The following is a 112,856-nucleotide window of genomic DNA, read 5'->3' as shown; positions in this document are numbered from 1 at the left end:
GCCCAACGTGATGCCGCAGCTCCACATGCCCCTGCAGTCCGGCTCCGACCCGGTCCTGAAGGCGATGCGCCGCTCCTACCGGCAGGAGCGCTTCCTCGGGATCATCGAGAAGGTCCGGGCCGCGATCCCGCACGCGGCGATCAGCACCGACATCATCGTGGGCTTCCCCGGCGAGACCGAGGAGGACTTCCAGCAGACCCTGCACGTGGTCCGCGAGGCCCGCTTCGCGCAGGCGTTCACCTTCCAGTACTCCAAGCGTCCGGGCACCCCGGCCGCCGAGATGGACGGGCAGATCCCCAAGAAGGTCGTCCAGGAGCGGTACGAGCGGCTCGTCGCCCTCCAGGAGGAGATCTCCTGGGAGGAGAACAAGAAGCAGGTCGGCCGTACGGTCGAGCTGATGGTCGCCGAGGGCGAGGGCCGCAAGGACGACGCCACCCACCGCCTCTCGGGCCGCGCCCCCGACAGCCGTCTGGTCCACTTCACCAAACCGGAGCAGGAGGTGCGCCCCGGCGACGTGGTCACCGTCGAGATCACCTACGCCGCGCCGCACCACCTCCTCGCCGAGGGCGCCGTGCTGGACGTGCGCCGCACCCGCGCGGGTGACGCCTGGGAGAAGCGGAGCACCGAGAAGGCGGCACCGTCCACGGGCGTGCTGCTCGGCCTGCCCAAGGTCGGCGTGCCCGAGCCGCTGCCGGCGGTCACCGGGGGCTGCGCCGTCGACTGAGTCGTCGCCCGCGGTACCGCCACGTCCGGCGCGAGGGCGGTGAGTAGGCTGCTGATCATGCTTGTCGCCGCCGCAGTCTGCCCCTGCCCGCCGCTGCTCGTGCCCGAGGTCGCCGCGGGCGCCGCCCCCGAGCTGGACGCCGCGCGTGCCGCGTGCACGGACGCGCTGGGGGTACTCGCGGCGGCCCGTCCCGACCTGCTGGTGGTGGTCGGCCCGTCCGCCGGCACCGGACCCGAGAGCTATCCGCAGGGCACCCCCGGGTCCTTCCGCGGCTTCGGCGTCGACAGGGACGTACGACTGGGCCAGGGCGGGGGCGAGGGCGGGGACACGGCCGGGCGGGAGCTGCCGTACGGGCTCGCCGTCGGCGCCTGGCTGCTGGAACGGACCGGATGGGCGGACGCTCCCGTCGAGGGACGGGGCGTGGGGGAACCTCTCACGGCCGAGCGGTGCGTCGAGGCGGGGGAGGGCATCGCCGGCCGGGCGGAGCGGGTCGGGATGCTGGTGTTGGGCGACGCCAGCGCCTGCCGCACGCTGAAGGCGCCGGGCTACCTCGACGAGCGCGCGGCCTCCTTCGACGCGGAACTCGCCCGCGCCCTGGGTGCCGCCGACACCGGAGCACTGCGCGCCCTGGACACCGGACTGGCCCGCGAGCTGAAGGTGTCCGGCCGGGCCCCCTGGCAGGTGCTCGCCGGCGCGGCGTCGGGGAACGGGAGGCTGGCGGGCTCGCTGCTCTACGACGACGCCCCGTACGGAGTGGGCTATCTCGTCGCCACCTGGTCCTAGGGGGTGGCTGGGAGGGTTGTGCCGGGACGGCGGCGGACGGCCGGGCGCACTCGGTGTGCGTCTCGGCCGTCCGTCCGTCGTTGCCGCCCGGCTCAGGAAGTGGGCGGCGGCCCGGCCGGCGGCGTGGTGCCCTCCCCGCCGGGTCCGGGGTCGTTCCTGTGCGTGAAGCGGTCCACGGCGCCCTTGGCCTTGCCCGTACTCGACTCGATCCGGTCGCTGTACTTGCCCTTGGTCCGCTTGTCGACGGTCTGCGCGGCCCTGTCCAGACCGTGCTGGATCTTGTCCTCGTGCTGCTGCGCGAGCCCGGAGACCTTGTCCTTGGCCGGGCCGAGTTTGGCCTTCAGATTGTCCAGCAGACCCATGACGTACCTTCCTCGCGGCAATCTACGTGCGGGCGCCCTCACCGGTCTCGCTGCCGGCCGCCTCGGCGGACTGCTGCTTCGGGATCTCGACCTCGGCGGCGGTGGCCCCGCCCTCCCCGGTCGCCGACGGCGCGGCGGTCTCCGGCGCCCCGGCGGGTCCCTCCGGCTCCGCGGCCCCCGCCGGGTCCGGGGACCCTGGCCCGGCCGCCGGTCCGTCGGCCCGGGCCTCGGCGGTCCGTGTCTCCTCGGTGGCCTTCGACCTCCGGAAAATCCGTGCAAAAACGCCCATATCCACTCCATACGTTACTCGTGCGGGCGACATCCCGCGTTGCCCGGTGTGTCCGTTCGTGTGACCCGGGGCACCGCCGCCGCGATCCGGTGGCAGGGACCTCGCAACGGGCAACGACCCGGCCGGCGTCGCGTCACGTAACCCGTTCGAGAGCCGGGTGCGAGGTTTGGGAGACTGGTTCGGTGAGCAGCGCACCCCTCGCCCCCCGCGTCATCGCCGTCGTCGGACCCACCGCGGCCGGAAAGTCCGATCTGGGTGTTTTCCTCGCCCGGCGGCTCGGCGGTGAGGTCGTCAACGCCGACTCGATGCAGCTCTACCGGGGGATGGACATCGGCACCGCCAAGCTGACGCCCGAGGAACGCGGCGGGGTCCCGCACCACCTGCTGGACGTCTGGGACGTCACCGTCACCGCCTCCGTCGCCGAGTACCAGCGCCTGGCCCGGGAGCGGATCGACGCGCTGCTCGCCGACGGTCGCTGGCCCGTCCTGGTCGGCGGCTCCGGCCTCTACATCCGCGGAGCCGTGGACAACCTGGAGTTCCCGGGCACCGACCCCGAGGTCAGGGCCCGCCTGGAGGAGGAGCTCACGCTGCGCGGCCCGGGCGCCCTGCACGCGCGCCTCGCCGTGGCGGACCCGGAGGCGGCGCGGGTGATCCTGCCGAGCAACGGCCGGCGCATCGTCCGCGCCCTCGAGGTCATCGAGATCACCGGACGGCCCTTCACCGCCAACCTCCCGGGCCACGACTCGGTCTACGACACGCTCCAGATCGGCGTCGACGTGGCCCGCCCCGAACTCGACGAGCGCATCGCCCGCCGCGTCGACCGCATGTGGGAGGCGGGCCTCGTGGAAGAAGTGCGCGCACTCCAGGCGCAGGGGTTGCGCGAGGGGCGTACGGCGTCGCGGGCGCTCGGCTACCAGCAGGTGCTCGCGGCACTCGCCGGGGAGTGCACCCTCGAGGAGGCGCGGTCCGAGACCGTGCGTGCCACCAAGCGCTTCGCGCGCCGTCAGGATTCGTGGTTCAGGCGGGATCCCCGGGTGCACTGGTTGAGTGGGGCCGCGGCGGACCTCGCGGAACTTCCCCAGCTCGCGTTGTCGTTGGTCGAACGACCGGTTACAGCCTGATCACGTCATGGCATCGGGACGCCCAGGCCGTCATCCGGGCCTGTGACGCCGTGCCATCATCGAGCTTCGATCGACCAAGTGGAGTCCTAGTTGGGAGGGCGCGTGGCGATGGAGGCCGGCCCTCGCGACACCGCACACGGCACCGAACACCTCGCCACCGAGCGGGGTGCGCCGGAGCAGGAAACCGACCGTCTCAGCCCCGACGGGCCGGAGGAGACGCAGGGCGGTGTGACCGACGACGGGCCGGACCCGGACGAGAGGTTCACCGCCGGCGAAGAGGTCGAGGTGGAGCTGCGCCCGCAGCGCAGGCTGCGCATGTGGCAGCTGGCGCCCATCGTCGGACTCGCCGCGCTCGGCTCCCTGATGTTCGCCTTCCCGCTCGCCTTCGACTTCGGCGACAGCGGTGCCGTGATCGCGATGCTGGGCCTGCTGATCTGCTCCTGCGCCGCCGGCTGGGGGATGATGGCCGCCCGCAAGGTGGGATACACCCTGCCGGGCCTGTCGGCCCGGGGCTCCGGACGCACGTCCGACTGGCGGGTCGTGGCCGCCTACGCCGTGATGGTCGCCGCCGTGGTGGCCCTGGCGGTCTGGCGGGTCGCCCGGCTCCGCTGACCCCGCGCGGCCCCACGGACCACCGGCGGCCACGCGCCGTCACCCTCACCCCGTACGATCGAGGGATGAGCACGCGGATCGCCTTCCTCAAGGGGCACGGCACCGAGAACGACTTCGTGATCGTCCCGGACCCCGAGAACGCCATCGACCTGCCCCCGGCCGCCGTCGCCGCCCTGTGCGACCGCCGCGGCGGCATCGGCGGCGACGGTCTGCTGCACGTGGTGCGGTCCGCGGTCCACCCCGAGGCGCAGGACATGGCGGCCGAGGCCGAGTGGTTCATGGACTACCGCAACGGCGACGGCTCGATCGCGGAGATGTGCGGCAACGGAGTGCGCGTGTTCGCGCGCTACCTCGAGCGTGCCGGACACGTGTCCGCGGGAGACATCGCGGTCGCCACCCGCGGTGGTGTGAAGACCGTGCACATCGCCAAGGAGGGCGACATCACCGTCGGCATGGGCCGGGCGCTGCTCCCCGCCGGTGACGTGACGGTGAGCGTCGGCGGGCGCAGCTGGCCCGCGCGGAACGTGAACATGGGCAACCCGCACGCCGTCGCCTTCGTGGACGACCTCGCCCACGCGGGCGATCTGATCACCCCGCCCCCGTACAGTCCGGCCGCCGCCTACCCGGACGGGGTGAACGTGGAGTTCGTCGTCGACCGCGGCCCGCGGCACGTGGCGCTGCGGGTTCACGAGCGCGGAGCGGGCGAGACCCGGTCGTGCGGCACGGGCGCGTGCGCCGTCGCCGTGGCCGCCGCCCGCAGGGACGGCGCCGACCCGGCCCTCACCGGCACCCCGGCGACGTACACCGTGGATGTGCCCGGCGGCACCCTCGTGATCACCGAACGGCCCGACGGCGAGATCGAGATGACCGGACCGGCGGTGATCGTCGCCGAGGGCGTGATCGAGACGGCATGGCTGGAGAACGCCCTCGGCTGAAGCGGGGCGCGGGCGCGGTATCCCAGCCTCCGGCCCGCCCGGCCACCGCATCCGCAGGGCCGAAGGGAGCCCCGGCTGCGAGATCACGGCAGACCGCCGAAGCGTTGGCGTGAAAGCGACCTCCGGCCGCCCTTCGCTCGATGGAGTGATCCGTTTCACGCTCGGCCGGAGGCGGTCCGCTCGGCGGGGTCCGGCTCGGTAGCATCAAGCACCGGCCCGGACGGGGACGAACGCCGTCTCCTGAGCCCGAGTCCGCCCTGGGGCACACCGTCCGCCGGTCCACGCAGCCGGAGGTGCCCATGAACGCGGAGGCCGTGAATCCCGCGACCCCAGGCCCTGCGACATCTGGTCACGTCGCACCCACGGGAACACGCAGGAAGGCCCGCCCCCGGCTCGACCTGCGCCGTCTCGGCCGTGCCGCGCTGCTCGGCACCACCGCGCGCGACCGGCTCCCCGACGCCATCGGGCACGTCGTCGAGGCCCACCGCGCCCACCACCCCGACGCCGACCTCGAACAGCTCCGCCGTGCCTACGTGTTGGCCGAGTCCTCGCACCGCGGACAGATGCGCAAGAGCGGCGAGCCGTACATCACCCACCCGCTCGCCGTGACCCTCATCCTCGCCGAACTCGGCGCCGAGACGACGACGTTGACCGCATCGCTGCTGCACGACACCGTCGAGGACACGGACGTGACGCTGGATCAGGTCCGCGACGAGTTCGGCGAGGAGGTGCGCTACCTCGTCGACGGCGTCACCAAACTGGAGAAGGTCGACTACGGTGCCGCCGCCGAGCCCGAGACCTTCCGCAAGATGCTGGTGGCCACCGGCAACGACGTCCGCGTGATGTCGATCAAACTCGCCGACCGGCTGCACAACATGCGCACCCTCGGCGTGATGCGCCCCGAGAAGCAGGAACGCATCGCCCGGGTGACCCGGGACGTGCTGATCCCGCTCGCCGAACGCCTCGGCGTCCAGGCGCTCAAGACGGAACTGGAAGACCTCGTCTTCGCGATCCTGCACCCCGGGGAGTACGAGCACACGCGTGAGCTGATCGTCCGCAACGCGGCCCGTGCGGACGACCCGCTCGCCGACGTCGCCGACGACGTGCGCAAGGTGCTCCGCGAGGCGGACATCACCGCCGAAGTCCTCATCCGCCCACGGCACTTCGTCTCCGTGCACCGGGTGTCCCGCAAACGCGGGCCGCTGCGCGGTGCCGACTTCGGCCGCCTGCTGGTGCTGGTGAACGAGGACGCCGACTGCTACGGAGTCCTGGGGGAGCTGCACACCTGCCTGACGCCCGTCGTCTCGGAGTTCAAGGACTTCATCGCGGTACCGAAGTTCAACCTGTACCAGTCGCTGCACACGGCCGTGACCGGAGCGGACGGCCAGGTGGTCGAGGTCCTCATCCGCACCCACCAGATGCACAGGGTCGCCGAGGCCGGAGTCGTCGCCCTCGGCAACCCCTACGCCGCCCCGGAGGAGCAGTCCGCGAGCGACGGGGAGCGCGTCGACCCCACCCGGCCCGGCTGGCTCTCCCGGCTGCTCGACTGGCAGCGGGGCGCACCCGACCCCGACACCTTCTGGTCCACCCTGCGCGAGGACCTCGCCCAGGACCGCGAGATCACCGTCTTCCGCCCCGACGGGGGCACGCTGGGCCTGCCCGACGGGGCGACCTGCGTGGACGCCGCCTACGCGCAGTACGGCGAGGACGCCCACGCCTGCATCGGGGCCCGGGTCAACGGCCGGCTGGCGACGCTGAGCACCGTGCTGAGGGACGGCGACACCGTCCAGCTGCTCATGGGTCAGGACGCGGCCTGCGAACCCTCCAGGGAGTGGCTGGAGCACGCGCACACCCCGGCGGCGCGGATCGCCATCCAGCGCTGGCTGACCGCCCACCCCGCACGGGACGACACGGCCGCGGCGGACGCGGACACCTCGTCCCGGCCCCGCGCCGAGGACCCCGCCCCGCCGCAGTCGGACACCCCGGCGGCGACCTCCGGCCGTCCCGCCGCCGCCCAGGTCCTGACCGACCGGGCCGGCGCGCCCGTCCGGCTGGCCGGCTGCTGTACGCCCGTACCGCCGGACGAGGTGACCGGCTTCGCCGTGCGCGGGGGTGCGGTGACCGTGCACCGTGCGCAGTGCGCCGCGGTGGCGCGCATGAAGGGCGTGGGGCGGGCCGAGGTCGGTGTCCGCTGGGGGGAGAACGCCGAGTGCCGGGTCACCCTGGTCGCGGAATCGTTCGTCCGTCCGCATCTGCTCGCGGACCTCACCGAGGCCATGGCCCTCGAAGGCGCCGAGATCGTCTCCGCCACCGTCGAACCGCCGGACCGGCAGCAGGTCCGCCACACCTACACCGTGCAGCTGCCCGACGCCGCCCGCCTCCCCGCCCTGATGCGCGCCATGCGGGACGTGGCCGGGGTGTTCGACGTGAGCAGGGCCCAGCCGGGGGCCTCGGGCGCCTGACGGACGTACCGGGGGCGTCCGAGCGGTACGACTGTCCGATCGGGTGCGTCGGGCGCGCGCCGTCACCGTCGATGACGCGCGCGCTGATAGCCGTGGGGCATGCCGCTCACCCCTCACGCCCCCGCACCCCGCCGCCGGAGGGCGGCCACGGCGCTGCTCGCCTCCGCCGTCTCCGTCTGCCTGCTCGCCGCGAGCGACCCCGCCGTCCCGCTCGGCATCGGAGACCACCTCTTCCCCCACCTGGGCAACCCCGGCTACGACGTGCTCGCCTACGACATCGCCCTGACGTATTCCGGCCGCAACGACCGGCCGCTCGAAGCCGTCACCACGATCGACGCCCGCGTCACCGCCGACCTCGACCGGCTCAACCTCGACTTCGCCCACGGCACGGTCCGCTCGGTCGAGGTCGACGGACGCCCCGCGGCCTTCACCGGAGCCGGCGAGGACCTGGTGATCACCCCCGGGAACGGCCTCGGGAGGGGCGGGCAGACTCGCGTCACCGTCCGGCACACCAGCGACCCGAGGGCCGCCGGCCGGGAGGGCGGCTGGGTGCGCACCGCGGACGGCCTCGCCCTGGCCAACCAGGCCGACGCCGCCCACCTGGTCTTCCCCTGCAACGACCACCCGTCGGACAAGGCGCTGTTCACCTTCCGGATCACGGCCCCGGACGGCCACACGGCCGTAGCGAGCGGCCTGCCGGCCGACACCGACCGCACCCGCGGGGCCACCACACGCACGTACCGGACGCTGCACCCCATGGCGACCGAACTCGCGCAGGTCTCCATCGGACGTTCCACGGTCGTGCACCGCACCGGCCCGCACGGCCTGCCCCTGCGGGACGTCGTGCCCGCCGCCCACCGGGCGGAGGCCGAACCGTGGCTGGCGAGGACCCCCGGCCAGATCTCCTGGATGGAGGAGAGGGTCGGCCCCTACCCGTTCCCGACCTACGGCCTGCTCCTGGCCGACGCGTCCATCGGCTTCGCGCTGGAGACCCAGACGCTCTCCCTCTTCGAGCGGGACCTGTTCACCGACCCCTCCCTCCCCGCCTGGTACGTCGAGTCGATCATGGTGCACGAGCTGGCCCACCAGTGGTTCGGCAACAGTGTCACGCCCCGCACCTGGTCCGACCTGTGGCTCAACGAGGGACACGCCACCTGGTACGAGGCGCTGTACGCGCAGGAGCGGGGCGGCAGATCCCTTCAGGCCCGGATGAAGGCCGCCTACCAGGCCTCCGACGTCCGGCGGGCGGCAGGCGGACCGCCCGCCGCGCCCCTGCCCCCGGAGCCCGGCCGCAAGATCGGCATCTTCCGGCCGGGTGTCTACGACGGCGGCGCGCTCGTGCTGTACGCCCTGCGCCAGGAGATCGGCCGCGCCGCCTTCGAACGCCTGGAACGCGCCTGGGTCACCCGCCACCGCGACGGCAACGCCGGGACCTCCGACTTCGTCCGGCTGGCCTCCGAGACCGCCCGACGCGACCTGACCGGCTTCCTGCACCCGTGGCTCCACGGCGCCACCACCCCGCCGATGCCCGGCCACCCGGAATGGCGGACCTCGGCCCGGGACACCACCCCTGCGCGGCGGCCGGTACCGCCCGCGCATCGAGCGGGCGCGAGCCGGGAATAACACGATGACGAGACGAGCCGTGCCGTGCGACCATCGTCAGGTCCGCACAGCGCGGGCACGGGAATCTCCCGGGCCGCCCGGACGTTGTGCACAGTGACGGAAGGTCCTCCCGCAGACCGGCTCCGTCACACACGGTTCACCACGACGTAAGGACCCAATGACCTCCTCTTCTTCCCCTTCCCAGGACACCAAGCGTTTCGCGCACAGCCATCCCGAAGGTCTTCGGGCCGATGCCCTGATGGAAGAGGACGTCGCCTGGAGCCTCGAGATCGACTCGGACCGGGACGGCGACCAGTTCGACCGCTCCGAGCGGGCGGCGCTGCGTCGTGTCGCCGGCCTCTCCACCGAGCTCGAGGACGTCACCGAGGTCGAGTACCGGCAGCTCCGCCTGGAGCGCGTCGTACTCGTCGGAGTGTGGACCTCGGGGACCGTGCAGGACGCGGACAACTCCCTAGCGGAGCTCGCCGCCCTCGCGGAGACGGCCGGCGCCCTCGTCCTCGACGGTGTGATCCAGCGCCGGGACAAGCCCGACGCCGCCACCTACATCGGCTCCGGCAAGGCCGAGCAGCTGCGTGACATCGTGCTCGACACGGGCGCGGACACCGTCATCTGCGACGGTGAGCTCAGCCCCGGCCAGCTGATCCACCTCGAGGACGTCGTCAAGGTCAAGGTCATCGACCGTACGGCCCTGATCCTCGACATCTTCGCCCAGCACGCCAAGTCCCGAGAGGGCAAGGCGCAGGTCGCGCTCGCGCAGATGCAGTACATGCTGCCCCGGCTGCGCGGCTGGGGTCAGTCGCTGTCCCGGCAGATGGGCGGCGGCAAGGGCGGCGGGCTCGCCACCCGCGGCCCCGGTGAGACCAAGATCGAGACGGACCGGCGGCGGATCCGCGAGAAGATGGCGAAGATGCGCCGTGAGATCGCGGAGATGAAGACCGGCCGCGAGATCAAGCGCCAGGAGCGCCGCCGCAACAAGGTGCCGTCCGTGGCCATCGCGGGCTACACCAACGCCGGCAAGTCCTCGCTGCTCAACCGCCTCACGGGCGCGGGCGTCCTGGTCGAGAACGCCCTGTTCGCCACCCTCGACCCGACCGTGCGCCGGGCCGAGACCCCGAGCGGCCGGCTGTACACGCTGGCCGACACCGTCGGCTTCGTCCGGCACCTGCCGCACCACCTGGTCGAGGCGTTCCGCTCCACGATGGAGGAGGTCGGCGACGCCGACCTGATCCTGCACGTAGTGGACGGCTCGCACCCGGTCCCCGAGGAGCAGCTCGCCGCCGTGCGCGAGGTGATCAGGGACGTCGGCGCCACCGGCGTGCCCGAGATCGTCGTGATCAACAAGGCGGACGCGGCCGACCCGCTGACCCTTCAGCGGCTGCTGCGGGTGGAGAAGCGCTCCATCGCCGTCTCGGCCCGCACCGGCCGGGGCATCGAGGAGCTGCTCGCGCTCATCGACAACGAGCTGCCCCGCCCCTCGGTGGAGATCGAGGCGCTCGTGCCGTACACCCACGGCAAGCTGGTCGCCCGCGCCCACGACGAGGGCGAGGTGATCTCCGAGGAGCACACCGCGGAGGGCACCCTGCTCAAGGTCCGGGTGCACGAGGAGCTGGCGGCGGAACTCACGCCGTTCGCCCCCGCCGCGGCCGGCTGACCCGCCCGGCACGGAAGAAAGGCCCTCCCCGCGCTCACCGCGGGGAGGGCCTTCGTGCGCTTCCGGATCACCGGCCGGTTCCAGCCGCCGTCCTGCCGGGCTTGTCGCTCGCCCCGTCCTTCTCGCTGCCGCCGCACGCGGTGGCGGTGAGCGCCAGGACGGCGGCCGGCGCGGTGGCGGCGAGGACGGTGCGACGACGTACGTCCTCGCCCGTGGGGAGCGGGCGTGCGTGCGGAACGCCTGCCACGATGACCCCCGTGGGTACGAACGAACAGTGTGCCGCGCCCCGGTCCGGTCCGGGAGCGCGGCGGCACCCGGACCGGACCGCCGGTCACCGACCGGCGAACTTCCCGCTGACCGCGTCGTACACGCCCTTGGCCTCGTCGCCGAGACGCGGGCCCGCCAGCCAGCCCGACGTCACCGGGCCGATGGAGGTGTTGGACACCAGGGCCGGCTTGCCGTCCGAACCCGTCGTGACCCAGCCGCCACCGGACGAACCCGCGGTCATGCTGCACCCGATGCGGTACATCGTCGGGTCGTCCGCGGCGAGCGACAGCCGGCCGGGCTTGTCCGCGCACCGGTACAGCGTCTCGCCGTCGTACGGCGCGGCGGCCGGGTAGCCGGTCGCCGTCATCTCCTGCATGTCGGTCACCGCGGGAGCGGCGAAGTCCACCGGCAGCGCCGAACCGACCGTCTCCTCCAGCGACTTGCCGTCGCCGCCCTTCTCCGGCGTCACATGCATGACCGCGAAGTCGTACGAGGCGCCGTCACCACCGGTGGCGCCGCCCTGCTCGATCCACTGGTCCGAGGTCTGCACCCAGTCGCCCCACCACACACCGTGCGGAGCGTAATCCTCCTTGGACGCGCCCTTGAGCTCCTGCGCCGACTTGCCCGCGTCGTTGTACGACGGCACGAAGGCGATGTTGCGGTACCAGCCGCCCTTCTTGCCGGCGTGCACACAGTGGCCCGCCGTCCACACCATGTTGGACTTGCCCGGGTTGGCCGGGTCCTGCACCACGGTCGCCGAGCAGACCATCGTGCCCTCGGGGGAGTCGAAGAACACCTTCCCCGCTTCGGGCGCGTTGGCCCGGTACGACGCCGGAACGGCCTCCGCCCGCACCGGCTGCGGCGTGGGGTCGGTCACGCCCTGGTCGCCGGAGATGTCGCTCTCGTCGACCTCCTGCTCCGGCTGCTCGGCGTCGCGCATGCGGTCCGGGTCCCACAGGTCCTCGATGATGGGATTGACGTAGTCCTGCGCCTCACGCAGCCAGTCGTCCTTGTCCCAGTTCTTCCAGGCGCCGTCCCGCCACTTGTCGATGTCGATCCCGTGTTCCTTCAGCCGGTCCCTGAGGTCGGAGGGGATCTGCAGCTTGCCGTCGTCGGCCGCCGCGGTGGTGGAAGCGTCGGCGCTCACGTCGGTGTCGCCCGAGCCGCAGGCGGTGACGGTGAGGGCGAGCGCGGAGACGAGGGCCACGGAAGCCAGCACGGGGGAGGTTCTGCGCCGGGCCCGCCCCTCTCGGCGAACAGTGGACGACGGCCGTATGGATCGCATGATCTGACTCCCCCTGAGATGAACGAACATGGTGCTGCGGCCGTCCTCACACCCGAGAACCGCATGGAGTTCGCAGGCGCTCCCACGGCCGCCGGGAACGGCACCACACACTATGCGCTCGCTGTGGGGGACACCCGACGGAACGGCAACGGTTCGGCTACAAGCCACCTGACCTGGTCGGTCGTCAGGCAGACCACCGGTCCGGAGCGCCATGGCCGCCGGGCGGCCGCCCGGCCCGGCCGAGGAAGCCGCGGCGACCCGTAACCCGGTGCGCGGCCCGCTGTTGGTAGCGGTGGGGGTCCGCCGTCCGCAGGCGGAGCCCTGCCCGTCGATGCCTCGCCCCCTCATCACGCACGAGGTCCCGCCTTGCACACGTCCCCCGCCCCGGCCGCCCGCACCGACTCACCGCTCCCGCACCAGGAGGCGAAACCGCCCGGCACCACCCGGCTCCGGGGCGGCGGGGGCGGCGCCCCCTGCCCGCTGGAACAGCCCGACCCGCGCCGGGTGGCCCAGGCGGCGGCCGGCGAGAACCTCCTGCGCTGCTGGGTACGGGAGTTGGACCTCCCGGCACCGGGCGGTGACGTCCTGCGGATCCCCCTGCCCGCGAGCGGCACGGCCCTGCTCGTCCCCGTGCTGTACTGGTCACCGGCCGGTCTGCACCGCTTCGGGCCGCCCCGCCTGGCCGGCGCCCCGGATCCTGCCCCGCCACTGGACGCCGTCGCACTGGCCGCGCTCCTGGCGAGGGAGACCGCCGTCGCCGCGGCCCCGTCGCGTCCGGTGGGCGGAGACAGCACCGACCTCACCTCGCGCGTCGCCGACTCCGTCCGCCGTGTCACCGCCTTCGTCACCGCACGGCGCGAGCACCCGGACGACCACCCCGACCTCTTCCTCGCCGCCGAGCAGGCACTCGTCCTCGGGCATCCGCTGCACCCGGCCCCGAAGAGCCGCGAGGACCTCTCCGACACCGAGGCCGAACGGTACTCACCCGAGCTGCGCGGCTCCTTCCCGCTGCACTGGCTGGCCGTAGCCCCCTCGCTGCTCGCCGCCGACTCCGCGTGGACCGAGCGCGGACGCCCCGTCGCCGCACCCCGCCTGACGGAACGGCTCGCCGGCCCCGGCCTGCGCCTGCCCGACGGATACGCGGCCCTGCCCGTCCACCCCTGGCAACTGGGCCAGGTCCGTCACCGCCCCGACGTCGCCGGACTGCTCGACGCCGGGCTGCTCCGCGACCTCGGCGGCCACGGCGCCCCCTGGCACCCCACCTCGTCCGTGCGCACCGTCCACCGCACCGGCGCCCCGGCCATGCTCAAGCTGTCACTGGCCCTGCGCATCACCAACTCCCGCCGGGAGAACCTCCGCAAGGAACTCCACCGCGGCGTCGAGGTCCACCGGCTGCTGCGCACCGGGCTGTCCCGGCAGTGGCGGGCCGCGCACCCCGGTTTCGACATCGTCCGCGACCCGGCCTGGCTCGCCGTGCAGCGGCCCGGCGGCGACCCCCTGCCCGGACTGGACCTGGTGATCCGGCACAACCCGTTCGGGCCGCACGACGACGTCGCGTGCGTCGCCGGACTCCTCTCGCCGCGCCCCCGCCGCGGCGGAGCCATGAGGTCCCGGCTCGCCGAGATCGTCCTGAGCCTCGCCGCCCGGACGGGGCGGCCGCCCGGGGCCGTCGCCGCCGAGTGGTTCCTGCGCTACCTCGAACACGTCGTGCGGCCCGTGCTCTGGCTGGACGGAGCGGCTGGCGTCGCCCTGGAGGCGCACCAGCAGAACACGCTGGTCCTGCTGGACACCGACGGCTGGCCCGCGGGCGGCCGCTACCGGGACAACCAGGGCTACTACTTCCGCGCGTCCCGGCGCACGGAACTCGACGCCCGGCTGCCCGGCATCGGCGAGCACAGCGACACCTTCGTCCCCGACCACGTCACCGACGAACGCTTCGCCTACTACCTGGGCATCAACAACGTCCTCGGGCTGATCGGCGCCCTCGGCTCCCAGCACCTCGCCGACGAACGGCTGCTGCTCGCCGCCTTCCGCCGGTTCCTGACCGAGGTCCAGGCAGGACCGGCCCGCACCCGCGGCACGCTGCCCGCGCTCCTCCTGGACTCACCCGTCCTGCGCTGCAAGGCCAACCTGCTGACCCGCCTGCACGGCCTCGACGAACTCGTCGGCCCGGTCGACACCCAGTCCGTCTACGTCACCATCGCCAACCCACTGCACCCATGACGGTCCGCGAGCTCTCCGGCTGGGGCCCGGCCACGACGCCCGCGGGCCCGTTCCGGCTCGTCCCCGTCCGGGCCGAACGAGACCTTCCCCTGCTCACGCGGTGGATGAACGACCCGGCCGTCGCCGCGTTCTGGGAACTGGCCGGGCCTCCCGACCGGACCGCCGACCACGTCCGGGCCCAGCTCACCGGCGACGGCCACAGCGTCCCCTGCCTGGGCCTCCTGGACGGCACGCCCATGAGCTACTGGGAGATCTACCGCGCCGACCTCGACCCCCTGGCCCGCCACTACCCGGCCCGGCCCCACGACACCGGCCTCCACGTCCTCATCGGTCCGGCCGGCGACCGGGGCCGGGGCCTCGGGGGGATCCTGCTCAGGACCGTCGCCGATCTCGCCCTCGACCACCGGCCCTCCTCCGCCCGGGTCGTCGCGGAACCCGACGTGCGCAACGTCCCTTCCGTCACCGCGTTCCTCAAGGCGGGCTTCCGCTTCTTCGCCGAGGCCGATCTGCCGGCCAAGCGGGCCGCCCTCATGGTCAGGGACCGGTCCCTGCGCCATGTGCTGTAACCCTCCCCTCCACGCCCCCGGGCACGTCCCTCCCCGACCCGACCGAGGAGACCTCGTCTTGATCGCATCCCCCTCCCTCGCCGTGATCGCACGAATGTCAGTGCCGGGCCGTAGGGTGGTCGCGCTATGACGAAGCCCTCACTCCCCGAACTCCTGCACGCCGCCGTCGCCGCCGTCGGCGGCACGGAGCGCCCCGGCCAGGTGACCATGGCCGAAGCCGTCGCCGAGACGATCGACGACGGCGGCCATCTGCTGGTCCAGGCCGGCACCGGCACCGGAAAGTCCCTGGGCTACCTGGTGCCCGCGCTCGCACACGGGGAGCGTGTGGTGGTGGCGACGGCGACCCTGGCCCTGCAGCGCCAGCTCGTCGAGCGGGACCTGCCTCGCACGGTCGAGTCGCTGCATCCGCTGCTGCGCCGGCGCCCGGAGTTCGCGATGCTCAAGGGCCGCTCCAACTACCTGTGCCTGCACCGGTTGCACGAGGGCGCGCCGCAGGACGAGGAGGAGGGGCTGTTCGACCAGTTCGAGGCGGCGGCCCCCACCAGCAAGCTGGGCCAGGACCTGCTGCGCCTGCGCGACTGGTCGGACGAGACGGAGACCGGCGACCGGGACGACCTCACGCCGGGTGTGTCCGACCGGGCCTGGTCCCAGGTGTCGGTGTCGTCGCGGGAGTGCCTCGGTGCCACGAAGTGCGCGTACGGAGCCGAGTGCTTCGCCGAGTCCGCCCGCGAGCGCGCCAAGCTGGCCGAGGTGGTCGTCACCAACCACGCCCTGCTCGCCATCGACGCCATCGAGGGCGCCCCGGTGCTGCCGCAGCACGAGGTGCTCATCGTCGACGAGGCCCACGAGCTGGTCTCCCGGGTCACCGGGGTCGCCACCGGGGAGCTCACTCCCGGGCAGGTCAACCGGGCGGTGCGGCGTGCGGCGAAGCTGGTCGACGAGAAGGCGGCGGACCAGCTCCAGACCGCCGCCGAAGGGTTCGAACGGCTGATGGAGCTGGCCCTCCCGGGCCGCCTGGAGGAGATCCCTGAGGACCTCGGCTACGCGCTCATGGCGTTGCGCGACGCGTGCCGGACCGTCATCTCCGCGATCGGCGGCACCCGCGACCGGTCCGTCCAGGACGAGGACGCGGTCCGCAAGCAGGCACTGGCCTCGGTGGAGGGCGTGCACGACGTGGCCGAGCGGATCACCAACGGCTCGGAGTGGGACGTCGTCTGGTACGAGCGCCATGACCGCTTCGGGGCGTCGCTGCGCGTCGCCCCCATGTCCGTGTCGGGCCTGCTGCGGGAGAAGCTCTTCACCGACCGCTCCGTCGTCCTGACCTCCGCGACGCTGAAGCTGGGCGGCGACTTCAACGGTGTGGGGGCGTCGCTGGGGCTCGGCCCCGAGGGCGTCGAGGGCGACGACCTCCCGCAGTGGAAGGGGGTGGACGTCGGCTCACCGTTCGACTACCCCAGGCAGGGCATCCTGTACGTCGCGAAGCACCTGGCCCGCCCGGCCCGTGACGGGGACCGCGCGGACATGCTGGACGAGCTCACGGAGCTGATCCAGGCGGCGGGCGGCCGCACCCTGGGGCTTTTCTCCTCGATGCGGGCCGCGCAGCTGGCCGCCGAGGAGCTGCGCTCCCGCATTCCGGAGTTCCCCATCCTCCTCCAGGGCGAGGAGACGCTCGGCGAGCTGATCAAGAACTTCGCGGCCGACCCGAAGACCTGCCTCTTCGGCACGCTGTCGCTCTGGCAGGGCGTCGACGTGCCGGGCCCCAGCTGTCAGCTGGTGGTCATGGACAAGATCCCGTTCCCGCGTCCGGACGATCCCCTGATGAGCGCCCGCCAGAAGGCCGTGGAGGAGGCGGGCGGCAACGGTTTCATGGCGGTCGCCGCGACCCACGCCGCGCTGCTCATGGCGCAGGGCGCCGGCCGTCTCGTCCGCGCGTCGGGGGACCGGGGCGTGGTGGCCGTACTGGACCAGCGGCTGGCCACCGCCCGCTACGGCAGCTATCTGAAGGCGTCACTGCCCGATTTCTGGTACACCACGGACCGCAACCAGGTCAGGAAGTCGCTCGCCGCCATCGACGCTGCGGCTGTGCGCGCGGAGACCGAGGAGGAAGCCGGGGCACGGGAGCGGACCGGCGCGGAGTGATTCCGGTGGTGTGCCGTGTCGCCGGCGGCACACCACCGTCACGTGATGCCGGCGGGGCGGTCCCGACAGGATCGTCACGTGGCGCCGGCCGGGATCCGGACAACACAGGACCCCGGAACCGGCGCAGGGGTTCCGGGGCCCGGTCAGGGAGCGGGGCCGAGGCCGGTCCCGCGCTGTGCTCAGACGCGGCGCAGTACGGCCACCACCTTGCCGAGGATGGTCGCGTCGTCGCCGGGGATCGGCTCGTAGGCGGCGTTGTGCGGGAGGAGCCACACATGGCCGTCCTCGCGCTTGAAGCGCTTGACGGTCGCCTCGCCGTCGAGCATCGCCGCCACGATGTCGCCGTTCTCCGCGACCGGCTGGCGGCGGACCGTGACCCAGTCCCCGTCGCAGATCGCGGCCTCGATCATGGAGTCGCCCACGACCTTGAGCACGAACAGCTCGCCGTCCCCGACGAGCTGCCGCGGCAGCGGGAAGACGTCCTCGACGGACTCCTCGGCGAGGATCGGACCACCGGCGGCGATACGGCCGACCAGCGGTACGTAGGAGGCGGCCGGCTTGCCAGCGGTGTCGGTGGGCTGCACGGAGGCGGCCTGGTCGGAGCCGCGCACCTCGTAGGCACGGGGGCGGTGTGGGTCGCGGCGCAGGAAGCCCTTGCGCTCGAGCGCCATGAGCTGGTGTGCCACCGAGGAGGTGCTGGAGAGTCCCACCGCCTGGCCGATCTCGCGCATCGACGGCGGGTAGCCCCGTCGCTGCACCGAGTCCCTGATGACCTCGATCACCCGGCGCTGGCGGTCGGTGAGTCCGGAACTGTCCGCCCGGATGCCGGGAGGTCGGCCCGGCAGGGAGCGCTTGGGCCCCTCGGGATGCACGGCTTCGTTCATCGCGTGCACCGGCTCGAGCCGGCCCTGGGAGTGGTCCTGGGCGGTGATGGCGGCACTGTCTGCGGTGGTGGTCACGTCGGCCCCTCTCGATGGTCTCCCTGCAGCACAACGGTAGATGCTTTCGAAAGGTTGCGCCAAACACACGTTCGAGTGAAAAATCGCGAATTGCGGTACGCGAGCTTTCGCCGAGGTGTATCGGTCGCCACGCTTCCGGCCGGACAAACGGGCCTATTGTTGTACTCTTCACCGCCGAGGCGATGACCTTGCGGGTTGTCGGCCCCAGTCTGCCATCGGGCGCCCCCGTGAGCGGGAAGCGGCCCCGGCTTCCTCCCCGAGTCGCATGCCTCCTCCTCTTCGGGGCAGGGGTACACCCTGTCGCACGGCGCCCGGTTCCGGTGCGTAAGTGACACGCGTGCAGAGCGTGAATGTATGAGCCAATCCCCACATCTAGTGGTTGGATTGCGGCAGCAGCCCAGAAGTTGTGGTCCCCCGGGTCTTCGGGCCCTCCGCGATCGCCTATGCTGGTGCTGCTTCGTGAGGCTCCTGAGGGCCTGCGAGGCCATCGAGTCTGCTGTGAGGAGGGTTGGGAGTTCATGCACTGCCCCTTCTGCAGGCACCCCGACAGCCGTGTCGTCGACAGCCGTACGACCGACGACGGCACGTCGATCCGCAGGCGCCGCCAGTGTCCGGACTGCTCCCGTCGTTTCACCACCGTGGAGACGTGTTCGCTCATGGTGGTCAAGCGGTCCGGGGTCACCGAACCGTTCAGCCGCACCAAGGTCATCAACGGTGTGCGCAAGGCCTGCCAGGGGCGGCCCGTCACCGAGGACGCCCTCGCCCAGCTCGGCCAGCGGGTCGAGGAGGCGGTGCGGGCCACCGGGAGTGCCGAGCTGACCACCCACGACGTGGGGCTGGCCATACTCGGCCCGTTGCAGGAACTCGACCTCGTCGCCTACCTGCGGTTCGCGTCCGTCTACCGGGCGTTCGACTCGCTGGACGACTTCGAGGCCGCGATCGCGGAACTCCGGCGTGCGGAGCGGCCCGCCGAGGGCGACGGGGACGGCGTCGGGGCCGTTCCGGGGAGCCAGGAAGAAGACGGCGGGTCCGGGGAAACCGTCCAGGTTCCCCGGCCCGCTCCCGCCGCCGGCTGACCGGCGGGCCGGCCCCGGGCGTCAGGACACGGGGACCGGCCGGGCGGCGGCGATGAGAAGACCCGTTGCGGGCAGGCGAGTGGGCGCCCGCAGCACCAGACAGAACACCGTGCCACGGGAACAATCGGGGCACTTCAGGGCGTTTTCGCCCGTACCAGGGAGGCGGCATGACAGAGACGGCGAGCGGTCCGGCACGGAGTTCCCGAGCCAAGGGCAACAAGACCGGCAAGGGGCTGCGGGTCGAGCGCATCCACACCACCCCGGGAGTCCACCCCTACGACGAGGTGACCTGGGAACGCCGTGACGTCGTCATGACCAACTGGCGCGACGGCTCGGTCAACTTCGAGCAGCGCGGCGTGGAGTTCCCCGACTTCTGGTCGGTGAACGCGGTCAACATCGTGACCAGCAAGTACTTCCGCGGTGCCGTGGGCACCCCGCAGCGCGAGACCGGCCTCAGGCAGCTGATCGACCGCATCGTGAAGACGTACCGGAAGGCCGGTGAGGACTACACGTACTTCGCCTCGCCCGCCGACGCCGAGATCTTCGAGCACGAGCTGGCGTACGCCCTCCTGCACCAGATCTTCAGCTTCAACAGCCCCGTGTGGTTCAACGTGGGCACGCCCCAGCCGCAGCAGGTCTCCGCCTGCTTCATCCTGTCCGTCGACGACTCCATGGAGTCGATCCTCGACTGGTACAAGGAAGAGGGCATGATCTTCAAGGGCGGCTCCGGAGCCGGCCTGAACCTTTCCCGGATCCGCTCCTCCAAGGAGCTGCTCTCCTCCGGCGGCAACGCCTCAGGACCGGTCTCCTTCATGCGCGGGGCCGACGCCTCCGCCGGCACGATCAAGTCCGGTGGCGCCACCCGCCGCGCGGCCAAGATGGTCGTCCTCGACGTGGACCACCCGGACATCGAGGACTTCGTCGAGACGAAGGTCAAGGAGGAGGAGAAGATCCGCGTCCTGCGCGACGCGGGCTTCGACATGGACCTGGGCGGCGACGACATCGCCTCCGTCCAGTACCAGAACGCCAACAACTCGGTCCGCGTGAACGACGAGTTCATGCGCGCGGTCGAGCAGGGCGGCAAGTTCGGGCTGCGCGCCCGGATGACCGGCGAGGTCATCGAGGAGGTCGACGCCAAGGCCCTCTTCCGCAAGATCGCCGAGGCCGCGTGGGCCTGCGCCGACCCGGGCATCCAGTACGACGGGGTCATCAACAACTGGCACACCTGCCCCGAGTCCGGCCGGATCACCGCGTCGAACCCGTGCAGCGAGTACATGCACCTGGACAACACGTCCTGCAACCTGGCCTCGCTGAACCTGATGAAGTTCCTCAAGGACGACGGCCTGGGCAACCAGTCCTTCGAGACCGAGCGCTTCCAGAAGGTCGTCGAGCTGGTCATCACCGCGATGGACATCTCGATCTGCTTCGCGGACTTCCCGACCGAGAAGATCGGCGAGAACACCCGCGCCTTCCGCCAGCTCGGCATCGGCTACGCCAACCTCGGCGCCCTGCTGATGGCGACCGGCCACGCCTACGACTCCGACGGAGGCCGCGCCCTCGCCGGTGCCATCACCTCCCTGATGACCGGCACGGCGTACCGGCGCTCCGCCGAACTCGCCGCGATCGTCGGCCCGTACGACGGCTACGCGCGCAACGCCGACGCCCACAAGCGCGTCATGAGGCAGCACGCCGACGCCAACGGCACGGCCGTGCGCATGGACGACCTGGACACCCCGGTGTGGGCCGCGGCCACCGAGGCATGGCAGGACGTGGTCCGCGTCGGCGAGAAGAACGGCTTCCGCAACGCACAGGCGTCCGTGCTCGCCCCGACCGGCACCATCGGTCTGGCGATGTCCTGCGACACCACCGGTGTCGAGCCGGACCTGGCGCTGGTCAAGTTCAAGAAGCTCGTCGGCGGCGGCTCCATGCAGATCGTCAACGGCACCGTCCCGCAGGCCCTGCGCCGCCTGGGCTACCAGGAGGAGCAGATCGAGGCGATCGTCGCCCACATCGCCGAGAACGGCAACGTGATCGACGCCCCCGGCCTCAAGCCGGAGCACTACGAGGTCTTCGACTGCGCCATGGGCGAGCGGGCCATCTCCCCGATGGGTCACGTCCGCATGATGGCCGCCATCCAGCCCTGGATCTCCGGCGCCATCTCCAAGACGGTCAACATGCCGGAGTCGGCGACCGTCGAGGAGGTCGAGGAGATCTACTTCGAGGCCTGGAAGCTCGGCGTCAAGGCGCTCGCGATCTACCGCGACAACTGCAAGGTCGGCCAGCCGCTCTCCGCGAAGACCAAGGAGAAGGAGAAGGCCGAGGTCACCGAGAAGGCCGAGGAGACGATCCGCGCCGCGGTCGAGAAGGTGGTCGAGTACCGCCCGGTCCGCAAGCGTCTCCCCAAGGGCCGTCCCGGCATCACCACCTCCTTCACGGTCGGTGGCGCCGAGGGCTACATGACCGCCAATTCCTACCCGGACGACGGTCTCGGCGAGGTCTTCCTGAAGATGTCCAAGCAGGGCTCCACCCTCGCCGGCATGATGGACGCCTTCTCCATCGCCGTCTCCGTGGGCCTGCAGTACGGCGTGCCGCTGGAGACGTACGTCTCGAAGTTCACCAACATGCGCTTCGAGCCGGCCGGCATGACGGACGACCCGGACGTGCGGATGGCGCAGTCGATCGTCGACTACATCTTCCGCCGCCTGGCGCTGGACTTCCTGCCCTTCGAGACGCGCTCCGCGCTCGGCATCCACTCCGCCGAGGAGCGTCAGCGTCACCTGGAGACCGGTTCGTACGAGCCGTCCGACGACGAGCTGGACGTCGAGGGCCTCGCCCAGTCGGCGCCGCTGGCCCAGGAACTGAAGGCGGTCGCCGCACCGAAGGCCGAGGCCGAGGCGGTCAAGCCCGCCCCGAAGCAGGCCCACACCAGCGCCGAGCTGGTCGAGATGCAGCTGGGCATCCAGGCGGACGCCCCGCTGTGCTTCTCCTGCGGTACGAAGATGCAGCGGGCCGGTTCCTGCTACATCTGCGAGGGCTGCGGCTCGACGAGCGGCTGCAGCTGACATCAGGAACAGTCCGGGCACGAGAGTGCCCGGTCAGGGCGGTGGCGCCGGTTCCGGCGCCACCGCCCTCGGCGTGTCCGGGACACCGGCCGGCCGCGTGCGCCCCGTCGGGGAGGTCTCGGGGTTGGTTCGGCATCACGCAGCCAATCGCGGTGCGCTACGTCGGCCTGGCCCATCCGGAGAAGATCTCCCAGAGGCCCGGGTGACGGCTGATGCGAGGGAGACAGCCGCGGGGCCGTCCGGAGCTTCCGGACGGCCCCGCCAACGAGTACCGCTCAGACCGGGACGGCAGCGGTCGCCGGCTCGGTTTCTGCCGCACCACGGGCGGCGAGGTAGCGCTCGGCGTCCAGGGCCGCGGCCGCGCCGGTGCCGGCCGCGGTGATTGCCTGGCGGTAGGTGTGGTCGACGACGTCGCCGGCGGCGAACACCCCGGGCAGGCTGGTGCGCGTCGTCGGGGCGGCGACGGTGATGTAGCCCTCAGCGTCGAGGTCGAGCTGGCCGGTGAAGAGCTCGGTGCGGGGGTCGTGACCGATGGCGATGAACAGCCCTGTCACGTCGAGGTCGCGGGTGGCGCCGGTGAAGACGTCGCGCAGGACGACGCCGCCGAGCATGCCGTTCGTCTCCTTGATCTCGGCGATCTCGCTGTCGAAGGCGAAGGAGATCTTGTCGTCGGCGAACGCCCGGTCCTGCATGACCTTCGAAGCGCGCAGGGTGGAGCGGCGGTGGACGACGGTCACGGACTTGGCGAAGCGGGTGAGGAAGGTGGCTTCCTCCATGGCGGTGTCGCCGCCGCCGACCACGACGATGTCGCGGTCGCGGAAGAAGAAGCCGTCGCAGGTCGCACACCAGGACACCCCGCGGCCGGACAGCTCGTCCTCGTTCGGCAGGCCGAGCTTGCGGTAGCCGGAGCCCGTGGCGGTGATCACCGTCTTCGCGCGGTGCACCGTGCCCGCGGAGTCGGTGAGGAGCTTGACGTCGCCGGTGAGGTCGACGGCCACGATGTCGTCGTCGATCATCTCGGCACCGAACTTCTCGGCCTGGGCCCGCATGTTCTCCATCAGGGCCGGGCCGTCGACGCCGTCGGGGAAACCGGGGAAGTTCTCGACCTCGGTCGTCGTGGTCAGCGAGCCGCCGACGAAGATGGAGCTGCCGAAGAGCAGGGGCTTCAGCTGGGCGCGGGCGGTGTAGAGGGCGGCGGTGTATCCGGCGGGGCCGGAGCCGATGATGATGACCTCGCGCACCTGGCCGGGCTGCGGCACGGAGCTCACGCCTCCTGCTCGGCGTCGATCTCGGCGATCAGGGCCTCGATGCGGGTCCTGATCTCATCGCGGATCGGGCGGACGGCGTCGACGCCCTTGCCCGCCGGGTCCTCCAGCGCCCAGTCGAGGTACTTCTTGCCGGGGAAGATCGGGCAGGCGTCGCCGCAGCCCATGGTGATGACGTAGTCGGACGCCTGGACGGCCTCGGTGGTGAGGATCTTCGGCTTGGCGTCGGTGATGTCCACGCCGACTTCGTGCATCGCCTCGACGGCGGCGGGGTTGACCTGGTCGCCCGGGACGGAGCCGGCGGAGCGGACCTCGATCCGGTCGCCCGCGAGGTGGTTGAGGAATCCGGCGGCGATCTGAGAGCGGCCGGCGTTGTGGACGCAGACGAAGAGCACGGAGGCGAGCGGGGCGGTGGACATGGGTTCTTCCTTCGGAATCGACGGGCGGTTCAGGTGGGCAGGGAGGACAGAAGGTCAGTGATGTGGGCGTCGATCGCGTCCCGGATGTCACGCACGGCGGTGAGCGGGGCGCCGTCGGGGTCGGCGACGGGCCAGTCCAGGTAGCGGCGGCCGGGCACGATCGGGCAGGCGTCGCCGCAGCCCATGGTGATGACGATGTCGGCGGCCCGGACGACCTCGTCGGTCAGCGGCTTGGGGAACGCCTCGGCGGCGTCGACGCCGGCCTCGGTGAGGACCTGCGCGATGAACGGCTCCACCTCGGCCGCGGGGTACGTGCCGGCCGAGGACACGGTGACCCGGCCGGCGGCGCGCTGTGTGAGGAGGGCGGCGGCGAGCTGGGAGCGGCCCGCGTTGTGGCTGCACACGAACAGCACACGCGGCAGCCCGCTGCCAGGGCCGTCCTGGACGTGGGCAAGGGCGTCAAGGCGTTCCGTGGTGAAGCGTTCGGCCAGCACGACCAGGTGCGTGTGCACCTGCGCGGTGGCGGCCAGCAGGCGGTAGGAGTCGGTGAGCAGCGACTGGACGGTCTCGGCGGAGAAGCGGCCGGCGTGCCGGGTGGCGAGACGGGTGACTCCGGCGGCCAGGCGCTGGTCGGGCAGGAGGGGTGGGGAGGAGGCGGACACGGGAGCTCCTTCGACGCGCCCAATAAGTCAGCCCGCGCTGGTATCAGCACGTGGTGATGTGACAGTATCAGGGCATGCTGACTTCAGTCGATCCTGATGTGATCCGGGTGTTGGGCGATCCGCTCCGCCTGAGAATCGTGACTCTGCTGGCGCGCGAGACGCTCTGCATGACGCACCTGGTCGAGGAGACCGGAGCCAAGCAGACCAACCTGTCCAACCACATGAAGGTGCTGCGCGAGGCCGGCCTGGTGGAGACCGAGCCCTGCGGCCGGTTCACCTACTTCAAGCTCAAGCCCGACGTCCTGGCCGGGCTGTCCGAGCAGTTCGCCGCGCTCGCCGCCTCCGCCCGTACCGCTTCCGGGAACAAGAGGGCCTGCCCGTGACCTCCACCGAGCCCACCACCGCCTCCGCTGAAGGCGCCGGCCCGGCCGGGGACGACTCGATCGTCAAGAAGCTCTCCACCCTCGACCGCTACCTCGCGGTGTGGATCCTGCTGGCTATGGCCGTCGGTCTTGGCCTGGGCCGACTGATCCCCGGTATGAACGATGCCCTGGCGAAGATCGAGATCGGGGGGATCTCCCTGCCGATCGCGCTCGGTCTGCTGGTCATGATGTACCCGGTGCTCGCCAAGGTCCGCTACGACCGGCTCGACCGCGTGACCAGCGACCGCAAGCTGCTCATCTCCTCGCTGGTCATCAACTGGATCGTCGGCCCGGCCGTCATGTTCGCGCTGGCGTGGATCTTCCTGCCGGACCTGCCCGAGTACCGCACCGGCCTGATCATCGTCGGTCTGGCCCGCTGCATCGCCATGGTCATCATCTGGAACGACCTCGCCTGCGGCGACCGCGAGGCCGCGGCCGTGCTGGTCGCGCTGAACTCGGTGTTCCAGGTCGTCGCGTTCGGCCTGCTCGGATGGTTCTACCTCGACCTGCTGCCGCGCTGGATGAACCTCGGCGACGGCCAGGGCCTGGACGTGTCCGTCTGGCACATCGCCCTGAACGTCATCATCTTCCTCGGCATCCCGCTGCTGGCCGGATTCCTCACCCGCCGCATCGGCGAACAGAAGATGGGCCGTACCGCCTACGAGGCGAAGTTCCTGCCGAAGATCGGCCCGTGGGCGCTGTACGGGCTGCTGTTCACGATCGTCATCCTCTTCGCCCTCCAGGGGAAGACGATCACCTCGCAGCCACTGGACGTCGTACGGATCGCGCTGCCCCTGCTGGTGTACTTCGCGGTCATGTTCTTCGGCACGTTCCTCCTCGGCAGGGGCCTCGGCCTCGCCTACGACCGCACCACGACGCTCGCGTTCACGGCTGCGGGCAACAACTTCGAGCTGGCCATCGCGGTCGCCATCGCCACCTTCGGCGTCACCTCCGGCCAGGCCCTGTCCGGTGTCGTCGGACCGCTCATCGAAGTACCGGTCCTCATCGGCCTGGTGTACGTCGCGCTTGCCTGGCGCAAGAAGTTCGCCGCAGACACCGTGACGACGGCCCCGTGAGCAGCACGTAGATGTGGTGGTGGCCGGCGGCGGCCGAGCGGGGCTCGCCGCCGGCCACCACCTGCGCCGTCAGGGCCTCGACTTCGTGATCCTGGACGCCGATCCGGCTCCGGGCGGGGCCTGGCAGCACATGCGGGACTCCCTGCACCTGTTCTCCCCGGCCGCAGCACCTTCACCGGACGGCAGCGCGCACCCGGCGGGAAGCTTCTCCGTCCACAACGGACGGAAAAGTAAAGGCAAGGAGGTTACCCACTCCTTGCCACTCTCAACTTATAGCGCACGGGGGGCCTTGCGGCAAGGCCCGGGTCGTGGCGCAGAATTCTTCGACCGAGGCCAGAACTTGGGGAAAACAGGTATTCGCGAAGAGCTTGCGCCTTTATCCACTGGGGATTCTGCGGGACGTGAAACCGCCGGTGGCACTCGCGGTTGGTTGCGGCACGAGGCGCGGAGGCCCGGGTGGGCGCACCGCCGGACTGCGTAGAGCAGCTGGCCGAAACGCAATCTCGTGGAATGGGGGGTTCATGATTGATGTGATCGTTACTGGCGGCGGACCGACCGGCTTGATGCTGGCCAGCGAGTTGCGGCTGCACGGCGTGCACGTGCTCGTGCTGGAGAGGGACGCGGAGCCGACCAGGATCATCCGCTCGCTCGGGCTGCACGCGCGCAGCGTCGAGGTGATGGACCAGCGCGGTCTGCTGGAGCGGTTCCTCGCGCTCGGCAGACAGTATCCGGTCGGTGGTTTCTTCGCCGCCATCATCAAGCCCGCGCCGGACCAGCTGGACACCGCGCATCCGTACACCCTCGGCATCCCGCAGACCACTACCGATCGCCTGCTTGCCGAGCGTGCCACCGAACTCGGCGTCGAGATCCGGCGCGGCCGCGAACTCGTCGGGCTGAGCCAGGACGAACACGGGGTGACCGCCGAACTTGCCGACGGCACGCGGCTGCGCTCGCGCTACCTCGTCGGGTGTGACGGCGGCCGCAGCACGGTGCGCAAGCTGCTCGGCGTCGGCTTCCCCGGCGAGCCCTCCAGGGTCGAGACGCTGCTGAGCGAGGTGGAGGTGACCGCGCCGCCGGACACGCTGAACGCCGTGATGGCCGAAGTCCGCAGGACCCACAAGCAGTTCGGCGTCATGCCCCTCGGGGACGGGGTGTACCGCATCGTCACGCCAGCCGAAGGGGTGGCCGAGGACCGCACGGTCCCGCCGACCCTGGACGAGCTGAAGCGGCAGGTGCGGAAGCTCGCGGGCACCGACTTCGGCGTGCACTCACCGCGATGGCTCTCGCGCTTCGGCGACGCCACCCGGCTGGCCGAGCGCTACCGGACCGGCCGGGTGCTGCTGGCCGGCGACGCGGCGCACATCCACCCGCCGGCCGGCGGGCAGGGGCTCAACCTCGGCATCCAGGACGCGTTCAACCTCGGCTGGAAGCTGGCCGCCGAAATCAACGGCTGGGCACCGGAGGGACTGCTGGACAGCTACCACACCGAACGGCACCCGGTGGCCGCCGATGTGCTGGACAACACCCGCGCGCAGATGGAGCTGATGTCCGTCGGGCCGGGTCCCCAAGCAGTGCGCCGGCTGGTGTCGGAACTGATGGACTTCGAGGAGGTGAACCGGTACCTGATGGAGAAGATCACCGCGATCGGCGTCCGCTACGACTTCGGCGAGGGGCACGAACTGCTCGGCCGACGGATGCGGGACGTGGGGCTGAAGCGGGGTCGCCTCTACGAGCTGATGCACGGCGGCCGCGGGCTGCTGCTCGACCAGACCGGCCGCCTCTCGGTGGCAGGCTGGGCGGATCGAGTCGACCACGTCGCCGACATCAGCGAGGAACTGGACGCGCCCGCGGTGTTGCTGCGGCCGGACGGCCACGTGGCGTGGGTCGGTGACGATCAGCAGGACCTGCTCGACCGGCTTCCCCAGTGGTTCGGCACTGCGGTCAGCTGAGCGCGCATGTGGTGCACGAAAGCCCACCGGGCCTGCCCGGACGGAGCGGGTACGCATGCAGATCCGCGCCTTCCGCGACATCGGGCCGTGAGCCGGGACCACCACACCCCGGCGTACGCGCCCGCGCCGAGGGCGGTGGTGCCGGACTTCCGGTCCCACCGCCCTCGGCGTTCCGCCGTGCCGGTCCGGGTTCCCAGTGCCCGTCCGGGTTCGCCGTGCCGGTCCGGGCTCGCCGGGACGGCCCCGGGTTCCGCGCGTCAGGCCCGGCGTGCGGCTCCCATCGCGCGGGTGAAGCCCGCCGGGTCGCCCTCGAAGCCCTGGACACCGAAGCGGAACTCCCAGGGGCCCTTCCCCTCGCGGACGAACTCCGCGACCGTGGCCGCCGTGGCCCCCGGGACTCCGCCGAAGTCGTCCTCGGCGAGGACGGTGTATCCCTCACGGATGCGCAGCCCCGGGCCGGCCACACCGGAGAACGTCCGCCGCGTCCGGTGCTGCTGTATGACCACACCGACCACCACGCGCGCGTACCGCTCGTCGAGCCGGTCCAGCTCCAGCGTCATGACCTCGTCGTAGCCGAAGCCCCGGCCGTCCTTGCTGTCCCGGTTCAGAATGATGGTGCCGTCGGGGGAGCGGCTGTCGAAGTGCACCACATAGGCGGGATCACCGTGTGGGTCGCCCGCCGGATAGGGCGCGGCGACGAGGTCCAGGTCGGTGGAGGGTTCGCCCGATGGACTCGGGTCCCACCGCAGTGCGATCTCGACCTTCCCGAAGCCCTTGCTGAGGCCGTTCACCAGTCTTCCCCTTCCCGTGACCGTCCTGCCCGGCTCACCCCAACTGCCGGACGTTCGTGGCAGGTTGTCCATCCTGCCATGTGCGCGGCGGCGGATGCCGCGAAGCAGTCCGGCCGAGGGTGACCGACGCCACGCCCCGGGGCCTTACGATGGCGCGGTGCTGGTCAAGTGGATTCGCTGCACCGTGGTGGACCGCCGCGGGTTCGAGCGGGGGCAGCGGAAGTGGGCGGGGCTTCTGGGGGAGCCGGGGTTTCGGGGGCAGGGCGGGGGCTGGAGCCGGGGACGGCCGGACGTGGCGCACGTCTTCTCCTTCTGGGAGAGCCGCGCCTTCTACGACTCCTTCATGGCACGCTCCCACGACCGGCTCGCCGCCACCCAGTCGGGCACCTTCAAGGACGCCCGGATCAGACTCTTCGACCACCGTTTCGACGTGAAGACCGGGTTCGAACCGCGCTTCACCGACGCCGACCTGCTCAGGGTGGCCCTGTGCCGGGTCCACGAGGAGCGGGCTGAACACTTCGTCCTGATGCAGGAGAAGGTCTGGAACCCGGCGATGGCCGGCTCGCCCGGCATGGTCCGGGGACTGTTCGGCGAGGCGCCCGGGCACGAGTTCCTGGTGCTGTCGATGTGGCGTTCGGCCGCCGAGCACGGCAAGTACCGCACCGAGCGGGTGGAGCGACTCGCCCTGCGGGCACAGACGGAGGCCGATGTCGCGGCCCTGGCGGGAGACATCGTCGACATGGAAGCGGCCTGGACGGTCTGAGCCCCGGAACACGGGTTCCGGCGCGCAATGGACGGGCCGCTTCCCGGGCCCGCGCGCGCCGGCCGAGGGTGCGCGCGACGCGGATCATGTGTGACGTACACCGTAAGGGGACCGCACGAGTGCCCTTCGGGACGTCACCCGATCTAGGGTCTTGGCATGGCACGTCCACGGCGCATCGTCCTTGTCCGGCACGGCGAGTCGACGGGCAATGTCGATGACTCCGTCTACGAACGCGAACCCGACCACGCCCTGGCCCTGACCGAGCGGGGCCGGCGGCAGGCGGAGAAGACGGGGGAGCGGCTCCGTGCCCTGTTCGGCCAGGAGCGCGTCAGCGTCTATGTCTCCCCGTACCGGCGGACGCACCAGACGCTGAGCGCCTTCGGGTTCGACCCGGCGCTGATACGTGTGCGCGAGGAGCCGCGGCTGCGCGAGCAGGACTGGGGCAACTGGCAGGACCGTGAGGACGTACGTCTGCAGAAGGCGTACCGGGACGCGTACGGGCACTTCTACTACCGCTTCGCCCAGGGCGAGTCCGGAGCCGACGTCTACGACCGGGTCGGCGGCTTCCTGGAGAGCCTCTTCCGCAGCTTCGAGGCTCCCGACCATCCGCCGAACGTCCTGATCGTCACCCACGGACTGGCCATGCGGCTGTTCTGCATGCGGTGGTTCCACTGGACCGTGGCGGAGTTCGAGTCGCTGTCGAACCCGGGGAACGCCGAGATGCGGGTGCTCGTTCTGGGGGAGAACGGCAAGTACACCCTCGACCGGCCCTTCGAACGCTGGCGCGAACCGGAACCGTACGGGATCACGGGATAGACAGGGGGTCACGTATAGAGTGGCAGGGCGATGACCGCTGATTCCTCTCCCGCCGGGCGCCTGGAGCGCGCCCTGGCCAGCCTGCGCGGACTGTCCGTGGGGGACGCCCTCGGCTCCCAGTTCTTCGTGCCGGTGAACTACCCGCTGCTCAAGCGCCGGGAACTGCCCCCGGGGCCGTGGCAGTGGACCGACGACACGGAGATGGCGTGCTCCGTCGTCGCCGTCCTGGCCGCGCACCACCGGATCGACCAGGACGCCCTCGCGCGCTCCTTCGCCGACCACCACGACTTCGACCGGGGCTACGGTCCGGCGGTCAACCGGCTGCTGCGCCTGGTCCGCGAGGGCGGGGACTGGCGCGAGCTGTCCGCCGCCCTCTTCAACGGGCAGGGGTCCTGGGGCAACGGCGCCGCGATGCGGATCGCCCCGCTGGGCGCCTGGTACGCGGACGACCCGGAGCAGGCCACCCACCAGGCCGAGATCTCCGCCTATCCCACCCACCAGCATCGCGAGGCCGTGGTCGGTGCCATGGCCGTCGCCGCGGCCGCCGCGCTCGCCGCCGCGCCGGGCGGGCCGCCCGGCCCGGACGCCCTCCTCGACGGGGTGATCGGGCTGGTGCCGGCGAGGAGTGCCGTCGGCGCGGGCCTGCGCCGGGCCCGGGACATGCTCGACTACGGCGACGCCGCGACCGTCGCGGCCGTACTGGGCTGCGGACGGCGTACGACGGCCCACGACACCGTGCCCTTCGCGCTCTGGTCGGCGGCCCGGTCCCTGGGTGACTACCAGCGGGCCTTCTGGACGACCGCGCAGGTGGGCGGGGACGTCGACACGACCTGCGCGATCGTCGGAGGGGTGGTCGCCGCCGGGAAGGCGGGGGCCCCGCCCGCCGAGTGGGCGAGCCGGGTCGAGCCGCTTCCGGAGTGGACGCGGACCCAGCTCTGAGCCCGGCGGGCGATCCGCCGGAACCCTCCGTGCGCGCCGGGAACTCTCCGTCACCGGCCGTGCGTTGTCCGGACAAGCGCTGTGTGAGCATCAGGCCCGGCACCCACGGGCTGTGTCGTGCGGGGTGTCGTCGGTCGGGGAGAGGGGCGGTCGCCGTGGCCTTGAAGGGCCCGTTCGCCCTTGGGCGCGCTCCGGGTGCCGTGGCGCGGCGTGCCGCGGGCCGGCCCGGCGTTCTCCGGCCGACCTCTGTGACGTCGGTCGGAGAACCGCCGGCCCGGGCCCGCGCGATCCGCCGCTCAGCCCATTCCGGGCCCGGCCGTGCCGGACAGCGCCTCCAGGTCGCTCTTGCGGACCCGGATGACGAACCACGCGGTGGCCAGGGCGAGTACGGCCATCGCGGCAGCGGGGACGAAGGCCGTGGAGATGCCCTGCGCGAGCGCCTCGTGTCCCCAGGGCGCGGGCAGCTGCTGCGTCTGCGCGAACTCCGCCTTCTGCTCGGCCGTTCCCTCGGCGAGGAAGGCGGGGACCTGCTGCTCCGCCTCGTCCCGGCTCGCCGTGCCGAACACCGTCGTCAGCAGGGCCAGGCCCACCGACCCGCCCACCTGCTGGGTGGCGTTCAGGAGGCCGGACGCCGCGCCGGCCTCGTGCGGGGCCACCCCGGAGACGGCGGTGAGCGTCAGCGTCACGAAGTTCAGGCCCATGCCGAAGCCGAAGACGAGCATCGGGCCCAGGATGCCGGTGACGTAGGAACTGTCGGAGCTGATGAGCGTCTGCCAGGCCAGTCCGGTCGCGGCGAGCGCCGAACCGGCGAGCATGAACGGCTTGGGGCCGAACACGGGAAGGAAGCGCTGCGACAGCCCCGCCCCGAGCGCGATCACGACCGTCACCGGCAGGAAGGCGAGCCCCGCCTCGATCGGCGTGTATCCGAGCACGTTCTGCACGAAGAGGACGATGTAGAAGAACATGCCGAACATCGCCGCGGCCAGGCTGAGCATGATCACGTAGGTGCCCGCGCGGTTGCGGTCGGTGAACATCCGCAGGGGGGTGATCGGCTCCTTGGCCCGGGACTCGATGAGCGCGAAGGCCACCAGCAGGACCGCGGCGGCCGTGAAGGAGCCGATGGTCAGGCCGTCCCGCCAGCCTTCCTCCGCCGCGCGGATGAAGCCGTAGACGAGGGAGGCCATACCGGTGGTCGAGGTCACCGCTCCCGCGATGTCGAAGCGGCCGGTGTGCCGCTCGGACTCGTTGATGTACATCGGTGTGAGGACGACGATCACCAGACCGATCGGCACATTGACGAAGAGCACCCACCGCCAGTCGAGCCATTCGGTGAGCATGCCGCCCGCGAGCAGTCCGATGGCGCCTCCGCCCGCGGAGACCGCGGCGAAGACACCGAAGGCCCGATTGCGCTCGGGTCCTTCCGGGAACGTGGTGGTGATGAGCGCCAGCGACGTGGGCGACGCGATCGCACCGCCCACACCCTGGAGTACACGCGCCGCCAGCAGCTGCCACGGCTCCTGGGCGAATCCGCCGAGCAGCGAGGCGAGGGTGAACAGCAGGATGCCGCTCATGAAGACACGTCGGCGCCCGAGGATGTCGCCCGCGCGGCCGCCGAGCAGAAGCAGGCCGCCGAAGGTCAGCGTGTAGGCGCTGACCACCCAGGTGAGGTCGGTGGTGCTGAACTGGAGGGCGTTCTGGATGTGCGGCAGCGCGATGTTCACAATCGTCGCGTCGAGTACCACCATGAGCTGGCAGGCCGCGATGACGGCGAGCGCGATGCCGGGGCGCCCGCCCCGGCGGGCCGCACCCGGCTTCTGGTCCTGGAGCAAAGGAGAGGTTGTCACTATGGGTCCCCCACGAAGGTGTCAGTGAACGCTCGCGTTCACTGTTGCGCTCAACGGTAGGAGCCCTTGACAGTGAACGCAAGCGTTCACTCAAGGAGTTGTCGCGCGGCGTGTCCCCCTCAGTCGCCGCGCGACGTGCACTTCATCCCCGAATGCCCGTTTCCGCTGCTCGTTGGAGAGTCAGATGGTTACTTCGAGCTGGGCGGCGTCCCATGCTCAGACGGCCGCTTCCCGCCGCCGAGGCGCCGTGCTGGAACGCGCGATCCTCGATGCCGCCCTGGAGCAGCTCAGCACGGTCGGCTGGAACGGCCTGACGATGGAAGGCGTCGCCGCCGCCGCCCAGACCGGAAAGGCCGCCGTCTACCGGCGCTGGCCGTCCAAGGAGGACCTGGTCGCCGACGCCCTGCGGGCGGGACTGCCGCAGTTCGACGCCGTACCGGACCTCGGGAGCGTGCGCGAGGACCTGCTCGACCTGTGCCGGCGGGCGCGCGACGCGATGTTCTCCCCTTCCGGATTCGCCGTGCGCTCGGTCATTTACGAATGCGACAGCACCCAGGCGGAGCGCTTCCACGCCGTCATCTTCGAAGGGGTCGTGGAACCGACCATCAGAATGCTGCGCGAGGTGATCGAGCGCGGTATCGGGCGCGGAGAGGTGCGTCCGGACGCGGCCAACGGTTACGTCTTCGACGCGATCCCGGCGATGATGATGTACCGGTCGAAGATGTGCGGCAGCGAACTGGCCGACGTCGATCTGGAGGAGATGATCGACCAGTTGATGGTGCCGCTGCTGCGGCGCACCGGCACCTGATCCCTCGGGCCGCACGCACCCCGCTCCCCACCGGGGGCCGGGGTGTCGCGCCCCGTCGCGGGCGGCGTACGCTAAGGGCGCCATGCCGTACGAACCACCTACTCACACCGTCGAGCGCTCTCTTCGCGCCACGACAGGGGCGAAGATCATTGCAGGTGTCGACGAGGTGGGGCGCGGTGCCTGGGCCGGTCCCGTCACCGTCTGCGCGGCGGTCACCGGACTCCGCCGGCCCCCGCAGGGGCTCACCGACTCCAAGCTGCTCACCGTCAAGCGGCGTACCGAACTCGCGGAGACGCTGCGGACCTGGGTGACGTCGTACGCTCTGGGACACGCGTCCCCCGAGGAGATCGACCAGCTGGGGATGACCGCCGCACTCCGCCTGGCCGCGGTCCGCGCGCTGGAGGCCCTGCCGGTCCGGCCCGACGCGGTGATCCTCGACGGCAAGCACGACTACCTCGGCTCGCCCTGGCAGGTCCGTACGGTCATCAAGGGTGACCAGTCGTGCGTGGCGGTCGCGGCGGCCTCCGTGATCGCCAAGGTTCAGCGCGACAAAATGATGGCCGAACTGGGCGTCGACCATGCAGACTTCGGTTTCGCGGACAACGCCGGGTATCCGTCACCCGTGCACAAGGCCGCACTGGAGGTCCGGGGGCCCACTCCGTACCACCGGTTGTCGTGGGCGTATCTTGATGCGCTGCCCCAGTGGCGGCACCTCAAGAAGATCCGCAGCTGGGCGGACGGGCGCGTTCCGGAGATCGAGGGTCAGCTCGGCTTCGACTTCTGACCGGCCACACGTACTCATGTGCCCACCCGGCGGCGCGTGTCGTGCCAACGTTTGATAAAAATCAGCTCATGCCTCTCATTCCCGAGGAGCCTCAGATTCACGAGAGTGCCCAGGGTCCCCGCACCGCGCCGACCCCCCGCCCCGTACCCGGTCCCCGCCCCACGGCATCGCGTCCCGGCCCGCCACGGCCCGCGCCGCCGGCGCAGCGTGCGCCGCGCGACGCGGCTCCTGCCGCCAGGCCTGCGCCCGCCGCCAAGCCGGCACCCACTGCCGAGCCGACACCCGCGGCCCAACCCGCACCCACCACGACCACCCCGCGGATCCAGCTGATCCCGGCCTCCGCCGAGGGCGCGCTCGACGCCGCCGAGGAAGCCGTGGACCTGTTGCTGGACTCGGGGCGAGCCCCCGGCGACGTACTGGTGATCACCACCGGTGAGCCGCACCCGTGGGCCACCCACGAACTGTCCTTCGGTGAGGCGTCCTACTGGGCCCAGCACGACTCCGGTGACGACGTCTTCTACACCGACGCCCAGGTCGCGGGCCGTGCCGGAGCGCGACCGGTCGTCGTGGTAGCCGTCAACGGCGGTCCGGAGTCCGCGGCCGTCTCCGCCCTGTCGGTGGCGCACACCCACGCCGGCGCCCTGCTGATCGTCTGCGGAGACCCGCAGCGGATCAACTCGATGCTGGGAACGGCTGCCTGACCCGGCGCCACCGCGGTCGTCCTGAGGATGGTGCCGCGAACGCCGCGGAGGCGGCGTTCGCACGGCCGACGCCCCGGCATGCCCGGGGCCGGTGCGGGGACCACCGCTGCCTTCGCGCCCGCCCGTTGCGCGGGACGTGCCGCCCCGACGCCAGGCCCGCGCGCTCGCGCGGGGTCCTGGCAACCGGACGGCGTCCGCCGGACGTCAGCGGGCCGCAGCGCGGCGCAACACCTCAGAGGCGGCGCCGCCGGTGCGCGGTATCCGGGGCGGCGCCTCCGACATGGCGAACGGCTCCGGTGCCGAGCCGGCGCTGGGATGGCGGCCGCCACGCCCTTCGCCGAGCACCTGCCAGCCGTCACGGGTCAGCGTGATGTACGCCCCGCAGCGCAGCCCGTGCAGGGTGCAGGCGTCCCGCAGCCCCCACATCCACGCGCCGTCCTCCTCGGTCCAACGGGCGTCGCCCTCGCGGCAGTAGAGCAGCACGGCGGTGCGCACCGGGGTACGGCGCCGCAGATCGTGCGGGATGACCCGGCGCAACTGGGCCAGCAGCACGTTGCGGAACATCCAGCCGTCCGCGGAGGCGGTGCGGCGGGTGAACGAGGCGCTCGCCCGCACGCGTTCGTCCGGGTCCAGCACGGCGACGACCGCGGTCGCCGGACCGGGACGATGCCGGGCGTGCAGGCCACTGACGACCTCGCGCGGGCTGCGCAGCAGCGGGATTCCCGCGGCGGCCCACTCCGCAGGCTCGAGCACACGGGTGGCGGAAGCGGCGGACGTCGACAGCGATGCCGCCGAGGACGGAGCGAATCCGAAGGTCACGGTCCTCCCTTCGGCTACGCCCGGACAGCGGGCGGTGACGGATTCGGGGAGCGCGCACGCAACGGAGCCCTACCTGATCGGCGGGCGAGCCGTGCGGGTGCGGACTTCAATTCTTCCCCCCTAACTGGGATGCGGCAACGAGCAATTGGGGCGGCGGACCGGTATCAGGTGTTCCACGGCTAATATCCCCACCCGCGAGGTGCGCCGAACCGTCAGCCCTGTACGGCCAGCACCAGCGGCAATACGCCCTGTGCACCGGCACGCCGCAGCAGCCGCGCCGCGACCGCGAGGGTCCAGCCCGTCTCCGTGTAGTCGTCGACCAGGAGGACCGGTCCCTCGGCCCGCGCGAGCGCGTCCGCGAGGTCGTCAGGCACGGTGAGCGCGCCGTCGAGAACCTTGAGACGCTGGGCGCTGTTGCTCCGCGAGGCGGGGCGCGCCTCGCCCGTGTACGCCACCGACCCCAGCAGCGGCAGTCGGCCGATCTCCGCGATGCGCGCTCCCAGGGAGTGGATCAGCCGCGGCCTGCTGCGCGAGGCGAGGGTCACCACCCCCACCGGCCGGGGCCGGGCGTCCACCGCTCCCGCCGCCCATCCACCGGGCCCCTTGGCCCAGTCGGCCAGCACACCCACCACGGCCTGGGCGACATCGTCCGGTACCGGCCCGTCCGGCGCATGGGGGGCGAACATCGGCCGCAGCCGGTTGCCCCAGCCGATGTCGGACAGCCGGCCCAGCGCCCTGCCCTGCGAGGCCTGTTCCCCGGCCGGGATGCGGCCCTTGAGGTCCATGCCGATCGCGGGGAGTCCGGTGGGCCACATCCGCCGGGGCTCCACCTCGACGCCCGCCCGGCCCAGGTCCACGCGGGCCGCCTCGAGCGCGGCCGCGGAGGCGTCGGCGGTGTAACGGGCGCCCGCGCAGTTGTCGCAGCGGCCGCAGGGCTTGGCGCCCTCGTCGTCCAGTTGACGCTGCAGGAACTCCATCCGGCAGTCCGTGGTCGTCGCGTACGCGCGCATCGCCTGCTGCTCGGCCTTGCGCTGGCGGGCCACCCACGCATACCGCTCGGCGTCGTAGGACCAGGGCTGTCCGGTGGCGATCCAGCCGCCCTTGACGCGCTTCACCGCCCCGTCCACGTCGAGCACCTTGAGCATGGTCTCCAGCCGGGAGCGGCGCAGTTCGACCAGCGGCTCGAGGGCGGGCAGGGAGACGGGCCGGTCCGCTGCCGCGAGGACGTCCAGGGTGCGGCGCACCAGGTCCTCCGAGGGGAAGGCGAGCGACGCGAAGTACTCCCAGATCGCCTCGTCCTCCTTGCCGGGGAGGAGGAGCACCTCCGCATGCCGCACACCGCGGCCGGCCCGGCCCACCTGCTGGTAGTAGGAGATGGGGGAGGAGGGCGAACCGAGGTGGACCACGAAGCCCAGGTCGGGCTTGTCGAAGCCCATGCCGAGCGCCGAGGTGGCGACCAGCGCCTTCACCTTGTTGGCCAGCAGGTCCTCCTCGGCCTGCTGCCGGTCGGCGTTCTCCGTGCGGCCGGTGTACGAGGCGACGGTGTGACCGCGCTGCCGCAGGAAGGCGGTCACCTCCTCGGCGGCGGCCACGGTGAGCGTGTAGATGATCCCCGAGCCCGGGAGTTCGTCCAGGTGGTCGGCGAGCCAGGCCATCCGGTGCGCGGCGTCCGGCAGGGGCAGCACGCCCAGACTCAGACTCTCCCGGTCCAGCGGGCCGCGCAGCACCAGCGCGTCCGACGAGCCGCCCGTACCGAGCTGCTCCGCGACGTCGGCGGTGACGCGCGCGTTGGCGGTGGCGGTGGTGGCCAGCACGGGCACGCCGTCGGGGAGGTCGGCGAGCATGGTGCGCAGCCGGCGGTAGTCCGGGCGGAAGTCGTGTCCCCAGTCGGAGATGCAGTGCGCCTCGTCGACCACGAGGAGCCCGGTCGCCGCGGAGAGCCTGGGCAGGACCTGGTCACGGAAGTCCGGGTTGTTCAGCCGCTCCGGACTCACCAGCAGGACATCGACGTCACCCGCGGCGATCTCGTCCTGGACGGCGTCCCATTCCTCGCTGTTCGAGGAGTTGATGGTCCGGGCGTGGATGCCGGCGCGGGCCGCGGCCTCCACCTGGTTGCGCATGAGCGCCAGGAGCGGGGAGACGATCACGGTGGGGCCGCTGCCGCGCGCCCGCAAGAGTGACGTGGCCACGAAGTAGACGGCGGACTTGCCCCAGCCCGTGCGCTGCACGACCAGGGCCCGGCGCTTGTCGGCGACCAGCGCCTCGATGGCCCGCCACTGGTCCTCGCGCAGCCGGGCCCCGCCCGAGGCGTCCCCGACGAGACGGGCGAGGACCGCGTCGGCGTCCGCCCGGAGATCCGCGTTGTTCGTGTGCTCCATGGGGTCCATACAACAGGACGGCACCGACATCCGGACCGTCGCGCGGTGGGTACGGAAGGCCGGGCCGCGCTCCGGCGGAAATGAGTGGCCTGCACGGCTTGCATGGCATGTGTGGTGTGCGGGGGCTACCTGACATGACCCTGATGCCACTTATCCACAGGGAAAACCGGAATGCGAAGATCTGCGAGATCGTCGGGGCATGACGAACCACGGCGGGGCGACCGGATCCCCCGAAGACAGTGACATCCCGGAGCGCGGCGGCCACGGACACGCCGGCCTTCCACAGGACGAGCGGTCCGCGGACCCCAGCGGATCGACCGGTGCCCGGGCGGACCGCGGCGGGCAGGAGCGCGCGCCGTTCCCGGACGACCTCACCCGCACTTCCTACGACAGCCCCGGCGGCGAACAGCAGGTCACCCTGCGCACGCCCGCCGAACTCGCCGACGCCCTGCCCTATCTCCTCGGCTACCGCCCCGAGGACAGCGTCGTGCTGGTCGCCCTGCACGACAGGGGCGGCCGCGGCCGGTTCGGCGGCCGTGCCCGGCTCGGCATCCCCGGCAGCGCGGACGACTGGCCCTCCGCGGCACGCCAGCTGGCCCACGGCCTGGTGGCGGGCAGTGAGCGGCGAGGCACCCGGCCGGAACAGATGGTCGTCTTCCTCTGCCAGGAGCCCGGGCCGGGCGAATCCGGCCGGCAGGTCAAGGAACGCCTCGGCCCGCTGGCCCACACCCTCCGCCTGGAGTGCGGCGCCCTGGACATCCCGGTGGTGGAGGCCCTGTGCGTCTCGGACGGCCGCTTCTGGTCGTACTGCTGCGACGACGAGGGCTGCTGCCCGGCCGAGGGGACGCCGATGGGGTTGCCCGGCACCTCGGTGCTGGCGGCCGCCGCGGCCTATGCCGGGGTCCAGGTCCGCGGTTCGCTGCGCGAACTGCGCGCCAGGTTCCTCCCCTGGGAGAACGCCGCCGCGCTCGAACAGGAGAGGGCGCTGGACGCCGCCGGAATGGCGCTGGTCCCCCGGATCCTCGACGAGGAGGGCCGCAGCGAGGTCGCCGGGGAGACACTGGGCCTGGCCGAGCGGATCATGGCCCGCCTCGCCGACGTCCCACCCGCATCCGGCGTTCTCGCGGCGGACCTGCGCGACGACGACCTGCTCGGGCACGATGAGGCGGCCGCACTGATCCTCGGCCTGCAGGACCGCACGACCCGCGACCGCGCGGCCGAGTGGATGGAGGGCGCCGAGGCGGGCCCCGCCCTCCGCCTGTGGCGTGCCCTGGCCCGCCGCTGTGTCGGACCGTACGGCGAGCACGCCGCGGCTCCCCTCACACTCGCGGGGTGGGTCGCCTGGTCCGCCGGTGACGAGCTGGAGGCGCGGGAAGCGCTCGCCATGGCCCTGGGCGCCGACCCCGACTACCTCTTCGCCCGTCTGCTGCACCAGGCGTGCAACGAGGGACTCGACCCGGAGTCGGTCCGCCGCTGCCTGCGCACCGAACGCGAGGACCGCGGGCAGCGGGTGCCCGGGGAACCGGCCGGGCCGAAGAGCCCGGACCCGGGGGACGATCACGAACGCCTGACGTCCGGGCCCCCGGCCCCCGCCCCCGGCACGCCTCCGCCGTCCCGCCGCCACCGCGCACGAGGGTCCACAACCGGTGGCGGTTCATTCCGGCGGCCGCCTGCGGAGGGCAGCCGGCCGAGCGGTCGGCTGCCGCGCCCGCGGGCGTCGGCGGGGAGCAGGCACCCCGGCACAGGCGCCCGCCGCGGCTGCGAGAACACGGGAGGGATGCGGTCCGGCGAGGCGAGGACCGGCCGTCAGGCCGTTGACGGGAAGGAGTGAGCTCCCGTGAGCCGTGAGCCGTGAGGTGGCGGCAGGCGGCAGGCGGGCCTTGGCGGTGATGACGGAGTGGAGGCGAAGCGCGCCGGGCGGGCGGGGCGAGGAGGAGCGGAGTGTGCCGGGCGCCCACCGCTCCCGGTACCGGGCCGGACCAAACCGGGCCGACCGCGGCAGCCGACCGTGCCCGGTTCGCGGGGGCATCCGTGCCCGTCTCCGCGCGGGGTGGCCCGCCCGTGGCCGGCGGGCGGCGCTTCCGCCGTGACGCCCACGCCTGCCCGGCACGGGACCGGAGCGGTCCGCAAGCCGTGGACGCCGGGTCCGCAGCCGTGGACGCCGGCGCGCAGGCGGGGTGCCCGGCACGGTCGGCGGCGCTCGCCCCGAGCCGGCGGGATCCGTGCCCAGGAGGGAGCCCCGCCATGGTCGGCGAAGCGGCCGAAGCACCGGAGCGGGTGTGTGACCTGCGGTCGCGCGGAGGCACGGCGTCAGTACGCGGGGGAGCGGCGGGCTGCCCGGCCGGGGGCGCGAGCCGTACGGAACCGAAGTGGATCAGCCATCGATACGACCGGCGAAGGGAGTGTTTATCGTCAGGCAGACGACTATGATCGCGGCATGCCCTACGACCCGTCAGCCTTTCCGCCCTTCGCCGTCACCGTGGACCTGGTCGTGCTGACCGTGCGACGGCACTCCCTGTGCGCGCTCGCGGTACGCAGGGGCGAGCCGCCGTTCCAGGGACGCTGGGCCCTCCCCGGCGGTTTCGTGCGGGCCGACGAGGACCTGGCGCAGGCGGCTGCCCGCGAGCTGGCGGAGGAAACCGGACTGACCGTGCACGACCCGGCCGTCCCCGCCCAGGACAACGGCGCCCATCTGGAACAGCTCGCCACCTACGGCGATCCCGAGCGCGACCCCCGGATGCGCGTCGTGAGCGTGGCACACCTGGCCCTGGCTCCCGACCTGCCCGCGCCCCGGGCCGGCGGTGACGCCAGCAACGCGCGCTGGGCGCCCGTGGAGGAGCTGTTGCGGCAGGGTGACTACGGCAGGGACGGCGAGCCGGTGGCGCCGCTCGCGTTCGACCACGCCCATATCCTGTCGGACGGGGTGGAGCGCGCCCGATCCAAGATCGAGTACTCGTCGCTGGCGACGGCCTTCTGTCCGCCCGAGTTCACCGTCGGCGAGCTGCGCCGGGTCTACGAGGCGGTGTGGGGCGTGGCGCTCGACCCGCGCAACTTCCACCGCAAGGTGACGGGCACACCAGGCTTCCTGGTCCCCACCGGCGGCACCACCACCCGGCAGGGCGGCCGCCCCGCCCAGCTCTTCCGGGCCGGCGGAGCCACCCTGCTCAACCCCCCGATGCTGCGCCCCGAGGTCTGAACGCGGAGGTGCCCGCCCACCGCCCGCTGCTGCCCAGCGGCGACCGGCCGCTCGGCCAACGGGCAGGGGAGCGCGTACTCCTCCTCCGCGGTGAGCCGCGCGATGCCCGAAAAACCCGATATGGCACGCTATCTTGCATTGAGTGATCCAGGCCATCGGACTGACCAGCAGCCCCCGCAAAGAGCTTCCGCCCGCCGTGGACGACGTCTCCTTCGAGGCGCACGCGGGTCGCGTCACCGCACTGCTCGGAGCACCGGGAGCCGGCAAGACGTCGGTGCTGGGGCTCATGCTCGAACTTCAACGCGGCCGTGGCGTCACCTACTTCAGAGGCCGCCCCCTGCACCGCATCCCCCATCCCGCGCACGAGGTCGGCGTACTGCTGGGCGACGTACCGGGGCACCCCGCGCGCACCGTACGCGGGCACCTGCGCATGCTCTGCGCCGCTTTCGGCGTGCCGGTACGCCGCGCCGACGAAGTGCTCGAAGCCGTGGGGCTGGTGAGTCTGCGCGACGAACGCCTCGGCACCCTCTCCCGCGGCATGGACCGCCGCCTGGGGCTCGCCTGCGCGCTGCTGCCGGACCCGCACACCCTCGTGCTGGACGATCCGGTGCGAGGGCTGTCCGCCGGGGAGGGGCGCTGGCTGCACGGTGCGCTCCGGGCGCACGCGGACCACGGGGGCACCGTGCTGTGCACGACGACGGACGCGAAGGCGGCCGCACGGTTCGCGGACCACGTGGTCACCCTGGAGGGCGGGAAGGTCGTCGCCGACCAGGACGTCCGGGAGTTCGCACGCACCCGGCTGCGCCCCCGCGTCGCCGTCCGCAGCCCGCACGCCGCGCGGCTGTCCGTGCTGCTCGCGCAGGAGGCCCGTTCCGCACAGAAGTCCGTCGAGGTCGTGCGGGAGGGCGGCAACCGCCTGTGCGTCTACGGGAGTACCTGCGCCGACGTCGGTGAGACGGCGTTCCGCAACGGCATCGTCGTGCACCAACTGGCGGACGAGGTAGGCGACATGGGCCCCGGCGCGGGGATGGCCGAACGGCCGGGGAGCGGTGCGGAGAGCGCGGCGGACGACCGGCGGCCGGCACCCGCCGAACCGGCCGCCGTCGCGTCCCTCACCCCCGGGCCGGGGGACCGCAACCCCCCGGAGGGGGACGGCGCCGAGGGCGCCCGCACGGAACGCCGACGCGGATGGCGGCGGGCCGGCCGCACGCCCGGCGGCGACCGGGCGCTGCCGGCCGGGGACGGTCTGCCACCGCCCATCACGGTCCGTCCCGCGCCTCGTCCGCTGCGCCCCCTCCGCTACGAGATCCGCCGCGCCACCGGTGTCGGCACGGGATTCCTCGTCGCGGCCGGCGTGATCGTCGTGTCCGCCCTCACCGCCGTGCTGCTCGCACGCGTCGGGCACACCCCGCGGCCGCGCCTGCTGGCGGCCTGGCCTGCGGAGTCGCCCCTGCCGCCCGCGGCCCTCGGTGCCGGACTGCTCGGCGCGCTGGCCTTCGGTGACGAGTTCCGCCACCCCGCGCTGGCGGCGGACCGCGGCACCGTGCCCCGCAGGCTGGGGCTGCTGACGGCGAAACTCCTCGTCGCCTCGGCCACCGCGCTGGTGCTGGCCGTCCTGACCGTCGGCTGCGACGCCGAGGTCCTCTACCTCGTCTACGGGCCGGAACTCGTGGAGGTGCCTGCCGACTGGCTGCCGCTGAGCGCGGGTTGGCTCGCACTGGTGACGGGGTGCGCCTGGGCCGGCGTGCTGGCCGCCGGCGTCTTCCGCTCCACCTCCGCCGGGGTCGCCACGGTCGTCGCCGTGCCCCTCCTCGTCGTGCCCCTCGTGCACAGGCTGCTGGACCGGCCGTCGGCGCGCACCCCCGCCCCGTTCTCCGAGCGGCTGAGCGAAGGGCTGCTGCGGTGGCCGTTCGGCGGCCGGCAGCACCTCGACGCGGTGCTGCGGCTGATCGTCCAACCCGTGGGCGGCGCGCTGACGTTGTCCCTGGCGGTGCTGCTCTGCGCGTATCTGTTCACCAACCTGCGGAGCAGGGTCCGATGACGACCGTCCGCGAACACATCGGGCCGTCTCTGCGCACAACTCCCCGCAAGGCGCCCATTTCCTTCCGATAAGGCGTCAAGTGCGACGGGGTGAGCGATCACCCTTTCGTGTGCTTTTCACCAAAGACCTCAAGGGAGTTGGAAGCGGCGCCGACAAATGATGCGTGAGTACCCTTGCGCACACCATGATGACCGCCGCCCGCTCCGCCGACTCCGGCCTCGCGACCCCGGGCGAACTCGACCGCTACCCGTATGGCGAGGCGCCCGCCGCCGACCGCGTCGGTGCCCCCGTCTGGGACGGCGCGGACCCGGAGCTCGGCCGTGTGAGCCGCCGGGCCGCGAGCAGCCGCGGGCGGGGGCTGCACGGCCAACTCGTCCAGCAACTGGGACAGATGATCGTGTCCGGGGACCTCGGCGCCGACCGCCCGCTGGTTCCGGAGGAGATCGGCCAGCGCTTCGAGGTCTCCCGCACCGTCGTCCGCGAGTCGCTCCGTGTCCTGGAGGCCAAGGGCCTGGTCAGCGCCCGGCCGAACGTCGGCACGCGCGTGCGCCCCGTCAGCGACTGGAACCTCCTCGACCCGGACATCATCGAATGGAGGGCCTTCGGGCCCCAGCGGGACGACCAGCGCCGTGAGCTCAGCGAGATGCGCTGGACGATCGAGCCGCTCGCCGCGCGCCTGGCGGCCGGCCACGGGCGGGAGGACGTCCAGCAGCGCCTGTCCGACATGCTGGAGATCATGGGGCACGCGCTGGGGCAGGGGGACGGGCTGACGTTCGCCCGTGCCGACGCGGAGTTCCACTCCCTGCTCATCCAGGTCGCGGGCAACCGGATGCTGGAGCACCTCTCCGGGATTGTCTCCGCCGCACTCCAGGTCTCGGGCAGCCCGGTCACGGGCTGTGAGCGGCCGAACGAGGCGTCGCTGGCGCACCACGCCCGGATCCTGGACGCCCTCGCCGGCGGCGATGGCACCGCGGCCGAGGCGGCCATGCGGCAGCTCCTCACCGTCCACCCCGATGTGGAACGCGTGGTGCCCGCTCCGCGCGAGCACTGACCGCGGTTCCGCGGACGGCGCGGTGCGGCATGCCATCCCTCTCCTGTGGCAAGTGCCCACCGGTGAGCCGTCCCCGTCGGACCCTGTGGGATCGTCGACCGATCCCACAGGGTCCGACGGCGAGAAGGACGGGCGGCGGACCCCGGAGAGACGCCCCCCTCGTCCCCGGGTGATCGCGTTTGTCCTTGTGTGCTCGTTTTTGCTTGCGTACGGGGTGTGACTCGGGCCACGCGGATTGGGCGTAACGCTCCCGGAGAGAACGCGATGACCTAAGAGGTGACAGCCGCGGAGGGAATACGGACGCCAGACATGGCGCTGTGCATCTTCCCGGCCCCCGCCCGCGCCGTCGGCCCATCCCCAAGCCGGCGGTCGGCCCCTGTCCACTGTGGACGGGGCCGGAAGCCGTTTATCAACGTTCCGAGAGGTTGTTCGTGTCGGCCAGCACATCCCGTACGCTCCCGCCGGAGATCGCCGAGTCCGTCTCTGTCATGGCTCTCATTGAGCGGGGAAAGGCTGAGGGGCAGATCGCCGGCGATGACGTGCGTCGGGCCTTCGAAGCTGACCAGATTCCGGCCACTCAGTGGAAGAACGTACTGCGCAGCCTCAACCAGATCCTCGAGGAAGAGGGTGTGACGCTGATGGTCAGTGCCGCAGAGCCCAAGCGCACCCGCAAGAGCGTCGCAGCGAAGAGTCCCGCCAAGCGCACCGCCACCAAGACGGTCGCGGCCAAGACGACGACCACGCGCAAGACCGCCGCCACCGCCGCACCGGCGGCGCCCGCCGCCGACCCCGCGGCCGAGGTGGAGGAGGAGGCACCCGCCAAGAAGGCGGCTGCCAAGAAGACCACGGCCAAGAAGACGGCCGCGAAGAAGACCACGGCCAAGAAGACGGCCGCGAAGAAGACCACGGCCAAGAAGGACGACGCCGAGCCGGCCGACGACGAGGTCATCGAGGAGACCAAGGCGGCGGACGAGCCCGAGGGCGCCGAGAACGCCGGTTTCGTGCTCTCCGACGAGGACGAGGACGACGCGCCGGCCCAGCAGGTCGCCGCCGCCGGTGCCACCGCCGACCCGGTCAAGGACTACCTCAAGCAGATCGGCAAGGTCCCCCTGCTCAACGCCGAGCAGGAGGTCGAGCTCGCCAAGCGCATCGAGGCGGGTCTGTTCGCCGAGGACAAGCTGGCGAACTCCGACAAGCTGGCGCCGAAGCTCAAGCGCGAGCTGGAGATCATCGCCGAGGACGGCCGCCGCGCCAAGAACCACCTGCTGGAGGCCAACCTCCGTCTGGTGGTCTCCCTGGCCAAGCGGTACACCGGCCGCGGCATGCTCTTCCTGGACCTGATCCAGGAGGGCAACCTGGGTCTGATCCGCGCGGTGGAGAAGTTCGACTACACCAAGGGCTACAAGTTCTCCACCTACGCGACCTGGTGGATCCGTCAGGCGATCACCCGCGCGATGGCCGACCAGGCCCGCACCATCCGTATCCCGGTGCACATGGTCGAGGTCATCAACAAGCTGGCGCGCGTGCAGCGGCAGATGCTCCAGGACCTGGGCCGCGAGCCCACCCCGGAGGAGCTGGCCAAGGAACTCGACATGACCCCCGAGAAGGTCATCGAGGTCCAGAAGTACGGCCGCGAGCCCATCTCCCTGCACACCCCGCTGGGCGAGGACGGCGACAGCGAGTTCGGTGACCTCATCGAGGACTCCGAGGCGGTCGTCCCGGCCGACGCGGTCAGCTTCACGCTGCTCCAGGAGCAGCTGCACTCGGTCCTCGACACCCTGTCCGAGCGCGAGGCGGGCGTCGTCTCCATGCGCTTCGGTCTCACCGATGGTCAGCCGAAGACCCTCGACGAGATCGGCAAGGTGTACGGGGTCACCCGCGAGCGCATCCGCCAGATCGAGTCCAAGACCATGTCGAAGCTGCGCCACCCCTCGCGTTCCCAGGTGCTGCGCGACTACCTCGACTAGTCCCGACGGCCACGACGCTCCGCCGTCGCGCCACGTCCGCCGAGGCCCGGCTCCCTTCTCAGGGGCCGGGCCTCGGCGCTGCCGCGCGGGTGCGCGCCGCCGCGCGGTCGATCACTCTGGGTGCTTCAGGATCACCCCAGTGTGAGGAGCGCGCATGCGACGTCGTCTTGCTCGGGCCCTGGCCCGGACGCTGGCCCTCGCGGCCGTGGGGACCGTCATACCGCTGGCCTCGGCCGTTCCGGCAGCCGCCGACAGCATCGTCGTCGGCGGCTTCCCTGTCGATGTCTCGGCGAGTCCGTGGACGGTGGCGCTGTCCAGCCGTGACCGGTTCGGAGGTACGCGTGCGGGACAGTTCTGCGGGGGAGTGGCGGTCGGCCGGACCACCGTGCTCACCGCGGCCCACTGCATGGACGAGGAAGTGCTGGGAGCGGCGCCGGAGCGGGTGCCCGACCTCAGAGTGATCTCGGGGCGTACGGAACTGCTCGCGGACAGCGGCCGGGAGATCGCCGTACGCGACACCTGGGTGAACCCCGGTTACGACGGCGTCACCAGCTCCGGCGACTTCGCCGTGCTCAGCCTGGCCGAGCCGCTGCCGCCGGGCTCGGTCATAGGCATGGCCGGTGCGGGGGATCCCGCCTACCGTGCCGGGACGCCGGCGACGGTCTACGGCTGGGGGGACACCACGGGGGCCGGCGCCTACGCCGGCCGTCTGCACGCGGCCCGCGTGCGGGTGCAGCCGGACGCGCAGTGCGAGCGCGCGTATCCGGGCGGTGTCGAGGGCACCTACCGCGCCGAGACGATGCTGTGCGCGGGAGAGGTGGCGGGGGGCCGCGACGCCTGCCAGGGGGACAGCGGCGGGCCGCTGGTGGCCGAGGGGCGGCTGATAGGACTCGTGTCCTGGGGGGCCGGCTGCGGCTGGGTGGGCAGTCCGGGGGTCTACACGCGCGTCTCAGACGTTCTGCGCACCCTGGGGTGGGCGCAGGCCCTCCCGGCGGCCGGAAGGGCGTCCGACGGGCCCTGAGCGGCCTTGAGGACCGGCGGGGACGCGAGACGGGCGACCACGCTCCGAAAATGGAGGCGGTCGCCCGTTCGCCGGCCTGTGCCAGTTAGCTCGTCGTCGGACGTAGAGGTGTCAGCGCTCTTCGTCGGGAGTGCTCGCCGGAGCGGTCAGCCGCTCCGTCTCGTCCTGTATCTCAGCGGCGATCTTCTTGAGTTCCGGCTCGAACTTGCGGCCGTGGTGGGCGCAGAAGAGCAGTTCTCCGCCGCTCAGCAGGACGACGCGCAGGTATGCCTGGGCGCCGCAGCGGTCGCAGCGATCGGCGGCCGTCAGTGGGCTCGCGGGGGTCAGAACAGTAGTCACGTCGCCTCTTCTCTAGCTCGACGAGCTGTCGTACCAGGGTCAACATCCAACCAGCCCCAAAACGTTCCCGCTCGTGGCTTTTCCTCGAAAAATCTTTTCCGAAGCGGCCGGATGCTGCCGGTTGGCGGCGAATGTGCCGTAGTGCGTGTCTCTGTGTCGTACGGATTCGCGTCGTATCGGGGGTCAGCCCTCCCGGCTGGCTTGCCGGTTGTTCATGAGGACGTGCCCGGAGCCTAAATGGTTCATGCCTCGAAGGGAACGTGATGTGTGCTTCACTCCATCGAGGGATCGAACAGACATGCGACCCTCGACTAGGGTGTGACCGGGACGAGGGTGGCGTTACAACGGCTCTACCAGGCATCGGTACCCTCTCACCGGTGGCTCAGGCCGCGCCCTTACCCATGAGGGCCCCATCTGAAATTCAGCGAGGAGCGAACCGCGTGACCGCCGAGACGTCCGTGCCGTCCACAGCGCTGCTGGCAGGAGCAGACCGGGACGGTTCCAACTACACCGCGCGGCACCTGCTCGTCCTCGAGGGGCTCGAGGCCGTGCGGAAGCGCCCCGGTATGTACATCGGATCCACCGACAGCCGTGGTCTGATGCACTGCCTCTGGGAGATCATCGACAACTCCGTCGACGAGGCCCTCGGGAACTACTGCGACCACATCGAGGTGGTCCTCCACGACGACGGCTCGGTGGAGGTCCGGGACAACGGCCGGGGCATCCCGGTCGACGTCGAGCCCAAGACCGGCCTCTCCGGGGTCGAGGTCGTCATGACCAAGCTGCACGCCGGCGGCAAGTTCGGCGGCGGCTCGTACGCCGCCTCCGGTGGTCTGCACGGCGTCGGCGCCTCCGTCGTCAACGCGCTCTCCGCGCGGCTCGACGTGGAGGTGGACCGCGGCGGGCACACCCACGCGATCAGCTTCCGGCGCGGTGTCCCCGGCGTCTTCGCCGCCGTCGGCCCGGACGCGAAGTTCGAGCCCGGCAGCGGACTGCGCAAGACGAAGAAGATCCCCAGGAGCCGCAGCGGCACCCGCGTGCGCTACTGGGCCGACCGCCAGATCTTCCTCAAGGACGCCAAGCTCGCCCTGGAGACGCTGCACCAGCGCGCGCGCCAGACCGCTTTCCTGGTGCCCGGCCTGACCATCGTGGTCCGGGACGAGCTCGGACTCGGCGAGGGCGGCAGCAAGGGCGAGGAATCCTTCCGCTTCGACGGCGGCATCAGCGAGTTCTGCGAGTTCCTCGCCTCCGACCGGCCCGTCTGCGACACCCTCCGCTTCACCGGGCAGGGCACCTTCAAGGAGACCGTTCCCGTCCTCGACGAGCGCGGCCAGATGACGCCCACCGAGGTCACGCGCGAGCTCGGCGTCGATGTCGCGATGCGCTGGGGAACCGGCTACGACACCACGCTCAGGTCCTTCGTCAACATCATCGCCACCCCCAAGGGCGGCACCCATGTCGCCGGCTTCGAGCAGGCCGTCGCCAGGACGATGAACGAGGTGCTGCGCACGAAGAAGATGCTGCGCGTGGCCGAGGACGACATCGTCAAGGACGACGCCCTCGAAGGCCTCACCGCGGTGGTCACGGTCCGCCTCGCCGAGCCGCAGTTCGAGGGCCAGACCAAGGAGGTCCTCGGCACCTCGGCGGCCCGCCGCATCGTGAACACCGTGATCGCGAGGGAACTCAAGGCGTTCCTGACCTCCACCAAGCGTGACGCCGCCCAGCAGGCCCGCGTCGTCATGGAGAAGGCCGTCGCGGCGGCCCGGACCCGTATCGCCGCCCGTCAGCACAAGGACGCGCAGCGCCGCAAGACGGCCCTGGAGTCGTCGTCGCTGCCGGCGAAGCTCGCCGACTGCCGCAGTGACGACGTCGACCGCAGCGAACTGTTCATCGTCGAGGGGGACTCGGCGCTCGGCACCGCGAAGCTCGCCCGCAACTCGGAGTTCCAGGCGCTCCTGCCGATCCGCGGGAAGATCCTCAACGTCCAGAAGTCCTCCGTGACGGACATGCTGAAGAACGCCGAGTGCGGCGCGATCATCCAGGTCATAGGAGCCGGCTCGGGCCGCACCTTCGACATCGACACCGCCCGCTACGGCAAGATCATCATGATGACCGACGCCGATGTCGACGGCTCCCACATCCGCACGCTGCTCCTGACCCTCTTCCACCGCTACATGCGCCCCATGGTCGAGGCCGGCCGGGTCTTCGCCGCGGTGCCGCCGCTGCACCGCATCGAGCTGATCCAGCCGAAGAAGGGTCAGGACAAGTACGTCTACACGTACTCGGACCGGGAACTGCGCGACAAGCTCATGGAGTTCCAGAGCAAGAACATCCGCTACAAGGACTCCATCCAGCGCTACAAGGGTCTCGGAGAGATGGACGCCGACCAGCTGGCGGAGACCACCATGGACCCGCGCCACCGCACCCTGCGCCGGATCAACCTGACCGATCTGGAGGCGGCCGAGCAGGTCTTCGACCTCCTCATGGGCAACGACGTGGCGCCGCGCAAGGAGTTCATCTCCAGCTCGGCGGCGACGCTGGACCGCTCCCGCATCGACGCGTAGCCGTTCCACCGGGCGCGTGCACGGTCCAGTCACCTGATGGAGTGAAGCGGAACGGGAAGAAGAGTCAGGGATCTTCCCGTTCTGTCCATCCTTGGGCATGCAGCCAAGCAATTCGGGGGACGTCGCCTACGACGATCCCTGGTACGACGCCCTGGCCTCGGGCTGGGGCGAGTCGGCCGACACGGGGGTCCCGCCGGCGCGACGTGAGCGGGACACCACCGTGGCCGCCGCCGACGTCTACCTCGAAGTACAGCGCAGCGCCGCCTTCCAGGAGGTGCGCACCAGGTACCGGCGGTTCGTGGTCCCGGCGGTCGCGGTCTTCTTCACCTGGTACGTGGCGTACGTCGTGACGGCCACGACCTCGCCGGGCCTGCTGGCCCGGCCCGTCGCGGGTGCCGTGAACCTCGGGATGCTGGTGGGACTCGGCCAGTTCCTCACCACGTTCCTGCTGACCTGGGCCTACGTGCGGCACGCGCGGCTGCGCAGGGACCGCGCGGCGCTCGAACTGCGCTGGGACACCCAGGAGCTGGCGCGGGGCCGGGGCGGCCGGTCATGACGGGTGATCACCGGACCACGGCGCTGCTGCTGTTCGGCCTGTTCGTCGCGGTCACCCTGGGCATCACGACCTGGGTGAGCCGCCACCGGCAGGGCTCGCCCGAGGAGTTCTACGCGGGCGGCCGGCTGTTCTCCCCCATGGAGAACGGTTTCGCCCTGGCGGGCGACTACATGTCGGCCGCCTCCTTCCTCGGCATCTCCGGACTCATCTGCCTCGTCGGCTACGACGGGATGCTCTACTCGGTGGGCTTCCTCGTGGCCTGGCTGGTGGTTCTCTTCCTGGTCGCCGAACTGGTGCGCAACTGCGGCCGGTTCACCCTGGCCGACGTGGTCGCGGCCCGCATGCGCGAGCGGCCGGTGCGCATCGCGGCGGGAACCTCCTCGGTCACCGTGTCCGTGCTGTACCTGGTGGCGCAGATGGTCGGCGCGGGCAGCCTGGTCGCGCTGCTGCTCGGCGGCACCGGCGGGGCCGCTCAGGCGTGGACGGTCGTCGGCGTCGGTGTCCTCATGGTGATCTACGTGTCGCTTGGCGGCATGCGGGCCACCACCTGGATCCAGATCGTCAAGGCGGTCCTGCTGCTCGGCGGGACCGTGGTGCTGACCGTCCTGGTCCTGCTGCGGTTCCACGGCGACCTCAACCGCCTGCTGCACACGGCGGCCGAACGCAGCGGCCACGGGGACGCGTTCCTGGCGCCCGGGCTCGCCTACGGCGCCGACTGGACGGCGCGGTTCGACTTCATCAGCCTGGGCCTCGCCCTGGTGCTCGGCACGGCCGGGCTGCCGCACATCCTGTCCCGCTTCTACACGGTGCCCACCGCGCGGGCGGCACGGCGTTCGGTGGTCTGGTCGATCGGACTCATCGGCGGCTTCTACCTGATGACGATCGTCCTCGGCTTCGGCGCCGCCGCCCTCATCGGACCGGACGCCGTCCGCGCCTCCCACGCCTCCGGGAACACGGCGGTGCCCCTGCTCGCGCTCGACCTGGGCGGCGGCAGCGGCACCACGGGCGGCACGGTCCTGTTCGCGGTCGTCGCCGCGATCGCCTTCGCCACGATCCTCGCGGTGGTCGCCGGCATCACGCTCGCCTCGTCGGCGTCCGTCGCGCACGACCTGTACGCCTCCCTGCGACGCCGGGGCGGGAAACCGCGCAGCGAGGTGGCCGTGGCCCGTGTCGCCGCGGTCGGCATCGGCCTGCTCGCGATCGCCCTCGGGCTCCTGGCCCGCGACCTCAACGTGGCGTTCCTCGTGGGACTCGCCTTCGCCGTGGCCGCCTCGGCCAACCTGCCGGTGCTGCTGTACTCGCTGTTCTGGCGCGGCTTCACCACACGCGGTGCCGTGTGGTCCGTCTACGGAGGTCTGGTCCCGGCCGTGGTGCTGGTGCTGCTGTCACCCGTGGTGTCCGGCAGCCCCGCATCCCTCTTCCCCGGCGTCGACTTCCAGCTCTTCCCGCTGCAGAACCCGGGGCTGGTCTCCATCCCGCTGGGTTTCCTCGCGGGCTGGCTCGGCACGGTCACCTCGGCCGAGGTTCCCGACGAGGCCCGGCACGCCGAGACCGAGGTGCGTTCACTCACCGGTGCGGGGGCGGTGTAGACAGCGGCGGAGACAAAAGGGGGCCGGCATCCGTAAGGGACGGAGGGCACCGTGCGCGCGGCGATCCCGGGCCCGACAGCGGCCCCCGGCTGCTCCGCCGGGCCGCCGTCGGGGTGTACGGCGCGGGTCCGCCCGGTGGCGGCGCCGCCCGTCTCCCCGGGCGATCGTGAGCCCGTCTCGTCGGGCAGGCAGTGGTCCACGAGGACCACATCCGTCCGGGGCGGCGGCTCCGGGCGGGCGAGGGGCTCGGTCCGTACCGGACCTCGATCTTCACGCCTGCGCCTCGGTGGCCTCACGGGCCCCCGGGAGCGCTGGTTCCGCGCCCGGATCCGTCAGGGCGTCGGGCAGGACGACGGTGAACTCCGCGCCCCCGCCGCTCGCCTCGCCCACGCGGGCGCTGCCACCCTGCCGTTCGGCGAGCGTGCGCACCAGGGACAGCCCGATGCCCCGTTCGCGGTGGGCCGGCGGCTGTTTCGTGGACCAGCCCTCCGCGAAGACCAGCTCGCGTCGCTCCGGCGGGATTCCGGGCCCGGTGTCGCGCACCACGAGCACCGCCGTACGTCCCTCGGCGCGCAGTTCGACCTCGACGCGCGCGCCTGGGGTTCCGGCGACGGCGTCCAGGGCGTTGTCCACCAGGTTGCCGACGACGGTGACGAGGCCGCGGGGGTCGATCAGCCGGTCCGGCAGCCGGGTCCCCTCCGAGATCCGCAGGGCCACCTGGCGTTCCGCCGCGACCGTGGCCTTGCCCACCAGCAGCGCCGCGAGCAGTGGGTCCCGGATCTTCTCGGTGACCTGTTCCGAGGTGGCCCGGTGAGCGCCGACGACCTCGCCGACGAACTCCACCGCGTCGTCGTACAGCTCCAGCTCCAGCAGCCCCAGCAGGGTGTGCATGCGGTTGGCGTGCTCGTGGTCCTGGGCCCGCAGCGCGTCGATGAGCCCACGCGTGGAGTCCAGCTCCCGTCCGAGCCGGTCCAGCTCCGTGCGGTCGCGCAGCGTGGCGACGGCGCCCCCGTCGTCGGTCGGCATCCGGTTGGCGACCAGCACCCGCCGGCCGCGGACGGTGAGCAGATCGGTGCCGGTCACCCGCCCGGCCAGCACATCGGCGGTGCGTCCCGTGCCGAGGGCCTCGTCGGGGGAGCGGCCGACGGCCTCCTCGCCGACGCCCAGCAGGCGCTGCGCCTCGTCGTTGAGCAGGCGGACGCGGCCGTCGGCGTCCAGGGCGACGACACCCTCCCGGATACCGTGCAGCATGGCCTCGCGCTCCGCGAGCAGCGCCGCGATGTCGGAGAAGGCCAGATCACGGGTCTGGCGCTGCACCCGGCGGGCGATGAGCCAGGCCGCGAACGCGGCCACGGCCAGGGCGCCGCCCGCGTAGGCGAACAGCCCCGGGACGGCGTGCACCAGCCGGGCCCGCACACTGTCGTAGGCGATGCCGACGGAGACCGCGCCGACGATCTCGCCGTCTCCGTCACGCAGCGGCACCTTTCCCCGCGCGGAACGCCCCAGGGTGCCGTCGTCGATCTCCATGACGTCGTGTCCGGCCAGTGCCTCACCGGGGTCGGTCGACACCAGGCCGCCGATCCGCTCCGGGTCGGTGTGCGACCAGCGCACGCCCCGTACGTCCAGCACCACGACGTACTCGGCGCCGGTCGCCCTCCGGATCCGTTCGGCATCCCGCTGCACCGGCCCGTCCGGCGACGGCTCGGTGCGCCGCACGCCGTCCGCGATCTGCGGCTGCTGGGCGGTGGTCTGCGCGATGGCGAGGGCGCGGCGCATCGCCTGGTCGTCCAGCTGGTCGCCGAGCGGTGCCAGGAACAGCCCGGTGGCGAGCACCGCGACACCCGCGGCGATCGCCAGCTGCATCAGCAGGACCTGGGAGAACACCCGCCGTGGCAGACCGAGGCGCGGACGGCGTGCGGAGCGAGCGGAAGGCATGCCCCCGACGGTACGGGGCGGGCCGGGGGCGCCGCCGGGGGTCTGGCGGGGATCTCCCGGCCTCGTCAGCTCGCCGACGCGGCCGCCGTCACCTCGCGGACGTCCACGACGTCCATCCGCGCGGGCGAGCCCAGCGCGGACCCGCAGCTCTCCGGTCGCGGCGGCAGGGACGCGCCCTGGGCGACCTCCACGCGCCAGCGGCGTCCGTCCGTGTGGGCGACGGTCACCGCCCAGCGGGGCGCGGCGCCCTCCGTCGCCACGACGCCGAGGGCCCCGGCGGCGTACTCGCCCACCGCGCGCCGGACGGCGAGCTCGGCCGCCTGACCGGGCCGTTCCCACGCGGAACGGCCCCGGCACCCGTCCACGACGATCCGGCCCTCCTGGGCGCCGTGCAGCACCTCCTTGACGGCATGTGCCTCGGCCCGGCCGTACGCGTAGCCGTACGGCAGCACGAGCACCGTGGGGGAGAAGCGGTGACCTCCCAGGTGGGTGACCTCCCAGACACCCTCGACCCCGGAGGCGGCGAGCTCGGCCGCGAGCGGCCGTCCGAGCAGGGCGCAGCAGCGGTCGCGTTTGCCGTTGGTGCACACCAGGGCGAGCGGGTCGCCGTCGTGAGCCGCCCCGCCGAGCACCGCGCCGAAGGTTTCCGGCTCGCCCCGGCCCAGCGCGGCGAAGTCGAGGCCGAGCAGCCGGCCGGGGTCGGTGACCGAGGCGGTGTGCAGCCACACGTTTCCCGGCACGGTGTGGGCGACGTACACCCGGCGCAGGGCGGAGACTCCGCTGTCCGCGTGGCGCCCGGGCCGGCGTACGAGCGCGATCCGCACCCCGGTGCCGTTCGCGGCGTCCTCCAGGGCCCTGCCCAGCGCGGGATCGAGATGGCTCGACGTGAGCGCCTTGGCACCCCAGGGGCCGGGCTGCTCCAGCAGCAGCCAGGTCCTCGCGGTCGCCGCGGTTCCCGCGACCGGCTCCCGGAGCTCGCGGGCGACGGTTGAGCACGTGCTACTCACAGAGGTGAGCCTAACCTGACTTGGCCGGGAGCGACGTGTTGTCCGCGTGAGCCCTGGCGGGGGAGGCGGTACCTTGCGCACGTGCGTGAGGCCCGGGCTTGATGGTGTGCCGGGCCTCACGAGGCTGTGGAGCGGGGAGCGGTGTGCCCGCTCGGTCGGGGCGGCCCCGCGTCGTCGATGGTGCGCTGAGGGCTGAGGTGGCGAAGCCGAGTGGGCTCGCTGCCCGTGTGCGGTCTTCGGCTCAGGCGTCCGGGATGTCGGCCTTGGCGCGCAGCAGCGTCTCCCGGGAGATGACGACGATGCGTTCGTAGTCGGCGCGGCCGGCGTCCGCGGGCAGTTCGCCGTCGAGTTCCGCTGTGGCCTCCGTCCCGATGACGGCGAAGTTCCCGTCACTGAGCTCGAAGACGTCAGGACAGGTTTCGCCGTTCAGGCTGCCTCGTTCGCGTGGTGACGATCCGAGACGGCGCACGATCTTCAATGAAGGCCCCGATCCGTGTGTGCGTTGATCACGCCGATGACGTTGATCACAGAGAACAGGGCGGATTATTTCGCCGAGGCGGCAGGCTTCGCTGGAGAATCGTGGAGGAACACCGGCCTTCCCCCCGATCGGCCGCGCGGCTGTCCGTGCGGTTGACGGCAGACGGTCAGGAACGAGCGGATCAGGACGGTCGTGCGGAGCCGGGACGTCAGGGTGGCACCAGGTGGTTCCGCACCGCTACCGGGTCTCGTCGGGTGGCATGCCCACGACCCACCACTCGTCGGTCTCGGCGTCGTCCAGGTCCGCGATCAGCGCGTCGACCATTCTCCCCGCGCGCGCCTCGTCGGAGGATTCCACCAGACTGGCCCGGTGGGGACGCGTCGCGTCCCAGTAGGCGCGGAATATCGGGTTGCGGCATGTGATGCGCAGGTATCCGTGCAGCTCTTCCCAGGTGACGAGCCCGATGCGGTGAGCCAGCAACGCGTTGGAGTAGAGCGCGTTGGCGAAGAGGAACTGGCGGCGCTGAGTGGGCGACTCGACCTCCACGGTGCTCAGCACGGCGGCCAGGTCCGGATCCGCCAGGGCCTTGTCCAACAGGTACAGCTGCAGCTGTTGCTGCTGGGCGAAGCCGGCCGGCCGGCTCCCGTCGCCCGGCACGCCACCGTGCGACTTCTCCTCACGCAGTGCGCGCCGCACGAAGACAGCCGTCAGTACACCCACGGTGAAGGCGAGGCACACGCCGGTGGCGGCCCCGCGTCCCCGCAGGTCAAAATCCTGTGTGGCCATGTCAGATACCCCCGATCGGGCCGCCGTCCGCCGGTCGTCGGGGTGCGGGTCGACTGGAGGGAACCGGCGAGCGGTGGGCGGCGCTTGCCGCCTTCCAGGGTGCCGAGCGGCTCTGATCGGCGGGAAGGCGGAGAAGAGGCGCACGGAGGGAAGCGAGGGTCGCACAAGCCGGCGCCTTGCCCAACGTCTGCCCCGCGGCTGCTGCTAACAATCGTTCACTTCGGCGCTGTTCGCGCGGCTCGTATCCTGGTGCGTCAGTCGATTCCCGGGCGCGTGCGCGGACGCGAGCCGGGGCACGCCGAGAGGTGAGAGGGGTCGCGTGGTGGTGCGGAGCGGTGGGCGGCAGATTCCGGTCGTGGTGCTGGCCGGGTTCCTCGGTTCGGGGAAGACCACGCTGCTCAATCACCTCCTGCACCGCAGCGGCGGCAGCCGCATCGGCGCCGTCGTCAACGACTTCGGGGCCATCGAGATCGACGCCATGGCCGTGGCCGGTGCGCTCGGGGACTCGACGGTGTCGCTGGGCAACGGGTGCCTGTGCTGCGCGGTCGACAGCAGTGAGCTGGACGTCTACCTCGAGCGGCTCGCCCGGCCCGAGGCCCGCATCGACGTCATCGTCATCGAGGCCAGCGGGCTCGCCGAACCGCAGGAGCTCGTGCGGATGGTGCTCGCCAGCGAGCATCCGGGCATCGTCTACGGCGGGCTCGTCGAGGTGGTGGACGCCGCCGAGTTCGATCGGACGCGGGCCCGGCATCCCGAGATCGACCGGCACCTGGCACTCGCCGACCTGGTGGTCGTCAACAAGGTCGACCGGGTCGCGGACGCCGGGAGGGTGCTGGGGATCGTCCGGTCACTGGCCGACCGTGCGGCCGTGGTGGCCGCCACGCACGGTCGCGTCGACCCCGAGTTCCTCTTCGACTGCCGGCCGAGCGAGGAGCGCGTCGGGCAGCTGTCCTTCGACGACCTGCACCGCGACGGCCACGACGAGCACGCCGGGCACCTGCACACCGGGCACCTGCACACCGGGTACGACAGCCTCTCCTTCGCCTCCGGGCGCCCGCTGGACCCGCGGCGGCTGATCCGCTTCCTGGACAGCCGGCCCGAGGGGCTGTACCGGATCAAGGGGTACGTCGACTTCGGGCCGTACGACGCCGGCAACCGGTACGCCGTGCACGCCGTGGGGCGGTTCCTGCGGTTCTACCCCGAGCACTGGCCGGCCGGGGCGGAGCGGCTGACACAGCTCGTACTCATCGGCACGGACCTCGACACCGCCGCCCTCCGTGCGGAACTTGAGATCTGCGAGAGCGACAGCGCCCCACACGCCGACGAGGAGGGCATGTGGGGCGTCCTGCGCTACGTACAGGGGGCCGCGGAGGACCCGGCCGCCTAGGCCGGGCCCGCCACCACCGACACCGTCTTCGCCAGGGACACGCCCGAACCGTCACGGCGCGGGTCGGGCTCCGGGAGGTCCACCGCCGTGCCGTTCCGCTGCGCGGCACGGGCCGGTGCCGGACCCGCCCAGGCCAGGGACAGGCAGTCCTCGCCCTTGAGGAACCGCTGGCAGCGGACGCCGCCGGTGGCCCGGCCCTTGCGCGGGTACTGGTCGAACGGAGTGAGCTTGGCCGTCGTCTGGACGGAGTCGTCCAGCGTGCCGCGTGAACCAGCGACGGTGAACACCACCGCGTCCGCCGCCGGATCGACCGCCGTGAAGCTGATGACCTTCGCGCCCTCGGTGAGCTTGATGCCCGCCACACCGCCGGCCGGGCGGCCCTGCGGGCGGACCTGTGCCGCCTGGTAGCGCAGCAGTTGAGCGTCGTCGCTGATGAACACCAGGTCCTCGTCGCCCGTGCGCAGCTCGACCGCCCCGACGATCCGGTCGCCCTCCTTCAGCGTGATGACTTCCAGCTCCTCCTTGTTGGAGGGGTAGTCGGGCACCACGCGCTTGACGACACCCTGCGCGGTGCCGAGCGCCAGTCCCGGTGACGACTCGTCGAGCGTGGTCAGGCACACCACCTGCTCGTCGTCCTCCAGGGACACGAACTCGGCCAGCGGGGCCCCGCCCGAGAGGTTCGGTGTCGGCATCGTCTCCGGGAGCTGCGGCAGGTCCACGACGTTCAGCCGGAGCAGACGGCCCATGGAGGTGACGACGCCGATCTCACCGCGGGCCGTCGCCGGCACCGCCGAGACGATCACGTCGTGCTTGACCCGCTTGCGGTTGTCGGCGAGCGGCTCGTTGTTCGCCGTACGGGCGAGCAGGCCCGTGGAGGACAGCAGGACGCGGCACGGGTCGTCCGCCACCTGGAGCGGCACGGCGGCGGCCGGGGCACCGGCCGACTCCAGCAGCAGCGTGCGCCGGTCGTTGCCGAACTTCTTCGACACCGCCGCCAGTTCGGCGGAGACCAGCTTGCGCAGCTCCGCGTCCGAGTCCAGGATCCGGGTCAGTTCCTCGATCTCCGCGTTCAGCCGGTCCTTCTCGGCCTCCAGCTCGATCCGGTCGTACTTGGTGAGGCGGCGCAGCGGCGTGTCCAGGATGTACTGGGTCTGGATGTCGCTGAGGGAGAAGCGCTCGATCAGGCGCTGCTTGGCCTCCGCCGAGTTCTCACTGGACCGGATGAGGCGGATCACCTCGTCGATGTCCACCAGCGCCGTGAGCAGGCCCTCGACCAGGTGGAGGCGGTCGCGCCGCTTGCCGCGGCGGAACTCCGAACGCCGGCGCACCACGTTGAACCGGTGGTCGAGGTAGACCTCGAGGAGTTCCTTGAGGCCCAGGGTGAGCGGCTGGCCGTCCACCAGGGCCACGTTGTTGATGCCGAAGGACTCCTCCATCGGCGTCAGCTTGTACAGCTGCTCCAGCACCGCCTCCGGCACGAAGCCGTTCTTGATCTCGATGACCAGGCGCAGCCCGTGCTCGCGGTCGGTGAGGTCCTTGACGTCGGCGATGCCCTGGAGCTTCTTCGAGCCGACCAGGTCCTTGATCTTGGCGATCACCTTCTCGGGACCGACCGCGAACGGCAGCTCGGTGACGACCAGGCCCTTGCGGCGGGCCGTCACGTCCTCGACCGTGACCGTCGCGCGGATCTTGAACGTGCCGCGGCCCGTCTCGTAGGCGTCGCGGATGCCGGAGAGGCCGACGATCCGGCCGCCGGTGGGCAGGTCGGGGCCGGGGACGTGCTTCATCAGGGCGTCGAGGTCGGCGCCCGGGTGCCGGATCAGGTGCCGCGCGGCCGCGACGACCTCGCGCAGGTTGTGCGGCGGCATGTTGGTGGCCATGCCGACCGCGATCCCCGACGCGCCGTTGACCAGCAGGTTCGGGAAGGCGGCGGGCAGCGCTACCGGCTCCTGCTCCTGGCCGTCGTAGTTGGGCGCGAAGTCGACCGTGTCCTCGTCGATGGACTCGGTCATGAGGCTGGTGGCCTCGGCCATCCGGCACTCGGTGTACCGCATCGCCGCGGGCGGGTCGTCGTTGCCCAGGGAGCCGAAGTTGCCGTGGCCGTCGACCAGCGGGACGCGCATCGAGAACGACTGCGCCATGCGCACCAGGGCGTCGTAGATCGACGCGTCGCCATGGGGGTGCAGCTTGCCCATGACCTCGCCGACGACGCGGGCGCACTTCACGTAGCCGCGCTCGGGGCGCAGGCCCATCTCGTTCATCTGGTAGACGATGCGGCGGTGCACCGGTTTCAGACCGTCCCGCGCGTCCGGAAGGGCGCGTGAGTAGATGACCGAGTAGGCGTACTCGAGGAAGGAGCCCTGCATCTCGTCGACGACGTCGATGTCGAGGATCTTCTCCTCGTACGAGTCGTCGGGCGGCGGGGTCTTCGTGCTGCGGCGGGCCATCGCTGCCGGCTCCTTGCTGAGCGTGGGACGGGATCTGACGCGGACCATTGTGGACCGTCGCACTGACAGGCGGGACCAGGACCCGGGTCCGGCCGGTCGGTTCGTCGGGGTGCGGCGGCGCCAGCAGGCTACGCGGCGCGGGCGTCCGGACCGGTGCGGGGTTCCCGGCCGGCGGGGTGGAGGAGGCCGGGGGAGGCCCGCGCGGCCCGGCTCCACGGGCGCTCCCGGCGCTCGGGCGCCGCGGGAGAGACGACCGCCCGCGGACCCCGGCCGTGTTCTCGCTCTCGGCGTAGCCGGCCCCTTCCGGGAACTTCCCGGTTCGTCCGCGCGCTTGCATACAGTGGCAGGACCGGCACAAACGGCGGTTTCGACGACCGCCTCCGCGATCGAAGGGACGTACATGCCCATGGGTCACACGGCCACAGCCCAGGCAGGCTCCGGCGGCCTGACAGCGACCGAGCACCGCCTGGCCAACGGCCTGCGCGTGGTGCTCTCCGAGGACCACCTGACCCCGGTCGCCGCGGTGTGCCTCTGGTACGACGTGGGTTCACGCCACGAAGTCAAGGGACGCACCGGTCTGGCTCACCTCTTCGAGCACCTGATGTTCCAGGGCTCCGCCCAGGTGAAGGGCAACGGTCACTTCGAGCTGGTCCAGGGCGCCGGCGGCTCCCTCAACGGCACCACCAGCTTCGAGCGCACCAACTACTTCGAGACGATGCCCGCCCACCAGCTGGAGCTCGCGCTCTGGCTGGAGGCCGACCGCATGGGTTCCCTGCTGACCGCCCTGGACGACGAGTCCATGGAGAACCAGCGGGACGTCGTCAAGAACGAGCGCCGCCAGCGCTACGACAACGTCCCCTACGGCACCGCCTTCGAGAAGCTGACCGCCCTCGCCTACCCGGAGGGCCACCCGTACCACCACACGCCCATCGGATCGATGGCGGACCTGGACGCGGCCACCCTGGAGGACGCCCGCCAGTTCTTCCGCACCTACTACGCGCCGAACAACGCCGTGCTCTCCGTAGTCGGCGACATCGACCCGGAGCAGACGCTCGCGTGGATCGAGAAGTACTTCGGTTCCATCCCCTCCCACGACGGCAAGCCCGCCCCGCGCGACGGCTCGCTGCCCGACGTCATCGGCGAGCAGCTGCGCGAGATCGTGGAGGAGGAGGTGCCCGCGCGTGCGCTGATGGCCGCCTACCGGCTGCCGGAGGACGGCACCCGCGCGTGCGACGCCGTCGACGTGGCGCTCACCATCCTCGGCGGCGGTGAGTCCTCGCGCCTCTACAACCGTCTCGTCCGGCGTGACCGCACGGCCGTGGCCGCCGGTTTCGGCCTGCTGCGGCTGGCCGGGGCGCCGTCCCTGGGCTGGCTGGACGTGAAGACCTCCGGCGACGTCGAGGTGCCGGTCATCGAGTCCGCCATCGACGAGGAGCTCGCCCGGTTCGCCGAGCAGGGCCCCACGGACGAGGAGATGGAGCGCGCGCAGGCCCAGCTGGAGCGCGAGTGGCTCGACCGGCTCGGCACGGTCGCGGGCCGCGCCGACGAACTGTGCCGATACGCCGTCCTGTTCGGCGACCCGCAGCTCGCCCTCACCGCCGTCCAGCGCGTTCTGGAGGTGACGCCGCAGGAGGTGCAGGAGGTCGCCAAGAGCCGTCTGCGCCCCGACAACCGCGCGGTGCTCGTCTACGAGCCCGTCGCGGGCGAGGCCGACGAGACCGGGGAAGCCGCCGCAGCCGGCACCGACGAGAACGAGGAGGCGGCGAAGTGACCGAGCTCGCCACGATGGACTTCCACCCGCAGCCGCAGGCCGGCGAGGCCAAGCCCTGGGCCTTCCCGGCTCCCGAGCGTGGCTCGCTCGACAACGGCCTGACCGTGCTGCGCTGCCACCGTCCCGGCCAGCAGGTCGTCGCCGTCGAGGTGCTGCTCGACGCCCCCCTGGAGGCGGAGCCGGCCGGCCTCGACGGTGTCGCCACGATCATGGCGCGGGCCTTCTCCGAGGGCACGGACAAGCACTCCGCCGAGGAGTTCGCGGCCGAACTGGAGCGCTGCGGCGCCACCCTGGACGCGCACGCCGACCATCCCGGTGTCCGCCTCAGCCTGGAGGTCCCGGCCTCCCGGCTGCCCAAGGGGCTCGGGCTGCTCGCCGACGCCCTGAGGGCGCCCGCGTTCGCCGACAGCGAGGTCGAGCGGCTCGTCCGCAACCGCCTCGACGAGATCCCGCACGAGCTGGCCAACCCCTCGCGCCGTGCGGCCAAGGAGCTCTCCAAGGAGCTGTTCCCGGCGAGTTCGCGCATGTCGCGCCCGCGCCAGGGCACCGAGGAGACCGTGGCCGGCATCGACTCCGCGGCCGTGCGCGCCTTCCACGAGAAGCACGTACGCCCCGCCACGGCCACCGCCGTGGTCGTCGGTGACCTCACCGGTGTCGACCTGGACGAGCTGCTCGGCGACACCCTGGGCGCCTGGACGGGCTCCTCCGCCGAGCCGCGGCCCGTCCCGCCGGTGGTCGCCGACGACACGGGCCGTGTGGTGATCGTGGACCGCCCCGGGGCCGTCCAGACGCAGCTGCTGATCGGCCGCGTCGGACCGGACCGGCACGACCGCGTGTGGCCCGCGCAGGTGCTCGGCACCTACTGCCTCGGCGGCACCCTCACCTCCCGCCTGGACCGCGTCCTGCGCGAGGAGAAGGGCTACACCTACGGCGTGCGGTCCTTCGGACAGGTCCTCAGGTCCGCCCCGGACGGCACCGGCGCGGCGATGCTGGCCATCAGCGGCTCCGTCGACACCCCGAACACCGGTCCGGCCCTGGACGACCTGTGGAAGGTGCTGCGCACGCTCGCCGCCGAGGGGCTCACCGACGCCGAACGCGACGTCGCCGTGCAGAACCTCGTGGGCGTGGCGCCGCTGAAGTACGAGACCGCCGCGGCCGTCGCGAGCACCCTGGCCGACCAGGTCGAGCAGCACCTGCCGGACCACTACCAGGCCGACCTGTACCGGCAGTTGGCCGCGACCGGCACCGTGGAGGCCACCGCGGCCGTCGTGAACGCCTTCCCGGTGGACCGTCTGGTGACGGTCCTCGTCGGTGACGCGGCGCAGATCAAGGCGCCGGTGGAGGCCCTCGGGATCGGGGAAGTCACCGTGGTGAGCGCCGAGTAGCGAGCCGGCGCGCGGCACACACGCGCAGGCCCTGGTGACGTGAAAGTCACCAGGGCCCTCTTTTGCCCGGATTGGGACGGAGGTTGCCTGTCTGACCTGTGGGATGCGCTACAAAACCCGGGATCCGTTTGAGGATTGCGGGACGCGCCGCTTAGCTTCGTCCGGGCTGTTCGTCGGGCAGTGCGCCGCACCCGCGGCACCGGACAGTCATCGCCGAGTCCCCGTACGGCGCGAGCCAGGGGAGCCGGGGACCCACATGAGTCCCTGGGGTGAATCGGACGCCCGCGCGTGTCGCGAGGGGGTCCGTAGGAGACCTTCCTGCTCCGAACCCGTCAGCTAACCCGGTAGGCGAGAGGGAAGGAAAGGACCAGCCTGTACATGGCGTTCACCCGCGCCCCGGGCAAGCACCGTCGTCCCAGCAGGATGCAGCGCGGCACCGCCCGCGCGGCGGGCGTCGCGGCGCTCGCCGGCAGCGGCGTCGTCGGCTCCCTCGCCGTTCCCGCGCTCGCCGCCGAACCGGCCGCCGCGCAGACCGGCCTCACCCCCGTCGTCACTCTGGGCGACGCGGTCGCCGACCGCATCGACGCCCAGGCGGCCGCCCAGCACGAGGCGGCCCGCGAGGCGGCCGAGACCGCCGCGCGCAAGGCCGCCGAGGAGGCCGCGCGGGAGCGGGCCGCCGAGGAGGCGGAGCAGGCCCGCGCGGAGAAGGAGCGCGCCGCGCGTGAGGCCGAGCGCAAGCGGCTGAACACCTTCGTCTCCCCGATCCCCGGCTCGTACGTGTCGACCGGCTACAAGAGCGGCGGCGCCGTCTGGTCCTCCGGCAGCCACACCGGTGTCGACTTCCACGCCGCGACCGGCACCCCCGTCCAGTCGGTCGGCATCGGCACCGTCGTCGAGGCCGGCTGGGGCGGCGCGTACGGCAATCAGGTCGTCATCAAGATGAACGACGGCACGTACACCCAGTACGGCCACCTGTCGTCCATCGCCGTCTCGGTGGGCCAGCAGGTGGCGGCAGGCCAGCAGATCGGCGTCTCCGGCGCGACCGGCAACGTCACGGGCGCGCACCTGCACTTCGAGGCCCGGTCCGGCGCCGACTACGGCTCCGACCTCGACCCCGTCGCCTACCTCCGCGCGCACGGCGTGAACCTCTGAGGCGCCGGCGCCCCGCGCCCCCCGCGTTCCCGAATGCCCCGGCTTCCGAGCCGGGGCATTCGGCGTTCCGGGACACCGCTCGGGCAAAAAATACACATGGATTCCGGATCGCCGTCGGAAATTCCCGCTGATTGCAATAGAGTCACGGAACGGACGTCAAGCGGCGGCGTTTCACGGGGATTAAGCCGGAGGTCGGTCATGCGCATTCCCGCGCACTCGGTGTGCACGGCGATCCGGGACGACATCGTCGCGGGTGTCCACGAGCGCGGCAGCCGGCTCACCGAGGAGGTCCTCGCCCGCCGGTACGGCGTCTCCCGCGTCCCCGTCCGGGAGGCGCTGCGCACGCTGGAGGCGGAAGGTTTCGTCGTCACCCGGCGGCACGCGGGCGCGTGCGTGGCGGAACCCACCGAGCAGGAGGCCGCCGACCTGCTGGAGATGCGCGCGCTCCTCGAACCGCTCGGGGCCTCCCGCGCCGCCCAGCGCCGCACGGAGGCCCATCTGAAGGTGCTGCGCGGCCTGGTCCGGCTGGGTCAGGAACGCGCCCGCCAGGGCAACAGCGACGATCTGCGGTCCCTGAGCGGCTGGTTCCACGAGACGCTCGCCCAGGCGTCCGGCAGCCCCGCGCTGACGGCGACGCTGACCCAGCTGCGGCACAAGATCGCCTGGATGTACGCCACCGAGGGGCCCGCCGACCCGGTGGAGTACTGGGCGGAGCACGGCGTGATCGTGGACGCGGTGGCGCGCGGCGACGGCGAGCGCGCGAGGTCCGCGACGGCGCTGCACACCGAGCGCGCGAGCGCCGGGCACCGCCTGCGGTTCGGCTCCGGCGCCGGTCGCGGGGAGCGTGTGAGGAACGCGCAACATCCCGTAAACATGCCGAGTCTGCGCCCTTAACACGGGTGCCGTATACAAAAGGGGAGTTATTCGCGGGGGTTATTCATGCTGCCCCGGAATGGGGGATGCGGGAATTGCGAAAGGCCCGCCCGGGGGTCCGGGCGGGCCTTTCTGTGGGGAAACCCTGCTCCGTGTGCGGTGGAAACCCCGCGAAAAGGCGGCCTCCGCACGCATGAGCGCGTCACACGGTCTCGGGAAGCTCCTCGAGGCCCTCGGAGACCAGCTTGGCCAGACGGTCCAGGGCGGCGTCCGCCCCTTCGGCGTCGGAGGCGAGGACGATCTCCTCACCACCCTGGGCGCCCAGGCCCAGGACGGCCAGCATGGAGGCCGCGTTGACGGGGTCGCCCCCGGCCTTGGCGATCGTCACCGGGACGCCTGCGGCCGTGGCGGCTCGGACGAAGATGGAGGCGGGGCGGGCATGGAGACCCTCGGCCCAGCCGACGTTGACGCGGCGCTCAGCCATGTGTTGCTGCCCTTCGGTGTTCAGGGTTGTCTAGACCAGTTTCCCACATCGTGAAGCGTGCCCCGGGAGCGGCATCGCTGCCCGCTCCCGGCGGCAGCCGGCCCGCGGCCTCGGCCCGGCTGCCGTCCACCACAGACTGCCTCGCGCCCCTGTCGCACGCGAGCCGTACTCTGGGGCCCATGCAGATCTCGTCGGACCGGCACGAGTATCCCGCCCACTGGGAAGCCGACGTGGTGCTGCGCGACGGCGGCACCGCGCGCATCCGCCCCATCACCGTCGATGACGCCGAGCGCCTGGTCAGCTTCTACGAGCAGGTGTCGGACGAGTCGAAGTACTACCGCTTCTTCGCGCCCTACCCGCGTCTGTCCGCGAAGGACGTCCACCGCTTCACGCACCACGACTTCGTGGACCGGGTGGGACTCGCGGCCACCATCGGCGGCGAGTTCATCGCCACCGTACGCTACGACCGGATCGGCGCCGACGGGACGCCCGCGTCCGCACCCGCGGACGAGGCCGAGGTCGCCTTCCTCGTGCAGGACGCCCACCAGGGCCGCGGGGTGGCCTCCGCCCTGCTCGAACACATCGGAGCCGTCGCGCGGGAGCGCGGCATCCGCCGGTTCGCCGCCGAGGTGCTGCCCGCCAACACCAAGATGATCAAGGTGTTCACCGATGCCGGGTACACCCAGAAACGCAGCTTCGAGGACGGCGTCGTACGCCTGGAGTTCGGCCTCGAACCCACCGACCGGTCCATGGCCGTGCAGTACGCGCGGGAACAGCGGGCGGAGGCGCGCTCGGTGCAGCGGCTGCTGGCCCCCGGCTCGGTGGCCGTCGTCGGCGCCGGACGCACACCCGGCGGTGTGGGCCGCAGCATCCTCGACAACATCAGGGACGCCGGGTTCACCGGACGGCTGTACGCCGTGAACAAGGCGTTCGAGGAGGACCGCAAGGAACTCGACGGGGTGGCCGCCTACCGCACCGTCCGTGCCGTCGACGGTCCCGTCGACCTCGCGGTCGTCGCCGTGCCCGCCGAGCACGTGCCCGAGGTGGTCGCCGAGTGCGGTGAGCACGGAGTGCAGGGGCTCGTCGTCGTCTCCGCCGGCTACGCCGAGTCCGGCCCCGACGGCCGCGAGCGCCAGCGCGCCCTCGTACGGCAGGCGCGTTCGTACGGCATGCGGATCATCGGCCCGAACTCCTTCGGCGTCATCAACACCTCGCCGGACGTGCGGCTGAACGCCTCGCTGGCCCCCGAGTCGCCCCGCCCGGGCCGCATCGGGCTGTTCGCCCAGTCCGGCGCGATCGGCGTCGCCCTGCTCTCCCGCCTGCACCGGCGCGGCGGCGGCGTCACCGGGGTCACGGGCGTCTCCAGCTTCGTCTCGTCGGGCAACCGGGCCGACGTCTCCGGCAACGACGTCCTGCAGTACTGGTACGAGGATCCCGACACCGACGTCGCCCTGATGTACCTCGAGTCCATCGGCAACCCCCGCAAGTTCACCCGCCTCGCGCGGCGGACCGCGGCGGCGAAGCCACTGGTCGTGGTCCAGGGCGCACGCCACGGCGCCGGACCCCGGGGACATGCCGTACGGGCGACCCGGCTGCCCCACGAGACGGTGTCGGCGCTGCTGCGGCAGGCCGGGGTGATCCGGGTGGACACCATCACCGAACTGGTCGACGCCGGACTGCTGCTGGCCCGCCAGCCCCTGCCGGCCGGTCCCCGGGTGGCGATCCTCGGCAACTCCGAGTCCCTGGGACTGCTGACCTACGAGGCCTGCCTCGCCGAAGGGCTGCGCCCGCACCCTCCGCTGGACCTCACCACGGCGGCGTCGGCGGCGGAGTTCCACACGGCGCTCTCGCACGCGCTGGCCGACGACACGAGCGACGCGGTCGTGGTGACCGCGATCCCCGCGGTGGGGGAGGGGCCGGTGCGCGACGCGGCCCTGGCGGACGCCCTGCGCTCGGCCGCCGCCGCTGCCCCGACCAAGCCGGTCCTCGTGGTCCACGTGGAACTCGGCGGCCTCGCGGAGGCCCTGTCGGCCGCGGCCGGCACGGCACCCCGACCGACGACGGCCCCGCGGGCGGAAGCCGGGCAGCCGGGGAGCCGGGCGCCCGCCCCGCACACCGCCGCAGCCGCAGGAGCGGACTCCGCCCCGCCGACCGGCGGGCCCGGGACGGCGCGGCCGGACGCGCACGCCGCGCGGGAAACCCCCGCGGACACGGGGGCGGCCACCGGCGCGCCGGACGGACGGGGCACGGTGTCCCGGGCGGGGAGCGACGCGGCGGCCGCGGCGGGCATCCCGGCGGCAGGCGGCACGGCACCCCGGGCGACGACGGGCCCGGCGCCGCGGACGGAGACCGGTGCCGTGCCCCCGGCCCCGCTGACGTCACCCGGCGCGGCGACCCGGCCCGCCGGCGGCACGTCACCGGCGTCCCCCGCGCCGTCCACCGGCCCCCGCACCCCGGGACACCCCGCCCACGCCGGTCCGCCCACCCCCGTCGAGCCCTCCGAGGGCGCTCACCTCATCCCCGCCTATCCCGCCTCCGAGCGGGCCGTCCGGGCCCTCGCGCACGCCGTCGCCTACGCCCAGTGGCGGCGGGAGGCCGCCGAGCCCGGCAAGGTGCCCGCGCACGACGACATCGACGAGAGGGGCGCCGCCGCGCTCATCGACCGGCTGCTCTCGCACGGCGAGGACCTCACCCTCGGCAGCGACGACACCTGCGACCTGCTCGGCGCGTACGGCATCCACGTCCACCGCGCCGTGCCCGCCCCCACCCCCGACGCCGCGGCCGAGGCCGCGCGCACCCTCGGCTACCCGGTGGTCCTCAAGGCCACCGCCCCCCACCTCAGGCACCGTGCCGACCTCGGCGGCGTCCGCCTCGACCTCGCGGACGAGGAACAACTGCGCCGGGCGTACGGCGAGTTGACGGAGCTGTTCGGCGCACCGGCGGAGCTGCGCCCGGTGGTGCAGCGCATGGCACCGCGCGGTGTCGACACCCTCGTCCGCACGGTGATCGACCCCGCCGCCGGAGCCGTGCTGTCCTTCGGGCTCGCCGGGGCCCCCTCGCAGCTGCTCGGGGACATGGCGCACCGCCTGATCCCGGTCACCGACCGGGACGCGACCTCACTGGTGCGATCGATCCGGACCGCCCCGCTCCTGTTCGGCTGGCGCGGGTCCGCGCCGGTGGACACCCCGGCGCTGGAGGATCTGATGCTGAGGGTGTCGCGGCTGGTCCACGACCACCCGGAGGTCGTCGCGGTCACCCTGGAACCGGTCGTCGTCGCCCCGCACGGCGTCAGCGTCCTCGGCGCCTCGGTACGGCTCTCCCCGCCGCCCGCCCGCGACGACCTCGGCCCGCGGACCATGCCGGCGTACTGAGGGCTCCCGGGGAGCGGAGTGGGGGTGAGCGGTGCCTCGCAGTCAGTGGCCACCCGTAGGATGGGCGTCATGGCCAAGACCAGTACGACGACCCAGGGGCTGCGGGCGGCGATCGAGCGCAGCGGCTACTACCCGGCCCTCGTGGCCGAGGCGGTGGAGGCCGCCGTGGGCGGCGAGCCCATCCGGTCGTACCTGGTCCACCAGGAGACGACGTTCGATCAGAACGAGGTGCGGCGGCACGTGACCGTGCTCGTCCTCACCGGCAACCGCTTCATCGTCAGCCACACCGACGAGCAGGCCGAGGACGGCACCTCCCCGACGCCGTACGCCACCACCTCGACGGAGTCGGTCAAGCTCGGCCGGATCTCGTCGATCGTGGTCAGCCGCGTGGTCGCCAACCCGGAGTCGTACAAGCCGGGCACGCTGCCGCGCGAGATCGTGCTCACCATCGGCTGGGGCGCCGTCTCCCGCATCGACCTCGAGCCGGCCGCCTGCGGCGACCCCAACTGCGAGGCCGACCACGGCTACACGGGCAGCTCGACCGCCGACGACCTGAGCCTGCGCGTCAGCGAGGCCGGCGACGGGCCGGAGACGGTGCGGCAGGCGCTCGCCTTCGCGCAGGCCCTCTCCGAGGCGACCGCGGACACCCGCTGATGGCCCACCCGCCTCCCCCCGCCGCCCATGACCGGGGGCGCTCCGCGCCCGCCCCCCTCGACTCCGCGGTCTGGGACTCCCACCCGGAACCTCTTCCCCTCGACTCCGCCCCGGTGCCCGAGTACGGCACCGGCTCGCTCGCCGACCTGCTGCCCACCATCGCCGCGGGCCTCGGCGTCCCCGGCATGACCGCCGGCATCGGGGAGCTGACTCCCGCCGACCGGAACTGCGTGTTCCTGATCGACGGCCTCGGCTGGGAGCAGCTGCGCGCGCACCCGGAGGACGCCCCCTTCATGACGTCGCTGCTCGGCAGCTCGCGCGGCGGCACCGGCCGTCCGATCACCGCGGGCTACCCGGCGACCACCGCCACCTCCCTCGCCTCCGTCGGCACCGGACTGCCGCCCGGCGCCCACGGCCTGCCCGGCTACACCGTGCGCGACCCGGACACCGGCGAGCTGATGAACCAGCTCCGCTGGCAGCCGTGGACCGCGCCCGGTGCCTGGCAGCCGTACCCCACCGTCTTCGAGCTGGCCCACCGCGCGGGTGTGCACGCCGCCCAGGTGTCCTCCCCGACCTTCGCGAACACGCCGCTGACCAAGGTCGCGCTGAGCGGCGGCGCCTTCCACGGACGGCTCTCCGGCGAGGACCGCATGGACCTCTCCGCCGCACAGCTGGCCGGCGCGGACCGCGCCCTGGTCTACACCTACTACGCCGAGGTGGACGGCGCCGGCCACCGCTTCGGCGTCGACTCCGACACCTGGCGCGGCCAGCTCGCCCACGTCGACCGGCTCGTCCAGCGGCTCGCCGAGCAGCTCCCGCCGCGCAGCGCCCTCTACGTCACCGCCGACCACGGCATGATCGACGTCCCCTTCGACGAGCGGCACCGCATCGACTTCGACGAGGACTGGGAGCTGAAGGCGGGCGTCGCCCTCCTCGGCGGCGAGGGCCGCGCCCGGCACGTCTACGCGGTCCCCGGCGCGGCGAACGACGTGCTGACCTGCTGGCGCGAGGTGCTCGGCGAGCAGTTCTGGGTGGCCTCGCGCGACGAGGCGATCGCCGCGGGCTGGTTCGGTCCGGACGTCGACGAGCGGGTGTACCGCCGCATCGGCGACGTGGTCGCGGCCGCGCGGGACGACGTGCTGCTGATCGCCTCCGAGCGGGAGCCCAGGGAGTCGGCGATGGTGGGCAACCACGGCTCGATGACCCCTGCCGAGCAGCTGGTCCCCCTCCTCGAAGTACGCTCCTGAGGTTCCGCCCGTGACCGTCCCGCCGAAAGGTTTCCGACCCTCCATGCCCGAGCTGGTGTTCTTCTCCGGAACGATGGACTGCGGGAAGTCGACGCTGGCTCTCCAGATCGAGCACAACCGTTCGGCCCGGGGCCTGGCCGGCATGATCTTCACCCGTGACGACCGGGCGGGCGAGGGCAAGCTCTCCTCCCGGCTCGGCCTGGTCACGGACGCGGTGGAGGTCGTGGACGGCCACGACCTGTACGCCCACGTCGTCGACCACCTCTCGCACGGCGGACGCGTCGACTACGTGATCGCGGACGAGGCGCAGTTCCTCGCACCGGACCAGATAGACCAGCTCGCCCGCGTGGTGGACGACCTCAACATCGACGTGTACGCCTTCGGCATCACCACCGACTTCCGCTCCAAGCTCTTCCCCGGCTCACAGCGCCTGGTCGAACTCGCCGACCGTGTCGAGGTGCTCCAGGTGGAGGCCCTGTGCTGGTGCGGCGCCCGCGCCACGCACAACGCCCGGACCGTCGGCGGCGTCATGGTGGTCGAGGGCGCCCAGGTGGTCATCGGGGACGTCGCCCAGTCCCCCGACGAGATCGGCTACGAGGTGCTGTGCCGGCGCCACCACCGCCGCCACATGACGGCCGCGACGGCCCGCGCGGCGGCGCTGTCACCGGACGTGCTGCCGGTGTCGTCCGGCTGACGTTCCGCTCCGGCAGGAAGCTCCCAGGATGCGGAGTCCGCGGCGGGCCGGTCAGCGGGTGCGGGGCTTCGTGAACTCCTCGATCAGCACGGGGTACTGCTCACCGCCGTGTCCGGCGGCGATCGAGCGGTCGGCCATCGCCTTGAACAGCATCGGCAGTTCGGCGTTGACCCCCACCGCCTCGCTCTCCTCGATCAGGTGCGCCATGGCCCGTGCGTCGGTCTCCAGGGCCGACACCTCGGCAGGGAAGGAACCGCTGTCGACCTGCCGGGCGTACCCGGGAAGCCATTCGGCCACCCCCGCCGCGATCTGCCGCGCGAACGGCGCGTACGTCACGGCGTCCACACCAGCGGTCCTGAGCAGGGCGGTGCCCTGGAGCCAGGCGTTCAGGACGCCCCACATCATGGCCAGACCGGCCACGTCGTACAGGGACGCCAGGCCGTGGTCCGTACCGAGGTAGGTGACGGTGCCGAGCGAGTCGAGCGCCGACCGGTGCGTCTCCGCGTCCGCCTGCGGCCCGCTGCAAAGGATCACCGCCTCGTCGGTACCGATCGCCGGAGGAACCGCCATGATGGCGCCGTCCAGGTAGCGGGCTCCGCGCTGCTCGGCCCACCGGGCGGTCTCCCGGGCCTGGGCCGAGCTGCCCGAGGTCAGGTTGAGCAGCGTGGTTCCGCCGGCCTCGGCACCGTACGGACCGAGCAGCTCGTGCACGGCCCCGTAGTCGGTGAGGCAGACGACCGTCAGCGGACCCGCCTCGAGCGCGTCGCCGACCGTCGGCGCGAGCCGCGCACCGCCCGCCACCAGGCGGTCGGCCTTGGCGGCCGTACGGTTCCACACGGTCGTGGGGTGACCGGCTTTCAGGAAGGCACCGGCGAGTGCCTGGCCCATCAGGCCGAGTCCGATGACTGTCACGGGGGTTTCGGTCGCGTTCATGGCAGCATCGTCAACGTTGATACCGGTGTGAAGGTCAAGCGGGGGTGCGATGCGAATCGGGGAACTCAGCCGCCGGACGGGCGTCAACGCCCATCAGCTGCGCTACTACGAGGCCCAGGGACTGCTGGAGGCGGACCGGGGGGCGAACGGCTATCGCGAGTACGGCGAGGACGCCGTACTGCGGGTGACGCAGATCCGCCACCTGCTCGGCGCGGGTCTGTCCTCCGAGGACATCGCCTACCTGCTGCCCTGCGCGGTGGGTGAGGCTCCCGAGCTGACCGGATGTCCCGAGTTACTGGCCGCGATGCGGTCACGGCTGCGGCGGCTGGACGAGCAGATGGACAGGCTCGCCCGGTCCCGCGCTGCCCTGACCCGCTACATGGACGCGGCCGAACGCACGGGCTCCGAGACGTACCCGCCCTTCGACGGCGCCGACCCGGAGCCCGTGCCCGCCTGAGCGACCGGCGGCGTCACCGGAGCCTCAGCCGATGCGGGCTCCCGCGCCGCCGACCCGGACGCGCGGGTCGCCCGCGCGCAGCGTCACCGTGAGCTCGCCGGGGCGGCCCAGGTCCTCGCCCTGGTGCAGGGTGAGGACGGCGTCCTCGGGGGCCAGGCCGAGCTCACGGACGTACGCACCGAACGCGGCGGCCGCCGCACCCGTCGCAGGGTCCTCGACCACGCCGCCGACGGGGAACGGGTCACGGACGTGGAAGACGCCGGCCGACTCCCGCCACACCAACTGGACGGTGGTCAGGTCCAGTCGGTGCATCAGTGCTTCGAGGCGCGCGAAGTCGTACGCCAGATCAGCGAGGCGGGCGCGCGTCGCCGCCGCGAGCACGAGGTGGCGGGCGCCGGCGAACGCGATCCGGGGCGGAAAGGCCGGATCCAGGTCGGCGGCCGGCCAGCGCAGCGCGGCGAGCGCCTCCGCGAGATCGGCGCCGGTGATCTCCTCGACGTGCGGCACGACGCTGGTGAGCGTGGCCCGGAGCGTCCCGCCCTCCTCGGTCACCTCCACCGGCACGGTGCCGGCGCGTGTCGCGAACACCAGCCGACCGGGCCCGATCCGCTCCGCCAGCGCGACGGCGGTCGCGACGGTGGCGTGCCCGCAGAACGGGACCTCGGCCTTGGGACTGAAGTAACGAATGGTGTAAGCCCGTCCCTCCCGGCCGCCGAGCCCTTCCGGGGGCGCGGTCAGGAACGCGGACTCCGAGTAGCCCAGTTCGGCGGCGAGGGCCAGCATGTCGCCGTCGTCCAGACCGGTGGCGTCCAGGACGACACCGGCGGGGTTCCCGCCGTCGGGGGTGCTGGAGAAGGCGGTGTAGCGCAGCACTTCCGGCCGCGGCGCGTCAGTCGTCATGCTCCCGCAACAGCGTCCCGTCGCATGGCTATTCCCACCGGTCCCACGGGTGCGGCGCACGTGCCCGGCGGGTTCAGCCGGCGCTGTCGTACCGGCGCCGCAGCCCCTCGGCGAGCGGTGCCCGCGCGAACGCGCCCGCCGCGAGCCTGGACGCGACGGTCCGCCGCACGATCCGGTCGGTCAGGGCAGGTGCGTGCCGGGCCAGCGCCATCTCGGCCCGCCCGCGCCGGGTCGTCGCCACGTCGCGCGGCGCCCGCCGCGCCGTGACCGCGGAGACCACCGCGGACACCACCCCTTCGAGCGGCTCGGGCCGCGACACCCCGTCGAGCGAGAGACCGGCCGCGCGGGTGCTGTCGTGGATCGGGCTGCGCACCATGCTCGGGTACACGGTCGTCACCCCGACGTGCGTGCCGACCTCCAGCCGCAGCGTGTCCGCGTACGCGGCGAGCGCCCGTTTGGAGACTCCGTAGGCGGCGGCCAGCGGCAGCGGCAGCAGCGCCATCCGCGAGGCGATGAACACCACGCGCCCCCGCGCCCGTTCGAGATGAGGCAGCGCCGCGGCCGTCACCTCCCACGCACCGAGCAGGTTCAGCCGCAGCTGGCGGTGCACCTCCTCGGACGGCCGCAGCTCGGCGGGGGCCGGACCACCCCGCCCCGCGTTGTTGACCAGGACGTCCACACCGCCGCCGAGCAGCCGCACCGCCTCCTCGACGCCCTCGGCCACGGACTCGGGGTCGGTCAGGTCGCAGCCCACCACGGGCACCGGCGCCGTCCCGTCCGCCACCAGGTCCAGCCCGACCACCCGCGCGCCGAGTTCGGTGAAGCGGTACCCCAGCGCCCGGCCGAAGGTCCCCGCGGCGCCCGTCACGATCACCCGCCGTCCCGCGAGGGAGGACGCCGTGCCCCGCCGGCCGGCGAGGTCGCGGGCCACCTGACGGAGGTAGCGGTCCACGTCGATGCGCATATGCGGACGCTTCGCGCCCCACCGCTCCCGAGCGGCGTGCAGTTCGGAGGTGACCGCGGCCAGCATCCGGTCCCGGTGCGGTCTGCGCAGACGCCCGGACAGGTACGCGGCCAGCAGCCTGCCCTGTGCCTCCACGACCGGCAGCGCCGAGCCCGTCGACTGCATGAGGCCGACGAAGGAGACCGCGGGCTCGTCCAGCGGGAACACGTGCCGGTACAGCGGCAGTCGCGCCGGGTCGGGGACCACCTTCGGGTCGAGGAAGGGGACGGTCGCCCGGTACCCGGTGCACCACAGCACGTGGTCCACCTCGTCCTCGCGCCCGTCCGTGAAGCGCACCCGGCGCCCCTCGAACCTCTCGATGCCCGCCCGCACCCCGATCCGCCCGGCCGCCACCAGCGCCGGGACCGTGTCGCTCAGCGTCGGGTGGTCCTGGAGCACCCCCTCGGGGGAAGGCGGCAGCGCCGGCCCCTCGCCGCCCCGGTCGGCCACCCGCAGCATCGCCTGGGACACCAGCTGGCGCAGCCGCCACGGCAGTACGGCGGCGAGCGCGCCGTTCCACTGGTCGGTGGGCCGGCCCAGCAGCCGCTTCGGCAGCACCCACACACCGCGCCGGGCCGATATCAGCACCTCGCTCGCCTGCCCGACCAGCTCCGTGGCGATGTCCATCGCCGAGTTGCCGGTGCCCACGACCAGCACCCGGCGCCCGGCGAACTCGGCGGGCTCGCGGTAGGCGTGCGCGTGCGAGGAGGTGCCCTCGAACGCGCCGGGGTAGGGCGGTTCGGGCAGGCGCGGTGTGTGGTTGTGCCCGTTCGCCACCACCAGGTGCGTCACGGACTCCTTGTACGTCCCCTCGGGGCCGTGGAGTTCGAGCAGCCAGCCCTCCTCGGTGCGCCGCGCGGCGACGAGTTCCGTGTTCGTCCGGTAGCGCCCCGGGACACCGAAGCGCTCCGCGTACTCCCGCACGTACGCCAGGAGTTGGGCGCGCGAGGGGTAGTCGGGCCATTCCGGGGGCATCGGGTGGTCGCTGAACTCGGTGCGCGGCTTCGACGTGTTGAGGCGCAGCCCTTCGTACGCGGCGGTGTCGTCGGAGAGCCGCCACAGCCCGCCCAGTTCTCCGGCACGCTCCAGGCCGAACACCTCGACGCCCGCCTCGATCAGCGCCTTGACCGCCGCGATGCCCGCGACCCCGCCCCCGACGACGGCCACCCGCCCCGGCCCCGCCGTCTCCCGCCCTGCGCCCATCGCCCCGCGCCCTTCCTCGAGCTAATCCAACGTGCTAGGGATTATGGCGTCACTTCCGTCACCGGCACCAGACCCCGGCTCCCCGCCGCCCGGCGGTGCTCCGTACAGCGCGTCCAGGAACCTGCCCACCCAGAGGCGGAACTCGTAGCGCTCCCGCTCCCGCCCGGCGGGGGAGGCCGCCGCCAGCGCGGTGACGTGGCCGTGCGCCGCCCACACCAGGCTGCGCACCGTGACGTGCGGGGTCGCCTCCCGGACCGTCCCCGCCTGCGCCGCCTCCAGCAGCGCCCGCTCGACCTCGCCGTACAGCGGCAGCGCGTAGGCCCGGTCCAGGCCGCTGCCGCGCGTGGGGTCGAGCCAGCGGCGCAGCCACAGGAACGTCGTGTGCGGATGCTCCTCCAGGAAGTCCACGAAACCCTCCGCGAGCGCGCTCAGCGCCGCGGCCAGCGGCGGCCCGCCGTCCGCCGCCGCCCGCCGGAGGTCCGCCACCAGCGGGGCCAGCGCCGCCCGCTCGGCCTCGTGCACCCGCTCGAAGCAGGCGTCGTACAGCGCGTCCTTCGCCGGGAAGTGGTGGTGCAGGCTCGACACGTCGATGCCCACCCGCGCCGCGATGTCCCGCAGCGAGGTCCCCTCCGGCCCCCGCGCGGCGAACAGCGCCGTCGCCTCCCGCAGGATCAGCTCACGCGTGGACGGCCCCTCCCGCTCCGCGCGCCTGGGCCTGCCCGGACCGCGCCGGGCGGGCCGCTCATCGGGTGTCCGATCGCTCTTCCTCATCCGGACCAGTCTGGCTAGGATCCGCAGACCTCGCAATCAAACACCTGAGGGATTCATGAACGCCGCCACAGGATCCGAAGCCCCTCTCCCCGAACACCCGGCCCCCGCCGCCGACGGGACCGACGGGGACGGCACCGACGTGCCCCGCCCCGCCCTCCTGCGCTACGCCCTCGGCTCGGCCGGCATGGGCGTCTACGTGACCGTCCCCGGCCTGCTCCTGCTGTACTTCCTCACCGACACCCTCGGTGTGGCCCCCTGGCTGGCCGGACTGGCGCTGCTCGTGCCGAAGGCCGTGGACATCGTGCTGCACCCCTTCGTCGGCTCCCTCTCCGACCGGGAACGCGCCCGGCGGGGCGACAGGCTGCGGCTCCTGGCGGCGGGCTGCGCCCTGGCCCCGGCGTTCGTCGCGCTCTTCGCGGTGCCCGCGCCCGTGGCCGACCGGCCCTGGGCCGCCGCCGTGTGGGTCGCCGGCTGGTTCGTCGTCGCCAACGCCCTCTTCGCCGCGTACCAGGTGCCGTACCTCTCCACCCCCACCGACATGACGGTCGGCTACCACGGCCGGACCCGGGTGCTGTCCTTCCGCATGGTGGTCCTCACCGTCGGCATCCTGGTCGGTGGCGCACTGGCCCCGCTCCTGGCGGGCGAGGGCGACTCGGTCACCCGGTACGCGGTCATGGCCCTCGTCCTCGGCGCCTTCACCCTCGCCTTCCAGATCGTCGGCGTCGGCGGCGTCCGCGACCTCCTGCCCACCGGGCCCCGGCCGCACCCGGAGTCCGCGGAGTCCCCGGCGCCGACGGCGCCCGGCTCGGCCCTGTCCCAGGTACGGGACGTGCTGCGCGCCAACCCCTCCTTCCGCGTCCTGGTCCTCGCCTACCTCCTCGTCTCCACCACGACCCACCTGGTCCTCGCCGGACTGCCGTACTACGCCCGGCACGAACTGGGCCGCCCCGGCTTCACCACCGTCCTCATGGCCGCGTTCGTGGCCCCCGCCCTGCTCACCACACCCCTGTGGTTCCGTCTCTCACGGAGCTGGGGAAAACAGCGCTGCCTGCTGCTCTGCCAGGCCTTCCTCGCCGCCGGGGCCCTCGGCCTCGCCGCCGGCGACTCGGCGGGAATCGCCGTCCCGGTGCTGTGCACCCTGATCCTCGGCGTGTGCTTCGCCGGACTCCAGCTCTTCCCGTTCTCGATGGTTCCGGACACCGTCCGCTCGGCGGGCAGCCCTGAGATCGCACGCACCGGCGCCTACACGGGCGTGTGGACCGCGACGGAGTCGACGGGCGCCGCCGCCGGCCCCTACCTGTACTCGGCGGCCCTCGGCCTCGGCGGATACGCCGCCGCGCGGGCCGGCGAGGAGGTCACCCAGACCGGCGCCGCCCACACCGCCATCCTCCTCGGCTTCACGGTCCTGCCCGCCCTCCTCATGGCAGCCGCCCTCGCGGTCCAGTCCCGCTACCGCCTCGACGCCCGCATCACGCGGACTGCCACCGGACCCTGACCCCGCGTCAGCCCGTCACGGCAGGACCGCGACACCGCTCGACCAGTTCGGACCCAGCCGGTCCTGCGCCGCCCTGTGCAGGAACGGGAGGCCCCCCAGCTCCCGGGCCCGCCGCAACGGCCCGACGTACAGGGGACGCGGCCCGCCGAAGGAGACGAGAGCCGACACGGTTGCCTTCGCACCCTCGTCGGCACCCGCGACGAAGACGTCCAGCGGCCGCCCGGCCACCGCACCGGCGGCCGGCGGCCCGGCGAACGCGGTGTCGCAGGGCTCCACCGACACCCCTGAATCCTCCGCACCGCACGAGCAGCCCCGGCGGAACGCGCCGAAGGAGTCCGGCACCGGACCGGAGCGCGGACCGGGGTCCGGCCACCCGTTCACCGGCGCCGTCCGTCCGGTTCCCGGCGCAAGCAGTGTCAGTCCGCACGGCTAAGGTGGCGCGCCACTGATCTCAAAGGGGTTCCATCATGGGTGTACATCCCGACGTGGCCGTGCTGCTCGATCTCGTGCCGGCGGACTTCGCGGGCGGGGAGCGGATCGACTGGGCCGCGGCCGAGGCCGCGTTGGGCACCGGGCTGCCGAGCGACTACAAGGCTCTGCTGGACACGTACGGCATGGGCGACATCGGGGATCTCGTCATCCTGCCGCCGCTCCCCAGCGACCTGCGGGGCTACGAGGGGTGCCACATCAAAGGCCACACGGACGGCCTGCGCGAACTGTGGGAGACGGACAAGGGCGTGCCGGGCGTGACGCTCGGTGCCGCGGCCGTCCTGCCCTGGGGCTCCGGGATGAACGCCAACGAGATGGCCTGGCTCATGAACGACCCCGACCCCGACAGGTGGCCCGTCGTGGCCTGGCGTCGCCAGCACGCGTGGAACGAGTCGAGCTGGGCGCTGTTCGACTGCGGCATGGTCCAGTTCCTCACCCGCATGATGCTGGGCCGGTTCGACGCCTGCCCGCTCGGGGACGCGTCCCTCTGGAATCGGACGGACGTCTTCGTCAGTTGGCGCGAGCGGGAACGACGACTCGCGGCCGGGCTGGACCCGCTCACCGGCGAACCCGACCCGTACGCCCACATGTTCCCCATCACCCAGGACTGAGCCCCCGTATCACCGCACGGCCTCCACCACGGCGAACCGCGCCCCCTCCGGGTCCGCCACCAGGGCGACGCGGCCGTGGTCGCCGTCGCGGGGCGGTTCGAGGACCCGGCCGCCCAGATGCCGGACCCGGTCCACCGCGTCGTCGGTGTCGGCCACCGCGAAGTACGTCGTCCAGTGCGGGCCCCGGGCCCGGGGCAGGGCGCTGCCCAGGCCGTGGACGGCGGCCACGGGGCGGCCGTCCATGTGGAGGGTGACGTGGTCCCGGTCGGCGGAGACCGTGCGCTCCTCGCCGTGGTCGAACACCGTCGCGTAGAACTTGGCCACGTGGGTGGTCTCGTAGGTGGTCAGTTCGTTCCAGGCGGGGGTTCCGGGTGCGCCGGTGAGCGCGTGGCCGGTGTGCGCGGCCGGCTGCCAGACGCCGAAGACGGCGCCGCCCGGGTCGGAGCCGATGGCCAGGCGTCCGGCGTCGCCGGCGTCCAGCGGGCCCACCCCGATGGTGCCGCCGCACGAGCGCACCGCGTCGGCCGTCGCGTTCACATCGTCCGAGGCGAAGTAGGGCGTCCAGGCGACCGGCAGCCGGCGGTCCGCGGGGAACACGCCGATGCCGGCCACCGCGTGCCCGTGCAGTAAGGCGCGTACGTAGGGGCCCGGTTGCTCAGGGCCGGGGCGGAACTCCCAGCCGAACAGGGCTCCGTAGAACTCGTCGATCGCCTGGAATCCGTGGACCATGAGGCTCACCCAGCAGGGTGTGCCGGGTGTGAGCCGGGCGGGTGCCTCACCGTTCGGGCGGGCGTTCCCCCGTGCGTCGGTCATCGTCGCTGCCTTCCCGGCCGCTCGTGGCGCCGGCCGTGGTCTCCTCGCCCCTGCGGGGCATGTCCCGTCCGCTCGGCGGGTCGTTCTCTCGCCGATGCCGACACCGTATGTGCCCGGTACCGTACGCCTCGTGACCGGTCCTGCCCGGCCGAGCAGAGTAGCCGGACCGGGACGACACGGCCACCCCGTACGCGAGGATGGGTGACCATGAACGCCATCATCTCCGCATCCGAACTCGCGAGCGAGCTGACGGGCGGTAATCCGCCGGTGCTCCTCGATGTCCGCTGGCAGCTCAGCACGGCCCGGGCGGCCGGTGAACCGCCGTTCGACGGACGGGCCGCGTACCTGGCCGGGCACCTTCCCGGTGCCGTCTTCGTCGACCTGGACGCGGAGTTGGCGTCCGCGCCGGGCGGGCGCGGGCGCCATCCGCTGCCGGACCTCGCGGTGTTCGGCGCCGCGATGCGGCGGGCGGGCGTGTCGGCCGGGACGCCGGTGGTCGTGTACGACGGCGGCATGGGCTGGGGGGCGGCCCGCGCCTGGTGGCTGCTGCGCTGGACGGGTCACCCGGACGTGCGGGTCCTCGACGGCGGGTTGCCGTCCTGGGAGGGGCCGCTGGAGACGTCGGTGCCGCGGCCGGACGACGGGGACTTCGTGCCGGTGCCGGGGGAGACCGGGCTGCTGGACGCCGACGGCGCGGCGGCGCTGGCCCGTTCGGGCGTGCTGCTGGACGCCCGGGCAGGGGAGCGGTACCGCGGAGAGGTGGAGCCGATCGACCGGGTCGGCGGGCACATTCCGGGCGCGGTCTCGGCGCCCACCACGGAGAACGTCGGCGCGGACGGCCGGTTCCTGCCGGCCGCGGAACTGGGGGACCGGTTCGAGCGGCTGGGCGTGTCGGAGCGTTCGCCGGTCGGCGTGTACTGCGGTTCGGGTGTCTCCGGCGCGCACGAGGTGCTGGCGCTGGCCGTCGCGGGCATCCCCGCGGACCTCTACGTCGGTTCCTGGTCGGAGTGGTCCTCGGACCCGAAGCGGCCGGTCGCGGTGGGCCCGGACCCGCAGTAGCCGGGAGGGCGGCGCTCTCGACCGCACCCGCCGGGCACGGGGAGCCCACCGGCCAGGGGACCTGGTGCGGGCGTTCCGGCGGGTGGTCGAACGGGTGCGCACGCCCGCCACAGAAGTGCCGCCCGCCCGGACGCTCCCGCTCCCGGGACGCTGATGGCCGGGGACGCTCCGGTGGCGCTGATCGCCGGGATGCTGATGGCCGGGGACGCTCCCGTGCTGCCGGTCACCGGGACACTGGTGGCTGGGGATGCTCCCGTGGAGCTGGTGGCCGGGGGTGCTCGCGTGGAGCTGGTGGCCGGGGACGCTTCCGTGCTGCCGGTCACCGGGACGCTGATGGCTGGGGGTGCTCCCGTGGAGCTGATCACCGGGGACGCTCCCGCGCTGCCGGTCACTGTGGCGCTGATCGCCAGGACGCCCTCTCCCGCGATGCCGCCCGCCGGGGACGCTCCCGTGGCGCCGACCACCCAGGACGCCCCTGCGACGCCGACCATCCGGGCGCGCGGATTCGCCGACCACCGGGGTGCGCGGGTCACCGGCCGGCGTGGGAGGGCGCGTACCGCCCGGACCGTCGAGCGCGTGGACGACGGGACTCCCCCAGCACATCCGAAGGGCGCCCGCCACACGGCGGGCGCCCTTCGGACTACGGCGCTTCCGTCAACCGTCCGCCCGTGCGGACGGCACGAAAGGATTACTCCTGCTTCTTCCGCCGGGTCCCGAACACGATCTCGTCCCAGCTCGGCACGGCCGCGCGGCGGCCCGGGCGGACGCCGTCCGCCTCGGCCTGACGGTCGGTCGAGCCGATGAGGCGGTCCCGGTGGCTGGTGACGGAGCGCGGCATCAGGACGTCCGCGTAGGCGGAACCGGCGGAGGCGGCGGGAGCGGGCGGCTCCTCCGCCTCGGGCTCGGACTCCGGCTCCTCGGGTACGGCCTCGGGCGTGCGTTCCGGCACCACCAGGTCGCCCCGGAAGCTGGGCACGGCCTCCAGCAGGCTGGTCAGCGAGTCCCGTTCGCCGGAGGCGGTGACCGCCGTGGACTCCTCGGCGGGCTCGGACGCCTGTGCGGGCAGGCTCGGCCGCTCGCGGTCGCCGGGGCGGTCCAGGGAACGGTCCAGCGGACGGTCGCGCGGCAGCCGGGCGATGCGCGGGACGAACGGGAAGCTGGGCTCGGGGGCGGCGAGGTCGTCGGACTCGCCGATCAGCGAGCGCGCCTCGTCGTCGACGGCCTGGACGAGCCGCCGGGGCGGGTCGTACGTCCAGCTCGCGGAGTGCGGTTCCCCCGCCACCCGGTAGACCAGCAGTACCTCCCAGGTGCCGTCGTCGCGGCGCCAGGAGTCCCACTGCACGGTGTCCTTCTCCGCGCCGCGCAGCAGCAGCCGCTCCTGCACGGCCTCACCGAGCGGCGGACCGGAGTTCTCACCGGGGCGGCGGACCGGGGTCTTGCGGGCACGCTCGGCCATGAACGCGCGCTCGGCGAGCACGGGGCCCTCGAAGCGGCGGACCCGGTCCACGGGGATGCCGGCCATCTGCGCGACCTCTTCCGCGGTCGCACCGGCTCTTATACGTGCCTGGATGTCACGGGGGCGGAGATGGCTCTCCACCTCGATCTCGATCTGGCCCAGACGCGGACGGTCGCCGCGTACGGCGGCCCGGAGCCGCTCGTCGATCGGAAGCGTGTACTCCGTGCTGTCCGCAGCCTTGAGCACCAGCCGTGTGCCGTCATTCGAGACGGCCACGACACGCAGTTCGGGCATGGGGACCTCCCGGGTGGTGCCTGCCGACGTCACGTGCGTCGCTGCTTCCGCTAGTCGAGTGTGGCCTGCCCGGGTGCAGCCTGCCACAACCTTGCCGAGTTGCCCGGCGTGTCGGGCGCGGGCCCTGGATCGCCGTTATGGCACGGTTACCTATTCGCAACGCTGAGTGACCACATGCGCGTCACCCTGTGCAACAAGCCCCCTCCCGGCGGTCCTCAAAGGTTCCGAGCACCCTGACGGGAGACCGGACCCAGGGCTCGCAACAGTACTCCATATGGGCCACGTGCGTGGATTGGCGCGCCGCCCACGGCATCCTCTATGTGCCCAGGATCCTCCGCAAGTAGTCGTTGCGGAAACGGCGTTCCGGGTCGAGGCGGTCCCGCAGTGCCGTGAATTCCGCGAAGCGCGGATACACCCGGGAGAAGTATTCGGCGTTCCGCGTGTGGATCTTCCCCCAGTGCGGCCGCCCCTCATGGGCGGTGAAGATGCGCTCGACGGCGGTGAAGTACCCCTGATAGGGGGTGCCCTTGAACATGTGGACGGCGATGTACGCGCTGTCCCGGCCGGACGCGGTGGACAGCGTGATGTCGTCGGCCGGCGCGGTGCGCACCTCGACCGGGAAGCTGACCCGCAGTCGCGAGCGGTCGATCATGGCCTTCACTTCGCGCAGCGTCTCCACCAAAGCCTCGCGCGGGACGGCGTATTCCATCTCCACGAAGCGCACCCGGCGCGGCGAGGTGAACACCTTGTAGGGAATGTCGGTGTAGGTCCGCGCGGACAGTGCCTTGCTGGAGATCTGTGCGATGGCCGGAATGCTCGCGGGCACCGCCCGGCCGACCCAGTTGACCGCCTGGAAGACCCCGTTGGAGAGGAACTCGTCCTCGATCCAGCCCTTGAGCCGAGGCACCGGCCGCTCCGGTCCGGCGCTGCGGTTGTTCCGCTTGGTGGTGGTGTTACCGGTGTGGGGGAACCAATAGAACTCGAAGTGCTCGTTCTCGGTATGCAGCTGGTCGAACTCCGCGCAGACCCGGTCGAAGGGCATCGGCTCCTCGCGGGCCGTGAGCAGGAAGACCGGCTCCACGGCGAACGTGACCGCGGTGACGACGCCGAGCGCGCCGAGCCCGATCCGCGCGGCCGCGAAGACGTCCGGGTTCTCCTTCTTTGAACAGGTGAGCACCGTACCGTCGGCGGTGACCAGTTCCAGGCCCCTGATCTGCGCGGCGATGGAGGCGGAGTCGCGGCCCGTGCCGTGCGTGCCGGTGCTGGTGGCCCCGGACACCGTCTGCTCCATGATGTCGCCCATGTTGGTCAGCGACAGGCCCTCCCGCGCGAGGGCCACGTTGAGTCTCCGCAGCGGGGTGCCGGCCTCGACCGTGACCGTGCCGGCCTCCCGGTCGATGTCACGGATGCCCGTCAGCAGGTCGGGGCGGATCAGCACCCCGTCCGTGGCGGCTATGGACGTGAAGGAGTGTCCGCTGCCGACCGCCTTCACCGGCAGCCCGTCCTCGGCGGCCCGGCGCACGACGGCGGCCAGCTCGTCGACCGAGGCCGGCGTGGCCTCCCGCACGGGGCGGGCGGAGACGGTGCCTCCCCAGTTACGCCATGTGCCGTTCCTCGCGCTCGCTGTGCTGCCCAACGGAGCCTCCCCGACCCGGAGCCGGCCGCTTGAGCCGGCGGTAACCGAGGAAACCGACCGCGACCGCGACGGCCCCGGCCACCGCCGGAACCCCGTACCCGGCACGCGCCCCGGCCGCGTCGATCACCCAGCCGGCCACGGCGGAGCCCGCCGCGACCCCGACCGCGAGCCCGGTGCTCACCCAGGTCATGCCCTCGGTGAGCTGCGCGCGTGGTACGTGCTCTTCGATGAGGGACATCGTCGTGATCATCGTCGGAGCGATGGACAGTCCCGCAACGAACAGCGCCACGGCCAGAAACGGCAAGTTTCCGACCAGTAGGAGTGGGATCATACTCACGGCCATGGCGCAGACGCCGAGCAGCCACCGGCGTTCCGGCGCCCCCGCGAAGTGCAGCAGGCCGAACACGACCCCCGCCGCGCACGAGCCCAGCGCGTACACGGCGAGCACCACGCTGGCCGCGGTCTTGTTCCCCTGCTCCTCGGCGAAGGCCACGGTGACCACGTCCACCGCGCCGAAGATCGTCCCCGTCGCCACGAAGGTCAGCACGAGGACCTGGAGCCCGCCGGACCGCAGCGCCGTGCCGCCGCCCTTGTGCCCGCGCGGATGCGGTTCCGGCTCGGTGGCGCGCTGCGCGGTCAGCCAGAAGACGCCGGCCGCGAGGAAGCAGGCCGCGAGCAGCGGACCGGCCTCCGGGAACCAGGCCGTGGACAGCCCGATGGAGACGATCGGCCCGAAGATGAAGCAGATCTCGTCGACCACGGACTCGAAGGAGTAGGCGGTGTGCAGCTTCGGGGTGCCCCGGTACAGGGCGGCCCAGCGGGACCGGATCATCGCGCCGACGCTCGGCACGCAGCCGATGCCGACACACGCGACGAACAGCACCCATTCCGGCCACGCGAAGTGCGCGGCGAACAGCAGCAGCGCCGCCGCGGCCAGCGAGATCAGGGTCGCCGGGCGCAGCACCCGCCGCTGCCCGTACTGGTCCACCAGCCGTGAGACCTGCGGGCCCGCCACCGCCGCCGAGAGCGCGATGGTGGCCGACAGGGCGCCGGCCAGCCCGTACCGCCCGGTGAGCTGGGACATCATCGTCACCACGCCGATGCCCATCATCGACAGCGGCATCCGGCCGAGGAACCCCGCGGCGGAGAAGGCCTTGCTGCCGGGGGCGGCGAACAGGGCGCGATAGGGGCTGGGCACGGAGGCTCCGAGGGCTCAGTAAGGTGCGACCACGGTCGATACAGATTACTGCCGGGGTCACTCCGATGCACCACCGAATTCCGCGGCGCGGCCGGTGTCACCCCCCCACCCTGTCCCGGCCACCGGTACCGGGTGGCAGGATCGAGGCATGCCTGACGCGCTCGATGCCAGCCCCTACGACGCCCTGCTCCTGCTCTCCTTCGGCGGCCCCGAAGGCCCGGACGACGTGGTCCCGTTCCTGGAGAACGTGACCCGCGGGCGCGGTATCCCCAAGGAACGCCTCAAGGAGGTCGGGCAGCACTACTTCCTCTTCGGCGGGGTCAGCCCCATCAACGACCAGAACCGCGCCCTGCTGGACGCGCTGCGCGAGGACTTCGCCGGGCACGGCCTGGACCTGCCGGTCTACTGGGGCAACCGCAACTGGGCGCCCTACCTCACCGACACCCTGCGCGAGATGGTCCGGGACGGCCGCCGCCGCGTCCTGGTCCTCGCCACCAGCGCCTACGCCTCGTACTCCGGCTGCCGCCAGTACCGCGAGAACCTCGCCGACTCCCTCGCCACGCTGGAGGCGGAGGGCCTGGAGCTGCCGAGGATCGACAAGCTGCGCCACTACTTCAACCACCCCGGCTTCGTCGAACCCATGGTCGACGGGGTGCTCCGCTCGCTCGCCGACCTCCCCGAGGACGTCCGGGACGGCGCACACATCGCCTTCTGCACCCACTCCATCCCGAACACCGCCGCCGACACCTCCGGCCCCGTCGAGGCCCACGGGGACGGCGGGGCCTACGTCGCCCAGCACCTGGACGTGGCCCGGCTGATCGCCGACGCCGTGCGGGAGCGCACCGGCGTCGACCACCCCTGGCAGCTCGTCTACCAGTCCCGCTCGGGCGCCCCGCACATCCCCTGGCTGGAGCCCGACATCTGCGACCACCTCGAGGAGCGGCACGCGGCCGGGGCCCCGGCCGTGGTGATGGCCCCCATCGGCTTCGTCTCCGACCACATGGAGGTCCTCTACGACCTCGACACCGAGGCCACGGCCAAGGCGGAGGAGCTGGGACTGCCGGTGCGCCGCTCCGCGACCGTCGGCGCCGATCCGCGGTTCGCCGCCGCGATCCGCGAGCTGATCGTGGAGCGGTCCGGGACCGAGCGCGGGCAGGACGTCACACCGTGCGCCCTGGGCGCCCTGGGCGCGAGCCACGACCTCTGCCCCGTCGGCTGCTGCCCGGCCCGCGCCCCGCGCCCCGCCGCCGCGGGTGCCGACAGCCCCTACGCGTGAGGAGTCCCGTGACCGACCTGCTGCACGCGGAACTGCTGCACCTGGCCCGGGAGGCGGCCCGCCGCGCGGGCGAGCTGCTGCGGGACGGCCGCCCCGCCGACCTCGCGGTCGCCGCGACCAAGTCCAGCCCGGTCGACGTCGTCACCGAGATGGACATCGCCGCCGAGAAGCTGATCACCACGACCATCGCCGAGCGCCGCCCGGACGACGGCTTCCTCGGTGAGGAGGGCGCCTCCACGGAGGGCAGCAGCGGTATCCGCTGGGTGATCGACCCCCTCGACGGCACGGTGAACTACCTCTACGGGCTGCCCGGCTGGTCCGTGTCCGTCGCCGCCGAGCAGAACGGCGAGACGGTCGCCGGGGCCGTGGTGGCCCCCATGCGCGGCGAGGCGTACCACGCGGTGCGCGGCGGCGGCGCGTACGCCACCGGCGCCTGGGCGGGCGAGCGCCGGCTGAGCTGCCGGCCCTCACCGCCCCTGGACCAGGCCCTGGTGTCGACCGGCTTCAACTACGTCACCGAGGTCCGCACCCACCAGGCCGACGTCGCGCGGCGGCTGATCCCGCTGCTGCGGGACATCCGTCGCGGCGGCTCCGCCGCGATCGACCTGTGCGACGTGGCCGCGGGACGGCTCGACGGCTACTACGAGCGCGGACTGCACCCGTGGGACCTGGCCGCCGGAGACCTGATCGCCCGCGAGGCGGGCGCGCTGACCGGTGGCCGCCCCGGTGACCGCCCCTCCTACGACCTGACCGTCGCCGCCTCCCCGGGCGTCTTCGAGCCGCTCCAGCGGCTCCTGGAGGACTTCGGCGCCTGGCACGACGGAGAGGGACCCCCCGCGCCCCCGCGGGACGCCTGACGACGCGGACGGGCCCCGGCGCTGGATTCGCCGGGGCCCGTCGCGTGCGGACCGATCAGACGCTGTGCGCGCCGACCTCCACGCCGTGTTCGGCGGCGAGGCGACGCAGGTCGTCGAGTTCGCCCTGCTCCACGTCGACGAGGAAGTCGTCGCCCTCGTCGCGTGCCCGCGTCAGATCGGACTCGGTCGCCCTTATGCGCTGCAGAAGTCCTGCGGTGAATGCGTCCATGCTGCGCCCCCTCGTCCTGGGTCGGTGGGTCGGTGGCACGGGGGTGTGCCGGTCGGGAAGGGACGATCACGTCCGGAGCGGATGCCCAGCGCCACCCGGCCGGGCGGCGACGGTGCCGGACATCCACGCCCGCCCTGCGGAAGCGGACTGCGTGGCACCGCATGGTGGTGCGGTACATGCGGAGCGTGATCGCGGGATGTAAACCCGTCCTCCCCACGCTCTCTTCCGTGGAAACCTCACCGCGCGAGAAAATCTCGTATTCCCGCGCCGTTCGCCCGTACGTTCCCCGGCCCCACGGCCGCCGGTCACCGGCCCTCCCGCCGCCTTACGGCCGACTTACGGCGGAAAGGGGCAGGATGGGGGGCGACACCCCACCCGTATCCCTGCCCGCGTGCGCCCCGAGGCGCTGCGCGGGCGCGGAACATGAGGAAGGACAAGCGACGTGCGCGTACTCGTCGTCGAGGACGAGCAGCTGCTCGCCGATGCGGTGGCCACCGGGCTGCGCCGGGAGGCCATGGCCGTCGACGTCGTGTACGACGGTGCGGCCGCCCTGGAGCGCATCGGAGTCAACGACTACGACGTGGTTGTCCTCGACCGCGACCTCCCGCTCGTGCACGGCGACGACGTCTGCCGCAGGATCGTCGAGCTCGGCATGCCCACCCGCGTGCTGATGCTCACCGCGTCCGGCGACGTCAGCGACCGGGTCGAGGGCCTGGAGATCGGCGCCGACGACTACCTGCCCAAGCCCTTCGCGTTCAGCGAGCTCATCGCGCGCGTGCGCGCCCTCGGACGGCGCACGAGCGTGCCGCTGCCGCCCGTGCTCGAGCGCGCCGGGATCAAGCTCGACCCCAACCGCCGCGAGGTCTTCCGCGACGGCAAGGAGGTCCAGCTGGCGCCGAAGGAGTTCGCCGTGCTGGAGGTGCTCATGCGCAGCGAGGGCGCGGTGGTCTCCGCCGAGCAGCTGCTGGAGAAGGCGTGGGACGAGAACACCGATCCGTTCACCAACGTGGTGCGGGTGACGGTGATGACCCTGCGCCGCAAGCTGGGCGAGCCGCCGGTCATCGTGACCGTGCCCGGCTCGGGCTACCGGATCTGATCACGGTGGCCTCCACCCCCACGCCCGCGTCGTCCCCGCAGGCACCCCCGAAGCCCACCTGGGACCCCCGCAGGCCGGTTCCGCCCTTCCCCTGGCTGCGCCCGACCATCCGGATACGGCTCACCCTGCTCTACGGCGGCATGTTCCTGATCGCCGGGATCATGCTGCTGTCGATCATCTACCTGCTCGCGGCCAACGCGCTCAACGTGGGCAGCGACCTGCCCTTCCGGATCCTCGTGGGCCAGGTGTCCAGCGACGTGTGCAACCTGCGCAGCGCCGAGCTGCCCGCGGACGAGCTCAACCGGGCGCTGAACCAGTGCGTCAACGAGCAGCGCCAGCACGCCCTGGACGACCTGCTCAGCCGTTCGCTGCTGGCCCTGCTCGGACTCGCGGTCATCGCCTTCGCCTTCGGCTACGCCATGGCCGGCCGGGTCCTGTCGCCGCTGGGCCGGATCACCCGCACCGCCCGCGCGGTGGCGGGTTCGGACCTGTCCCGCCGGATCGAGCTGGACGGCCCGGACGACGAGCTGAAGGAGCTGGCCGACACCTTCGACGACATGCTGGAGCGCCTCCAGCGGGCGTTCACGGCCCAGCAGCGCTTCGTCGGCAACGCCTCGCACGAGCTGCGCACCCCGCTGGCGATCAACCGCACCCTGCTGGAGGTGCACCTGTCGGACCCGGAGGCGCCGGTGGAGCTCCAGCAGCTGGGCAAGACGCTGCTGGCCACCAACGAGCGCAGCGAACGGCTCGTCGAGGGCCTGCTGCTGCTCGCCCGCAGCGACAACCAGATCGTCGAGCGCGGGCCCGTGGACCTCGCCGAGGTGGCAGGCCAGGCCGTCGACCAGGTGCACGCCGAGGCGGAGAGCAGGCACGTGGTCTTCCGCGGCGAGCGCCGGCCCGCGGTCGTCCAGGGCAACGGCGTGCTGCTGGAGCGGATCGCCCTGAACCTGGTGCAGAACGCCGTGCGGTACAACGTCCCCGAGGACGGCTGGGTCGAGGTCACCACCGAGGTCCAGCACGGCCAGGCGGTCCTCGTGGTGTCGAACACGGGGCCGGTCGTCCCGGCGTACGAGATCGACAACCTCTTCGAGCCGTTCCGGCGGCTGCGCACCGAGCGCACGGGCAGCGACAAGGGCGTCGGACTGGGGCTGTCCATCGTGCGGTCGGTCGCCCGGGCGCACGGCGGACACATCTACGCGCACCCGCGGGAGGGGGGCGGGCTCGTGATGCGTGTCACCCTCCCGATCTGAGATCATGCCCCCGACACGACGGGGTGTTCGCTTCGCGCGGAATTTCGGGGACACGCGGCCGGGCCGCCCCTGTGTGATCGATCACAGGGGTGTTTTCCCGGTCGTCCACTCTCCGTGATCATGTATCGGGTCGGAAGGTCGGGAAAGTCCCGGTTTTCAGGGGCCCTGATCACGGGAAGTACACGGTGAGGCGCCTTTGATGTGTGGCGTTCGGACCGTGTACGGTCCCCATCGCCATCCAAGCCGATCACTCATGGGGAGTCCGGTTGGGTGTCGATTGAGTAACAGACCTTGATGTGAGGCAAAATCTCCGCCTCAGGTCGGGCACAAGTCCGGCCTCTCACGCGTTACGTGCGCTGGAGACACCGCATACACCCAGAGGGGGAGAGCGACTATGGCAACCGACTACGACACTCCACGCAAGACCGACGACGACGTCGACTCGGACAGCCTGGAAGAACTGAAGGCCCGGCGGAACGACAAGTCCGCCTCGGCCGTGGACGTCGACGAGTTCGAGGCCGCCGAAGGCCTCGAGCTGCCCGGCGCGGACCTCTCGAATGAGGAGCTGGCCGTCCGGGTGCTGCCCAAGCAGCAGGACGAGTTCACCTGCATGAGCTGCTTCCTGGTCCACCACCGCAGCCAGCTGGCCCGCGAGAAGAACGGCCAGCCGATCTGCCGCGACTGCGACTGAGGCGGGGTCGGCCGTGACTGGCTCGACCCCTCCGCGGAAGCGCCGCTTCTTCACGAAGGGAGCGGACACAGGGCCCCGGCGGGGCCCGCAGCACGACACGCGTGACCAAGAGCGGGGCTCAACCGGTACCGGGGCGGCCTCGCTCGAAGCAGCAGCCGGCCGGGGTGACCTCCCGGCGTCCCTGGAGGTCACCGCGCCCGTGGCGCACCGGCGGGCTGCCGCGTTCCGTGAGAAGGCCCGGGAGGGCGCCCGCAGGGGCGGTGCCCGCGCCCGTGCGGGACTGGCACACCTGGCGGACCGGATCATCGAGATCGCCCCGCGTGTGCCCGTACGCGACCTCGGGACGCTGCGCCGGCAGTTCCCCGGGCTCGGTCCCGAGGAGCTCGCGGACAAACTGGTGGCGGGAGCGGCCAAGGCCACCGCGACGGTCGGCGCCGGAGTCGGCGCGGCGGCGATGATGCCCGTGCCGCCCGCCATCCCGACGGAACTGGCCGCCGAGATCACCGGCGTCGCCGCGATCGAACTGAAGCTGATCGCCGAACTCCACGAGGTCTACGGCGTACGGCCCCCCGGCACCCTCGCCCAGCGCAGCACGGTGTACCTCAACTCCTGGTCGGAGGAGCGCGGGGTCCAGGCGACCAAGCCCTCCACCGTGAGCGCGGCCCTCAACAGCCGCATGAAGCGGGAACTGCGCCAGCGGATCATGAAGCGCACGGTCCGCAACCTGCCCAACCTGATGCCGTTCCTGGTCGGAGCCGCGGTGGGCGCGGTCATGAACCGCCGGGACACCAGAAAGCTCGCCGCGCGCATCCGCGACGACCTGCGCGGGATCCAGGTGCCCTGGGACGCCCTGCCGGCGCTGCCCGCCCTGGAGCGCCCCGAGGACGCCCTCCCCGAGGACGCCCTCAAGGAGCTCGGCGGCCACCCGCGGAAGAAGGACGACGGGCACGGCGCCCGGTGAGAACCGCTCGCGTGCGAGGGCGGCGGAAACGTCGGCGGGCGGGGAGCGGCGCGGTGCGAACCGGCCCGCGGCCGCTTCCACGTCCTCCACCCGGTGGCGGGCCAGGGGGACCGGCCCGGGCACCGGGCCGAGGGCAGGACGGCGTGGGACCGGCACCATGCGCCGCCTAACGGAACCCGGCTCCCGGTCCGCGTCGTCGGCGACCCGACCGGCACCGGACGTCGGTGCCGCCGAGGGCGCCCACCTGTTTCCGTGGGAAGGGGAAACTCGCCCCTCGACCCCGGCACACTCCGCCGGACCGGCCCTACGCGGCGTCCGCCGCGCCCTTCGCCGCCCGCAGCGCCTGCGCCAGCCGCTCGGGCTCCCGGGTGGACAGGAAGACGTAGGGCGTCGGGTCGTCGGGGTCGGTGACGTCCACGCGCAGCGCGCCCGGGATGTACGCCCGGAGCAGCATGAAGCAGCGCGGGTTGGCCTTGTGGGTGCGCCAGGCACGGGCCTCCTCCGCGTCGAGGATCTCCGCCTCGCCCAGGGCCGACACCGGGATCTTGGCCTCGCCCGCGATCAGATGACCGCCCACGACCCGGATGCGCACCGAGCCGTAGGAGCTGGCCACGACGGCCGCGGCCGCGGTGCCGCCGGCCAGACCGCCGAGCATCGGCAGCGTGCCGAACGGCAGCAGGATCAGCGCCATGGAGACCCCCGCCAGGACGCAGAGCAGCCACCAGGAACGGGGGGCGGTGAGGCGTTCTTCGTACGGGGTGGCGGAGAGCTGCATGAATCCGAGTCTGGCACGGTGCCGGGACACGGCCGCCATCAGGGGCGGCCGGGGGGCGGGGTGCCGCCGGGCGGGGCGGTGGCGGGTGCGGGACGGGCGGGTAAGGTCTGCGCCTGTGAGTGGTACTTCCGCAGCTCTTCAGCCCCCCGCCGACGCCTCGAAACCGGTGCGCCACCCCGACGCCCCCGCACCCGGTGAGCTCCTCGGCGCCCACTACGGCCAGTGCTTCGGCTGTGGTGACGGACAGCCCCACGGGCTGCACCTCCAGGCCCGCGCCGGCGAAGGCGTGACGATCACCGCCGAGTTCACCGTGCAGGCCGCCCACCAGGGCGCCCCGGGCCTCGCGCACGGCGGGGTCCTCGCCACCGCCCTCGACGAGGCGCTCGGATCCCTCAACTGGCTGCTGCGCACCATCGCGGTGACCGGCAGGCTGGAGACGGACTTCGTCCTGCCCGTGCCGGTCGACACCGTGCTGTACCTGGAGGCGGAGGTCACGGCGGTGGCCGGACGGAAGATCTACAGCACCGCCACCGGACGCATCGGCGGCCCCGAGGGACCCGTCGCGGTCCGCGCCGACGCCCTGTTCATCGAGGTCAAGGTCGACCACTTCATCGACCACGGCCGCGCGGCGGAGATCCAGGCCGCCATGAGCGACCCCGACCAGGTCCGCCGCGCGCGTGCCTTCGAGGTGAACCCGTGAGCGGACCCGGCGGCGGCGCCCTCGAGGTACTGCTCCGGCGCGTCGACCCCGGCGTACCGCTTCCGGCGTACGAGCACCCGGGCGACGCGGGGGCCGATCTGCGGACCACTCAGGCCTGCGAACTGGCCCCGGGAGAAAGGGCGGTGCTGCCGACCGGGGTGTCTGTGGCGCTGCCTGAGGGGTACGCGGCGTTCGTGCACCCGCGATCCGGTCTGGCCGCCCGCTGCGGCGTCGCCCTGGTGAATGCCCCGGGGACGGTTGATGCCGGGTACCGTGGGGAGATCAAGGTGATCGTGGTGAATCTCGACCCGCGCGAGTCCGTGCGGTTCGAGCGCTTCGACCGGATTGCCCAACTGGTCGTCCAGCAGGTCGAGAGGGTCCGCTTCGTGTCGGTCGCGGAGCTTCCCCCCTCGGCCCGGGCCGAGGGGGGCTTCGGGTCCACCGGCGGCCATGCCGCGGTGGAAGAAGAAGGTAAGAGCGGCACAAGCGTTCAGGCCGCCGTGGGCGGTACAGCGGGTGGGAATCGATACGCTTCGGTCGTATCCGACCGGGAAGGACAGTGACGTGTTCGGACGTCGCAAGAAGAAGGATGCCGCCGACGGTGCGGCCGGCGAGGCCGAGCAGGTCGTCGACGGTGTCGACGCTGAGGCAAACGGTGAGGAGGCCGAGCGGCTGAGGCTCGAGCCCGCTCCGCGGCCCGACGGGCCCTGGGACAGCACCGAGATCCGTGAACCCGCAGAGGGCCGGGTCGACCTGGGCGGGCTGTTCGTGCCCGGCGTCGACGGCATGGAGCTGCGGGTGGAGGTCGCGGGCGACGCGATCGTCGCGGCCACGGTCGTGCTGCGCGACAGCGCCATCCAGCTGCAGGCCTTCGCCGCACCCAAGCGTGAGGGCATCTGGGGCGAGGTGCGCGAGGAGATCGCCTCCGGCATCACCCAGCAGGGCGGCATCATCGACGAGGTCGAGGGCCCCCTGGGCTGGGAACTGCGCGCCCAGGTGCCGGTGCAGCTGCCGGACGGCACCGGCGGCTACCAGGTCGTGCGGTTCGTCGGCGTGGACGGCCCCCGCTGGTTCCTGCGCGGGGTGATCTCGGGTCAGGGCGCGGTGCAGCCGCAGGCCGCCGGACTGCTCGAGCAGATCTTCCGGGACACGGTCGTGGTCCGGGGCGAGGGCCCCATGGCACCGCGCGACCCCATCGTGCTCAAGCTGCCGAACGACGCCCAGATGGTCCCCGAGAACGTGCAGCAGGAGGAGGGCGGCTCCCGCTTCGCGGGCGGCATGGGCCAGCTCCAGCGCGGACCGGAGATCACCGAGGTCCGCTAGACGGCTGTCGCCGGGGCGCGGTCAGCGCTGCACGGGGCCGCGTCCCGGGAGGGGTGCGGCCCTTCCGCGTGCGAAGGCTCCGGACGCGACGACGCGCGGCGCGCCCGCCCACGGAGCCGATCCGGCGCGACCGTTGATCGGGCGGGTGCCGGACAGGGATACTTGGCGCTCGGTCCACGGGGGAGGGCAGCCGATGAGTCAGGTGGTCACCGAGACCATGGTGCGCATCGAGGACGTGCACAAGTCGTACGGCACCGGAGCCGCCGCCGTCCACGCGCTGCGCGGCGTCTCCCTCGAGGTCCCGCGGGGTGAACTCGTCGCTCTCAAGGGGCGCTCCGGATCGGGCAAGACGACCCTGCTGAACATCGTCGGCGGCCTCGATACCCCCGACCGCGGCCGGGTCCACGTCGACGGGAGCGACCTCGCCGGGCTCGACGAGAACGGGCTGCTCGCCCTGCGCCGCGATCACGTCGGTTTCGTCTTCCAGTCCTTCGGCCTCATCCCGATCCTCACCGCCGCCGAGAACGTCGGCGTCCCGCTGCGGCTGCGCCGGGCCGACCCGCGCGAGCGCGAGGAGCGCGTCGAACTGCTGCTGTCCCTCGTCGGGCTCGCCGACCACGCCGCACAGCGGCCCGGTGAACTCTCCGGCGGCCAGCAGCAGCGGGTCGCCATCGCCCGGGCCCTCGCCAACAGCCCCTCCCTCCTCATCGCCGACGAGCCGACCGGCCAGCTCGACGCCGAGACCGGGCACGCCGTCATGGAGCTGCTCCGCGCGGTCGTCCGCAGCGAGCACGTCACGGCCCTCGTCGCCACGCACGACACCACGCTGCTCGGCCTCGCCGACCGGGTGCTGGAGCTCAGCGACGGCGAGATCACCGAACACTGACCCTCGCACCCGCCCCCGACGGGGGCCTGCGGCGTCCGGCCCCGTCGGGCCCGGCGTTCGGACGGTCGTTCGGGGACGGGACAATGACCGTATGGGACGCGGCAGGCTTCGGATCCACCTCGGTGCGGCGCCGGGCGTCGGCAAGACCTACGCGATGCTCGCCGAGGCGCACCGGCGTGCGGAGCGCGGCACCGACTGCGTGATCGCCTTCGCCCAGCCGCACGGCCGGCCCCGCACCGAGGCGCTGCTGGAGGGCCTGGAGCAGATCCCGTACGTGACGACGGAGCACGGCGGGAGGGTCGTCGCCGAGATGGACCTCGACGCCGTCCTGGCCCGCCGCCCCCGGGTCGCCCTGGTCGACGAGCTCGCCCACACCAACGCCCCCGGCTCCCGCAACGCCAAGCGCTGGCAGGACGTGGAGGAACTGCTGGCCGCCGGCATCGACGTGCTCTCCACCGTCAACATCCAGCACCTGGAGTCACTCGGCGACGTCGTGGAGTCGATCACCGGAGTGCGGGAGCCGGAGACCGTACCGGACGAGGTGGTGCGGCGGGCGGACCAGGTCGAACTGGTCGACATGACCCCCGAGGCGCTGCGCCGTCGCATGGCGCACGGCAACATCCACCAGCCGGACGAGGTCGACGCCGCCCTGTCGAACTTCTTCCGCCCCGGCAACCTCACCGCGCTCAGGGAACTGGCCCTGCTGTGGGTGGCCGACCGGGTCGACGCCCATCTCCAGCGCTACCGCAGCGAGCACCAGGTCTCGGCGATCTGGGGTTCGCGCGAGCGGATCGTGGTCGGTCTGACCGGCGGGCCCGAGGGCCGCACCCTGATCCGGCGGGCCGCCCGGCTGGCGGAGAAGGGCGCCGGGGGCGAACTGCTCGCCGTGTACATCTCGCGCAGCGACGGCCTGACCGCCGCCTCCCCCAAGGAACTCGCCGAGCAGCGCACCCTCGCCGAGGACCTCGGCGGCAGCTTCCACCACGTCGTCGGCGACGACATACCGGCCGCGCTGCTCGCCTTCGCGCGCGGCGCCAACGCCACCCAGCTCGTCCTCGGCTCCTCCCGCCGCAGGACCTGGCAGTACGTCTTCGGCCCCGGCGTCGGCGCGACCGTCGCCCGGGACTGCGGACCCGACCTGGACGTGCACATCGTCACCCACGAGGAGGTCGCCCGGGGCCGCGGACTCCCCGGCGCCCGGGGCGCGCGGCTCGGCCGTTCCCGGCGGGCCTGGGGCTGGGCGGTCGGCGTGGGCGGCCCGGCGGTGCTCGCCGTGTTGCTCGACGTCGTGGACCTGGGCCTCGCCAACGACATGCTGCTGTTCCTGACGCTGACGGTGGCGGCCGCCCTGCTCGGGGGACTGTGGCCGGCGCTCGCCTCCGCGGCGGCCGGCTCCCTGCTGCTGAACTACTTCCACACCCCGCCCCTGCACACCTGGAACATCGCCGACCCGAGGAACATCATCGCCATCCTGATCTTCGTCGGGGTCGGCGCGTCGGTGGCGTCCGTGGTCGATCTCGCGGCCCGGCGCACCCACCAGGCGGCCCGGCTGCGCGCGGAGTCGGAGATACTCTCCTTCCTCGCCGGCAACGTGCTGCGCGGCGAGACCGGCCTGGAGGACCTGCTGGAGCGGGTCCGGGAGACCTTCGGCATGGAGTCGGCCGCCCTGCTCGAACGCGCGGGCGACGTCGAACCGTGGACCTGCGCCGGCCACGCGGGCCGCGGACGGCCCGTCGAACGCCCCGAGGACGCGGACGTGGAGGTGCCGGTCGGCGACCACATGGCGCTGGCCCTCACCGGCCGCGTCCCGCCCGCCGAGGACCGCAGGGTCCTGGGCGCCTTCGCCGCGCAGGCCGCCGTCGTCCTGGACCGCCGACGGCTGCGCGAGCGGGCCGACCGGGCTCTCGCCCTCGCCGAGGGCAACCGCATCCGCACCGCCCTCCTGGCCGCCGTCAGCCACGACCTGCGCACCCCGCTCGCCGGGATCAAGGCGGCCGTCACCTCGCTGCGCTCCCCGGACGTCGAGTGGTCGCCCGAGGACCGCGCCGAACTGCTGGAGGGCATCGAGGCCGGCGCCGACCGCCTGGACCACCTGGTGGGCAACCTGCTCGACATGTCCCGGCTGCGCACCGGCACGGTCACCCCGCTGATCCGCGAGATCGACCTCGACGAGGTGGTGCCGAGGGCGCTCGGCGGGGTGCCCGAGGCGGGCGTCGCCCTGGACATACCCGAGGCCCTGCCCATGGTCGCCGTCGACCCCGGGCTGCTGGAGCGGGCGATGGCCAACGTGATCGAGAACGCCGTCACGTACAGTCCCGCGGGCCTGCCCGTCCTGGTCGCGGCCAGCGCCCTCGCCGAGCGGGTCGAGGTGCGGGTCGTCGACCGGGGCCCCGGTGTCCCCGACGAGGCCAAGGACCGTATCTTCGAACCCTTCCAGCGGCACGGAGACGCCCCGCGCGGAGCCGGTGTCGGCCTCGGCCTGGCCGTCGCACGGGGCTTCGCCGAGCTCATGGGCGGCACCCTGAGCGCCGAGGACACCCCCGGCGGCGGCCTCACCATGACGCTCACCCTGCGCGCCGCGGGAACGCACCGGGAACCCGTCCCGGACGGGACGGGCACACCACCCGCCGAAGCAGAACCGGAAAGGCAGCCCTCATGACCCGTGTGCTGGTGGTCGACGACGACCCGGCCATCGTGCGCGCCCTGGTGATCAACCTCAAGGCCCGCTCCTACGCGGTCGACGCCGTCCACGACGGCGCCGCCGCCCTCCGCGCGGCCGCCGCGCACCACCCCGACGTGGTCGTCCTCGATCTGGGGCTGCCCGACATGGACGGCGTCGAGGTGATCCGGCAGCTGCGCGGCTGGACCCGGGTGCCGGTCCTGGTGCTGTCCGCGCGGCACGCCTCCGACGAAAAGGTCCAGGCCCTGGACGCGGGCGCCGACGACTACGTCACCAAGCCGTTCGGCATGGACGAACTCCTCGCCCGGCTGCGGGCCGCCGTGCGCCGCGCCGAGCCCGCCGACGGAGGGGACGCGGTGGTGGAGACCGCCGGGTTCACCGTCGACCTGGCCGCCAAGAAGGTCCACCGTGACGGCAAGGACGTACGGCTGACGCCCACCGAATGGCATCTGCTGGAAGTGCTGGTGCGCGCCGGCGGGCGGCTGGTGGCGCAGAAGCAGCTGCTGCGGGAGGTGTGGGGGCCGTCGTACGGCACGGAGACCAACTACCTCCGCGTGTACATGGCGCAGCTGCGGCGGAAACTGGAGGCGGATCCGTCACACCCCCGTCACCTCATCACCGAGCCCGGCATGGGCTACCGCTTCGAGAAGTGAGGGCCGGCACCGGCCCCCGCGCAGGGCGCCGGAGGTGGCCGGTTCGGGCCGGGGCAGCAGGGGGTACGTAACCGTCAGTGCACCCCGGTACGCTTCAGATATGAGTGCTGTTCCTCGTTCCGAGAAGCCGGCAGGCCGGTTCCGGCGCATGCTCGACCGGCTCTCCTCGTCCCAGGAGGACCTGGAGTCCGAGGAGCTGCGCGAGGACGCCGAGACCGCCGGCTGCACGCGGATAGGTGACTGCCAGGACCGGCAGATCGTGACGGTTACTGGTACCTTGCGCACGGTCACGCTGCGGCCGCGCGCGGGAGTACCGGCGCTGGAGGCCGAGTTGTTCGACGGCTCCGCCGCGTTGGACGTGGTGTGGCTCGGACGGCGCTCCATCGTCGGGATCGAGCCGGGCCGCAGGCTGATCGCATCGGGCCGGATCTCGATGAGCCGGGGCCGCCGGGTGCTGTTCAATCCGAAATACGAACTGAGACCCCTCGGACGGGAGTAGCCGGTGACGTCGCTCGACAAGCCGACAACCGAAGACACATCCGCGGACGACGCCCGGGCGGTGACGGAGGCCGCCCTGTTCGAGGCGTTCGGCGGGGTGCGGGGCATGGTCGAGACGGTGCTCCCCGGGCTCCTCTTCGTCAGCATCTACACGGTCAACAAGGACCTGCACATGTCGGCGATCGCGGCGCTCGCCGTGGCGCTGGCGATGGTCGTGGTCCGGCTGGCCCGCAAGGACACCGTCAAGCACGCCTTCAGCGGCGTCTTCGGCGTGGCCTTCGGTGTGGTCTTCGCGATGATGACCGGCAACGCCAAGGACTTCTACCTGCCGGGCATGCTCTACACGCTGGGCCTGGCCCTGGCGTACATCGTGACCGCGATGGCGGGCGTCCCGCTGATCGGTCTGATGCTGGGCCCGGTCTTCAAGGAGAACCTGTCCTGGCGGACCCGCAATCCGGGACGGAAGAAGGCCTACACCAAGGCCAGCTGGGCGTGGGGGCTGATCCTGCTCGGCAAGAGCGCGATCCTCTTCCCGCTGTACTGGTGGGCGGACACGACCCAGCTGGGCTGGGTGCTGGTCGCGCTGAAGATCCCGCCGTTCCTGCTCGCGGTGTACCTGACCTGGATCTTCCTCGCCAAGGCGCCGCCGCCGATCGACGTGTTCGCCGAGATGGAGGCGGAGGAGCGCGCGGAGGAGGAGCGCAAGGCCGCCGCCGCGCAGGGCGACACCGGGACGGCCACGGCCGGCCGTCACCGCCGCGAGTCCTAGCCCGTACGGGACGCGAGTTCCCGGCCCGCACGACGAGGAGGGGGCGCCCGGAGTGATCCGGGCGCCCCCTTTCCTTCACCCCTCGCTGCGGCCCTACGACTCCTTGCGGACCGACAGCAGGTCCTCCAGCTGCTCCTCGCGGGCCTGGGCGGCCACGAAGAGGAGTTCGTCGCCGGCCTCCAGGGAGTCCTCCCGCGTCGGCGTCAGCACGCGGGTACCGCGGATGATGGTGACCAGCGAGGTGTCCTGCGGCCACTGGACGTCCCCGACCTGGGTGCCGGCCAGCGCCGACTCCTCCGGCAGGGTCAGCTCGACCAGGTTGGCGTCGCCGTGGCTGAAGCGCAGCAGCCGGACCAGGTCGCCGACGCTGACCGCCTCCTCCACCAGGGCCGACATCAGGCGCGGGGTGGAGACGGCGACGTCCACGCCCCAGGACTCGTTGAACAGCCACTCGTTCTTCGGGTTGTTCACCCGGGCGACGACCCGCGGCACGCCGTACTCCGTCTTGGCCAGCAGGGAGACGACCAGGTTGACCTTGTCGTCGCCCGTCGCGGCGATGACGACGTTGCAGCGCTGGAGCGCCGCCTCGTCCAGTGACGTGATCTCGCACGCGTCGGCCAGCAGCCACTCCGCCATCGGGACCCGCTCGACCGAGATGGCGGTCGGCGCCTTGTCGATCAGCAGGACCTCGTGGCCGTTCTCCAGCAGCTCGCCCGCGATCGAGCGGCCGACCGCGCCGGCTCCGGCAATGGCGACCCTCATCAGTGACCGCCCTCCTCGTCGGGTCCCTTGGCGAACGCCGCCTCGACCCGGTCGATCTCGTCGGTGCGCATCATCACGTGCACCAGGTCCCCCTCCTGAAGCACCGTCTGCGAGCTGGGCAGTATGGCCTCGCCGAGCCGGGTCAGGAACGCCACCCGCACACCGGTCTGGTCCTGGAGCCTGCTGATCCGGTGGCCCACCCAGGCCGTGGAGGTGTGCACCTCGGCGAGCTGGACCCCGCCGGTGGGGTCGCGCCACAGCGGCTCGGCACCCGAGGGCAGCAGCCGGCGCAGCATCTGGTCGGCCGTCCAGCGCACGGTCGCCACCGTGGGGATGCCGAGACGCTGGTAGACCTCCGCACGGCGGGGGTCGTAGATGCGGGCGGCCACGTGCTCGATGCCGTACATCTCGCGGGCCACCCGCGCGGCGATGATGTTGGAGTTGTCGCCGCTGGAGACGGCGGCGAAGGCCCCCGCGTCCTCGATGCCCGCCTCACGCAGGGTGTCCTGGTCGAAGCCGACACCGGTGACCCGGCGCCCGCCGAACGAGGAGCCCAGCCGGCGGAAGGCGGTGGGGTCCTGGTCGATCACGGCGACCGTGTGGCCCTGTTCCTCCAGGGTCTGGGCCAGAGCGGATCCCACCCGTCCGCAGCCCATGATGACAATATGCATCGCGTCACACCGCGCTTCCTGCAGGCCCTTCGACCTTCATGACCTTCGTGCTCATGTCTCTCTTTCGGCTCGCCAGGCAGGGCATCGCGGCCGGAGAACGGGCCGCCAGGCAACATCATGCCGGGGGATCCCGGTCCTGACGCCCTCCGGGGTCCGGCCCGCCGCGTCCGCGTGCCCGGTCCGGCGTATCCGCACCACCGGCGAACCCCCGAGGTTCGCAACAAGGAGAGAACCAGCCATGACCACCGAGATCGACGTCCTCGTCCTGGGCGGCGCCGGAGTGGACACCGTCGTGCACGTACCCGAACTGCCCGTGCCGCTCGCCGACAGCCACATGATCCAGCCCGGAATCGTCACCCGGGCGGGACAGAGCGGCGACTTCGTCGCCCTCGGCACCCACACCCTCGGCCTGCGCACCCACCACCTCGATCTGATCGGCGACGACCCCGAGGGCGACCTCGTCCGGGCCCTGCACCGGGACCACGGGATCGCGCTCACCGCGCTGCCCCAGCCGCGCGGCACCAAGCGCGCCGTCAACCTGGTCGACCCCGACGGCCGGCGGCTCTCCCTCTACGACGCGACCCGCTGGGCGGAGAGCGACCGGCTGCTCGAGCGGACGGTGCGCGACCTCGCCGCGGTCAGCCGCCACGCCCACGTGGTCATCACCCAGCCCTGCGCGGACGCGCTGCCCCTGCTGCGCGAGGCGGGCGTGACCATCTCCACCGACCTCCACGACTGGGACGGCACCAACCCGTACCACGAGGCCTTCGCCCACGCCGCCGACCACGTGTTCCTCTCCGCCGCCGCCCTGACGGACCCGGCGGCCACCCTGCGCCGGATCGCCGCACGGGGCAGGGCCCGGACCGTCGTCGCCACCGCGGGGGCGGACGGGGCGTTCCTGCTCGCCGACGGCAGGCTGACCCACGTCCCCGCGGTGAAGCCCCCGGCACCCCTCGTGGACTCCAACGGCGCCGGCGACGCCTTCGCGGCCGCGTTCCTGTACGGGCTGCTCCACGGCGAGCCGCCCCGGCGCTGCGCCCGCCTCGGGGCGGTGGCCGGCGCGTTCGCCTGCACGGTGCCCTCGACACGGGTGGCCGCCATCGGCCCCGAGGCCCTGCTCGCCGGAGCCGCCGAGCCCATGTCCGACGAGGCCGGTGGGCGGGTCAGCGGCGCGTGAAGCTGCGCACGCTCGCCAGGGTGAGGACACCGAGGACGACGAGCGCGGCCGCGGCGCCGATCAGTTCTGCGGTCGTGTGCATGGGACCTCCACGGGGAGCGGCACCTGCGGCCGGGTTCGTCATATAGGCATGGAACTTCCGCCACCTGCGGAATCCGACCCCCGCGCCCCGGTGAATTCACCCGGAGAGCAGAGGCCGTATGGACCCCGTATGGATCTGGGTGGCGGGTGAGCCACCGGTTGCCCGACGGCCTACGATCCACTCTTGTGTCCAAACTGACCGACGTGCCCAAACGTATCCTCATCGGGCGCGCACTCCGCAGCGACCGGCTCGGGGAAACGCTTCTGCCGAAGCGCGTCGCACTCCCCGTCTTCGCCTCCGACCCGCTGTCCTCCGTGGCGTACGCCCCCGGCGAGGTGCTGCTGGTCCTGTCCATCGCGGGCCTGTCGGCGTACCACTTCAGCCCCTGGATCGCCGTCGCGGTCGTCGTGCTGATGTTCACCGTGGTCGCCTCCTACCGGCAGAACGTCCGGGAGTACCCGAGCGGCGGCGGCGACTACGAGGTGGCCACCACCAACCTCGGCCCGAAGGCCGGCCTGACCGTCGCCAGCGCCCTCCTCGTCGACTACGTCCTCACCGTCGCCGTGTCGATCTCCGCCGGCATCGAGAACCTCGGCTCGGCGGTCCCCTTCGTCGTCGAGAACAAGGTGGCCTGCGCCGTCGGCGTGATCGTGCTGCTGACCCTGATGAACCTGCGAGGGGTCAAGGAGTCGGGCACACTCTTCGCGATCCCCACATACGTCTTCGTCACGGGTGTCTTCCTCATGATCGCGTGGGGGTCCTTCCGCGCGGTCGTGCTCGGCGACGAGATGCGGGCACCGACCGCGGACTTCGAGATCAAACCCGAGCACCCCGGCCTCGCCGGCTTCGCCCTCGTCTTCCTGCTCCTGCGCGCCTTCTCCTCCGGCTGCGCCGCGCTCACCGGCGTCGAGGCCATCTCCAACGGCGTCCCCGCCTTCCGCAAGCCCAAGTCGCGCAACGCGGCGACCACGCTGGCCATGATGGGCACGCTCGCCGTCACCATGTTCTGCGGCATCATCGCGCTGGCCGCCGCCACCAACGTGCGTATGGCCGAGAACCCCGCCGAGGACCTGATCCGCGACGGGGTCCCGCTCGGCCCCGACTACGTCCAGGACCCGGTCATCTCCCAGGTCGCGGAGGCCGTCTTCGGCCACGGCAGCCTGCTCTTCATGATCCTCGCCGCCGCCACCGCGCTGGTGCTGTTCCTCGCCGCGAACACCGCCTACAACGGCTTCCCGCTGCTCGGCTCGATCCTCGCCCAGGACCGCTACCTCCCCCGTCAGCTCCACACGCGCGGCGACCGCCTCGCCTTCTCCAACGGCATCGTGGTGCTCGCCGGAGCCGCCGGACTGCTGGTGTGGATCTACGGAGCCGACTCCACACGGCTGATCCAGCTCTACATCGTCGGCGTCTTCGTGTCCTTCACCCTCAGCCAGACCGGCATGGTCCGGCACTGGAACCGCCAGCTGGTCACCGAACGGGACCAGGCCAAGCGCCGCCACATGATCCGCTCCCGGGCCATCAACACCTTCGGTGCCTTCTTCACCGGCCTGGTCCTGATCGTCGTCCTCGTCACCAAGTTCACCCACGGCGCCTGGGTCGCGCTGCTCGGGATGTGCATTTTCTACGCGACCATGACGGCCATCCGCGGCCACTACGACCGGGTCGCCGAGGAGATCGCCGCCCCGGACACCCCGACCGACGACAGCGTGCGGCCGTCCCGGGTCCACTCCGTCGTCCTCATCTCCAAGATCCACCGCCCGGCACTGCGCGCGCTCGCCTACGCCAGGCTGATGCGCTCCGACACCCTGGAGGCGCTCAGCGTCAACGTGGACCCGGACGAGACCAGGGCCCTGCGCGGGGAGTGGGAACGGCGCGCCATCGACGTACCCCTCAAGGTGCTCGACTCCCCGTACCGCGAGGTCACCCGCCCGGTGATCGAGTACGTCAAGAGCCTGCGCAAGGAGGCACCGCGCGACGTGGTGTCCGTCATCATCCCCGAGTACGTGGTCGGCCACTGGTACGAGCACCTGTTGCACAACCAGAGCGCGCTGCGCCTCAAGGGCCGGCTGCTGTTCACCCCGGGCGTGATGGTGACCTCCGTGCCGTACCAGCTGGAATCCTCCGAGGCCGCCAGGAAACGGGCCCGCAAGCGGCAGGACTGGGCCGCGCCCGGCTCGGTGCGCCGCGGCCCGAAGGAGCGGGCGAAGGACTCCTCCCCGCACACGTAGACTGGTGGGCTGTTGTTGCCCCGGGCCGTCGAGTCCTGGGGGCCCGCCCGTTCCCGATGTTGTGGAGTCACCCCGCCATGCAGGCAGAACCGAGGAAATCACTGGTGGGGGAGGAGTACGAGGTCGAGGTCGGCCCCGTCGCCCACGGCGGCCACTGCATCGCCCGTACCTCCGAGGGCCAGGTCCTCTTCGTCCGGCACGCCCTGCCCGGCGAACGGGTCGTCGCCCAGGTCACCGAGGGCGAGCAGGGCGCCCGCTTCCTGCGCGCGGACGCGGTACGGGTGCTGGAGGCCTCCAAGGACCGCATCGACGCCCCCTGCCCCTTCGCCGGCCCCGGCCGCTGCGGCGGCTGCGACTGGCAGCACGCCAAGCCCGGCGCCCAACGGCGCCTCAAGGGCGAGGTCGTCGCCGAACAGCTGCAGCGCCTCGCCGGGCTCACCCCGGAGGAGGCCGGCTGGGACGGCACCGTGATGCCGGCCGAGGGCGACAAGGTCCCCGCCGGTCAGGTCCCGGCGTGGCGCACGCGCGTCCAGTACGCCGTCACCGCCGACGGCCGGGCGGGACTGCGCCGGCACCGCTCGCACGAGGTCGAGCCGATCGACCACTGCATGATCGCCGCGGAGGGCGTCAGCGAGCTGGGCATCGAGAAGCGGGACTGGACGGGCATGGACTCCGTCGAGGCGATCGCCGCGACCGGCTCCCAGGACCGCCAGGTCGTCCTGACCCCCAAGCCCGGCGCCCGCCTCCCCCTGGTCGAGCTCGACCGCCCCGTCTCGGTCATGCGCGTCGACGAACGCTCCGGGCAGCTGCACCGCGTCCACGGCCGCCCCTTCGTCCGCGAACGCGCCGACGGGCGCACCCACCGCGTCGCCGGCGGCGGCTTCTGGCAGGTCCACCCGAAGGCCGCGGACACCCTCGTCACCGCCGTCATGCAGGGCCTGCTGCCCCGCAAGGGCGACATGGCCCTCGACCTCTACTGCGGCGTCGGCCTGTTCGCGGGCGCCCTGGCCGACCGGGTGGGCGAGGCGGGCGCGGTCCTCGGCATCGAGTCCGGCAAGCGCGCCGTCGAGGACGCCCGCCACAACCTCGCGGACTTCCCCCGCGTCCGCATCGAACAGGGCAAGGTCGACTCCGTCCTGCCCCGCACCGGCATCACCGAGGTCGACCTCGTCGTCCTCGACCCGCCCCGGGCGGGCGCCGGCCGCAAGACGGTGCAGCACCTGTCGTCCCTCGGCGCCCGCCGCATCGCCTACGTCGCCTGCGACCCGGCCGCGCTCGCCCGGGATCTGGCGTACTTCCGGGACGGGGGGTACCGGGTGCGGACACTGCGGGTGTTCGACCTGTTCCCGATGACGCACCACGTGGAGTGCGTGGCGATTTTGGAGCCTGCTGCAAAGGGGCTCTGACCTGCAGATTTCCCAGGTTTCTCAGGCACGCCCGGGTACGCTCGACGTGTTCCCTCACATGCACGACGTGGGACGTGTCCTGGCACCGGGGGATGCGCTTGACCTGCGGCTTCACGGGCATCTCGCGAGATGGCGGACGCATTCTTCTCGGTCCGTGGCGGCATTTGGGCAAGCGTCCTGACGCTCATTTGACGCTGGTTCCGACGGTGCGTCAGGTGGTCCCGGGCGCCGACCGGCGCTGGCCACGGCCTGCCGCAGTGGTGGAGCCAGGGTGATGCCTGCCCGCCCAGAGGTCGGCGCGCCGAGGGCGTGGTGAGACCGCCACCCACGTCACCGAGGAGCTTCCGCCCCCCTTCCCGCGTCGGGAAAGCCGGCCTTCTTGTGCGGCTCCGGCCGGGACGCCGGCGACCTCGATACGCTGTTACCGGCGCCGACCACCAGGACGCCCCGTCCGCGGGGTTGGCCTTCCAGACGGTTCCTGGCTGCTGCGTGGAGCGCAGCGTTCCGGGTCCTGTTCGCCGACCATGCGGTGCCCGTGGGCGTGGGTGAGGATCGCTGACGCGTGCCCAGGTGTGCAGACCGTGCAGACTGAACGCCTCGGGGGCGGCGGGGATCTCGTCATCGGCCGGGGCGGCGTCCAGGAGTGTCAGGACGGCATACGTCAGGGCGAGTTTGCGGAGGCCGGTGCAGGTAGGTGGCCAGGCGGCTGCGGTCCGGGAGGGCCAGCAGCAGTGCTCGTCAACCACATCGATCTTTCTGGCGGTCGCCGCTGCCGTTCGCCGTCACTCCGACGGACACCGGCTGCGGCGCCCGCCGTGTTCGACGGGCGTTGCGTCAGGAGGGGAGGGCCGTAGCGCGCTTTACGCCGTGTTTGCGGCTGCCGTGAACGCTACGAAAGGTTCGCGAAGCAGCGGCGACGCGATCATGAACGCGACATGATGTAGGGGTTCGGCGTGCCTGCATACCGGACACCGCCGTCCGGGCGGTCCTGCCGTGCGGCCCGCGCGACGTACACCGTCGGCTTCCCGTCCGGGCCGGGAAGGAACCCCACGTCTGCCGTCAGCTCGTCCCTTTGGCGGAACCGACGTCCGCGCCGTTGCCGGGAGAGCCGGTGCCGTCCTGGTCTGCTCGCTCAGCGGTCAGGCCGTGCGTACGCGTACGCGGGTGAAGATCGGCTGTGAGTCAACGGTTCGCGAAGACAAGGGGACGGGTGGTGGCGGGCTTGTCCGTCTTGCATACGGTGCCGTCGGCGGGGTGGGTGCCATGGACGAGGGCGGCGTCAACTGCGTTATTGACACACGAGTTGATGCCGTAGGAGCCGTGTCCGACTCCTTCACGCGTGAGCAGGACCGCGGAGTCCAGGGTTCGGGTCATGTTCTCGGCCCAGTGGTGGGGGGTGACGGGGTCCAGTCGGCCCGCGACCACCAGTGCCGGCGGCGTACCGGCGCCTGTGAGCGGCTTGATGACGCGGTCCTTGTTCGGCGCGGGCCACCGAGCGCAGTTCAGGGCGGAGTAGGCGGCCCGGGGCCCGATCCGCCTGGCCTCAGTGACGGCCTTGGTGGCCGCGGCCTTGTGCGCGGCGATGCCGGCCGGGGTCTGCCAGTCGGCGCAGCGCACCGCGGTGTGGGCTTCGAACATCGCGGTGGGGACAGGGAAGGGGGACACCGTGACGCTGCTCCACAGGGTGTACAGGGGTACGCCGTTGCCGTCCTGCGCGGCCAGCAGCGCCGAGGTCAGCAATGGCCAGGTGTTCTGGTCGCCGGCCAGGGCTCGGGTGGCCTCGAGGGCCATGGCGCCGTCGAGTGCGCCGCCCGGGGTGGTGTCCTTGACGGGTGCGATCTTCAGCGGCTTCGCTTCCAGCGTGTCGATCAGTGTGTCGAACGCCGCCTGCGGGTCTCCCGCGCCGAACGGGCACACCGCGGTCCCTTCGGTGCGGCAGGTCTCGAACCAGGAGTTGAGCGTCCGTTCGCTGGCCACGGCGACGTCGTTGAGGAAGGGGAGGGAGTTGCCGAACCACAGGTTGGTGTCGACGGGCGCGTCGAGCACCATCTGGCGGACGCGGTGTGGGAACAAGGTGGCGTACATCGGGCCGACCACGGTGCCGTAGGACAAGCCGTAATACGTGATCCTGTCCTCGCCGAGCGCGGAGCGGACCTGGTCGACATCGCGGGCCACGTTGTCGGTGGACAGGCTGGCCAGGAACTTCTTGCTGTGGTGCTCGACGCAGCCGTCGGTGAACGCGGCGGCATCGGACAGCAGCCGCGGCAGGGGCTTGCCCCCGGGGACGGCCGGGTCGAAGGCGGTGCCGGCGGCGTCGGCTCGCTGCTCGTCGGTCAGACAGCGAACGGCCTGCGATCCGCCGACGCCGCGCGGGTCCATCGCGATGATGTCGAATCGGGCGAGCACCGCGTCCGAGAAGGCGCCAGGAGTGCCGGCCGCCTTGGGCAGGTTGCGCAGTGTTTCGGTGGCGGAAACCCCCGGCCCGCCCGGGTTGAAGATCAGGCTGCCGATGCGGCGGTCGGGATCGGTGGCCCGGTGCCGCATGACCGCGAGCGGGATCTGCGCGCCATTGGGCTCGGTGTATTCCTGCGGCACCTTGATCGTGGCGCATTCGAGGCCCTTCCCGCACGTGCTCCAGGTGAGCGGGCCCGGGGACGGGACGGAGGCCGACGTGGCCCCCGCGGACGTGCTGCGCGGCCCCGAGGCGCCGGACGAACACCCGGTCAGGGCCATGAGGGCTGCGGCGAGCGCCGCCCCGTACCGGGCGGCGGGCCTGGGCCTCGACTGGATCATGATGATCTTCCTTTCGCCGTACTCGTGTCGCTCCGTGCGGCCGGGCCGTGCCGGTCGTGCGGCAAGCCGGCCGAAGAGGGCTGACGTGGTCGTGCCTTCCTCACTTCGAGGGGTTAGTGACCCGCCGCGTCGAGCAGAGAGGAGTACCGCAGGCGGAGCGCGCGCTCCATGCTCGCCAGAACGGCCCCGCCCCCCAGTGCGAGGTTCAGCCAGATCGGCAGGTGTACCGGCGATTCGAACGTGCCGACCCGTTGCGTGACGGGAGGGATGTGAGAGACGGGTTCAGCGAGCTGCAACAGGTTCAAGCCCACACCGATGACGAGCAGCAACACCGATCCGATGGCGATCGCCCGGCTCAGTCCCGGACGGCGGGCACCGAAGCGCGCCCGCCGTCCCTCCGCCGAGGCCGGGTCGGGTGTGAGCTGACGCGGCTGTCCGTCCCGGGGGCGGTAGTGGCAGCGTTTGATGCCGTAGTTGCTCATTGCCACCTCGATGACGCCCCCGTCGACGGGGAAGACCGCCGGCAGCTTCGACTCGGCCACGTGCCTGCCATCCAGGAACAGATGCGCCCGGATCTTGCTGTTGTCCAACCGCGCCCAGTGCCGTACGTCGACGGCGTGCAGGCGGGCGTGTCCGCCGGCACCGGGAAGCCGCAGCCAGAACAGGGAGCGCAGGGGGAGCTGCCACCAGCGGAACCGCTGCAGTTCCCTGCCGTCTCCCGGCTTGAGGCGCTTCGATGCCGCCCACTGCTTCCAGGCCATGCTCCGCCCCTCCTGGGCATATCAGCCGCACCGTCACTAGTACGGCGTGTTAGAGAAACGCTAGCACACTGTACTAGTACGGCGTGCTAGTACAGTGAGGGGGCTGGGGAGAAGCGAAGGAGAGCGGAGCATGGAAACACGCGAGAAGATCCTCCAGGCCGCTGCGGAGATGATCGCCGAGGACATGGCGGCGAAGCTGAGCGTGCGAGCGGTCGCCGCGCGTGCGGGAGTGAGCACCGGCTCGCTGAGGTTCCACTTCCCCACCCAGCGCGCCCTGCAGGACAGCCTGCTCGCGCGGATCTACGAACACCTCCTGCCCGGCGACCCGATCCGGGACCGGACACTGCCGCCCCGCGAACGGCTGCTGAACTGTCTGCGGCAGGTTCTCGCACCGCTCGGCACCAGCGAGGACGCGCGAACCGCATGGGGCACGATGTATCGGGCCTTCATCGAACCCGAGCCGACCGAACCGGTACGCGCCGCATACCTCGGCCATGAGCGGGAGGCGGAGCGCCGGGTCGAACACTGGCTGACCGTGCTCGCCGAGGAAGGCGCACTGCCCCCGGGAGACCACACCCGCAACGTCAGGTTCCTTCTCACCGTCCTCAACGGACTCTCGGTCGAACGCGCCCTGCCCACCCGCGAATCCGTCCTCATCGCCGAGACCGAGACCCTCAACGCCGCCGTCGACCACGTCCTCTCCACCGGCCCCGCACCACCCGCCGGGCCGACTCGGCCGTGAACCGGACCAACCACCCCTCCGCGCCGGTTCCCCCGACGGGTAGAGGTGCGAGCGCCGGCCCGCCGCCCGCCGTTGCGTCACGGTTTTCCATGGGGCCACGGCGCGACCGTGCCGGCGGCACCGGACGCTGAGGGAGACTCGATCACGGCGCGGAGCCCGGGAGATGGCGGAGCCGGCCGGGGCCGGCCTCGGGGCCGTACGGCACTGCCACGACATCGGCCTGCTTGACGAGCCGGAGCGCCGCTCCAACGGATACATGCGTGACGGCCCGGACTCCGGCCCGGACCCGCGTGATCCGCGGGCTCTCGACGATGAGTTGGCCGCCGCCATCGGACGCCTGCAACAAGCCCGCGCCGAGGTCGGCACCCTCATGCGCAGATACGGGCGACCCACGGTGACGGCCTCCGCAGAAGGTCAGTCCGCGCGGCAGAACGTGTCCTCCGCGGGCATCTCGCCCTCGACGAGGTAACGCGTGGCGGTGTTCAACGCGCAGGAGTTGTCGCCCAGGACGTACACCCCGTGCCCGCTGTCGTCGACAGTGACCAGCCGCGCCCGGTCGCCGAACTTCTCGCGCAGCACCCCGGCCTGGCAGACCTGGGGTTCTCCTCGCACCGGGAAACGGCGGTCGCCGAGTCGGTCGTCGTGCACGCGCTGGTCGAGTTCTTCAACCACGCCCACCTCGACGTGCTACGACGCGTC

97 protein-coding genes, 1 pseudogene and 1 riboswitch (1 of these 99 cut by a window edge) are annotated in these 112,856 nt (G+C 72.3%); of the genes and pseudogenes, 63 read left to right on the top strand and 35 right to left on the bottom strand.

Annotation, left to right across the window (positions count from 1 at the left end):
- On the top strand, positions 1 to 724 hold the final stretch of the coding sequence (gene miaB, locus ACZ6A9_RS14640; protein WP_468984484.1) for a tRNA (N6-isopentenyl adenosine(37)-C2)-methylthiotransferase MiaB. It extends 794 nt beyond the left edge of the window; only the last 724 of its 1,518 coding nucleotides appear in the window; the start codon falls outside the window, past its left edge; it ends in the stop codon at positions 722 to 724.
- Positions 725 to 781: 57 nt separating this feature from the next.
- Positions 782 to 1,507, top strand: a complete 726-nt coding sequence (locus ACZ6A9_RS14635; protein WP_468984482.1) for a class III extradiol dioxygenase subunit B-like domain-containing protein — start codon at positions 782 to 784, stop codon at positions 1,505 to 1,507.
- A 92-nt stretch (positions 1,508 to 1,599) separates the two neighbouring features.
- Here ACZ6A9_RS14635 and ACZ6A9_RS14630 read toward each other — a convergent pair whose 3' ends face one another.
- Both ACZ6A9_RS14630 and ACZ6A9_RS14625 read right to left on the bottom strand, forming a co-directional pair.
- Positions 1,600 to 1,869, bottom strand: coding sequence for an antitoxin (locus ACZ6A9_RS14630; protein WP_468984479.1), 270 nt, complete (start codon positions 1,867 to 1,869; stop codon positions 1,600 to 1,602).
- 22 nt (positions 1,870 to 1,891) lie between these two features.
- The gene (locus ACZ6A9_RS14625; protein ID WP_468984477.1) at positions 1,892 to 2,158 is read right to left on the bottom strand and encodes a hypothetical protein; all 267 of its coding nucleotides are present in this window, start codon (positions 2,156 to 2,158) and stop codon (positions 1,892 to 1,894) included.
- Positions 2,159 to 2,340: 182 nt separating this feature from the next.
- Between ACZ6A9_RS14625 and miaA the strand changes: the two genes are divergently transcribed.
- From miaA to hflX, 6 genes are all read left to right on the top strand, one after another.
- Positions 2,341 to 3,279 carry a tRNA (adenosine(37)-N6)-dimethylallyltransferase MiaA gene (miaA, locus tag ACZ6A9_RS14620; protein ID WP_468984475.1) on the top strand — a complete coding sequence of 313 codons (939 nt, stop codon included), beginning with the start codon at positions 2,341 to 2,343 and terminating at the stop codon, positions 3,277 to 3,279.
- Between the two features lie 108 nt (positions 3,280 to 3,387).
- Entirely contained in the window at positions 3,388 to 3,891 is a 504-nt protein-coding gene (locus tag ACZ6A9_RS14615) for a hypothetical protein (protein WP_468984621.1), read from the top strand.
- A gap of 65 nt (positions 3,892 to 3,956) precedes the next feature.
- Complete coding sequence (gene dapF / locus ACZ6A9_RS14610; RefSeq protein ID WP_468984472.1) at positions 3,957 to 4,826, top strand: diaminopimelate epimerase; 870 nt, start codon at positions 3,957 to 3,959, stop codon at positions 4,824 to 4,826.
- Positions 4,827 to 5,125: 299 nt separating this feature from the next.
- Positions 5,126 to 7,288 (top strand): RelA/SpoT family protein, encoded by a 2,163-nt coding sequence (locus tag ACZ6A9_RS14605; protein WP_468984470.1) that lies wholly within the window; start codon positions 5,126 to 5,128, stop codon positions 7,286 to 7,288.
- Between the two features lie 99 nt (positions 7,289 to 7,387).
- Positions 7,388 to 8,911, top strand: a complete 1,524-nt coding sequence (locus ACZ6A9_RS14600) for a M1 family metallopeptidase (RefSeq protein ID WP_468984467.1) — start codon at positions 7,388 to 7,390, stop codon at positions 8,909 to 8,911.
- A 157-nt stretch (positions 8,912 to 9,068) separates the two neighbouring features.
- Positions 9,069 to 10,562, top strand: a complete 1,494-nt coding sequence (hflX, locus tag ACZ6A9_RS14595; protein ID WP_468984464.1) for a GTPase HflX — start codon at positions 9,069 to 9,071, stop codon at positions 10,560 to 10,562.
- A 67-nt stretch (positions 10,563 to 10,629) separates the two neighbouring features.
- Here hflX and ACZ6A9_RS14590 read toward each other — a convergent pair whose 3' ends face one another.
- Both ACZ6A9_RS14590 and ACZ6A9_RS14585 read right to left on the bottom strand, forming a co-directional pair.
- Positions 10,630 to 10,809, bottom strand: a complete 180-nt coding sequence (locus ACZ6A9_RS14590; RefSeq protein WP_468984462.1) for a hypothetical protein — start codon at positions 10,807 to 10,809, stop codon at positions 10,630 to 10,632.
- An 84-nt stretch (positions 10,810 to 10,893) separates the two neighbouring features.
- A complete protein-coding gene (locus ACZ6A9_RS14585; RefSeq protein ID WP_468984459.1) occupies positions 10,894 to 12,114 on the bottom strand; it encodes a trypsin-like serine peptidase in 1,221 nt (406 codons plus the stop codon).
- 366 nt (positions 12,115 to 12,480) lie between these two features.
- Between ACZ6A9_RS14585 and ACZ6A9_RS14580 the strand changes: the two genes are divergently transcribed.
- From ACZ6A9_RS14580 to ACZ6A9_RS14570, 3 genes are all read left to right on the top strand, one after another.
- Positions 12,481 to 14,337, top strand: a complete 1,857-nt coding sequence (locus tag ACZ6A9_RS14580; RefSeq protein WP_468984457.1) for an IucA/IucC family protein — start codon at positions 12,481 to 12,483, stop codon at positions 14,335 to 14,337.
- A complete protein-coding gene (locus tag ACZ6A9_RS14575; protein WP_468984618.1) occupies positions 14,232 to 14,903 on the top strand; it encodes a GNAT family N-acetyltransferase in 672 nt (223 codons plus the stop codon). The genes ACZ6A9_RS14580 and ACZ6A9_RS14575 overlap by 106 nt, the downstream gene beginning before the upstream one ends.
- Before the next feature lie 126 nt (positions 14,904 to 15,029).
- Positions 15,030 to 17,042 (top strand): ATP-dependent DNA helicase, encoded by a 2,013-nt coding sequence (locus ACZ6A9_RS14570; protein WP_468984454.1) that lies wholly within the window; start codon positions 15,030 to 15,032, stop codon positions 17,040 to 17,042.
- 179 nt (positions 17,043 to 17,221) lie between these two features.
- On the opposite strand, the gene lexA is transcribed toward ACZ6A9_RS14570, so the two are convergent.
- Complete coding sequence (gene lexA / locus ACZ6A9_RS14565; protein ID WP_468984452.1) at positions 17,222 to 18,001, bottom strand: transcriptional repressor LexA; 780 nt, start codon at positions 17,999 to 18,001, stop codon at positions 17,222 to 17,224.
- A 518-nt stretch (positions 18,002 to 18,519) separates the two neighbouring features.
- Here lexA and nrdR point away from each other — a divergent pair.
- Both nrdR and ACZ6A9_RS14555 read left to right on the top strand, forming a co-directional pair.
- On the top strand, positions 18,520 to 19,077 hold the full coding sequence (gene nrdR / locus ACZ6A9_RS14560) for a transcriptional regulator NrdR (RefSeq protein WP_468984449.1): 558 nt from the start codon (positions 18,520 to 18,522) through the stop codon (positions 19,075 to 19,077).
- Positions 19,078 to 19,244: 167 nt separating this feature from the next.
- Positions 19,245 to 22,139, top strand: coding sequence for a vitamin B12-dependent ribonucleotide reductase (locus ACZ6A9_RS14555; RefSeq protein WP_468984447.1), 2,895 nt, complete (start codon positions 19,245 to 19,247; stop codon positions 22,137 to 22,139).
- Between the two features lie 275 nt (positions 22,140 to 22,414).
- Here ACZ6A9_RS14555 and trxB read toward each other — a convergent pair whose 3' ends face one another.
- Genes trxB through ACZ6A9_RS14540 form a run of 3 tightly spaced genes read right to left on the bottom strand, consistent with a single transcriptional unit; the run spans position 22,415 to position 24,485 of the window.
- On the bottom strand, positions 22,415 to 23,398 hold the full coding sequence (gene trxB, locus ACZ6A9_RS14550) for a thioredoxin-disulfide reductase (RefSeq protein WP_468984615.1): 984 nt from the start codon (positions 23,396 to 23,398) through the stop codon (positions 22,415 to 22,417).
- 5 nt (positions 23,399 to 23,403) lie between these two features.
- Positions 23,404 to 23,823: an arsenate reductase ArsC gene (locus ACZ6A9_RS14545; RefSeq protein WP_468984444.1), complete on the bottom strand. Its 420-nt coding sequence runs from the start codon at positions 23,821 to 23,823 to the stop codon at positions 23,404 to 23,406.
- A 29-nt stretch (positions 23,824 to 23,852) separates the two neighbouring features.
- Positions 23,853 to 24,485: an arsenate-mycothiol transferase ArsC gene (locus ACZ6A9_RS14540; RefSeq protein WP_468984442.1), complete on the bottom strand. Its 633-nt coding sequence runs from the start codon at positions 24,483 to 24,485 to the stop codon at positions 23,853 to 23,855.
- A gap of 74 nt (positions 24,486 to 24,559) precedes the next feature.
- On the opposite strand from ACZ6A9_RS14540, the gene ACZ6A9_RS14535 reads away from it, so the two are divergent.
- From ACZ6A9_RS14535 to rox, 4 genes and pseudogenes are all read left to right on the top strand, one after another.
- Positions 24,560 to 24,868 (top strand): ArsR/SmtB family transcription factor, encoded by a 309-nt coding sequence (locus tag ACZ6A9_RS14535; protein ID WP_468984439.1) that lies wholly within the window; start codon positions 24,560 to 24,562, stop codon positions 24,866 to 24,868.
- Positions 24,865 to 25,983 (top strand): ACR3 family arsenite efflux transporter, encoded by a 1,119-nt coding sequence (gene arsB / locus ACZ6A9_RS14530; protein ID WP_468984437.1) that lies wholly within the window; start codon positions 24,865 to 24,867, stop codon positions 25,981 to 25,983. Before ACZ6A9_RS14535 ends, arsB begins: the two co-directional genes overlap by 4 nt.
- A gap of 13 nt (positions 25,984 to 25,996) precedes the next feature.
- A pseudogene (locus tag ACZ6A9_RS14525) lies at positions 25,997 to 26,179 on the top strand (NAD(P)-binding protein); the annotation flags it as partial.
- A gap of 325 nt (positions 26,180 to 26,504) precedes the next feature.
- The gene (rox, locus tag ACZ6A9_RS14520) at positions 26,505 to 27,932 is read left to right on the top strand and encodes a rifampin monooxygenase (protein WP_468984435.1); all 1,428 of its coding nucleotides are present in this window, start codon (positions 26,505 to 26,507) and stop codon (positions 27,930 to 27,932) included.
- Between the two features lie 257 nt (positions 27,933 to 28,189).
- On the opposite strand, the gene ACZ6A9_RS14515 is transcribed toward rox, so the two are convergent.
- Positions 28,190 to 28,723 carry a TerD family protein gene (locus tag ACZ6A9_RS14515; RefSeq protein ID WP_468984432.1) on the bottom strand — a complete coding sequence of 178 codons (534 nt, stop codon included), beginning with the start codon at positions 28,721 to 28,723 and terminating at the stop codon, positions 28,190 to 28,192.
- Positions 28,724 to 28,880: 157 nt separating this feature from the next.
- On the opposite strand from ACZ6A9_RS14515, the gene ACZ6A9_RS14510 reads away from it, so the two are divergent.
- From ACZ6A9_RS14510 to ACZ6A9_RS14500, 3 genes are all read left to right on the top strand, one after another.
- The gene (locus ACZ6A9_RS14510) at positions 28,881 to 29,486 is read left to right on the top strand and encodes a YdbC family protein (RefSeq protein WP_468984430.1); all 606 of its coding nucleotides are present in this window, start codon (positions 28,881 to 28,883) and stop codon (positions 29,484 to 29,486) included.
- A gap of 156 nt (positions 29,487 to 29,642) precedes the next feature.
- Positions 29,643 to 30,302 carry a histidine phosphatase family protein gene (locus tag ACZ6A9_RS14505; RefSeq protein WP_468984427.1) on the top strand — a complete coding sequence of 220 codons (660 nt, stop codon included), beginning with the start codon at positions 29,643 to 29,645 and terminating at the stop codon, positions 30,300 to 30,302.
- 30 nt (positions 30,303 to 30,332) lie between these two features.
- Entirely contained in the window at positions 30,333 to 31,241 is a 909-nt protein-coding gene (locus tag ACZ6A9_RS14500; protein ID WP_468984425.1) for an ADP-ribosylglycohydrolase family protein, read from the top strand.
- Between the two features lie 296 nt (positions 31,242 to 31,537).
- On the opposite strand, the gene ACZ6A9_RS14495 is transcribed toward ACZ6A9_RS14500, so the two are convergent.
- Positions 31,538 to 33,085: an MFS transporter gene (locus ACZ6A9_RS14495; protein ID WP_468984423.1), complete on the bottom strand. Its 1,548-nt coding sequence runs from the start codon at positions 33,083 to 33,085 to the stop codon at positions 31,538 to 31,540.
- Positions 33,086 to 33,269: 184 nt separating this feature from the next.
- On the opposite strand from ACZ6A9_RS14495, the gene ACZ6A9_RS14490 reads away from it, so the two are divergent.
- The 3 genes from ACZ6A9_RS14490 to ACZ6A9_RS14480 all read left to right on the top strand — a co-directional run bounded on the left by ACZ6A9_RS14490 (position 33,270) and on the right by ACZ6A9_RS14480 (position 35,378).
- Positions 33,270 to 33,893 carry a TetR/AcrR family transcriptional regulator gene (locus ACZ6A9_RS14490; protein WP_468984420.1) on the top strand — a complete coding sequence of 208 codons (624 nt, stop codon included), beginning with the start codon at positions 33,270 to 33,272 and terminating at the stop codon, positions 33,891 to 33,893.
- Between the two features lie 82 nt (positions 33,894 to 33,975).
- Positions 33,976 to 34,677 (top strand): ribonuclease HII, encoded by a 702-nt coding sequence (locus tag ACZ6A9_RS14485; protein WP_468984417.1) that lies wholly within the window; start codon positions 33,976 to 33,978, stop codon positions 34,675 to 34,677.
- A 68-nt stretch (positions 34,678 to 34,745) separates the two neighbouring features.
- Complete coding sequence (locus ACZ6A9_RS14480; RefSeq protein WP_468984416.1) at positions 34,746 to 35,378, top strand: hypothetical protein; 633 nt, start codon at positions 34,746 to 34,748, stop codon at positions 35,376 to 35,378.
- Between the two features lie 204 nt (positions 35,379 to 35,582).
- Here the strand turns inward: ACZ6A9_RS14480 and ACZ6A9_RS14475 are convergent, their stop codons facing one another.
- Together ACZ6A9_RS14475 and ACZ6A9_RS14470 are read right to left on the bottom strand one after the other, a co-directional pair.
- Complete coding sequence (locus ACZ6A9_RS14475; RefSeq protein ID WP_468984413.1) at positions 35,583 to 36,197, bottom strand: hypothetical protein; 615 nt, start codon at positions 36,195 to 36,197, stop codon at positions 35,583 to 35,585.
- Positions 36,198 to 36,409: 212 nt separating this feature from the next.
- A complete protein-coding gene (locus tag ACZ6A9_RS14470) occupies positions 36,410 to 38,575 on the bottom strand; it encodes a RecQ family ATP-dependent DNA helicase (RefSeq protein ID WP_468984411.1) in 2,166 nt (721 codons plus the stop codon).
- Positions 38,576 to 38,774: 199 nt separating this feature from the next.
- On the opposite strand from ACZ6A9_RS14470, the gene ACZ6A9_RS14465 reads away from it, so the two are divergent.
- The 6 genes from ACZ6A9_RS14465 (at position 38,775) to ACZ6A9_RS14440 (ending at position 47,851) form a co-directional block, all read left to right on the top strand.
- Complete coding sequence (locus tag ACZ6A9_RS14465; RefSeq protein ID WP_468984408.1) at positions 38,775 to 40,406, top strand: DUF4192 domain-containing protein; 1,632 nt, start codon at positions 38,775 to 38,777, stop codon at positions 40,404 to 40,406.
- A 606-nt stretch (positions 40,407 to 41,012) separates the two neighbouring features.
- Positions 41,013 to 41,771, top strand: coding sequence for an NUDIX hydrolase (locus ACZ6A9_RS14460; RefSeq protein ID WP_468984406.1), 759 nt, complete (start codon positions 41,013 to 41,015; stop codon positions 41,769 to 41,771).
- A gap of 142 nt (positions 41,772 to 41,913) precedes the next feature.
- Positions 41,914 to 43,812 carry an ABC transporter ATP-binding protein gene (locus ACZ6A9_RS14455; protein ID WP_468984403.1) on the top strand — a complete coding sequence of 633 codons (1,899 nt, stop codon included), beginning with the start codon at positions 41,914 to 41,916 and terminating at the stop codon, positions 43,810 to 43,812.
- Between the two features lie 163 nt (positions 43,813 to 43,975).
- Positions 43,976 to 44,863, top strand: coding sequence for a FadR/GntR family transcriptional regulator (locus tag ACZ6A9_RS14450; protein WP_468984400.1), 888 nt, complete (start codon positions 43,976 to 43,978; stop codon positions 44,861 to 44,863).
- 431 nt (positions 44,864 to 45,294) lie between these two features.
- Positions 45,295 to 46,830 carry an RNA polymerase sigma factor gene (locus ACZ6A9_RS14445; RefSeq protein ID WP_468984397.1) on the top strand — a complete coding sequence of 512 codons (1,536 nt, stop codon included), beginning with the start codon at positions 45,295 to 45,297 and terminating at the stop codon, positions 46,828 to 46,830.
- Positions 46,831 to 46,984: 154 nt separating this feature from the next.
- Complete coding sequence (locus ACZ6A9_RS14440; RefSeq protein WP_468984395.1) at positions 46,985 to 47,851, top strand: S1 family peptidase; 867 nt, start codon at positions 46,985 to 46,987, stop codon at positions 47,849 to 47,851.
- A 111-nt stretch (positions 47,852 to 47,962) separates the two neighbouring features.
- Here the strand turns inward: ACZ6A9_RS14440 and ACZ6A9_RS14435 are convergent, their stop codons facing one another.
- Complete coding sequence (locus tag ACZ6A9_RS14435; RefSeq protein WP_189558042.1) at positions 47,963 to 48,190, bottom strand: DUF7455 domain-containing protein; 228 nt, start codon at positions 48,188 to 48,190, stop codon at positions 47,963 to 47,965.
- A gap of 440 nt (positions 48,191 to 48,630) precedes the next feature.
- On the opposite strand from ACZ6A9_RS14435, the gene ACZ6A9_RS14430 reads away from it, so the two are divergent.
- From ACZ6A9_RS14430 to ACZ6A9_RS14420, 3 genes are all read left to right on the top strand, one after another.
- Positions 48,631 to 50,754, top strand: coding sequence for a DNA gyrase/topoisomerase IV subunit B (locus ACZ6A9_RS14430; protein WP_468984392.1), 2,124 nt, complete (start codon positions 48,631 to 48,633; stop codon positions 50,752 to 50,754).
- Between the two features lie 97 nt (positions 50,755 to 50,851).
- Positions 50,852 to 51,310, top strand: coding sequence for a DUF485 domain-containing protein (locus ACZ6A9_RS14425; RefSeq protein WP_468984389.1), 459 nt, complete (start codon positions 50,852 to 50,854; stop codon positions 51,308 to 51,310).
- Positions 51,307 to 52,899: a solute symporter family protein gene (locus ACZ6A9_RS14420; protein WP_468984387.1), complete on the top strand. Its 1,593-nt coding sequence runs from the start codon at positions 51,307 to 51,309 to the stop codon at positions 52,897 to 52,899. The genes ACZ6A9_RS14425 and ACZ6A9_RS14420 overlap by 4 nt, the downstream gene beginning before the upstream one ends.
- A 270-nt stretch (positions 52,900 to 53,169) precedes the next feature.
- Here ACZ6A9_RS14420 and ACZ6A9_RS14415 read toward each other — a convergent pair whose 3' ends face one another.
- The 4 genes from ACZ6A9_RS14415 to ACZ6A9_RS14400 form a co-directional block, all read right to left on the bottom strand.
- The gene (locus tag ACZ6A9_RS14415; RefSeq protein ID WP_468984385.1) at positions 53,170 to 54,834 is read right to left on the bottom strand and encodes an ATP-binding protein; all 1,665 of its coding nucleotides are present in this window, start codon (positions 54,832 to 54,834) and stop codon (positions 53,170 to 53,172) included.
- A gap of 65 nt (positions 54,835 to 54,899) precedes the next feature.
- Positions 54,900 to 55,841 carry a sucrase ferredoxin gene (locus ACZ6A9_RS14410; protein ID WP_468984382.1) on the bottom strand — a complete coding sequence of 314 codons (942 nt, stop codon included), beginning with the start codon at positions 55,839 to 55,841 and terminating at the stop codon, positions 54,900 to 54,902.
- Between the two features lie 241 nt (positions 55,842 to 56,082).
- Entirely contained in the window at positions 56,083 to 56,319 is a 237-nt protein-coding gene (locus ACZ6A9_RS14405; RefSeq protein WP_468984379.1) for a hypothetical protein, read from the bottom strand.
- A 237-nt stretch (positions 56,320 to 56,556) separates the two neighbouring features.
- On the bottom strand, positions 56,557 to 57,105 hold the full coding sequence (locus tag ACZ6A9_RS14400) for a DUF6082 family protein (RefSeq protein ID WP_468984377.1): 549 nt from the start codon (positions 57,103 to 57,105) through the stop codon (positions 56,557 to 56,559).
- A gap of 319 nt (positions 57,106 to 57,424) precedes the next feature.
- On the opposite strand from ACZ6A9_RS14400, the gene ACZ6A9_RS14395 reads away from it, so the two are divergent.
- Positions 57,425 to 58,492 (top strand): CobW family GTP-binding protein, encoded by a 1,068-nt coding sequence (locus ACZ6A9_RS14395; protein WP_468984374.1) that lies wholly within the window; start codon positions 57,425 to 57,427, stop codon positions 58,490 to 58,492.
- Here ACZ6A9_RS14395 and ACZ6A9_RS14390 read toward each other — a convergent pair.
- Positions 58,489 to 60,939: a DNA gyrase/topoisomerase IV subunit A gene (locus ACZ6A9_RS14390; protein WP_468984372.1), complete on the bottom strand. Its 2,451-nt coding sequence runs from the start codon at positions 60,937 to 60,939 to the stop codon at positions 58,489 to 58,491. The genes ACZ6A9_RS14395 and ACZ6A9_RS14390 overlap by 4 nt on opposite strands.
- Before the next feature lie 400 nt (positions 60,940 to 61,339).
- On the opposite strand from ACZ6A9_RS14390, the gene ACZ6A9_RS14385 reads away from it, so the two are divergent.
- The 4 genes from ACZ6A9_RS14385 (at position 61,340) to ACZ6A9_RS14370 (ending at position 66,141) form a co-directional block, all read left to right on the top strand.
- Positions 61,340 to 62,710 carry a M16 family metallopeptidase gene (locus tag ACZ6A9_RS14385; RefSeq protein WP_468984370.1) on the top strand — a complete coding sequence of 457 codons (1,371 nt, stop codon included), beginning with the start codon at positions 61,340 to 61,342 and terminating at the stop codon, positions 62,708 to 62,710.
- Positions 62,707 to 64,095 (top strand): M16 family metallopeptidase, encoded by a 1,389-nt coding sequence (locus ACZ6A9_RS14380; RefSeq protein ID WP_468984367.1) that lies wholly within the window; start codon positions 62,707 to 62,709, stop codon positions 64,093 to 64,095. Before ACZ6A9_RS14385 ends, ACZ6A9_RS14380 begins: the two co-directional genes overlap by 4 nt.
- A 201-nt stretch (positions 64,096 to 64,296) precedes the next feature.
- Positions 64,297 to 64,461, top strand: a riboswitch (cyclic di-AMP (ydaO/yuaA leader).
- Positions 64,462 to 64,473: 12 nt separating this feature from the next.
- Complete coding sequence (locus ACZ6A9_RS14375; protein WP_468984365.1) at positions 64,474 to 65,247, top strand: M23 family metallopeptidase; 774 nt, start codon at positions 64,474 to 64,476, stop codon at positions 65,245 to 65,247.
- Between the two features lie 198 nt (positions 65,248 to 65,445).
- Positions 65,446 to 66,141 carry a GntR family transcriptional regulator gene (locus ACZ6A9_RS14370; RefSeq protein ID WP_468984362.1) on the top strand — a complete coding sequence of 232 codons (696 nt, stop codon included), beginning with the start codon at positions 65,446 to 65,448 and terminating at the stop codon, positions 66,139 to 66,141.
- 181 nt (positions 66,142 to 66,322) lie between these two features.
- Here the strand turns inward: ACZ6A9_RS14370 and ACZ6A9_RS14365 are convergent, their stop codons facing one another.
- A complete protein-coding gene (locus ACZ6A9_RS14365) occupies positions 66,323 to 66,604 on the bottom strand; it encodes an HPr family phosphocarrier protein (RefSeq protein WP_053637259.1) in 282 nt (93 codons plus the stop codon).
- A gap of 179 nt (positions 66,605 to 66,783) precedes the next feature.
- Here ACZ6A9_RS14365 and ACZ6A9_RS14360 point away from each other — a divergent pair, with 179 nt between their 5' ends.
- From ACZ6A9_RS14360 to ACZ6A9_RS14345, 4 genes are read left to right on the top strand one after another with little or no spacing between them, the layout of a single operon-like run.
- Positions 66,784 to 69,975 carry a bifunctional acetate--CoA ligase family protein/GNAT family N-acetyltransferase gene (locus ACZ6A9_RS14360; protein WP_468984359.1) on the top strand — a complete coding sequence of 1,064 codons (3,192 nt, stop codon included), beginning with the start codon at positions 66,784 to 66,786 and terminating at the stop codon, positions 69,973 to 69,975.
- Positions 69,976 to 70,035: 60 nt separating this feature from the next.
- Positions 70,036 to 70,629, top strand: coding sequence for a DUF5998 family protein (locus ACZ6A9_RS14355; protein WP_468984612.1), 594 nt, complete (start codon positions 70,036 to 70,038; stop codon positions 70,627 to 70,629).
- Complete coding sequence (locus tag ACZ6A9_RS14350; RefSeq protein ID WP_468984358.1) at positions 70,629 to 71,876, top strand: alkaline phosphatase family protein; 1,248 nt, start codon at positions 70,629 to 70,631, stop codon at positions 71,874 to 71,876. Before ACZ6A9_RS14355 ends, ACZ6A9_RS14350 begins: the two co-directional genes overlap by 1 nt.
- A gap of 43 nt (positions 71,877 to 71,919) precedes the next feature.
- Positions 71,920 to 72,570 (top strand): thymidine kinase, encoded by a 651-nt coding sequence (locus ACZ6A9_RS14345; protein ID WP_468984355.1) that lies wholly within the window; start codon positions 71,920 to 71,922, stop codon positions 72,568 to 72,570.
- Positions 72,571 to 72,621: 51 nt separating this feature from the next.
- On the opposite strand, the gene ACZ6A9_RS14340 is transcribed toward ACZ6A9_RS14345, so the two are convergent.
- Positions 72,622 to 73,503 (bottom strand): NAD(P)-dependent oxidoreductase, encoded by an 882-nt coding sequence (locus tag ACZ6A9_RS14340; protein WP_468984353.1) that lies wholly within the window; start codon positions 73,501 to 73,503, stop codon positions 72,622 to 72,624.
- Positions 73,504 to 73,552: 49 nt separating this feature from the next.
- Here ACZ6A9_RS14340 and ACZ6A9_RS14335 point away from each other — a divergent pair, with 49 nt between their 5' ends.
- Entirely contained in the window at positions 73,553 to 73,960 is a 408-nt protein-coding gene (locus ACZ6A9_RS14335) for a MerR family transcriptional regulator (protein ID WP_468984351.1), read from the top strand.
- 24 nt (positions 73,961 to 73,984) lie between these two features.
- On the opposite strand, the gene ACZ6A9_RS14330 is transcribed toward ACZ6A9_RS14335, so the two are convergent.
- The 3 genes from ACZ6A9_RS14330 to ACZ6A9_RS14320 form a co-directional block, all read right to left on the bottom strand.
- Positions 73,985 to 74,860 (bottom strand): PhzF family phenazine biosynthesis protein, encoded by an 876-nt coding sequence (locus ACZ6A9_RS14330; protein WP_468984348.1) that lies wholly within the window; start codon positions 74,858 to 74,860, stop codon positions 73,985 to 73,987.
- 73 nt (positions 74,861 to 74,933) lie between these two features.
- Positions 74,934 to 77,066, bottom strand: a complete 2,133-nt coding sequence (locus tag ACZ6A9_RS14325; RefSeq protein WP_468984346.1) for an SDR family NAD(P)-dependent oxidoreductase — start codon at positions 77,064 to 77,066, stop codon at positions 74,934 to 74,936.
- Positions 77,067 to 77,087: 21 nt separating this feature from the next.
- A complete protein-coding gene (locus ACZ6A9_RS14320) occupies positions 77,088 to 77,837 on the bottom strand; it encodes a TetR/AcrR family transcriptional regulator (RefSeq protein WP_468984343.1) in 750 nt (249 codons plus the stop codon).
- A gap of 184 nt (positions 77,838 to 78,021) precedes the next feature.
- On the opposite strand from ACZ6A9_RS14320, the gene ACZ6A9_RS14315 reads away from it, so the two are divergent.
- Positions 78,022 to 79,332: an MFS transporter gene (locus ACZ6A9_RS14315; RefSeq protein WP_468984609.1), complete on the top strand. Its 1,311-nt coding sequence runs from the start codon at positions 78,022 to 78,024 to the stop codon at positions 79,330 to 79,332.
- Positions 79,333 to 79,347: 15 nt separating this feature from the next.
- Here ACZ6A9_RS14315 and ACZ6A9_RS14310 read toward each other — a convergent pair whose 3' ends face one another.
- Entirely contained in the window at positions 79,348 to 79,614 is a 267-nt protein-coding gene (locus ACZ6A9_RS14310) for a hypothetical protein (RefSeq protein WP_468984340.1), read from the bottom strand.
- A gap of 185 nt (positions 79,615 to 79,799) precedes the next feature.
- On the opposite strand from ACZ6A9_RS14310, the gene ACZ6A9_RS14305 reads away from it, so the two are divergent.
- Positions 79,800 to 80,432, top strand: coding sequence for an SMI1/KNR4 family protein (locus ACZ6A9_RS14305; RefSeq protein WP_468984337.1), 633 nt, complete (start codon positions 79,800 to 79,802; stop codon positions 80,430 to 80,432).
- A gap of 9 nt (positions 80,433 to 80,441) precedes the next feature.
- On the opposite strand, the gene ACZ6A9_RS14300 is transcribed toward ACZ6A9_RS14305, so the two are convergent.
- On the bottom strand, positions 80,442 to 81,245 hold the full coding sequence (locus tag ACZ6A9_RS14300; RefSeq protein ID WP_468984335.1) for a VOC family protein: 804 nt from the start codon (positions 81,243 to 81,245) through the stop codon (positions 80,442 to 80,444).
- Between the two features lie 207 nt (positions 81,246 to 81,452).
- Between ACZ6A9_RS14300 and ACZ6A9_RS14295 the strand changes: the two genes are divergently transcribed.
- Complete coding sequence (locus tag ACZ6A9_RS14295; RefSeq protein ID WP_468984332.1) at positions 81,453 to 82,304, top strand: sulfurtransferase; 852 nt, start codon at positions 81,453 to 81,455, stop codon at positions 82,302 to 82,304.
- Between the two features lie 688 nt (positions 82,305 to 82,992).
- On the opposite strand, the gene sepH is transcribed toward ACZ6A9_RS14295, so the two are convergent.
- From sepH to ACZ6A9_RS14280, 3 genes are all read right to left on the bottom strand, one after another.
- A complete protein-coding gene (gene sepH, locus ACZ6A9_RS14290; protein WP_468984329.1) occupies positions 82,993 to 84,054 on the bottom strand; it encodes a septation protein SepH in 1,062 nt (353 codons plus the stop codon).
- 316 nt (positions 84,055 to 84,370) lie between these two features.
- On the bottom strand, positions 84,371 to 85,690 hold the full coding sequence (locus ACZ6A9_RS14285) for a D-arabinono-1,4-lactone oxidase (RefSeq protein WP_468984326.1): 1,320 nt from the start codon (positions 85,688 to 85,690) through the stop codon (positions 84,371 to 84,373).
- A complete protein-coding gene (locus ACZ6A9_RS14280) occupies positions 85,650 to 86,888 on the bottom strand; it encodes an MFS transporter (protein ID WP_468984323.1) in 1,239 nt (412 codons plus the stop codon). Before ACZ6A9_RS14280 ends, ACZ6A9_RS14285 begins: the two co-directional genes overlap by 41 nt.
- Before the next feature lie 148 nt (positions 86,889 to 87,036).
- On the opposite strand from ACZ6A9_RS14280, the gene ACZ6A9_RS14275 reads away from it, so the two are divergent.
- Complete coding sequence (locus ACZ6A9_RS14275) at positions 87,037 to 88,164, top strand: ferrochelatase (protein ID WP_468984321.1); 1,128 nt, start codon at positions 87,037 to 87,039, stop codon at positions 88,162 to 88,164.
- A gap of 8 nt (positions 88,165 to 88,172) precedes the next feature.
- Positions 88,173 to 89,021: an inositol monophosphatase family protein gene (locus ACZ6A9_RS14270; protein WP_468984318.1), complete on the top strand. Its 849-nt coding sequence runs from the start codon at positions 88,173 to 88,175 to the stop codon at positions 89,019 to 89,021.
- A gap of 55 nt (positions 89,022 to 89,076) precedes the next feature.
- On the opposite strand, the gene ACZ6A9_RS14265 is transcribed toward ACZ6A9_RS14270, so the two are convergent.
- Positions 89,077 to 89,250, bottom strand: coding sequence for a hypothetical protein (locus ACZ6A9_RS14265; protein ID WP_468984316.1), 174 nt, complete (start codon positions 89,248 to 89,250; stop codon positions 89,077 to 89,079).
- Positions 89,251 to 89,692: 442 nt separating this feature from the next.
- On the opposite strand from ACZ6A9_RS14265, the gene ACZ6A9_RS14260 reads away from it, so the two are divergent.
- The 4 genes from ACZ6A9_RS14260 to ACZ6A9_RS14245 all read left to right on the top strand — a co-directional run bounded on the left by ACZ6A9_RS14260 (position 89,693) and on the right by ACZ6A9_RS14245 (position 93,248).
- Positions 89,693 to 90,346 carry a response regulator transcription factor gene (locus tag ACZ6A9_RS14260; RefSeq protein ID WP_007387794.1) on the top strand — a complete coding sequence of 218 codons (654 nt, stop codon included), beginning with the start codon at positions 89,693 to 89,695 and terminating at the stop codon, positions 90,344 to 90,346.
- A 5-nt stretch (positions 90,347 to 90,351) separates the two neighbouring features.
- Positions 90,352 to 91,596 carry a sensor histidine kinase gene (locus ACZ6A9_RS14255; RefSeq protein ID WP_468984313.1) on the top strand — a complete coding sequence of 415 codons (1,245 nt, stop codon included), beginning with the start codon at positions 90,352 to 90,354 and terminating at the stop codon, positions 91,594 to 91,596.
- Between the two features lie 394 nt (positions 91,597 to 91,990).
- Positions 91,991 to 92,287, top strand: coding sequence for a DUF4193 domain-containing protein (locus ACZ6A9_RS14250; RefSeq protein WP_003993510.1), 297 nt, complete (start codon positions 91,991 to 91,993; stop codon positions 92,285 to 92,287).
- A gap of 13 nt (positions 92,288 to 92,300) precedes the next feature.
- Positions 92,301 to 93,248 (top strand): hypothetical protein, encoded by a 948-nt coding sequence (locus ACZ6A9_RS14245; RefSeq protein ID WP_468984310.1) that lies wholly within the window; start codon positions 92,301 to 92,303, stop codon positions 93,246 to 93,248.
- Positions 93,249 to 93,552: 304 nt separating this feature from the next.
- On the opposite strand, the gene ACZ6A9_RS14240 is transcribed toward ACZ6A9_RS14245, so the two are convergent.
- A complete protein-coding gene (locus tag ACZ6A9_RS14240; RefSeq protein WP_468984307.1) occupies positions 93,553 to 94,023 on the bottom strand; it encodes a DUF3093 domain-containing protein in 471 nt (156 codons plus the stop codon).
- A 115-nt stretch (positions 94,024 to 94,138) separates the two neighbouring features.
- Between ACZ6A9_RS14240 and ACZ6A9_RS14235 the strand changes: the two genes are divergently transcribed.
- From ACZ6A9_RS14235 to ACZ6A9_RS14200, 8 genes are all read left to right on the top strand, one after another.
- Complete coding sequence (locus ACZ6A9_RS14235; RefSeq protein WP_468984305.1) at positions 94,139 to 94,723, top strand: PaaI family thioesterase; 585 nt, start codon at positions 94,139 to 94,141, stop codon at positions 94,721 to 94,723.
- Positions 94,720 to 95,286 (top strand): dUTP diphosphatase, encoded by a 567-nt coding sequence (dut, locus tag ACZ6A9_RS14230; protein WP_468984302.1) that lies wholly within the window; start codon positions 94,720 to 94,722, stop codon positions 95,284 to 95,286. Before ACZ6A9_RS14235 ends, dut begins: the two co-directional genes overlap by 4 nt.
- 1 nt (position 95,287) lies before the next feature.
- Positions 95,288 to 96,046, top strand: coding sequence for a DUF3710 domain-containing protein (locus tag ACZ6A9_RS14225; protein ID WP_468984300.1), 759 nt, complete (start codon positions 95,288 to 95,290; stop codon positions 96,044 to 96,046).
- A 193-nt stretch (positions 96,047 to 96,239) separates the two neighbouring features.
- Positions 96,240 to 96,932, top strand: a complete 693-nt coding sequence (locus ACZ6A9_RS14220; protein WP_468984297.1) for an ABC transporter ATP-binding protein — start codon at positions 96,240 to 96,242, stop codon at positions 96,930 to 96,932.
- A 91-nt stretch (positions 96,933 to 97,023) separates the two neighbouring features.
- Entirely contained in the window at positions 97,024 to 99,591 is a 2,568-nt protein-coding gene (locus ACZ6A9_RS14215) for a DUF4118 domain-containing protein (RefSeq protein ID WP_468984294.1), read from the top strand.
- A complete protein-coding gene (locus tag ACZ6A9_RS14210; protein ID WP_468984291.1) occupies positions 99,588 to 100,265 on the top strand; it encodes a response regulator in 678 nt (225 codons plus the stop codon). The genes ACZ6A9_RS14215 and ACZ6A9_RS14210 overlap by 4 nt, the downstream gene beginning before the upstream one ends.
- Positions 100,266 to 100,365: 100 nt before the next feature.
- Positions 100,366 to 100,764: an OB-fold nucleic acid binding domain-containing protein gene (locus ACZ6A9_RS14205; RefSeq protein WP_159536198.1), complete on the top strand. Its 399-nt coding sequence runs from the start codon at positions 100,366 to 100,368 to the stop codon at positions 100,762 to 100,764.
- 3 nt (positions 100,765 to 100,767) lie between these two features.
- The gene (locus tag ACZ6A9_RS14200; protein WP_468984289.1) at positions 100,768 to 101,532 is read left to right on the top strand and encodes a DUF3159 domain-containing protein; all 765 of its coding nucleotides are present in this window, start codon (positions 100,768 to 100,770) and stop codon (positions 101,530 to 101,532) included.
- A gap of 93 nt (positions 101,533 to 101,625) precedes the next feature.
- On the opposite strand, the gene ACZ6A9_RS14195 is transcribed toward ACZ6A9_RS14200, so the two are convergent.
- Both ACZ6A9_RS14195 and ACZ6A9_RS14190 read right to left on the bottom strand, forming a co-directional pair.
- Positions 101,626 to 102,294 (bottom strand): potassium channel family protein, encoded by a 669-nt coding sequence (locus ACZ6A9_RS14195; RefSeq protein ID WP_189558003.1) that lies wholly within the window; start codon positions 102,292 to 102,294, stop codon positions 101,626 to 101,628.
- A complete protein-coding gene (locus tag ACZ6A9_RS14190; RefSeq protein WP_468984286.1) occupies positions 102,294 to 102,965 on the bottom strand; it encodes a potassium channel family protein in 672 nt (223 codons plus the stop codon). The genes ACZ6A9_RS14195 and ACZ6A9_RS14190 overlap by 1 nt, the downstream gene beginning before the upstream one ends.
- Positions 102,966 to 103,203: 238 nt before the next feature.
- On the opposite strand from ACZ6A9_RS14190, the gene ACZ6A9_RS14185 reads away from it, so the two are divergent.
- The 3 genes from ACZ6A9_RS14185 to ACZ6A9_RS14175 all read left to right on the top strand — a co-directional run bounded on the left by ACZ6A9_RS14185 (position 103,204) and on the right by ACZ6A9_RS14175 (position 107,861).
- Positions 103,204 to 104,142, top strand: coding sequence for a PfkB family carbohydrate kinase (locus ACZ6A9_RS14185; protein ID WP_468984284.1), 939 nt, complete (start codon positions 103,204 to 103,206; stop codon positions 104,140 to 104,142).
- Between the two features lie 267 nt (positions 104,143 to 104,409).
- Positions 104,410 to 106,455, top strand: coding sequence for an APC family permease (locus tag ACZ6A9_RS14180; RefSeq protein ID WP_468984281.1), 2,046 nt, complete (start codon positions 104,410 to 104,412; stop codon positions 106,453 to 106,455).
- A 77-nt stretch (positions 106,456 to 106,532) separates the two neighbouring features.
- Positions 106,533 to 107,861 carry a class I SAM-dependent RNA methyltransferase gene (locus ACZ6A9_RS14175; protein ID WP_468984277.1) on the top strand — a complete coding sequence of 443 codons (1,329 nt, stop codon included), beginning with the start codon at positions 106,533 to 106,535 and terminating at the stop codon, positions 107,859 to 107,861.
- 1,182 nt (positions 107,862 to 109,043) lie between these two features.
- Here the strand turns inward: ACZ6A9_RS14175 and ACZ6A9_RS14170 are convergent.
- Positions 109,044 to 110,654, bottom strand: a complete 1,611-nt coding sequence (locus ACZ6A9_RS14170) for an alpha/beta hydrolase (protein WP_468984275.1) — start codon at positions 110,652 to 110,654, stop codon at positions 109,044 to 109,046.
- Positions 110,655 to 110,767: 113 nt separating this feature from the next.
- On the bottom strand, positions 110,768 to 111,415 hold the full coding sequence (locus ACZ6A9_RS14165; RefSeq protein ID WP_468984273.1) for a hypothetical protein: 648 nt from the start codon (positions 111,413 to 111,415) through the stop codon (positions 110,768 to 110,770).
- A gap of 130 nt (positions 111,416 to 111,545) precedes the next feature.
- Here ACZ6A9_RS14165 and ACZ6A9_RS14160 point away from each other — a divergent pair, with 130 nt between their 5' ends.
- The gene (locus ACZ6A9_RS14160) at positions 111,546 to 112,157 is read left to right on the top strand and encodes a TetR/AcrR family transcriptional regulator (RefSeq protein ID WP_468984270.1); all 612 of its coding nucleotides are present in this window, start codon (positions 111,546 to 111,548) and stop codon (positions 112,155 to 112,157) included.
- Between the two features lie 414 nt (positions 112,158 to 112,571).
- Here ACZ6A9_RS14160 and ACZ6A9_RS14155 read toward each other — a convergent pair whose 3' ends face one another.
- Entirely contained in the window at positions 112,572 to 112,805 is a 234-nt protein-coding gene (locus ACZ6A9_RS14155) for an alpha/beta hydrolase (RefSeq protein ID WP_468984268.1), read from the bottom strand.
- Positions 112,806 to 112,856: the final 51 nt, after the last annotated feature.

Source organism: Streptomyces sp. NPDC041124 (assembly GCF_055592385.1).
Note: the sequence above shows the minus strand (reverse complement) of the source record. Positions and strands in the feature narration are given on the sequence as shown.

What these genes read in the sequence shown, in the direction of transcription:
- ACZ6A9_RS14635 (WP_468984482.1), top strand. Translation starts at nt 782, where the DNA reads ATGCTTGTCGCCGCCGCAGTCTGCCCCTGCCCGCCGCTGCTCGTGCCC.
- ACZ6A9_RS14630 (WP_468984479.1), bottom strand. Translation starts at nt 1,869, where the DNA reads ATGGGTCTGCTGGACAATCTGAAGGCCAAACTCGGCCCGGCCAAGGAC.
- ACZ6A9_RS14625 (WP_468984477.1), bottom strand. Translation starts at nt 2,158, where the DNA reads ATGGGCGTTTTTGCACGGATTTTCCGGAGGTCGAAGGCCACCGAGGAG.
- ACZ6A9_RS14615 (WP_468984621.1), top strand. Translation starts at nt 3,388, where the DNA reads ATGGAGGCCGGCCCTCGCGACACCGCACACGGCACCGAACACCTCGCC.
- dapF (WP_468984472.1), top strand. Translation starts at nt 3,957, where the DNA reads ATGAGCACGCGGATCGCCTTCCTCAAGGGGCACGGCACCGAGAACGAC.
- ACZ6A9_RS14605 (WP_468984470.1), top strand. Translation starts at nt 5,126, where the DNA reads ATGAACGCGGAGGCCGTGAATCCCGCGACCCCAGGCCCTGCGACATCT.
- ACZ6A9_RS14600 (WP_468984467.1), top strand. Translation starts at nt 7,388, where the DNA reads ATGCCGCTCACCCCTCACGCCCCCGCACCCCGCCGCCGGAGGGCGGCC.
- hflX (WP_468984464.1), top strand. Translation starts at nt 9,069, where the DNA reads ATGACCTCCTCTTCTTCCCCTTCCCAGGACACCAAGCGTTTCGCGCAC.
- ACZ6A9_RS14585 (WP_468984459.1), bottom strand. Translation starts at nt 12,114, where the DNA reads ATGCGATCCATACGGCCGTCGTCCACTGTTCGCCGAGAGGGGCGGGCC.
- ACZ6A9_RS14570 (WP_468984454.1), top strand. Translation starts at nt 15,030, where the DNA reads ATGACGAAGCCCTCACTCCCCGAACTCCTGCACGCCGCCGTCGCCGCC.
- nrdR (WP_468984449.1), top strand. Translation starts at nt 18,520, where the DNA reads ATGCACTGCCCCTTCTGCAGGCACCCCGACAGCCGTGTCGTCGACAGC.
- ACZ6A9_RS14555 (WP_468984447.1), top strand. Translation starts at nt 19,245, where the DNA reads ATGACAGAGACGGCGAGCGGTCCGGCACGGAGTTCCCGAGCCAAGGGC.
- ACZ6A9_RS14545 (WP_468984444.1), bottom strand. Translation starts at nt 23,823, where the DNA reads ATGTCCACCGCCCCGCTCGCCTCCGTGCTCTTCGTCTGCGTCCACAAC.
- ACZ6A9_RS14535 (WP_468984439.1), top strand. Translation starts at nt 24,560, where the DNA reads ATGCTGACTTCAGTCGATCCTGATGTGATCCGGGTGTTGGGCGATCCG.
- rox (WP_468984435.1), top strand. Translation starts at nt 26,505, where the DNA reads ATGATTGATGTGATCGTTACTGGCGGCGGACCGACCGGCTTGATGCTG.
- ACZ6A9_RS14505 (WP_468984427.1), top strand. Translation starts at nt 29,643, where the DNA reads ATGGCACGTCCACGGCGCATCGTCCTTGTCCGGCACGGCGAGTCGACG.
- ACZ6A9_RS14500 (WP_468984425.1), top strand. Translation starts at nt 30,333, where the DNA reads ATGACCGCTGATTCCTCTCCCGCCGGGCGCCTGGAGCGCGCCCTGGCC.
- ACZ6A9_RS14490 (WP_468984420.1), top strand. Translation starts at nt 33,270, where the DNA reads ATGGTTACTTCGAGCTGGGCGGCGTCCCATGCTCAGACGGCCGCTTCC.
- ACZ6A9_RS14485 (WP_468984417.1), top strand. Translation starts at nt 33,976, where the DNA reads ATGCCGTACGAACCACCTACTCACACCGTCGAGCGCTCTCTTCGCGCC.
- ACZ6A9_RS14480 (WP_468984416.1), top strand. Translation starts at nt 34,746, where the DNA reads ATGCCTCTCATTCCCGAGGAGCCTCAGATTCACGAGAGTGCCCAGGGT.
- ACZ6A9_RS14470 (WP_468984411.1), bottom strand. Translation starts at nt 38,575, where the DNA reads ATGGAGCACACGAACAACGCGGATCTCCGGGCGGACGCCGACGCGGTC.
- ACZ6A9_RS14465 (WP_468984408.1), top strand. Translation starts at nt 38,775, where the DNA reads ATGACGAACCACGGCGGGGCGACCGGATCCCCCGAAGACAGTGACATC.
- ACZ6A9_RS14460 (WP_468984406.1), top strand. Translation starts at nt 41,013, where the DNA reads ATGCCCTACGACCCGTCAGCCTTTCCGCCCTTCGCCGTCACCGTGGAC.
- ACZ6A9_RS14440 (WP_468984395.1), top strand. Translation starts at nt 46,985, where the DNA reads ATGCGACGTCGTCTTGCTCGGGCCCTGGCCCGGACGCTGGCCCTCGCG.
- ACZ6A9_RS14425 (WP_468984389.1), top strand. Translation starts at nt 50,852, where the DNA reads ATGCAGCCAAGCAATTCGGGGGACGTCGCCTACGACGATCCCTGGTAC.
- ACZ6A9_RS14420 (WP_468984387.1), top strand. Translation starts at nt 51,307, where the DNA reads ATGACGGGTGATCACCGGACCACGGCGCTGCTGCTGTTCGGCCTGTTC.
- ACZ6A9_RS14415 (WP_468984385.1), bottom strand. Translation starts at nt 54,834, where the DNA reads ATGCCTTCCGCTCGCTCCGCACGCCGTCCGCGCCTCGGTCTGCCACGG.
- ACZ6A9_RS14400 (WP_468984377.1), bottom strand. Translation starts at nt 57,105, where the DNA reads ATGGCCACACAGGATTTTGACCTGCGGGGACGCGGGGCCGCCACCGGC.
- ACZ6A9_RS14390 (WP_468984372.1), bottom strand. Translation starts at nt 60,939, where the DNA reads ATGGCCCGCCGCAGCACGAAGACCCCGCCGCCCGACGACTCGTACGAG.
- ACZ6A9_RS14385 (WP_468984370.1), top strand. Translation starts at nt 61,340, where the DNA reads ATGCCCATGGGTCACACGGCCACAGCCCAGGCAGGCTCCGGCGGCCTG.
- ACZ6A9_RS14375 (WP_468984365.1), top strand. Translation starts at nt 64,474, where the DNA reads ATGGCGTTCACCCGCGCCCCGGGCAAGCACCGTCGTCCCAGCAGGATG.
- ACZ6A9_RS14370 (WP_468984362.1), top strand. Translation starts at nt 65,446, where the DNA reads ATGCGCATTCCCGCGCACTCGGTGTGCACGGCGATCCGGGACGACATC.
- ACZ6A9_RS14365 (WP_053637259.1), bottom strand. Translation starts at nt 66,604, where the DNA reads ATGGCTGAGCGCCGCGTCAACGTCGGCTGGGCCGAGGGTCTCCATGCC.
- ACZ6A9_RS14360 (WP_468984359.1), top strand. Translation starts at nt 66,784, where the DNA reads ATGCAGATCTCGTCGGACCGGCACGAGTATCCCGCCCACTGGGAAGCC.
- ACZ6A9_RS14355 (WP_468984612.1), top strand. Translation starts at nt 70,036, where the DNA reads ATGGGCGTCATGGCCAAGACCAGTACGACGACCCAGGGGCTGCGGGCG.
- ACZ6A9_RS14350 (WP_468984358.1), top strand. Translation starts at nt 70,629, where the DNA reads ATGGCCCACCCGCCTCCCCCCGCCGCCCATGACCGGGGGCGCTCCGCG.
- ACZ6A9_RS14345 (WP_468984355.1), top strand. Translation starts at nt 71,920, where the DNA reads ATGCCCGAGCTGGTGTTCTTCTCCGGAACGATGGACTGCGGGAAGTCG.
- ACZ6A9_RS14340 (WP_468984353.1), bottom strand. Translation starts at nt 73,503, where the DNA reads ATGAACGCGACCGAAACCCCCGTGACAGTCATCGGACTCGGCCTGATG.
- ACZ6A9_RS14335 (WP_468984351.1), top strand. Translation starts at nt 73,553, where the DNA reads ATGCGAATCGGGGAACTCAGCCGCCGGACGGGCGTCAACGCCCATCAG.
- ACZ6A9_RS14330 (WP_468984348.1), bottom strand. Translation starts at nt 74,860, where the DNA reads ATGACGACTGACGCGCCGCGGCCGGAAGTGCTGCGCTACACCGCCTTC.
- ACZ6A9_RS14325 (WP_468984346.1), bottom strand. Translation starts at nt 77,066, where the DNA reads ATGGGCGCAGGGCGGGAGACGGCGGGGCCGGGGCGGGTGGCCGTCGTC.
- ACZ6A9_RS14320 (WP_468984343.1), bottom strand. Translation starts at nt 77,837, where the DNA reads ATGAGGAAGAGCGATCGGACACCCGATGAGCGGCCCGCCCGGCGCGGT.
- ACZ6A9_RS14315 (WP_468984609.1), top strand. Translation starts at nt 78,022, where the DNA reads ATGGGCGTCTACGTGACCGTCCCCGGCCTGCTCCTGCTGTACTTCCTC.
- ACZ6A9_RS14305 (WP_468984337.1), top strand. Translation starts at nt 79,800, where the DNA reads ATGGGTGTACATCCCGACGTGGCCGTGCTGCTCGATCTCGTGCCGGCG.
- ACZ6A9_RS14300 (WP_468984335.1), bottom strand. Translation starts at nt 81,245, where the DNA reads ATGACCGACGCACGGGGGAACGCCCGCCCGAACGGTGAGGCACCCGCC.
- ACZ6A9_RS14295 (WP_468984332.1), top strand. Translation starts at nt 81,453, where the DNA reads ATGAACGCCATCATCTCCGCATCCGAACTCGCGAGCGAGCTGACGGGC.
- sepH (WP_468984329.1), bottom strand. Translation starts at nt 84,054, where the DNA reads ATGCCCGAACTGCGTGTCGTGGCCGTCTCGAATGACGGCACACGGCTG.
- ACZ6A9_RS14275 (WP_468984321.1), top strand. Translation starts at nt 87,037, where the DNA reads ATGCCTGACGCGCTCGATGCCAGCCCCTACGACGCCCTGCTCCTGCTC.
- ACZ6A9_RS14265 (WP_468984316.1), bottom strand. Translation starts at nt 89,250, where the DNA reads ATGGACGCATTCACCGCAGGACTTCTGCAGCGCATAAGGGCGACCGAG.
- ACZ6A9_RS14250 (WP_003993510.1), top strand. Translation starts at nt 91,991, where the DNA reads ATGGCAACCGACTACGACACTCCACGCAAGACCGACGACGACGTCGAC.
- ACZ6A9_RS14240 (WP_468984307.1), bottom strand. Translation starts at nt 94,023, where the DNA reads ATGCAGCTCTCCGCCACCCCGTACGAAGAACGCCTCACCGCCCCCCGT.
- ACZ6A9_RS14220 (WP_468984297.1), top strand. Translation starts at nt 96,240, where the DNA reads ATGAGTCAGGTGGTCACCGAGACCATGGTGCGCATCGAGGACGTGCAC.
- ACZ6A9_RS14215 (WP_468984294.1), top strand. Translation starts at nt 97,024, where the DNA reads ATGGGACGCGGCAGGCTTCGGATCCACCTCGGTGCGGCGCCGGGCGTC.
- ACZ6A9_RS14210 (WP_468984291.1), top strand. Translation starts at nt 99,588, where the DNA reads ATGACCCGTGTGCTGGTGGTCGACGACGACCCGGCCATCGTGCGCGCC.
- ACZ6A9_RS14205 (WP_159536198.1), top strand. Translation starts at nt 100,366, where the DNA reads ATGAGTGCTGTTCCTCGTTCCGAGAAGCCGGCAGGCCGGTTCCGGCGC.
- ACZ6A9_RS14195 (WP_189558003.1), bottom strand. Translation starts at nt 102,294, where the DNA reads ATGAGGGTCGCCATTGCCGGAGCCGGCGCGGTCGGCCGCTCGATCGCG.
- ACZ6A9_RS14190 (WP_468984286.1), bottom strand. Translation starts at nt 102,965, where the DNA reads ATGCATATTGTCATCATGGGCTGCGGACGGGTGGGATCCGCTCTGGCC.
- ACZ6A9_RS14185 (WP_468984284.1), top strand. Translation starts at nt 103,204, where the DNA reads ATGACCACCGAGATCGACGTCCTCGTCCTGGGCGGCGCCGGAGTGGAC.
- ACZ6A9_RS14175 (WP_468984277.1), top strand. Translation starts at nt 106,533, where the DNA reads ATGCAGGCAGAACCGAGGAAATCACTGGTGGGGGAGGAGTACGAGGTC.
- ACZ6A9_RS14170 (WP_468984275.1), bottom strand. Translation starts at nt 110,654, where the DNA reads ATGATCCAGTCGAGGCCCAGGCCCGCCGCCCGGTACGGGGCGGCGCTC.
- ACZ6A9_RS14165 (WP_468984273.1), bottom strand. Translation starts at nt 111,415, where the DNA reads ATGGCCTGGAAGCAGTGGGCGGCATCGAAGCGCCTCAAGCCGGGAGAC.
- ACZ6A9_RS14160 (WP_468984270.1), top strand. Translation starts at nt 111,546, where the DNA reads ATGGAAACACGCGAGAAGATCCTCCAGGCCGCTGCGGAGATGATCGCC.